This window comes from Streptomyces sp. NPDC087440 (assembly GCF_044744005.1).
Classification (GTDB): Bacteria; Actinomycetota; Actinomycetes; order Streptomycetales; family Streptomycetaceae; genus Streptomyces.
This window is the reverse complement of record NZ_JBIUXN010000012.1, coordinates 1-113,991: the sequence shown is the minus strand read 5'-3', so window position 1 is coordinate 113,991 and position 113,991 is coordinate 1. Positions and strand designations below refer to the sequence as shown.

The following is a 113,991-nucleotide window of genomic DNA, read 5'->3' as shown; positions in this document are numbered from 1 at the left end:
TGGTGCGCAGGGCAAGGAAAGTGATGGGGCATCAGAGATGTGACCTTTGCGTGATCTCCGCTGCATCGACTTGTGACGGGTGTTCGACTGCGGCTACGTTCACGGGCGACCCGGCTGCCCAGCCAGAAGCCGAGTCACCGTCAGCGAAAGGCAACCGCATGCGTTCCGGGAACGGTAAACACCGCCGCCCGCGTCAGGCCCCCGCAATCGTCGTCGCGGCCGGGGTCACCGGCTCCGCGCTCGCGATTCCGCTCCTCGGCGCCACCAGCGCCGGTGCGGTCGAGGCAGGCACCTGGGACCGCGTCGCCGAGTGCGAGAGCGGTGGTGCGTGGAGCGCCGACCTGGGCAACGGGTATTACGGCGGGCTCCAGTTCTCCCAGGAGAAGTGGAACCAGTACGGCGGCGGTTCCTACGCCCCGCGCGCCGACCTCGCCAGCCGCTCGCAGCAGATCGAGGTCGCCGAGAAGGTGTTCAAGGCCGAGGGTCCGCAGGCCTGGCCGAGCTGCGCCGTCATATCCGGGCTGGCACCCGGCGGCGGCGGTCACTCCGGTTCCGGTTCGGGCCAGGGAGGGGTGGACGCCGCCGATCCCGGCGTGGACGCGGGCATCGATTCCCGTACGCCCCCCACGCCCCCGGCGGACGCCGCCGAGCCCGACGCGAAGAAGGACACGAAGCGCGACGCCTCGGACGGCACCGAGCCCGCCCAGGGGACCCCGGGCGCCACCCCGGACCCGGGCGCGACCCCCGACGCCGGTACGCCCGCCACCGGCGCCACCGCCTCGGCCGACCCCACCGAGTCCACCCCCGGCTCCAGCGTCTCGCCCAGCACCGGCCCCGACGCCTCCACGAGCCCCACCGCCCCCGACGCCACCGGCACCCCGGACCCGGGCCTCCCCGGCTCCGGCAAGCACCGGGGCGAGCCCGCGCCGGAGAACTCCCTCCCCGTACCGGACAATTCCCCCGATAGGGATGCGATCGAGCGGGACGGCGGGCGGCACGCCTCGCGGGACGGCAGCGCGAAGACGGAGGGCGACGCCCCCGAGCCCGGCACGTACACCGTGCGGCCCGGCGACAACCTCTGGCACATCGCCGACGAGGCGAAGGTCCCCGGCGGCTGGAGCGCCCTCTACGAGGCCAACAAGAAGTCCCTCGGCGCCGACCCGGACCTCATCAAGCCCGGCCAGCACCTGGATCTGAGCGAAGGTCAGGAAGCCGGGCAGAAGCAGCAGGAGAAGCAGGGGAAGGACCCGTCGGAGGGGTCGGAGGACGGCGAAAAGTAGGGGCGGTTGAGGGGCTTGTGTCCGCTTTTGCGCAAGTGAGACATGAGTCTCTTCGCCCCAACTGGCGTGTCCCTCCGGGTGACTCCCGGTAGGCCCCCTCTGACCTGCGTAAACGCAAGTGAGCAGGGGGCAAGTAGGGGGTGGATGTCCCGGATGTGCCTCTTTGAACATCCGGGGCACCTGTGATTACGGTCGTCCTCGCTCGCCACCGGTGAGCACCGGAGCCCGCACGCCGAATCCTGCCGGCGGGCCACCGGAAGCAGTCGTCGCGAAAGCGCCGTAGGCAGGAGCGGGGGACCCAAGGTAAGTGCCGGGCCCGGACGTTGAGAGACGTCGTGGGAACGGCTTGGGGTGAAGCCGCCGAAACGGAAAGCCGCAGCAAGCGTCACGCGGGAATCCGGACCGGAGGCCGGGCGAACTCACAGCCCGAACCCGACAGCTCACCTCGAAGGCGTCGGTGAGGGGTATATCCATGTCGCTTTTCAGCAGCAAGGGCAAGCACCGCCGTCCGTCCAAGGCCACGCGTGCCGCCGCGATCGCGGGCGTCACGGGTGTCGCGGTCGCCGCCCCGCTGATGGGGGCCTCCTCGGCCTCCGCCGCCTCCGTCGACACCTGGGACGCCGTCGCCCAGTGCGAGTCCGGCGGCAACTGGTCCATCAACACGGGCAACGGCTACTACGGCGGCCTGCAGTTCACGAACTCCTCGTGGGCCGCCGCCGGTGGCACCCAGTACGCCTCGCGTGCCGACCTGGCCACCAAGGGCCAGCAGATAGCCACCGCCGAGAAGCTGCTCAAGATCCAGGGCCCCGGCGCCTGGGCCTGCGCGGGCGCCGGCAACCTGAGCAACGACGGTGTCGACCCGGGCGTCAGCACCGGCTCCTCCGCGAAGAAGTCCGCCCCGAAGGCGGAGAAGAAGCGCGAAGAGGCCCCGGCCGCCTCCCGCAGCGAGACCCGCTCGGTGCCGAAGGTAGAGTCGAAGGCCGGTGGCCCGATCAAGAAGGGTGACGGCGAGTACAAGGTGCAGGCGGGCGACACCCTGTCGAAGATCGCCGAGCGCGAGCACGTCAAGGGCGGCTGGCAGCACATCGCAGACCTCAATGAGGACGTCGTCTCCGACGCCGACCTCATTTTCCCGGGTCAGCAGCTCCACCTGAGCTGATCCAGCGGGGACCGACGGCCCACCCCCGTCCGTCCCCGCCCCGCGGGAACCCCGGCGCCCCACCCGCGCCCGGTTCCCGCACCGCGGACTCCCGGCGGCCCACCCCCGCCCGAGTCCGCACCGCGGAGGGGGCGGCTCACCCCCGCCCCCTCCGCACCCCCGACCCCGGCCGGGCGCGACTTCCCCCCGAACGCGTCCCGCCGGGGTCGACCCCTATCCGCAGGCCCCACCCGCAGGCCCTGTGCACAAGGGCTCACCCGTGCGCGTACGCACTCAGGCGTGCATACGGGCCGTACTCGTCGGTGAACAGATCCGTAACGCACGGTGACGTCACCAGGGTCCTTCGTCCTGTATTACAGGCATTCGGGCATCTTTTCGTCCCAGCGTGCGGTCGATCGGCTGGCCGATGCCCCGGAGCCGGTTAGGCTCTTGTCGCAAGGCCGAAAGCGACCCTGCGCCGTGTGCCCCTTCACGGGGCCCGCCACCTTCGCGTCACATCCCATAAGGAGATGCTCGTGCCGTCCATCGACGTCGTCGTAGCCCGGGAAATCCTGGACTCCCGAGGCAACCCCACGGTCGAGGTCGAGGTCGGCCTCGACGACGGCAGCACGGGTCGTGCTGCTGTTCCGTCCGGCGCCTCCACCGGTGCCTTCGAAGCCATCGAGCTTCGCGACGGTGACCCGAACCGCTACCTCGGCAAGGGTGTCGAGAAGGCCGTCCTCGCCGTCATCGAGCAGATCGGCCCGGAGCTCGTCGGCTACGACGCCACCGAGCAGCGCCTGATCGACCAGGCGATGTTCGACCTCGACGCCACCGAGAACAAGGGCTCGCTGGGCGCCAACGCCATCCTGGGTGTCTCCCTGGCCGTCGCGCACGCCGCCTCCGAGGCCTCGGACCTGCCGCTGTTCCGCTACCTCGGTGGCCCGAACGCGCACCTGCTGCCCGTCCCGATGATGAACATCCTCAACGGTGGGTCGCACGCCGACTCCAACGTCGACATCCAGGAGTTCATGATCGCGCCGATCGGCGCCGAGTCCTTCTCCGAGGCCCTGCGCTGGGGCGCCGAGGTCTACCACACCCTCAAGAAGGTGCTGAAGACCAAGGGCCTGTCCACCGGTCTCGGCGACGAGGGCGGCTTCGCCCCGAACCTGGAGTCCAACCGCGCCGCGCTCGACCTCATCGTCGAGGCCATCAAGCAGGCCGGTTACATCCCCGGCGAGCAGATCGCGCTCGCGCTCGACGTCGCCGCCTCCGAGTTCTACAAGGACGGCGTCTACGAGTTCGAGGGCAAGTCCCGCTCGGCCGCCGAGATGACCGAGTACTACGAGGAGCTCGTCTCCGCGTACCCGATGGTCTCCATCGAGGACCCGCTGTACGAGGACGACTGGGCGGGCTGGAAGGTCCTCACCGACAAGCTGGGCTCCAAGGTCCAGATCGTCGGCGACGACCTCTTCGTCACCAACCCGGAGCGCCTGGCCCGCGGCATCGACGAGGGCTCGGCCAACGCCCTGCTCGTCAAGGTCAACCAGATCGGCTCGCTCACCGAGACGCTGGACGCCGTCGAGCTCGCGCAGCGCAACGGCTTCAAGTGCATGATGAGCCACCGCTCCGGCGAGACCGAGGACGTCACCATCGCCGACCTCGCCGTCGCCGTGAACTGCGGCCAGATCAAGACCGGCGCCCCGGCCCGCTCGGACCGCGTCGCCAAGTACAACCAGCTGCTGCGCATCGAGGAGATCCTCGACGACGCCGCGGTGTACGCGGGCCGCTCCGCGTTCCCCCGCTTCAAGGGCTGAGACCCTCCTGAGGGTTTAAGCCTCCGTACGTCCCCGTACCCGGTCCCGTACCGTGTGCGGGGACGTCGGCGCGTAACGGGGAGGACTCAGGGATGGCCGCACGGAACAAGGGCGACCGGTTCTCCACCACGACCCGGCTGCGCCTGCTCGGCGAGCAGACCGCCGCCCGCGTCTACCGTTCCCAGACCCGCCGCCAGGCCCGCCGCTCCCGGCTCACGGGACGGGCGGCGCTGCTGGTGCTCGTGGTGTGCACGCTGGTGGTGGCCCTCGCGTACCCGATACGGAGCTACTTCTCGCAGGCGACCGAGATCGCCGACCAGGAACAGGCCAGGAACGAGGCCGAGCGGCGTGTGGAGCAGCTCCGCGACGCCAAGGCCCGCCTCCAGGACGACGCGTACATCGTCCGCCTCTCCCGCGAGCACCTGCACTATGTGTTGCCCGGCGAGACCGGTCTCACGATGTACGACCCGAAGGCGCCCGGCACCGCGCAGCGCCCCGAAGGGGACGAGGCCACCGGCAGCCCCTGGTACTCCAACGTCTGGGGCGGCGTCGACGCGGCCGACCGCAGCGAACCGTAGACCCCACCGAAGATCGTCACCAGAACAGACCGACAGAAGGCACGCATGGACACCCCGCCCCCGACCACGCCGCGCACCGAGCCCACCGAGAGGGACATCGAGGCGTTCAAGCTCCAGCTGGGCCGCCCGCCGCGCGGGCTGCGCGCGATCGCGCACCACTGCCCCTGCGGCAATCCGGACGTGGTCGAGACGGCCCCGCGCCTGGAGGACGGCACGCCGTTCCCCACGCTCTACTACATGACCTGCCCCCGGGCCACGGGCGCCATCGGCACCCTTGAGGGCTCCGGCCTCATGAAGGAGATGCAGGCGCGGCTGAGCACCGACCCGGAGCTGGCCGACCAGTACCGGGCCGCCCACGAGGACTACCTCGAGCGGCGCGACGCGATCGAGGAGCTGGTGGGCTTCCCCAGCGCCGGCGGGATGCCCGACCGGGTGAAGTGCCTGCACGTGCTGGTCGGCCACTCGCTGGTCGCGGGCCCCGGTGTGAACCCCTTCGGCGACGAGGCGCTGGCCCTGCTGCCCGAGTGGTGGGCCAAGGGCCCCTGCGTCACTCCGTGCGCCGACACGGAGGCCGCGAAGTGACCCGGGTCGCCGCCGTCGACTGCGGTACGAACTCCATCCGCCTGCTGGTCGCCGACGCGAACCCGGAGACCGGCGAGCTGGTCGACCTGGACCGCCGGATGACGATCGTCCGCCTCGGCCAGGGCGTGGACCGCACCGGCCGCCTCGCCCCCGAGGCGCTGGAGCGCACCTTCGCGGCCTGCCGCGAGTACGCGGAGGTCATCAAGGCGCACGGCGCGGAGAAGGTCCGCTTCGTGGCCACCTCCGCCTCCCGCGACGCCGAGAACCGGGACGATTTCGTCTCCGGGGTCCTGGAGATCCTGGGCGTCGAGCCCAAGGTGATCTCCGGGGACCAGGAGGCCGCGTTCTCCTTCACCGGCGCCACCAAGGAGCTCACCGGCTCCGGCGAGGACTACCTCGTGGTGGACATCGGCGGCGGCTCCACGGAGCTCGTGGTGGGCCGCGAGAGCGTGGCGGCGGCCCGCTCCGTCGACATCGGCTGCGTACGCCTGACCGAGCGCCACCAGCCGTCCGCCCCGGCCACCCCCGAGCAGGTCGCCGCGATCCGCGCGGACATCGCCGCCGCCCTCGACCTGGCCGCCGAGACCGTCCCGCTCACGGACCGGCCCCGCACGCTGGTCGGCCTCGCGGGCTCGGTGACGACGATCGCCGCGATCGCGCTGGGGCTGGCGGAGTACGACTGGCAGGCCATCCACCACGCCCGCATCCCGTACGAGAAGGTCCGGGAGATCACCGCGTCGCTGGTCGGTGCGACCCACGACGAGAAGGCCGCGATCCCCGCGATGCACCCCGGCCGGGTCGACGTCATCGTCTCCGGGGCGCTGATCCTGCTGGCCCTCATGGAGCGCGTCGGGGCCTCGGAAGTGGTCGTCTCGGAGCACGACATTTTGGACGGGATCGGCTGGTCGATCGCCTGATCCGTTCGTCCGGACGGGGTGGCACGACGCACCGCGAGACGAACTTCGTGAAGTTCTTCACAAGGAAAAGGGGCCCGATGGGCCCCTTTTTTGTGCCGAAGGGCCGGAGGGGTGGGTCCTCGGACCCGAGTGTGCGCATAACGGACTGTTCCGGGCGCGTTACGGGCGTAGGAAACAGATAAGTGGTTCAGCTGCCGAAAGGTGCCATCGGGCCAGTTGGGAAGGGGTTTCCAACGCCTCGGACGGGGGAGTGGTTCCCCGTACGGAGCATGACCTCGGTCACGCGGGCCGCGCAGTGTAGCAGAGGGTGTCGCAGACCTTGTGAAGGGGCTCACGAGGGGACCCCCCGCCCGGGGTGGATACTCGATTCCATGAGCACCACGGAGCGTCCCAGGATCCTCGTAGTAGGCGGTGGGTACGTAGGCCTGTACGCGGCACAGCGCATTCTCAAGAAGATGCGTTATGCGGAAGCGACCGTCACGGTCGTCGACCCGCGCTCGTACATGACCTACCAGCCCTTCCTGCCCGAAGCCGCCGCCGGCAACATCTCGCCGAGGCACGTCGTCGTACCGCTGCGACGCGTCCTGCCCCAGGCCGAGGTGCTTACTGGTCGGGTCACCACCATCGATCAGGACCGCAAGGTCGCCACGATCTCCCCGCTGGTCGGCGAGACGTACGAGCTGCCCTTCGACTACCTGGTCGTCGCGCTCGGCGCCGTCTCCCGCACCTTCCCGATCCCCGGCCTCGCCGAGCAGGGCATCGGCATGAAGGGCGTCGAGGAGGCCATCGGCCTGCGCAACCACGTCATCGAGCAGCTCGACAAGGCCGACTCGACCCACGACGAAGAGGTCCGCCGCCGCGCGCTCACCTTCGTCTTCGTCGGCGGTGGCTTCGCGGGAGCGGAGACCATCGGCGAGGTCGAGGACATGGCCCGCGACGCCGCCAAGCAGTACTCCAACGTCTCGCGCGACGACATGCGGTTCGTCCTCGTCGACGCCGCCGACAAGATCCTTCCCGAGGTGGGCCCGGAGCTGGGCCGCTGGGGCAAGGAGCACCTGGAGTCCCGCGGCATCGAGATCCACCTCTCGACCTCCATGGACTCCTGCGTCGACGGCCACGTCGTGCTGAAGAACGGCCTCGAGGTCGACTCCAACACCATCGTGTGGACCGCCGGTGTGAAGCCGAACCCGGTACTGGCCCGCTACGGCCTGCCGCTGGGCCCGCGCGGCCACGTCGACACCCAGGCCACCCTCCAGGTGCAGGGCAGCGACTACATCTGGGCCGCGGGCGACAACGCCCAGGTCCCGGACCTGGTCGGCCGCAAGAACGGCAACCCGAACGCCTGGTGCCCGCCGAACGCCCAGCACGCGCTGCGCCAGGCCAAGGTCCTCGCCGACAACGTCGTCTCCGGCATGCGGGGCTTCCCGCAGAAGGAGTACAGCCACGCCAACAAGGGCGCGGTCGCGGGTCTGGGCCTGCACAAGGGCGTCGCGATGATCGTCATGGGCAAGATGAAGATCAAGCTCAAGGGCCGTCTCGCCTGGTACGCCCACCGCGGCTACCACGGCATGGCGATGCCGACGTTCAACCGCAAGATCCGCGTGCTGGCCGACTGGACGCTGGGGATGTTCCTCAAGCGCGAGGTCGTCTCGCTCGGCGCCATGGAGACTCCCCGCGAGGAGTTCTACGAGGCCGCCAAGCCCGCACCGGCTCCGGTCGACGCGGTGAAGGTGCCGGCCGCCGCCGAGCCCAAGAAGGCCGAGGCCAAGGCTTCCTGACGCTGCGTCAGTAGCCGGGCTCCGTAGCTCTGGTCCGAAGGGGCCGTCCGCCATCCGTGGTGCGGGCGGCCCCTTCGGCTTTTCCGTGCGATGGTAGATGTAGGGGCCATGTATTTTGCCGGGTCATGACCCGAATCCGGGATGCGGCGGCCTCCCTCCGGTGTTATTCGAGTAGTACGTCGATGCCCGTACGTCACTTCGCATCACCGGAGGTGTGCACCATGGCCGATGCCGCGCTGCGGCTGACCAGACTTGCCGAGGAACTCCTCTCCGTCCCGCTCCCGGTCCGCATCCGGGCCTGGGACGGCAGCGAGGCGGGCCCGCCGGGCGCCCCCGTCCTCGCGATACGCGACCGCAAGGCCCTGCGCCGTCTGCTGTGGAAGCCCGGCGAGCTGGGCCTGGCCCGCGCCTGGGTGGCCGGGGAGATCGACGTGGACGGCGACCTGTACGAGGCGCTGGACCTGCTCGCCGAGCTGATCTGGGAGCGCGACGGCGACGTCAAGGACGCCGTCCACCCGGTACGGGACCCCAAGCTGCGTGCCGCCGCCCGCGAGCTGCTGAAGCTCGGCGGCCCGCTCCCGCCGCCGCCCGCGCCGCCCGAGGAGCTGCGCCGCCACACCGGACGGCTGCACACCAAGCGCCGCGACAAGGAATCCATCAGCCACCACTACGACGTCGGCAACGACTTCTACTCCCTGGTCCTCGGACCGTCCATGGTCTATTCCTGCGCCTATTTCCCCGACCCCGACGCCACCCTCGAAGACGCCCAGCGCGACAAGCTCGACCTCATCGCCCGCAAGCTCGACCTGAAGGAGGGACAGCGCCTCCTCGACGTCGGCTGCGGCTGGGGCTCCATGGCGATCCACGCCGCCCGCCACTACGGCGTCCACGTCACCGGCGTCACCATCTCCTCCGAACAGGCCGCCTACGCCCGCAAGCGGGTCGCCGAGGAGGGGCTTGCCGACCGGATCGAGATCCGGGTGCAGGACTACCGTGACGTCCACGACGGCCCGTACGACGCCATCTCCTCCATCGGCATGGCCGAGCACGTCGGAGCGGTGCAGTACGGGGAGTACGCGGCCGACCTGTACGCCCTGCTGAAGCCCGGCGGCAGGCTGCTCAACCACCAGATCGCGCGGCGCCCGCTGGCCCGCGAGGAGGCGTACCACGTGGACGCCTTCATCGACTCCTACGTCTTCCCCGACGGCGAGCTGGCGCCCGTCGGCCGCACGGTCGGCCTGCTGGAGGAGGCCGGGTTCGAGGTCCGCGACCTGGAGTCCCTCCGCGAGCACTACGCGCTGACCCTGCGGCACTGGGTGGCCCGCCTGGAGAAGAACTGGGAGGCCGCCCTCAAGATGGTCACCCCCGGCCGGGCGAGGGTCTGGCGGCTGTACATGGCCGCCTCCGCGCTCTCCTTCGAGCACAACAAGATCGGCGTGAACCAGGTCCTCGCCGTGAAGCCCGCCGTCGCGGGCGCGTCGGGGATGCCGCTGCGCGCGCGGGTGTGGGGTGCCTGACCTCCCGGCGAAGCGGGGCTGAACCGTCTGTCCCGTACGACAGGGGGCGGCCCCCATCACGTACGTACGTGATGGGGGCCGCCCCCTGTCCCTGTCCCTGCCGTCCCGCCGGGCTACTCGGCCTTGATCGCGGAGAGCATGTTCAGCCGTGCCGCGCTGCGGGCCGGCCACATGGCGGCCAGGACGCCGACCACACCGGCCAGCAGCAGGAAGATTCCGATGCGGTCCCAGGGCAGCTCCAGCGCGTAACCCGGGATCTTGTCCTTGACGGTCTCGCCGATCGCCCAGGCGATGAAGACGCCGAGCACCACGCCGACGACCGCGCCGAACAGCGAGATCACCACGGACTCCAGGCGGATCATGGTCTTGACCCGGCCCCGGTCCAGGCCGATCGCGCGCAGCATCCCGATCTCCTGCTGACGCTCGAAGACCGACATCGCGAGGGTGTTGACCACGCCGAGCACGGAGATCACCAGGGCCATCGCGAGCAAGCCGTACATGATGTTCAGGAGCGTGGTGATCATGCCGCCGACCTGGTTGCGCAGGTCGTTCTGATCCATCATCACGATGGCCGGGTTCTTGCCGGTGGCGTCCGCCAGGACCTGCTTGTTGGCCGCGGAGGCGCCGCCGTCCATCTTGACGTACACGTTGTAGAACATGGGCTGCTGGTAGTGCGGGGCCAGGGCCTTGGTGTCCATGACCGTCTCGGACAGGAACTCGTTGTCCTCGAAGACCGCGCCGACCTTCAGGGTGCCCTTCTTGCCGTCCTCGTACGTCACGGGGAGCTGCTTGCCGAGCGTGTAGCCGTACTTGTCGCGGTACGTCTTGTTGACGGCGATCTCGCCTTGGGCCAGGGAGTCCCGGGAGCCGTCCAGGACCTTGAAGGTGAGGACCGGGCCGAGGGCCTCGGGGTTCACGCCGTCGGTGACCAGGTTGCCGTCGGCGGTCTGCACGCTGCCGTACATGCGCGGCGTGGAGACGGTGACGCCGGGGGCCTTGGCGATGGCGTCGACCAGCGAACCGTCGAGCTGCGACTGGTTGGCCATCTGGACCGTGTAGTCGGCCTTGACCTGCTCGCTGGTGGAGCGGTCGATGGCCGAGCCCATGGTCACGCCGAGCACGGACAGGCCGGTGACCAGGGTCAGGCCGATCGCCAGGGCGGAGGCGGTGGCGCCGGTGCGGCGCGGGTTGCGGACCGAGTTCAGGCCGGCCAGCTTGCCGGAGACCTTGAAGACGCGGGTCAGCAGCGGCTGGACGAGACCGATGACCGGCCGCGACAGCAGCGGGATCAGCACGATCACGCCGAGCAGGGTGAGGAACGCGCCGCTCCCGATGATCAGCCGGGCGCCCTCGCCGGCCTGTGCCGCGCCGAGCACGATCAGCCCGGCGCCGATCGCCGTGACGATCGCGCCGATCGTGTTGCGTACGACGAGGGACTTGGTGTTCGGGGTGGCGTGCACGCTGTTCATCGCGGCGACCGGCGGGATCTTCGCGGCGCGGCGGCCCGGCAGCCAGGCGGCCAGCATCGTGATGAGCACGCCCACGGCGAGCGCGGCGATCAGCGGGGTCGGGCCGACGACCAGGTCACCGGCGGGCATCTGGGCGTCCATCGAGTCCAGCAGCGGCCCCATCGCGGCGGCCATGCCCAGGCCCAGCACAAAGCCGACGACCGAGGCGACCAGGCCGACGATCATGGCCTCGGCCAGCACGGACCGGGTGATCTGCTTGCGTGAGGCGCCGACCGCGCGCATCAGCGCGAGTTCCTTGGTGCGCTGGGCGACCAGCATCGTGAAGGTGTTGGAGATCAGGAAGACGCCGACGAACAGGGCGATGCCCGCGAAGCCGAGCAGCACCTGGGTGAGGCTGCTGGTGGCGTCCTGGACCATCCGGACCTGCTCGTCCTCCAGCGCGGCGGCCGACTGGGTGGAGGCGGTGTCGGGGACCAGCTTCTTGACGGCGGCGGCCAGGGCCGCGTTGTCGGTGCCGGGCTTCGCGCCGACGGTCAGGCTCTGGTAGTGGCCGGGCTCCAGGAACATCTTCTGGGCGGTCGCGTTGTCGAACAGCACCAGGCTGCCGCCCGCGTTGACCGCGCCGTCCTCGGTGGTGAAGACACCGGCGAGGGTGTACTCGGCGGCGGGCTTGTTGGTGGCGACGCGGACCGTGTCGCCGACCTTGTAGCCGCCCTTGTCGGCGGTCGCCCTGTCGAGGGCGATCTCGGTGGAGGCCGTCGGGCCGTGGCCGTCGGCGAAGGTGTAGCGGGGGTCCTTGCCGTCCTTGCCGGGGGCGAAGTTGCCGCCCACGTTGGACCAGCCCTGCGCGAGCAGCGTGCCGCTGCGGTCGGCCGCGCCGGCGAAGCCGCCGACCGAGGGGGTCACCGAGGTGACGCCGTCCAGTGCGGCGATCCGCTGGATCTGCTTCTCGGTGAGGCCCTTGGCGTCGGGGTCGTTGGCGTACGTACGGGCCTCGACGCCGACGGCGACGCCGCTGAGGCTCTTGGTGGCCTGGCTCTTGTAGGCGCTGGAGAGGGTGTCGCTGTAGATCAGGGTGCCGGAGACGAAGGCGACGCCGAGCATGACGGCGAGCACGGTCATCAGCAGCCTGGCCTTGTGCGCGAGCACATTGCGCAGGGCGGTGCGGAACATGGGGTACGTCCTGGTGGGGTGAGGTGGTGCGGACGGGACGGAGCGCGACCGGCGCTCAGTACGGCCCGGGGGCGGGCCGGAGCGCGGGGGTCAGCTCGTACGGCCCTTGGTGTCGAAGTCCTTCATGCGGTCCAGGACGCCGTCCGCGGTCGGGTGCAGCATCTCGTCCACGATCCGGCCGTCGGCCAGGAAGATCACACGGTCCGCGTAGGAGGCGGCCGCCGGGTCGTGGGTGACCATGACGACGGTCTGGCCCAGTTCCCGTACCGAATTGCGCAGGAAGCCCAGCACCTCCGCGCCGGAGCGCGAGTCCAGGTTTCCGGTCGGCTCGTCGCCGAACATGATCTCCGGGCGGCTGGCCAGGGCGCGGGCCACGGCCACGCGCTGCTGCTGGCCGCCGGACAGCTCGGAGGGGCGGTGCTTGAGGCGGCCGGAGAGGCCGACCATCTCGATGACCTTGTCCAGCCACGCCTGGTCGGGCTTGCGGCCCGCGATGTCCATGGGGAGCGTGATGTTCTCCAGGGCGTTCAGCGTCGGCAGCAGGTTGAACGCCTGGAAGATGAAGCCGATCTTGTCCCGGCGCAGCTGGGTGAGCTGCTTGTCCTTGAGCGTGCCGAGCTCCGTCTCGCCGATCCGCACCGAACCCGAGGAGAAGGAGTCGAGGCCCGCCACGCAGTGCATCAGCGTGGACTTGCCCGAACCCGACGGGCCCATGATCGCGGTGAACTCGCCCTGCCGGAAGTCGACGGAGACCCGGTCCAGCGCGACGACCTGCGTCTCGCCGTGCCCGTAGACCTTGGACAGCTCGGTGGCGCGGGCGGCGACCGCGGTGGTCTGGTGCGCGGTGGGGTACGGGTACGTGGTCACGGCGGGGCTCCTGTCGGGACGCTCGGGGGGACGCTTCCCATCCTCACGGCGCTTTTACGTTCCCGAGTCAGCCCGCACGGCGGTCCTGGGGGCAGCCTGCGGTCTGACCCGTGCCCGCGCCCGTCCTCCCCAGGTATGACGTCGACCCCGAGAGCCCGGGAGGCGGGCGCGAGCCGTAGTCAGCCGTGCACAAGACGTCGAGTTTCCGTCAATCCCGTGCACGCTCCGACACCGGACGACACGGCTCCGTACCCGCTCCGGCATGTGCCGATGGTCTGTCCCGAGGGTCTGACGCCCCATCAAGCGCCCATAAAATAAGACAGCATTGGGGCGATGTACCGCTGTTCGGGGGATGCCTGCGGATAGGCTCTGAGCCATTGTCGCGGCCCGCGCGCCTGCCCGGATGGTGGAATGCAGACACGGCGAGCTTAAACCTCGCTGCCCCTCGGGGGCGTACCGGTTCGAGTCCGGTTCCGGGCACATCACCACCCCGCTTCCGGGCACTTCACCACCCCGCTTCCGGGAACTTCACCACCCGGACCGGCCCGGACTTCCCCCGTCAGTCCGAGGGGACGAGGAAGGGGCCCGTGGTGCGGCAGGCCGGGTTGGCGCCCATGCCCACCACCGCCGAGTCCCCGTGCGGCAGCGCGCGGATGTGGGAGCCCGCGTAGCCCTCGGGGGTCAGGAACACGTCCCACGCGGCCGCCCAGTCCTCGCTGCGGCCCGATTGCGGATCGATGACCGGCTCGCGGCGCGGGACGACCCGCTCCTGGACGACGAAGCCCTGCCCGGCGCGCTCCTTCAGCACGTCCTGCCAGTCGCCGTCGGACAGCTCCCAGCCGACGTGGATGCCGTGGCCGGCGAAGTCCGCCCGGGGTTTGACGATCAGCCGCTCGCGGTGCTCGCGGCAGTGCTCGACCAGGTCCGCCTCCAGGGTGCGGGTCCACGGCAGCACCCGGTCGATCAACGCGTTCTCGTCGGCGGTGAAGGACCCCTGGTGGCGGGCCTCGGACAGCATGGCCAGGCAGCCCTTGTTGGCGTACAGCGAGCTCTGGAAGGTGGTGAAGAGCAGCACCCGGCCCTCCTCGTGCGCGCGCAGGATCGGCTCGATGGCCTCGGCCGCGCCGGGGGCGCGTGCCACCTGGGCGGCGGAGAAGTAGCGCAGCACCACGTCGACGGGGGTGCCGTCGAGCAGGATCCGCCCGTCCTTCTCGCCGATCTGCGCGATCTCCCCGACCAGCAGGTCGATGCCCAGGCCCCGTATCATCTCCTGGAAGGAGCGCACCAGATGCAGGTACGGGGCGAGGCCCCCGTCGCCCTCCACGAGCGCGACGACCGGGGGCGCCCCGCCGGTGACGTGGGCGGCGGCCGTGCGCAGGGCGGTCGCGATGCGCTCGCCGGTGTGCACGTAACTCAGCCGGTGCTCCTCGGCGAAGTCGCGGAAGGCCGGGACGTCGAGCAGGGCGCGCTGGATCTCGGCCCGGTCGGCCCCGCCGAGTTCGCTGCCGACGTTGAACTCCAGCAGCTTGAAGGAGGTGCCGTCGTGGTACAGGTCGGCGCGGCCGTAGGCGGTGGGCGTCTCGGCGGCGAACCGGCGCATGAGGTCGGCCTGCGGTTGGGGGATGCCCAGGCTGTCGCAGTACGCCTGCACGTCGCCGCCGAAGAGCCGGTCCGGGACGGAGGTGAGCAGGTCGAACAGCGACCGGACGTCGGCCGCGAAGTCACGCATGTGCGACTCGTCGACGAAGAACGGCCGGGGCATCAGCCGGTGGCCGCAGGACGCGTGGAACAACGGCGGCAGCTCGATGCGGGACATCGCGTGCAGCAGGGCGTCGTTCCCGCCCAGGCACTGCTGGTTGTACGCCTCGGTGGCGTGTTCGCTCGACATGGAGCTCCTCCTGTACGGGGATGCCTCTGCGGGGTGGGTTCTGCGAGGTGGGCTCTGTGGGCCGGGTTCTGCGGGCCTGGTTCTACGCGGTGGGCCGGGTGGTGGCGGGGGGTTCGCTCGGTTCGGAGGGCAGTTCGCGCATCGTGCGCAGGGCGGAGAAGAAGACCGGCAGCCAGGCGACGGAGAGCACCACGGCGCCCGTCCACAGGGCCGCGCGCACCGAGACGTACTCGCCGATGAGCGCGGCGATGCCCGCCCCGACGGCCAGCGCGCCGGTGAACAGGAAGCGGATGGTGGCGTTCATCCGGCCCATCAGGGCCACCGGGGTGACCCGCTGCCGGAAACTGACCATCAGGACGTTGTCGACGCCCACCCGGACCGTGACCAGCAGCCAGCAACCGGCCGCCGCCCACAGCCACGGGCCCCGCTGCATCAGCCAGGGCACCGCCAGCGCGAAGGGCAGCGTGGACAGGCCCAGCACCCAGGGCGCCCGGCCCGCGCCGATGCGCTCACCCACCCGGCGGGCGGTGAACGCGCCCAGGAAGACGCCGACCCCGCCCACGGACAGGAAGAGGCCGATCGTCCACACCGGGAGCCCCAGCTCCTCCCGGAAGAGCACCGGGATCATGGTGGTGATGGTGAAGACGGCCAGGTTCGTGCAGGACCCGGCCAGCGCGACCGGACGCAGCACCGGGTGGCGGAACACGAAGCGCACACCCTCCCCGATCTCGGCGGCCAGGGTCCGGCGGGCCGCCCGCGCGGGCTTGTCCTGCCGGGTGCGGATGCGCAGCAGGAAGAACGCGGACCACAGGTAGCCGAACGCGTTGGCCAGCACCGACAGCGGTGCGGTCAGCGCGCTCACCAGGAAGCCGCCGCCGCCCCGGCCGCCCACCTGGAGCGCCGCGTCCCAGCCGCCCAGGCGGGCGTTGGCCTGCACCAGGAGGTCCCGGCCGACGAGCAGCGGCAGACAGCTCTGCGCCGCCACGTCGAAGAAGACGGTGGCGCACCCGGACAGCAGCACCACCGCGTACAGCTGCGCGATGGTGAGGACGTCCAGCCAGGCGGCCAGCGGCACCGACGCCAGCAGCAGGGCCCGCACCACGTCGGTGACGACCATGACGTGCCGGTAGCGCATCCGGTCGACCCACGCCCCGGCCGGAAGCCCGATCAGCAGGAAGGCGACGGTGGACAGCACGCCCAGCAGGCCGACCTGCCCCGGTGACGCGTCGAGGGCCTCGATGGCCACCAGGGGCAGGGCGATGTACCCGACGTGGGTGCCGGCCTTGCTGACCACGGCCGCCGTGAACAGCCGCCGGAAGTCGCGGTTGCCCGCAAGAGTGCCGCCCGCGGGGCGGCCGGTCTCCGCCGCCGCCCCCGGGGCGGCCTCGCTCTTGGGGGATTCCCGCCCCGTCATGCGGTGACCGGCGGTGTGTCGCCCTGCGGGGAGGTGCGGAAGCGGAGTGCGGCGTCGACGTCGGCGCACCGGCGGGCGGCGTCCGCGCTGTTGGCGCCGGTGGTGATGACGTACCCCATCGCGCGGTCCCAGCCCGCCCGGATGGCGGGCACCGTGTCGCCCACGTTCATCTGGAGCATGACGCCGGTCTCGGCGCCGGAGAGTTCCACCAGCCCCGGCACGCCGGGCAGGGCGGCGCCGACCGGGGCGCGCCGTATCTCGACGCCGGAGGCGGTCAGTTCCTCGATGCCGTCGAAGCCGGTGATCACGCCCGGCTGCGGGGCGAAGAACCGGATGTGCCCGGCCCGCGTCGCCTCCGGGGCCTCCTTCGGCAGCTCCTCGATGCCCAGCGGCACCGAGAGGAACATCCGGGAGAAGTCCATGCCGTGGGCGCGGCGCAGCAGCGAGGGGGTGCCGCCGCCGCCCATCCGGCTGTGCGACTCCAGCATGCGCGGGCCCTCGGCGGTGAGGATGAACTCGGTGTGGGTGGGGCCCTCCAGCAGACCGACCTCGTCGAGCAGCGCCACGGTCTGCGCGTGCAGTTCCTGCCGCCACTCGGCGCCGTACGCACCGGGTATGGAGTGCTCCATCTCCACCAGGTGCTCGTCCAGTACGGACGTCATCAGGGCGACCGGCAGATGGCGGCCCTCGCTGGAGAACGACTCCACGCTGATGACCGGACCGTCGAGGAACTCCTCGGCGATCGCCCGGCGGTACCCGGCGGCGTCGAGTGCCCGCCAGGCCGCCGCGGCCTGCTCCTCGGTGTCGATGATGTGCACGTCGGCGCTGGCCGTGCCGTCCACCGGCTTGACGACGATCCGCCCGCCGACGTCGGCGCGGAACGCCTGGAGGGAGTCCGCACCGTCCACGACCCGGTGGCGGACCGGGCCGACCCCGGCCCGCCGGAGCGCCTCGCGGGTGAGGGCCTTGTCGTACAGGGCGCGCACGGCGGCCACGCTGTTGCCGGGCAGGCCGAGTTCCTCGACCACGACGGCGGTGGGGACGGCCCCGGCCTCGCTGGTGGTGAGGACCCGCTCGAAGGGGCGCTCCTCGTGCAGCGGGCGCAGGACGTCCAGCAGCGACTGCGCGTCGGACAGGTCGGCGTGGACGATCTTCTCGCAGTAGTCGTGCAGCATCTCCTCGTACATGCCGGGGACGTGCACCAGCACCACGTCCAGACCCAGGTCCAGGGCGGACATCACCGAGTGGGAGTGCCCGCCGACGACGGCGACCCTGCGGCGGGCGCCGTCGGCCGGGCGGGAGGGCTGGCCGGTGGTGGTCATTCGGTCTCCAGACGCAGGGTGGCGGTCATCTCGCGGAAGGCGGGGTCCAGGTCGTCCATGCCGTCGACGGTGAAGATCAGGTGGCCGTGGCCCTGGAAGGTCTGCGGCGGCACCAGCAGTTCGTCGCCCGGCTCCTTGTAGATCTGCACCTCGTCGACGCGGGGATCGGCGCTCACCGCGTCGAGGCCGGTGGCGCGGGTGAACTTGCCCGCCCGCTCGGGGAAGATGTTCCAGAAGCCGACCGGGGTGGCCCGCCCGGCGGGCTCGATGCGCGGGGCGCGCCCGCGGGCCAGGTCCAGGACCGCTTCGACCATGTCGACGCCGGTGGACAGCAGGACGGAGCGGTAGATGGGGCCGCCGCCCATCCGGGCCGCCGCCTCCAGCACCACCGGTTCGCTCTCGCCGCGCAGCCGGAACTCCACATGGGTGGCGCCGGTGGTGATGCCCAGCGCCCGGTGCACGGCGACGGTGGCCTCCTCGACGGCCCGCACCGTCGCGGCGGGCAGCCGGGTCGGCGTGCAGGCGTACACCTCCTCGAAGGTGGGGCCGGTGGGCAGCGGCTTGTCGTGGATGGCGAGGCTGCGGGTGGTGCCGTCGTGGACGAGGGACTCCACGCATATCTCGGCGCCGCCGACGAACTCCTCCAGCAGCAGCCCGCCCGCGTACTCCTGGTGGGCGGCGGTGTGCAGCGGGTCGTAGGTGAACCTGTCCCAGGCGCCGGTGCGGAAGAACTCGAAGTGCTCGGTGAGCTCCGCCTCGTTCTCGACGCTGCGCACGAACATGCTGCCGGTGCCCAGCACCGGCTTCATGACCAGCGGGAACCCGGTGTCGCGGGCCACCGCCAGGGCCTCGTCGAGGGTGTGGGCGATGCCGTAGCGCGGCTGCGGGACGTCGTGGGCGGCGAACGCCTCGCGCATCACCCACTTGTCGCGGGCCAGCCGCGCGGTCTGCTCGCTGATGGAGACCAGCCCGAACTCGGCGGCCACCCGGGCCGCCGAGGGGACTGGTGCTTCGGCGAAGGTGACCACCGCCGAGAACGGCTCGTCCTCCTGCGCCGCGAGGTCCCGCACCGCGGCGAGTGTCTCCTCGATGCTGCTGGTGTCGGCGAGGACGACCCGGTCGACGTAGTCCGCCTCCCACTCGGGGTCCTTCATCACCAGCAGCAGCCGCTCACCGTGCTCGCGGGCGTAGGCGCGGGCGCGTTCCAGATGGCGGCGTCGGCTGAGGTTCTTCTTGTGGAGTACGAGGATGCTCATGGCGGTGGTCTTGCCTTCCGGTCAGGCCAGCTGGGACAGGCGGGCGAACTGGTCGTCGGTGAGGGACAGGTCGGCGGCGCGCAGGTTCTCCTCCAGGTGCGCGACCGAGGAGGTGCCCGGGATCGGGATCACCACCGGGGAGCGGTGCAGCAGCCAGGCGAGGGCCACCTGCGCGGGCGTGGCGTCCAGCTCACGGGCCACCCCCGCCACCGGGCTGCCGGGGCGGGCGTGCTCGCCGCGGGCGATGGGCAGCCACGGGATGAAGGCGATGTTCTGCTGCGTGCAGTGGTCCAGCACCGCCTCGTGGGAGCGGTCGGTCAGGTTGAACAGGTTCTGCACGCTGACCACCGGGAAGAAGCGCTGGGCCTGCTCGATCTGCTCGACGGTGACCTCCGAGAGACCCAGGTGGCGGACCTTGCCCTCCTGCTGGAGCCGGGCCAGCGCCTCGAACTGCTCCTCGGCCGGAACCTGCGGGTCGATCCGGTGCAGCTGGAAGAGGTCGATGCGCTCCACCTTGAGCCTGCGCAGGCTCAACTCGCACTGCTGGCGCAGGTATTCGGGGCGCCCGAGCGGCTTCCACTCGCTGGGCGAGGGGCGGCTCTGGCCCGCCTTGGTGGCGATCACCAGGCCCTCCTGGTACGGGTGGAGGGCCTCGGCGAGCTGCTCCTCGTTGGTGCCGGGACCGTAGGCGTCGGCGGTGTCGATGAAGTCGACGCCGAGCTCGACCGCCCGCTGGGCGACCTTGAGGGCGCCCGCCGGGTCCTCGGGCAGACCCCAGTTGCCCTCGCCGGTCAGGCGCATCGCGCCGAAGCCGAGGCGGTGGACGGTGAGGTCGCCGCCGAGGGCGAAGGTGGCGGGTACGTCAGTCATGGTGGTTCTCCATTCGTGCGGCTGTGCCGGTGGTGAGCAGCAGTTTGCCGACGGACGCCCGGGACTCCAGGGCGCGATGGGCCTCTTCGGCCTCCTCCAGCGGAAAGCTGCCGCCCGTGTGGACGTCGATCCGGCCGTCGACGACAAGAGCGAAGACGTCGGCGGCCCGGAGGGCCAGTTCAGCAGGCGTCGCGATGTGATGGTCAAGATTCGGCCGGGTGACGAACACCGATCCCGCCGTGTTGAGCCGTTGCAGGTCCACCGGCGGCACCGCGCCACCGGCCTGCCCGAAGACGGCGAGGGTGCCCCGGGGCCGCAGGGAGGCCACGCTCCCCTCGAAGGTGGGCCCGCCCACCCCGTCGTACACCGCGTCCACGCCCCGGCCGTCCGTCAACTCCCGTACCCGGGCGGCGATGTCGTCGATGCCGTGGCGCAGGACGTGCTCGGCGCCCGCCGCCCGGGCGGCCTTCTCCTTCTCGGCGCAGGACACGGTGCCGATCACCCGGCCGCCGCGCAGCCGGGCCAGCCGGGTGAGGAACTGCCCCGTCCCGCCGGCCGCCGCGTGCACGAGCACGGTGGAGCCCGGGCCCACCGGGTACGTGTCGTGCACCAGGTAGTGCGCGGTCATCCCCTGGAGCAGCGCCGAGGCGGCCTGCGCGAGGGGCAGCGCGTCGGGTACGGACACGGCGCGCGCGGCGGGGATCACCGCCAACTCCGCATACCCGCCGGGCTGGTTGGCCCAGGCGACCCGGTCGCCGATCCGGTGCCGCGGCTGCGCGCCGTCCGGCGCGGGCCCCACGGCGGTGACCACCCCGGCGGCCTCGATGCCGGGGACGAACGGCAGCGGGCCCGGGTAGATCCCCGAACGCCGGTACACGTCAAGGAAGTTGACGCCCGCCGCAGCCACTGCCACCAGGATCTCCCCGGGGCCCGGAAGCGGATCGGCAAGCTCCTCGACGCGCAGCACCTCGGGGCCGCCGTACTCCGTCACCCGTACCGCCCTCACGGCAGCTTCACCTCCGTCAGCCAGTGCGCGTACCGCTCGTCCAGGCCGCGCACCACCCGGCCGTACGCCTGCGAGAGCCGTCGGGTCAGCGGGCCGGGGGTCCCGTCGCCGACGGTGAGACCGTCGATGGTGGTGACCGGGAGGATCTCCCAGGCCGTCCCCATGAAGAAGATCTCGTCGGCGAGGTGCAGTTCGCTGCGGTCGACCTCCCGCTCCTCGACCGGCAGGTCCAGGTCGCGCAGGAGCGTCAGCGCGGTGTCGCGGGTGACGCCCGGCAGGACGCCGCTGCTCAGCGAGGGGGTGGTGACCACGCCGTCGCGCACCAGGGCGATGCAGGCTCCGGCGCCCTCGCTGACCTTGTGCCGCTCGTTGAGCATGACCGGCCAGTCGTGGCCGTTCTCCCGCGCCTCCATCATGGCCAGCCGGCCGTTGTGGTAGTTCGAGAACGCCTTGGCGCGCGGCGGCATGGACGCCTCGCCGACCCGCAGCCAGGAGCTGACGGCCGCCCGGCAGCCGCGCCCCGTCTCCAGGGCACTGCTGAACGGCCAGGAGTCCACCAGGACTTCGCAGACCGTCCCGGCCGGGACCATCTGCTCCCGGATGACACCGCCGGGGAACGCCCAGGGGCGCAGATAGGCGTCCTGTCGGTAGTCGTTCGCGGTGAGCAACTCCACGACGGCCGCCCGCAGTTGGTCCGTGGTGTAGGGCAGGGTGAGGCGGCACAGCCGGGCCGAGTCCAGCAGGCGGCGCAGGTGCTCCTCCAGCCGGAAGACCAGGAGCCGTTCGCCGTCGGCGGCGAGATAGGCCTTGACGCCTTCGAAGACGGCGGCCACCGAGGCGTGGCCGACCGCGTTGACGTGCACCGTCGCCCGGTCCCAGGGGACGAGTTCGCCGGACCGCCAGATCCACGCGGGATCGGCGGCGTCCGGGCTGGCGAGGGCTTCCAGAGCGGCTGCGGTGGTCATGCGGCGCGGGTCCCCAGTTCGTAGTGGGTCAAGGAGGGCAGTACGGCGTCGGCGTGCGCGAGGTCGGCCGCGCTGCCCACGCCGTTGGGCACCGCGACGCAGTACACGCCCGCGGCCCGGGCGGCCCGGACCCCGGTCGCCGAGTCCTCGAAGGCCACCACCGCCCCCGACGGCGGTCCTTCGAGGCCGCGCAGGGCGCTCTCGTACAGGTCGGGGTGCGGCTTGTGACGTTCGGTCAGGTCGCCGGTGACCAGGAACGCGAAGAGATGGCGCACCTCCAGGCGGTCCAGGTGGGGGGCCACCCAGGCGTACGGGGAGCTGGAGACCACGGCGGCCGGCACGCCGTCCGCGCGGGCCGACTCCAGCAGGGCGCGCACACCGGGCCGCAGCGGCTCGGCGTCGCACAGCTCCCGTTTGCGCCGCCTGCGCCGGGCCACCAGGGCGGTGGTGTCCGCACCGTCCAGGAGCTGCGCGAGACGGTTCGCGGCGAGCGCCTCCCCGTCGGCGCGGCCCACCATCGCGGACCACAGCGTGTCGGGGAAGGACAGCCCGTGCTCGGCGTACAGCTCCTGCCAGGAGCGGTGTGCGGCGCTCTCCGTGTCGCAGATCAGCCCGTCGAAGTCGAAGAACAGGGCCTGCGGCGGCCGGGGGCCGCTCACCGGGCCGCCGCCCCCGCGTGCGCGCCCGCCCGCGCGGTCACCGGGCCGAGCAGCCGGTCGGTGTAGGCGTTGGAGAAGACGCCCTCGGGGTCCAGCAGCGCCCGTATCCGCTGGAAGTCCTTCCAGCCCGGATAACGCGGTGCCAGCACGTCGGCGGTCGCCGTGTGCGCCTTGCCCCAGTGCGGGCGCGCCTCGAAGTCCCGCAGCACGTGCTCGGCGGCGCGCAGGATCTCGATCTGCCCGGCGGTGCGCGGCACGGTGAGGTTCAGGTAGCCGGTGTCGCGCCCGTGGGCGGGGCTGAGCGGCAGGTCGTCGCCCGCCCCGACCCGTACCAGCACGGAGTACGGGGAGTACCGGCCCATGCCGCGCAGCACCGGCCGCAGGGCCCGCAGCGCGTCCGCCGTCCGCGCCAGCGGCAGCGCGTGCTCCATGGCCAGGAAGCGCACCGGCTGCGGGAAGGTGAAGGCCCGGTGGCCGGAGTCGACGTACGGGGAGTCGGGCCACAGCCCGCCGAGCCGGGCGGTCAGCCACGGCACGGCCGCCGCCCCCGCCAGGCGGGCCGCCTGACCGGTCACCCCGCACCGCACCTCGTCCAGGGTGGCGGCGTACCGGCGCAGCGGGGCGCGGGGGGTCACCGGCTCCTCGGTGCGGTCCACGGCGCGCAGCGACGCCCGGTCCGTCCAGGGCAGCCAGTTGAGGCTGGGGTGCTCGCTCTCGCCCGCCCACTGGGTGAAGCGTTCCAGTACGGAGTCCAGCGGCTCGGCGCCCAGCTCCACCCGGAGCCGGAAGCGGGGCACGCAGCGCAGGGTGACCTCCGTCAGCACGCCCAGCACGCCCAGCGACGTACGGACGCTGCCCCACAGGTCGGCCGCGTCGCCGGGGCCGACCTCCCGGACCTCGCCGTCGGCGGTGACCAGCCGGACCCGGGCGACCTGCCCGGACAGCGGCGCGTGGCCGAGCCCGGTGCCGTGGTTGCCGGTGGCCAGGGCGCCCGCCACGGTCTGGTCGGCGAGGGTGCCGATGTTCTCCAGCGCCAGCCCCTTGCGGTCCAGCGCCGCGCAGAGCGGGCCGATCCGGGTGCCCGCGCGGACGGTGACCTCACCGGCCGCGCGGTCCAGGGCGACGATTCCGGTGTACGCGGTGAGGTCGAGCAGGACGCCGGGCGTGGTCGCCAGACGGTTGAACGAATGGCCGGTACCGGCCGCCCGGACGGTCAGCCCGTCGCGGGCGGCGGCCCCGACGGCGCGGACGATCTCGTCCTCACCGGTGGGGCGGACCAGCTGCGCGGGGGCGCAGCCGACCGTGCCGGACCAGGTGCGCCAAGTGGATTGCGGCACCGTTGTTCCTCTCTTCTCACCGAGTCGTCTCACCGAGTCGTCCCACCGTGGTGTCCCACCGCGATGTCTCACCGGGTCGTGTCACCGTGCTGTGCGCACCACTTCGTGTCGTGCGGCGCCCGGATCAGAGCCGGGCGCAGAACCTCTCCAGCGCGTCCCGCCAGTGCGGCAGGGTCAGCCCCAGCGCGGTCAGCCGCCCGGTGGACAGCGTCGAGTCGCGCGGGCGGCCGCCGACGAAGCCGCACTCCGTCATCGCCAGCGGCTTCGGCTCCGGCAGGTGCGGGCGCAGTTCGCGCAGCGCCAGCCCCACGTCGTGCCAGCTGGCCGTGCCCGCGTTGGCGATGTGCAGGGTGCCGGACACGGGCTCGGGCCGGGTCAGCAGGAACACCAGGGCCCGGGCCAGGTCCTCGGTGTACGTCGGGCGGCTGTACTGGTCGTGGACCAGGGCGGCCGGTGCGCCGTCGGCGCCGGAGCGCAGCGCGGCCAGCACCACGTCCACCCGGGCGTCCTCGCCGCCGAACAGCCAGGAGGTGCGCACCGACAGGGCCCGGTCGCCGAGCAGCGCGCAGACGCGTTCCCCGGCGGCCTTGGTCACTCCGTACACACTCAGCGGGCTCGGCAGGTCGTCCTCCCGGTACCCGCCGTCGGGCGGGGCGGCCCCGTCGAAGACGTAGTCGCTGGAGAGGGACACCAGACGGCTGCCGGTGCGCCGGCAGGCGTGGGCGACGTTGCGCACCCCGGCCACGTTGACGCGCAGCGCCAGCGCGGGGTCCCGCTCGCAGTCGTCGACCACCGCGTGGGCGGCGGTGTGCACGACGACGTCGGGGCGAAAGGCCTCGACCGAGTCGGCGACCGCGCGCGCGTCGGAGATGTCGAAGTCCTGGAGCGAGACGCCCCGCACCGTCCAGTGCGCCGTCGCCGGGTCCTCGGCCAGCGCCCGGCGCAGGGCGGTGCCCAGCATGCCGTCCGCGCCGGTCACGTAGACCCGTGCCATTACAGGTGACCGAATTCTTCGAGGAGTTCGACCACGGTCGCACCGGAGGAGATCTTCTCCCGGATGGTGTGCTCCTTGCCGATGTTGAGGCGGGTGCCCTCCAGCACGTCCTCGGCGAGCGCGGGCGGCACGACGGCGATGCCGTTCTCGTCGGCCACGAGGATGTCGCCCGGGTTGATGACCTGGCCGCCCACCACGACCGGCACGTTGACCTGCACCGGCTCGGTGCGGTCGTGCACGGCCGTCGGCGAGGGGCGCGGCACGGTGGAGCGGTACCACAGCGGGAAGTCGAGGTCCCGGATCTCGTCGACGTCGCGCACCGCGCCGTCGACGATGCCCGCGGCGATCCCGGCCTTCAGCGAGAGGGTGGACATCAGACCGCCCCACATCGCGGTGAGCGCGGTGCCGTGGCAGGCGACGACGATGATGTCGCCCGGTTCGGCGCGGGCCAGCACCGGCATGCAGTCGACGAGGTCGTCGATGGAGAGGTTCACGGTCAGGGCGGGGCCGACGACCTTGTGCGCGGGGCGCACCGTCTGGAACCCGCCGATCGCCCCGACGCGACGGCGGGCGTCGGTGACCAGGCAGCTGGGGCTGTACTCCGTCAGGACCTCGCGGAAGGCGTCCACGAGGTGCTTCGGCGGGCGGACGAGGTCGTTGTACTGCGTTTCCATGGGCGTGACTCCTGTGTTCGGGTACGGGCGGGCCGGGGCGCTCCCCGAGCCGTCGGGGCGATACGGCCGAGGCGGTCGGGGCGATGCGGTCAGGGCCGCAGGGCGGCGGCGAGCGAGGCGGCGTCCAGGCCGTGCGCGGCGAGCGCCTCGGCCTCGGTGCCGCAGCGGGGGACCTCGGTGAGGCCGATCCCCCGGAACCGGGGGGTGCGGGGTGCGTCGAGCTCCAGCAGGGCACGGGCGACGGTGTCGGCCTGGCCGCCCTGGGTGTACTGGTTCTCCACCACGGTCAGGGTGTCGGCGCGGGCGGCCAGCGCGGCGAGCCACTGCGGGTCGACCCGGTTGAGCCAGGGCAGTTCCACCACGGTGAGGTCGACGCCCTCGGCGGCCAGCGTCCGTGCGGCGGCCAGCAGTTGGGCCAGCACCACGGGACCGGAACCGATCACGACGGTGCGCGCACCCTCCCGCACCACCCGGCCCCGGCCGACCTTCAGCGGCGCCTCGGGCAGCGCGTCCGCCTCCAGCGGGACGGGGGCGCTCACCAGCCGGAGGTAGACGCTCTGCGTCGCGGTGGCGCAGAACTGGACGGCGGCCCGCACCCCCGCCGCGTTCGCGGGCTCCAGCACGAGCAGGTCCGGCACCGCGCCGACCGCGCTGACGTCCCGTACCGCCTGGTGGGAGTGGCCGGGAGCGGCGGGCAGGAGACCGGCGAGCGAACCGGTGTAGACGACCCGGCGGCCCTCGGTCGCGTTGTTGTAGATCTGCTCGTTGGGCCGTGCGTGCAGGAAGCAGGAGAAGGAGTGCACGAACGGCAGCAGTCCGCCCGCCGCCAGGCCGCCGGCGGCCGACACCATGTCCTGCTCCGCGATCCCGAACTCGAAGAAGCGGTCCGGGAACTGCTCGGAGAAGGGGATGAGCCCGGTGTCCAGGACCAGGTCGGCGTCGAGGGCCACGACCCGCTCGTCCCGGCGGGCCAGGTCCACCAGCGCCTCGCCGTACACCTGCGGCAGCCGCTGCGCGGCCACCTGGGCGGCCGGCGGGGCCGTGATCTGCACGGTCTCGACCCGCAGCGGGTCCAGGCCGTTGCGGGACAGCAGGCCGTCGACCACCAGGAGGAGTTCGGCGTAGGCGCTCTCCCGGTCCTCGGCGGAGGGGGCCCCGCTGTGGAAGCGGTACATCCACTCCCCGTCCCGCAGCGAGGTGGTGGCGGCGAACGTGTCGCAGCCGGCCCCCTTCACGGTGTCGGCGATGATCGCCACCGGCCCGTCGGGGAAGCCCTCGGCGCGCTTGCGGAACACCGCGTCCAGCTCCGCCGGGTCGTTGCCGTCGCACCGCAGGGTGCCCCAGCCGAAGGAGCGGAACTTCGCCTCCAGGTCGCCGAGGTCGCTGACGTCGGCCACCCAGGTGTCGGACTGGATCTTGTTGTGGTCGACCACGACGGTCAGCTCGCGCATCGAGTGCCGGACGGCGCCCGCGAGCGCCTCCCAGTTCTGGCCCTCCTGGAGTTCGCCGTCGCCGGTGAGCACGAAGACGCGGCGGCTGCGGCCGTGCAGCCGGTCGGCCAGGATCAGGCCCTTCGCCTTGGAGATGCCCATGCCCAGCGAGCCGGTGTTGAACGGCATGTGGGGCGTGTGCACGTCCGGGTGCCCGGGCAGCCCGTCGATCCGGCGCAGCCCGTGCACCAGGGACTCCTCCAGCGCACCGAGGCCGATGAGCGTCGCGTACAGGCCCGGGGCGTCGTGCCCCTTGGAGGAGAAGTAGACGTCGCCGTCCTCCTCGAACGGGCGCCGCATCTCGTGCAGATGGAGATGGCTGACGATGTCGGCGGCGCTGAAGCTCGATCCCAGGTGACCGGAACCGGCCCGCGCGATCATGTAGAGGGTGTTGATCCGGCTGAGCGCGCTCACGGCACGCGTTCGCTCGTACGGATCGGAGATCTGCTCCTGTACGCGGGCGAACTCGGCCGCCGGCACCCGGCGCAGGGTGGTGGTCACAGCTGACTCCGTTGGTCGTGGATGGTCACCGGCACGCGGTCGTGTCGTGGGGTGTCACCGGCCTGCGGCCGTGGGGCGTCTCCAGCCGTCACCGGCAGGTGCGTCCCGTGGGGCGTCACCAGCAGGTGAATCCGCCGTCGACGGCGAGTTCGGTGCCGGTGACGTAGCGGCTCATGTCGGAGGCGAGGAAGAGCAGGGGGCCGGTCAGGTCCCCCGCCTCGGCCATCCGCCGCAGCGGGACCCGGGCGGTGAACTTCTCCCGGAAGAGCGGGTCCTGCTCGCCCAGCACCCCGCCCGGCGAGAGCGTGTTCACCCGCACCCCCGACGGGCCCCAGAGGGCCGCCAGATAGCGGGTGAGGGCGGCGACCCCGGCCTTGGACATGCCGTAGGCGGGCGGCTTCAGGAACGGCGGGTCCAGCTCGATGTGGTCGTAGAACCGGGGGTCGGGGGCCACGCTCCCGTACAGCGAACCGATGTTGATCACCGAGCCCCGGCCGCGGCGGGCCATCTCCGAGCCGAACACCTGGCAGGTGCGCAGCACTCCGGCGGCGTTGACGTCCAGGACGGAGCTGGACAGCTCCTCCGGGATGTCCTCGAAGAGCCAGCTGCCCGTCGCCGCGGACGGCGGCTGGTCGATGCCCGCGTTGTTGATCAGGACGGTGGGCGGACCCAGTTCGGCCAGGCAGGCGTCCAGGGCGGTCTGGAGACTGCTGCGGTCGGTGACGTCGCCGTACTGGAAGAGGAAGCGTCCGCTCCCTTCCTGGCGGGTGACGTCGAGCAGCTCCTTGCGGACGTCGTCGCCGGGCTCGACGCGGTCGAGCCCGAGGACGTCGGCGCCCTCCAGGAGGAGGGCCTTCGCCCACACCGGGCCGAGCCTGCCGCCCACCCCGGTCACCACGGCGGTTCTGCCGGTCAGACCTGACAGCACGGCGTCAGCCCGCGGTCGCCAGGCCGGCGGCCGCGACCGCTTCGTCCAGCAGCTCCGGTGCGAACGCGCCGTCGGCGGGCAGGGGTTCGCGCAGGGTGCGGCCCAGCACCTCGTCCAGCCGGTAGGGCTTCATGCCGTCGCCGGGCGAGCGGGCGATGACGTCGTCGGCCGTGACCAGGTGCCCGGCGGGCAGGTCGCGGACCGCCACCAGTTTCTTGCCCATCTTGCGTACGGCCGGGGCCTCCCGGTCGCTGCACCGCTTGTCCGGCGAACCCAGCGTGCTGCGGGTGCGGCGCAGCGACTCGGTGAGCTCGGCCAGCAGCGGCGGGTCGAGCGAGAAGTGGTGGTCGCTGCCGGGGCGGGTCTGGTCGAGGGTGAAGTGCTTCTCGATCACCCGGGCGCCCAGCGCGTACGCCAGGCAGCTGGCCTCGTTGCCCAGGTCGTGGCCGGAGAAGCCCACCACGACGTCCGGGAACTCCCGCCGGTAGGTCTCGATGACCGACAGGTGCAGGTCCTCGGGGCCGGCCGGGTACACGGCGGTGCACTGGAGCAGCGCCAGCCGGTCGTTGATCGGCAGGATGGTGTCCACCGCCCGCCGGACCTCGTCCATGGTGCCGCCGCCGGTGGAGACGATCAGCGCCTTGCCGGTCTTCGCGGCGTAGGCGAGCAGCGGGGTGTTGGTGAGGTCCGCGGAAGCGATCTTTATCGCCGGAAGATCGAGATCCATCAGGAAATCGACCGAGGGCATGTCGAATGCCGTCGAGAAGAAGTCGATGTTCAGTTCCTTCGCGAGCCCGGCGAGATGCGCGTACTCGTCGCGGCCGAATTCCAGGAATTCCCGGTGCTCGCCGTAGGTGGCGCCGTAACTGTTCCGGCCGGTGTACGGCTGGTTGTACATGGCGCGGGTGAAAAGGACCTTGTTGTCGCGCTTCTGGAGCTTGGCGGCCGACGCTCCCGCGGCTGCCGCCTGTCGGAAGAGCTCCTCGGCCTTTTCCAGGCTGCCCTCGTGGTTGTGTCCGATCTCCGCGATGACATATGCCTCGGTGTCATCGGCTATTCGGCGGTCTGAAATCTCAAGTTCATTCATGACTGTGCCGTCTTCCTTCCCATTCCGGATTTCATGACGACATTCATCGGTGCCGGGCCCGACTCTGCCATTGGGGAGGAGTGGAGAAAAGGCGGCTTCGCGGAAATGCGCTGTCCTAAGATGGCCAGACCACTAGTGGCCTTGGGCGAAGGGTTATCAATGACTCTTAATGGGCAGTACGTCCCCAAAATGGACGACTCCTGTGTAGCGGCTTACGACAACGCCCTGAGGCTGGGGGCCTATGAGGACTCCCGCATTGCGGCCCTGCTGTCCTGCGACGAGGCCGAGGCGGCGCGCATACGCACCGTGCTGACCCGGATGAAACTGCTCGTCCCGGGCGGTCCCGGCGGCAACGCGGTGCCGGTCAGCCCGGACGTGGCCGAGGCGGAGCTGTCGGCGGGCCTGGAGGCCGGCATCAACGCCTACCGCGAGCAACTGGCCGAGGTGCGCCGGCAGATGGGCGCGATCACCCCGGTGTACGTCAAGTACCGGCAGGCGCAACGGGCCTCGTCCGGCATCCGCGTCCTCGACGGCCCCGAGGACGTCCAGCGCGAGCTGACCGCCGCGACCCGGGAGTGCACCACCGAGGCGTTCACCGTGCAGCCCGGCGGCGGCCGCGACCCCCGCACGCTCCACGAGATCTCCGCCCGCGACACGGCGATGCTGGAGCGGGGCGTGCGGATGCGCATCCTCTACCAGCACACCGCGCGCGCCAATCTGGCCACCCGTACCCACGCGCGGAAGATGACGGCGCTGGGCGCCGAGGTGCGCACCACGAACGAGATCTACGAGCGGCTCATCATCTTCGACCGGTCGACGGCCTTCGTGCCCAAGGAGCGCGTGGGCAACCGGCCGCCGGGAGCCGCCATCGTCACGGACGCCACCGTCGTCGGCCACCTGTGGCGCATCCACGACAAGATGTGGTCCTCCGCCAGCCCCTACGACCCCAGCGACACCGAGTACGCGGCCGTGTCGGAGGAGATCAGGACCTCCATCCTGAAGCTGATGGCCACCGGCCTGAAGGACGACGTCATCGCCCGCAAGCTGGGCATGGCGACCCGGACCTGCCGCCGCTACATGGCCGGGATCATGGACGACCTCGGCGTCACCAGCCGCTTCCAGGCGGGCGCCCGCGCCTCGGCCCTCGGCCTGGTCGACGCGGGAACCGGCCCGTACACGGCCGGTGAGAGCGGCCCGGGGGAGCCTCGGTGAGCGCGCCGGGCACAGCCCCCTGAGCCGCCCGCCGCACGCACGGGAGCGGCCGTCGGCACCCCCGACGACCGCTCCCGTTCCGCTCGCTCCGCACCCGCCTCAGGGCCGCAGCAGCACCTTCCCCACCGTGGCCCGCTCCTCCAGCAACCGGTGGGCCAGGGCGGCCTGTTCCAGCGGCAGGGTCCGCGAGACCAGCGCGCTGATCCGGCCCTCGGCCAGCAGGGCGAAGACCTGCGCGGCGCGCTCCCGCAGCGTCCCGGGGTCCGGTACGTGGTCGCCGAGCGTCGGCCGCGTCACGTACAGCGAGCCCCCGGCGCGCAGCAGCCCCGTGTCGAGCGGCGGTACGGGCCCGCTCGACGCCCCGCACAGCACCAGCGTGCCGCGCCGCCCGAGCGCGGCCAGGCTGTCCGCCCAGGTCGCCGCGCCCACGGAGTCGTACACCACGTGCGCACCCCGGCCGCCGGTGAGTTCGCGCACCCGCTGCCCGAACTCCTCGTACCGCACGGCGTGTCGGGCCCCGGCCTCCCGTGCCACCTTCTCCTTCTCGGCGCCGGAGACCACCGCGATCACCGACGCCCCGAGGTGCGTCGCCAGCTGGACGAGCAGGCGGCCCAGGCCACCGGCGGCGGCCAGCACCACCACCGTGTCGCCCGGGCGGACGGGACGGGTGTCGTGGGTCAGGTAGTGCGCGGCCAGCCCCTGGAGCAGCACAGCCGCCGCGTCGGCCGGGGTCACCCCGGCGGGCACCGGGACCAGCTTGCCGACGGGCACGGCCGTGCGTGCGCCGTAGGCGCCCCGGTGGGTCGCGTACGCGACGACGTCGCCCGGCGCGAAGCCGGTCGCCCCCTCGCCGACGGCCACCACCGTGCCCGCAGCCTCCTGGCCGGGGACGAAGGGCAGTTCACCGGGGTAGGTCCCGTCGCGGTAGTACACGTCGATGAAGTTGACGCCCACCGCCTCGTTGGCCACCAGCACCTCTCCGGGGCCGGGCTCCGGGGCCGCCGACTCCTCGGCCACCAGCTGATCGGCGCCGCCCGGCCGGTGCACTCGTACGGTCTTCACTGCGTCCTCCTGAGGTTGCGGCGTGGCGCGTCCGCCTGTTCTCCCGGCGCCGCGCCGGGAGCCCCTCCCGGCGTCGTGCTCTCGCCGAACAGCAGCGGGAAGTAGTTGATGTCGCGGGTGAGTTCGGACAGCAGCGAGCCCATCGAGGGCGTCTCGCCCTGTCCGGCGTCGAGCTGCTCGCGGTGGCGGCGCAGCGTGCCCGCCGAGAGCGGCAGCCGCCCCGCGGAGAGGTAGCGGATCGCGCCCGTGGGGTCCCGGCGGGGAATGACCTCCGAGCGTGCCTGCGTGCTGGCGCTGAACGGGATGTCCAGCCGCCCGTCCGCGAAGGCCTCGATCACCGCGGCCCGGGTGTCCGCCCGGTCGAGCAGCGGCTCGACGATCTCCGCGACCTCGGCCAGGATCCACTCCAGCTCCCGGCCGGCCGCCTCCTCGTCCGCCGCCAGGAAGCCGAGCAGCGGCGAACGGGCGCGCTGCGCCAGGCGGATTCCGGCGACGTTCGCGGCGGCGTCCGGGATGCCGTACGCCTCCTGGTACGTCTTGGTGAGGAGCTTGGACGCGCCCCCGAGCCGGGTGACCAGCGCGCCGTACAGGATCAGGTCCTCGGCGTGCGCGCGCTCCCGGGGGAAGACGCCCATGAACTCGTGCAGCACCGGGTGCACGTCGACGCCCGGCGGCAGGTAGCGCTCGGCCAGCAGCGGGATCGCCCGCAGGGCCGCGACGTCCTGGGCGAGCTGCCCGCCCTGGGGGTACGCCACCGAGATGCACCGCACCCCGGCCCGGGCCGCGAACAGCGCCTCCAGCACGCTGATGGCGAGGCTGACGGACGGCGGCACCAGCACCGCGGTGAGCGTGCCGAACAGCTCCCGGTCGACGACCACCCCGAGGTCGGCGAGCTCCCCGCAGCGCCGGTCCACGGCCTCCCAGGCGGCGAGCGAGTCGGCGAGCGGCACGTTCTTGGAGTACGGCAGGTTGTACGAGATGCCGCCGCCCTCGAAGGACGTGATGCCGGAGGCGACCGCCGTCTCGAACATCAGCCGGGCGTCGGGGGAGCCGTGCCGGATCTGGAGCGGCGCGGTCACCGACTCGTTGAGGTCGCGCCCGCGCCGCCAGCCGTGCGCCACCAGCGGATAGCCGTTGAGTTCGCGCGGGCTGAGGTGGGCCAGCCTGCGGGCCTGCTCGAAGCGGCCCAGCCGGGTGTGCGAGTCGATGGTGAGGGTGAGCAGATCGGGCGCGCCGCCCTCGGCCAGCTCCACGAGCAGCCCGCGCATCGCGTCGTGGTCGCCCACCCCGCAGCGCGGCTGCACCGCGAACCGGCCGCTCGCCCTCGCCCGGGCGAGCACGTCGGCCGCCGACTCCTTGCCCAGCGAGCGGATGTACCGCACCGACGCGGTCAGCGGCGGCAGCCTGGCCCCGGTGACGGACGTCGTCATGAGGCGGCGCGCGACCGGGCCACGGCGCTCCGTTCGTCGCGCAGCCGGTCCAGGACCGCCGGGAGGTCGGCGGGGTCGTGCAGGATGTGGTCCACGCCCAGTTCGCGCAGCCGGTCCAGCACCGAGGACTCCTTGTGGCTGCCCACGGAGAGGTTGCCGCCCAGGACGACCGGGCAGTGGATGCCGTCGGCGTGCTTGACCGAGGGCAGCTGGCGCAGGTCCTCCAGGGCGTGCCCGTTGATGCTGCCGATGATCACCGCCTCCGCCTGCGGATGTGCGACGCAGGCCTCGGCGAACTCGCTGACGGGGGTGCAGGTGCCCAGGTTGACCACGTGGAAGCCCGCTTCCCGCAGTGCGTGGGCGATGAGGTGGTTGGCCACGGCGTGCGCGTCGCTGGCGGCGACGCCGAGGACGACGGTCCGCGACTGCGGCGGACTGCCGTGCGGGTGCGGGTGCATCCGCTGCTGGGTCATGACGGTCCTTTCTGCTGCCGGGCGCCGCCTGACCGGCCGTCGGACGCGATCAGGCGGGAACGCCGGTCAGTCGTCGAACGCGGCGAAGAGTTCCCGCTTGCTGACCGAGGCGATGCGGGAGACGTCGTACTCCTCGGGGTCCGCGGCCGACAGCGAGTCGAAGACCCGGTCGATGGCCGGGACCAGTCCCCACACGTGCTCGTAGGGCGGCCAGCCGTGGTGCCCGGCGTCCAGGTCGCGCTGCCGGGCGAAGAGGTAGTCGTGCCACTCCCGGCTCGCCGGGTAGCGGTGGTGGTAGTCGTGGACGACGGTGTCGCCGGTGAGCACCAGGTAGCGGGCGGGGGCGTGCACGAAGAGCATCCGCGCCGTCCACCGCCCCCAGGCGAGAGCGCCGCGGCCCGCCGGGACGCTCTCGCCGATGAAGATGGCGTTGGTCAGGCTCGCGAAGTACGCACGGCCCCGGCGCACCTCGGTCCCGGCCGGCGGGAAGGTGTGCTTCACACAGAGCCGCAGGGTGTTGCTCACCTGGAACAACGGCACCAGCGGCACCCACCAGACCACCAGGAAGGCGGCCCAGGTGCCGGTCGCCACGGTGATCGCGGCGGCCCCCGCGTACAGCAGCCCCGCCGTGGCCCGCTCGGCCGGTGCGGCGGCGCTCCAGAAGGACCGCGCCCGGGCGACGGCGAACTGGAGGTGGAAGAGCGGCGAGACGGTCTTGCCCAGCACCCGGCGCCACATCGCCCGCCGGGTCATGCCGGGCCCCAGCCCCAGACTGATCAGGAAGGCCTGCACGGTCGGGTCGCGGAGGGTCATGTGGTGGGCGGCGTGATGGTCGGAGACGTGCTCCCGGCTGTACCGCTCGAAGTTCTGGATCACGAGTACGGAGGACAGCGCCCGGCCGATCGCCAGGTCGGCCCCACGGCGGCGGTACATGTTCCGGTGCGCGCACTGGTGGTAGACCATCATCCGCAGATTGCGCATCCCGTGCAGGGTGACGGCCCACCCCGGCGGCAGCAGGAGCAGCCACCACGCGCCCAGCGTCCACACCAGGGCGGAGAACGCGGTACCGGCCGCCATCGCGGCCACCCCCGCCACCAGGTGATAGCTGGGCGTCCACCGAGGCGCCCGCTGGCCCGGAAGTGGCTTTCCGGTGAATAGGGTCAGTCGGTGCTGCATGAATTCGGGCAGGACCCGCATCGATTCCCGGGGGTCCTTTTCGCCGCGGCTCTCGTCGAGATGCCGTGGTGACTCGGTCGCCATTTCATCCCTTCCGGAGTTTTCCGTCGTACGGTCCGGGCACCCCGGCGTGGGCCCGGACCCGCTGGATCACTCACGCACCGGCGTGCGGTTCAGCTCCGGCCCGGGGTCCCGCCACCGGCCGGCGGGCCGTCCCAGCCCGTGTCCGGCGGGCCGTCCCAACCGGTGTCCTGAACGAAGTCCCACCCCGTGTCGTCGCCGCGCACCTTTTCGGCCATGACCGAAAGGGACCCGGTCGAGGGCGCCGCGAGAGTGTAAGCGCTGCCCATAACAAGTGCTCCGCTGAATGCCGCCGCAATGGTCAGGCGAAGGTGAACGGACAAAAGAGAGGCCCCCCTCAATCAAATCGGCGATCCGCATTGTTTTGGATGCGCCGCACATGCTGCCATCGGGGGTGGTCCGCGAACGGGAAATCCGGTGACAGCTAAGGGACTGGCCAGAAGTGGACTCGGACATAACGGGCGGCCCGTGTCGCGCCGTACGGACCCCGGTCCGGGCCTTCGGGAGTTCCCCGGGCCGGGGACCGGCGGGAACATCACGGCCCGGTGATCGGTTGCACACGATCAGGGAAAGATCCTCCTCTGGTACAGGGGTGCTTTCTTTGCGACCCCATTACTCTTGACAGCAAGGTCGCACTCGGTGGCCATGGAGGAGTGAGATGAGGAGCAGCAACCCGGTCTTCTCGCGACGGGGGTTCGGCCGCGACAACGGCAACGCGGGCTTCAATGCCCAGCAGCCGCAGGCCGGGGGCCCCGCCGTCGGGACGCAGGGCAACCCGTACGCCCAGGGCAACCCTTACGCCCAGGACGCGACGAACCCGTACGCGACCAACCCGTACGCCCAGCAGGACCAGTACGGCGCCCCCGTGGCACCGCCGCGCGGCAGCGTCATGACGATGGACGACGTCGTCACCCGCACGGCCATCACGCTCGGCCTCGTGGTCGGCGGCGCGGCCGTCGCCTGGATCACGAACATGGGCCTGGGCCTGGCCATCGGCGCCGCGCTCGTCGCGATGGTGCTCGGCCTGGTCCAGTCGTTCAAGCAGAAGCCGGTCCCGGCGCTGATCCTGGCGTACGCGGGATTCGAGGGCCTCTTCCTGGGCGCGCTGAGCAACTACATCAACACGTTCGTGGCGCCCGGCGCCGCGATGCAGGCGGTGCTCGGCACGATGGCGGTCTTCGCCACCATGCTGGTGCTCTACAAGACCCGCATCGTGCGCGTCACCGCCCGCTTCACCCGCTACCTGATGATCGCCGCGATCAGCTTCATGGTGCTCACCGCCGTGAACCTGCTGTTCATGGTCTTCGGCGGCGGTGACGGCCTCGGCTTCCGCAGCGGCGGCCTCGGCATCGTCTTCGGTGTCGTCGGCGTGCTGCTCGGCGCCTTCTTCCTGGCGCTGGACTTCAAGCAGGTCGAGGACGGCGTCGCCTACGGCGCCCCCCGCGAGGAGTCCTGGATGGCGGCCTTCGGCCTCACCATGACCCTGGTGTGGATCTACCTGGAGATGCTGCGTCTCGTCTCGATCCTGAGCGGCGACGACTAGCAGAACCGTTTTTCACGGGAAGGGCCCGCAGACCGTCTTCACGGTCTGCGGGCCCTTCCCGTTGCGTATGGGGCGGGGGAGTAGGGGTCAGCGGAGATTGCGGGCGGCGCGCCTGAGGTCGTACTCGTGGATGATCGCCTTGGCGTGCCCGTGGGCCAGGTTGTGCTCGCTGCGGAGCCAGCTCACCTTTTCCTCGAAGCGGAAGAGGGAGGGACCGTCCTCGACGGTGCGCAGCCAGTCGGACACTTCACGACCGGTGCACTGGGGGATGCGGGAGAGCAGGTTGCGATGGGTCTCTTCGGAGAAGACTTGGGACATCGGCGCCTCCGGAAGGCTTTGCGCGGTGCTGGTCCTTCACTGCACCGTGCCTGAGGGAACGTCCGTTGGCAACAGTCCGGGACGGGCGCGTAGGGTCGCGATGTGCTGGATACGACCCCTCTGCTGACCGCCGTCGAACGGCTCGCCGACCGCCTGCGGTCCACCCCCGAGAGCCGCCTGCGGCGCGGCGCGGCCGCCGAGGGCCTGGCCCTCGCCCGCGAACTCGCCCTGCGCGCCCAGCGTCTGGAGTTCCCCGACCGCACGCCGTACGAGCTCCCCGACGCGGGCCTCTTCTCCGTCGCCGACCAACTGGCCGTCGCAGGCCGGGACTTGGCCCTGGCCATGGGAACGGCCCCGTCCGGGGAACTGGACGAGGCCGTGAAACTGGTGGAGTCGGTGGAGCGGAACCTCTAGCCGGGCAACCGCTGCGGAACCTCTCCCCGGGCAGCCTCTAGTCGGGCACGGACGCGATGACGCGGTCGGCCAGGATGTAGACGTTCTCCGCACCGCAGGAGAAGGTCAGCGCGTACGCCCCCGAGATCCCGGATCCGCCCAGCAGCACCGGGGTGTTGCCCGCCCGCAGGGCCTCGGCGAGCTGCTCCGCCGTCTCGCGGTGCCCGGGGGTCATGCACAGCGTCGTACCGTCCGCGAAGACGTACACGTCGAGGGTGCCCAGCGGCCCCGGACGCACGTCCGCGAGCGGGGCGCGGGCCGCGGCCAGGCCCTCCAGGCGGGACATGGTGAACGCGTGGTCGCCGCCCGCGGGGGACGACTGCACGGGGACGAAGTCGGGGTGCGAGGGGTGACGGCGGCGGGCGGCGGCCAGCGCGGCCGCGTCCTCCTCCGGCTCGTCGTCCTCGGCCTCGGCGACCTCCTCCTCGGGGGCGCTGCCGTACGGCGTCAGGTCGAACTCCTCGGCGAAGGAGAGGTCGCCCCGGGACGTGGCCAGGAAGGCCTCCAGGTCGCTCTCCTTGAGCCCCGTGAAGTCCGAGGGCTGCGGCATGTAGTACGCGAGGGACTCCTGCTCGGCCGTGGTCAGACCGCCCAGCAGCGAGGGCGCGTCGGCCGCGTCACGGGCCTCCTGGGCCGCCCAGAAGGCGCGCGCCTCGGCCAGCTCGCGCTCGCGCTCCTCGGCCAGTGCCTCGGAGACCGCGGCCCGTATCTCGGCGGCCGGGGACTCGCCGCCGCGGGTCTGCTGGGGGAGGGCGGTCAGCGCCGCCTGCGCCCGCAGCTCCGCAGCCTCCGTGCGGTCGGCCGCCCGGTCGGCGCGCAGGGCGGCGACCTCCTGGCGGAGACCGCGCACGGTGTGCAGGGCGGCGCCGCCGACGGCCGCCGTGGCAGCGGTGGCGAGCAGCAGGGCGAAGGACATGGCGCTCACGTGCGTACTCCTGAATTCATTGCGATCCCCTGGGCGGACTCCGGGGCGTACCCCAGCGTGCATCGGTCCCCCGACCGATCCCCCGGACTTCCTACATCAGCTTCCCGTGCACGGTTGCTCGCTCACAGTGCATAACGTCACGAATCGGACAGGCCTTTGGGCCTGGCGAACCGCCCACCTCCGCTGTGACCTGCACGTTTCCCCGCCTCCTCGGACCCAGGTCACATCCTGGGGGAGATTGGGTCACGACTGGGACGCGAAGCGAGTGGAGGGGCGCGCGGGCAAGGCGCGCTCCGGAAGCGCTCACACGATTGTGCGCTCGGCAGCGCTCGCGCGCTCGCTGATCCCGGTGATTCGTGAGCTGTTCCACACCGGGCGCCCCGCCCCGGGGTACGGGGATGCCCCGGCCGCACACCTGCGGGCCGGGGCATCCCCGTACGGACAACCGGGAGATCAGCCGAACTGCCGGGAGATCAGCTGAGGCGCTCGATGACCATGGCCATGCCCTGGCCGCCGCCGACGCACATGGTCTCCAGGCCGAACTGCTTGTCGTGGAACTGGAGGCTGTTGATCAGCGTGCCGGTGATGCGGGCGCCGGTCATGCCGAAGGGGTGGCCGACGGCGATGGCGCCACCGTTGACGTTCACCTTGTCCAGGTCGAGGCCGAGGTCCTGGTACGAGGGGATCACCTGGGCGGCGAAGGCCTCGTTGATCTCGGCGAGGTCGATGTCGCCGACGCTCAGCCCGGCGCGCTTCAGCGCCTGCCTGCTGGCCTCGACCGGGCCGTACCCCATGATCTCGGGAGAGAGGCCGGAGACGCCGGTGGACACGATCCGGGCGAGCGGGGTGAGTCCGAGCTCCCGCGCCTTCGTGTCGGACATGATCACCAGGGCGGCGGCGCCGTCGTTGAGCGGGCAGCAGTTGCCCGCGGTGACCAGGCCGTCGGGGCGGAAGACGGGCTTGAGCCCCTGGACGCCTTCGACCGTCACCCCGGCACGCGGCCCGTCGTCCTTGCTGACCACGGTCCCGTCGGGGGTGGTGACCGGGGTGATCTCCCGCTCCCAGAAGCCGTTCTTGATGGCCTGCTCGGCGAGGTTCTGCGAGCGGACGCCGAACGCGTCCATCTCCTGGCGGCTGATGCCCTTGAGGCGGGCCAGGTTCTCGGCGGTCTGCCCCATGGCGATGTACGCGTCCGGGACCAGCCCGTCCTCACGCGGGTCGTGCCAGCCCTCGCCGCCCTGCTCGGCGCGGGCGGCGGTGCGGGCCTCGGCGTCGGCGAAGAGGGGGTTGTGGGTGTCGGGCCAGGAGTCGGAGTTCCCCTTCGCGAACCGCGACACCATCTCGACACCGGCCGAGATGAAGACGTCGCCCTCCCCGGCCTTGATGGCGTGCAGTGCCATCCGCGAGGTCTGGAGCGACGACGAACAGTAACGGGTGATCGTGCACCCCGGAAGGTGGTCCATCCCCATCTGTACGGCCACGATGCGGCCCAGGTTGTTGCCCTGCTCGCCGCCCGGGAGGCCGCAGCCGAGCATGAGGTCGTCGATGTCACGGGGGTCGAGCTCGGGGACCTTGGCCAGGGCGGCCTGAATGATGGTCGCGGTGAGGTCGTCGGCGCGGAGGTCCTTCAGGGAGCCCTTGAAGGCGCGGCCGATGGGGGAGCGGGCGGTCGAGACGATGACGGCTTCGGGCATCGGGGCTCCTGGGGGTGCGGCGCGGGTGGTCGAAGTGGGCTGACCTCGGCCGAAGTTACCGGTACGTACCGGTCCGGGTCACCCGGTGGGGGGTGTGACACGGACCGCACTTCTAAGCGACCGCTCATGTGGCGCCCCTGTGCGGGGCGGTGCTCGCTCTGCGGCTCCGCCACGCGGGCGCGACCGTCCCGTGCCGGGCTGCTCATCCGCGCCCCTTCAGGGGCGCGGGGCTGTGCCGATCTGCGGCTCCGCCGCGCGGGCGCGACCGCTTGGTACCGGGCGGCTCGTCCGTGCCCCGTCAGGGGCGCGGGGAACTGCGCGCCCAGCCACGACGGATCTGCACGGAACCGTGCAACGGCCGCGCGGCGAGCGCTTTAGGGAAAGGGGCGGGTCCGGGGCCTCTCTGCCTGAGCCGGGCGGGGCTGACGTGCCCGGTACGGGGGTGGGCCGGGGCCCCTTTGGACGCGCGTCCGGCGCAGGTGCTGGGCCAGGGGCGGTACCCGGGTGGGCCGGGAGCGGGAGGGGCCGCCCCCTTGCCCGCCCGTCCCGCCCCCGGGGGGCGGCCCCGCCGCCCAAGGGGGCTAGGGGGAAGAGGGGGGAGGGCGGCCCGCCGCCCAAGGGGGCGAGGGGGAGGAGAGGGAAGGGCGGCCCCCCCCCGGGGAGCCGGCCCCCTACCGGGTCGCGCTCGGGGCGTGGGTCGGGTCCGGGGCTGCCGGGATGCGGCGGCGGCGCCGGTGCTTCAGCAGGGCCCAGGGCCCGCGGGCGCCCGTGACCTCCGTGCCCGCCTCCGCCGCCGCCCGGGTCGCCGCCCGTGCCACCGGCAGCATGGACTCGTCCCGCGCCCCGTCCAGGCGGTCGGATTCCGGCCAGAGTCCGAGGGCCGCGCACAGGGTGGGCAGGACGGCCATGGCGGCCGTCGAGTAGCCCTCCGCCGAGGGGTGGTAGTTGTCCGGCCCGAACAGCTCCCGCGGATTCGCCTCGAACTCGGGGCCCAGGAGGTCCCCGAGCGAGACCGTCCGCCCGCCCTGCTCCACCACCCCGATCGTCTGCGCCGCCGCCAACTGCCGCGAGACGCGCCGGGCCAGCCACCGCAGCGGCTGGTACACGGGCTCGATGGTCCCGAGGTCCGGACAGGTCCCGACCACCACCTCCGCCCCGGCCGTGCGCAGCCTGCGCACCGCCGAGGCCAGATGCCGTACGGACTGCGTCGGCGGCATCCGGTGGGTCACGTCGTTCGCGCCGATCATGATCACGCAGACGTCCGGCGGCCGCACCGGATCACGTACCAGCAAGGACACTTGACGGTCCAGATCGTCCGACATGGCCCCCGGCAGCGCCACGTTCCGCAGCTCCACCGGCCGCTCCGCCACCGCCGCGAGCCCGGACGCCAACAGCGCCCCGGGCGTGTGCCCGGCCCGCCGCACCCCCTGACCGGCCGCGGTGGAGTCGCCCAGAACGCCCAGCCGCAGCGCCGGAAGCCCGGAGCGGCCCGCGAAGGCCGTGCCGTACAACCCGTCCGCCGGCGGGGCGATCGGGGCCACCCCACCGCCCACCGAACGCTTCGCCAACTGCACCTCCGCCAGCACGAGTCCCACCGTCGCGACGCCGATCAACCCGATCCCGCCGCCGCCGTACGCCGCGCCTGCGGCGATTCGCCGTGCCACCCTCGCCCTCGACACCGTCGCAGCCACCTCCTCGAAGAACCATGCGCAGGGATGTCCGTGGAACATCCGTACGGAAAGCAGTCCGTACATCTCCTAACTGCCCGGTAACGGGTGCTGCGTAATCTCCGCCAATGGTGAATACGGGGAGTGGAGCAGTGGTCGCACGCGGCCCTACTCTGGGCAGCACCATCACGGAAACCCCGGAGAAGACGTGCAATTTCACGACTCGATGATCAGCCTCGTCGGCAACACCCCGCTGGTGAAGCTGAACAGAGTGACCGCAGGCATTCAGGCGACCGTCCTTGCGAAGGTCGAATACTTCAACCCGGGCGGCTCCGTGAAGGACCGGATCGCCGTCCGCATGATCGAGGCCGCCGAGCAGAGCGGCGCGCTGAAGCCCGGCGGCACCATCGTCGAGCCGACCTCCGGCAACACCGGTGTCGGCCTGGCGATCGTGGCCCAGCAGAAGGGCTACAAGTGCATCTTCGTCTGCCCGGACAAGGTGTCGATGGACAAGATCAACGTCCTGCGGGCGTACGGCGCGGAGGTCGTCGTCTGCCCCACGGCCGTCGACCCCGAGCACCCGGACTCGTACTACAACGTCTCGGACCGGCTCGTCCGCGAGACGCCGGGCGCCTGGAAGCCGGACCAGTACAGCAACCCCAACAACCCCCGTTCGCACTACGAGACCACCGGTCCCGAGCTGTGGGAGCAGACGGAGGGGAAGATCACCCACTTCGTCGCGGGCGTCGGCACCGGCGGCACGATCTCCGGCACCGGCCGGTACCTGAAGGAGATCAGCGACGGCAAGGTCACCGTCGTCGGCGCGGACCCCGAGGGCTCGGTGTACTCCGGCGGCTCGGGGCGGCCGTACCTGGTCGAGGGCGTCGGTGAGGACTTCTGGCCGACCGCGTACGACAAGAGCGTCACGGACGAGATCGTCGCGGTCTCCGACAAGGACTCCTTCCAGATGACCCGCCGCCTCGCCAAGGAGGAGGGCCTGCTGGTCGGCGGCTCCTGCGGCATGGCGGTCGTGGGCGCGCTGCGCGTGGCCGAGCGGCTGGGCCCGGACGACGTCGTGGTCGTCCTGCTGCCGGACAGCGGGCGCGGCTACATGAGCAAGATCTTCAACGACGAGTGGATGGCCGACTACGGCTTCCTGGAGGACTCCGGTCCGTCCGCACGCGTCGGCGACGTGCTCCAGTACAAGGAGGGCGGGGCCATCCCGCACCTGGTGCACATGCACCCGGAGGAGACCGTCGGCGAGGCCATCGAGGTGCTGCGCGAGTACGGCGTCTCGCAGATGCCGATCGTGAAGCCGGGCGCGGGCCACCCCGACGTGATGGCCGCCGAGGTCATCGGTTCCGTCGTGGAGCGGGAGCTGCTGGACGCGCTCTTCGCCCAGCGTGCCTCGCTCAGCGACCCGCTGGAGAAGCACATGTCCCAGCCGCTGCCGCAGGTCGGCTCCGGCGAGCCGGTCGAGGACCTGATGAGCGTCCTCGGCGGTCAGGGTGCGGCGGACGCGGCGATCGTCCTGGTCGAGGGCAAGCCGACCGGCGTGGTGAGCAGGCAGGACCTGCTGGCCTTCCTCGCGAAGAGCTGACGCCCCGCTTCCGGCTCTACCGACGTCGCGCACGGGCCCGGATCGAACCGGTGCGGCCCAGGTTCTGGCCTGAGGCTCACGGTACGATGCGGGCCTGTTGCGTGAGGGATACGCGTGCGGGGAAGTCGGGGAAGGGGTCGGTCGCGTCGTGGAGAGCCTGGGGGAGGGCGACCCGCTCGCCATCGGCGGTTACCGACTGCTCGGGCGGCTCGGCGAGGGCGGCATGGGGCGGGTGTATCTGGGCCGGTCCACCACCGGGCGCACCGTCGCCGTGAAGCTGATCCGGGCGGAGCTGGCCGGGCGGCCCGACTTCCGGGGCCGGTTCCGGCAGGAGGTGGAGTCCGCACGCCGGGTCGGCGGGGCGTGGACCGCGCCGGTGCTGGACGCGGACTGCGACGCGGACGTGCCGTGGGTGGTCACGGGGTACGTTCCCGGGCCCTCGCTCACCGAGGTCGTCGGCGCGTACGGTCCGCTGCCCGAGCATGCGGTACGGACCCTGGCCGCCGGTCTCGCGCACGCCCTGGCCGACATCCACGCCGCCGGGCTCGTCCACCGCGACCTCAAGCCCGGCAACGTACTGATCACCATCGGCGGCCCCCAGGTCATCGACTTCGGCATCGCCAAGGGGGTGGCCGGGACGACCGTCGCGGCCCCCGGTCTGACCAGTACCGGAGTCGTGGTCGGCTCGCCCGGCTGCATGTCGCCCGAGCAGTTGCGCGACGAGGAACTCGGGCCCGCCAGCGACGTGTTCGCGCTGGGGACGGTGCTGGCGTACGCGGCGACGGGGCGGCTCCCGTTCGGGGACGGCAGTGGTTCGGGCGGGCTGCACGCGGTGATGTTCCGCATCACCGCCGAGGGGCCGGACCTGGCGGGGGCGCCGGATTCGGTGGCCGCGCTGGTGCGGGCGTGCTGCGCGAAGGAGCCCGGGGAGCGGCCGGTACCGGCCGAGATCGTCGCGCGGGCGAGTGCCGGGCCCGCCGTCTCACCGTGGCTGCCGCCCGCGCTCATCGCCGACCTGGGACAGCGTGCGGCGCACCTCCTGGACGCGGAGCCGACGGGTGGGCAGACGCCGGGGACGATGCGGCTGGGGGGTCCGCCGCCCGTGCCTCAACAGGGGTACGGAGGAGGCCGGTTCGGGCCGGTTCCGGCCCCGGCGCCGGTCACCGCGCCCGCCTCCCCTCCGCCCGCCCGGCGCAACCGGCGGGGGCTCGTCGCCGGGGCGGCGGTGGCCGGTGTGCTGGCCGTCGGGGTCGCCGTCGCCGTACCCCTGCTGAAGGGGGAGGAGCCCGTCGGGGCGCCGGGGGCGCAGGCGGCGCCCACCGGGGCAGCGCCCCTGCCGGGGACGGACACCGACCGGCCCGCCCCCTCCGCGAGCAGCAGCAGGAAGAGCCCGAAGAACACAAAGAGCACGAAGACGCCGGACGCCGCCGAGGCCCGGGTGCCCCGGGCGTTCCTCGGCACCTGGATCGGGAGCGTGATCAAGGACGGCAAACCGCTCGGCCAGGAGCGGCGGTTCACGATCTCCGCGGGCGGCACCGGCGACGCCGTGATGCGCAGCACCAGTGTCGACTCGGCGTACGAGTGCACCAGCAGCGGTGCGCTGACCTCCGTGCACGAGGGGACCGTCGCGCTCATGGGCAGCTTCGTGTCCGGCGCCCCGCGCTCCCTGTGCAACGTCATCAAGGCGCAGAGCCTGCGCCAGGGCCCGGGCGGCACGCTGGTGTGGAAGGGCCTCGACCGCACGGCCACGCTCCGCCGCGTCGCGCCCGGGAGCGAACGGGTCCCGGCGGACCTCCTCGGCACCTGGGTGCGGAAGCTGGAGAAGGGCGGCACCCAGAAGGTGACGATCCGTCAAGCGACGCCGGGGGCGCGGACGGTGACTCTCCTCTCCGATTCCGGCGGGAAGAAGTGCGTGTCGTACGCCAACCTCTTCACCGCCTCGGGCGGCTGGGCCCGCGTCGGCCCCGCCGTGGTGGACAAGGGGGCGTCCAGCAAGGGGTGCGAGATGGGTTCCGCCTCCACCCTGAAGGCCTCCGGCAAGGCGCTGACCAGGTCGTACACCAACGGAAGCGCTCCTCGTACGTACACGAAGAGCGGGTAGGCGCGGCGACTTCGCGCAAACGGTACGAGCGCGACACGTTGCCGCAGCACCCGCTTAACACGGGCCCGGCACAGTGGTGTTCGTCGGCGTCACGGACAACCGGAGCGGCTCCCGGACCTCCGCGGACGTCTTGGACACGGAGCACCGGCCCTGACCCGGACCGTGTCCCGCGCGGGGACCGTCGTCGTCCCGCCCCCCGGGCAGCCGGGGGTGCGGCGGTCCCCGCGTCGTCACGTTCCGGGACCCGTACGTTGCAGGACCCGTACGTCGAGCCGTACGTTGCAGGACCCGTCCGTGCGGGTCACTCCCAGTCGGAGGACTTCCCCCGGCCGCGGTCCCGGGCCCCGCTCCAGGGGACGTGCCACCCCGAGTGCACCGCGTTCACGCCGAAGATCCCCAGCCAGCACACGGCCAGGCCGAGCAGCCCGGCGTTCACCACGGCGATCGCGGACAGCGGGACGGCCAGCACCAGCGTGACGATGGCCAGGCCGAAACGCTCGCCGAAGCCGCCGTCGCCGGACGACGGCTTCGCGGGGTGCGAGGCGCCCCGCGCGACGACCATCTGCTGTTCGGCCAGCTGCCGGCGCACCCGCCGGTCGACCGTGGAGTCGAGACGCTGCTCGACCTTCTCCAGGAACGATTCGACCAGGGCCGCCTCGTAGTCCGCCCCGAGTTCCCTCCGGGCGTCCACGGTGGCGTCGAGGTCCTTCTTCAGCTCGGGATCGCGAGCGCGGCCTGTTGCGTCCATGCTTCGACGTTACGGATTCGGGGCCGCCGGAGCAGTGGGGGTAACCCCCGATTCTGCTTGGGGGGACGCCCCCGGAAGGTGGTCCGTGGAGCGGCGGGCGAGCAGGAAGTAGAGCAGGGCGGGCACGGCCAGGCCGATGATCCAGGAGACGTCGGCGCCGCCCAGCGGGGCGACCAGCGGGCCGGTGTAGAAGTGCGTGACCAGGAAGGGCAGCTGGGCGAGCACGCCGACGACGTACACGACGAGGGCGTCCCAGCGCCAGGCGCCGTAACGGCCGTTCGGGTCGGACAGGGCGGGGATGTCGTAGCGCTCGCGGGAGATCAGGTAGTAGTCGACCAGGTTGATCGCCGACCACGGGGTGAAGAAGGTCAGCAGGAAGAGCAGGAAGTCCTTGAACGAGGTGAGGAAGCTGTCCTTGCCGAGCAGGGCGACCGCCGTGCCCGCGACCATGATCCCGGCGATGTAGGCGGAGCGGGCGCGCGGGGAGAGCTCCTGCTGGCCGCGGAAGCCGCTGATGCTGGTCACCATCGACATGAAACCGCCGTAGGTGTTGAGCACGTTGATGGTCAGCTTGCCGAGGGCGATCACGAAGTACAGGAACGAGGCGATCAGGCCCGCGCCGCCGAGCCCGACGACGTAACCCACCTGGCTCTTCATGAACGCGCCGCCCGACGTGGCCGCGACCAGCACGCCGAAGGTCATCGACCACTGGGAGCCGATGCCGGACCCGGCGAGCGTCCACCAGAAGGTGGCGCGGCCGGAGGTGTCGCGGGGGAGGTAGCGGGAGTAGTCGGCGACGTACGGACCGAAGGCGAGCTGCCAGGACGCGGAGAGGGAGACGGCCAGGAGGAACATCGGCAGGTCGAAGCCGGTGTCCGTGGCCAGGACCGCGCCCAGGTCGATGGAGTCCAGCAGGCGGATGCCCAGGTAGACGAAGGCCAGCGCGCAGATCACGCTGGCGACGCGGCCGAGCGCGTGGATCACCTTGTAGCCGACGGCGGCCATCACGGCGGTGACCGCCGCGAACAGCACGATGCCGGTGGTGTCGCCGAGGTGGGTCAGCTCGCCGACCGCCTGGCCCGCGAGGACGCTGCCGCTGGCGAAGAAGCCGACGTACATGAGGATGACCAGCAGGAGCGGGACCACCGCCCCCTTGACGCCGAACTGCGCCCGGGACTGGATCATTTGGGGCAGCCCCAGCTTGGGGCCCTGCGCCGAGTGCAGGGCCATGACCGCGCCGCCCAGCACGTTGCCGAGGAGGAGGCCGATGATCGACCAGAGCGGGCCGCCGCCGAAGACGACGGCGAGCGCGCCGGTGACGACGGCGGTGATCTGGAGGTTGGCGCCCAGCCACAGGGTGAACTGGGAGAAGGGCGTGCCGTGGCGTTCGGAGTCGGGGACGACGTCGATCGAGCGCCGCTCGACCAGTGAGGCGGGTGAATCCGGCATGTGCGTGCCCCTCCCATGCAGTCTGTATATGGTCATGCAGGGTTCTGGGTGACTGAATAGATGTCAATGGTTCGGCTGGAAAACACGGAGACGGGGTCGGATATGGGTGAGATGGGCGGCGGAACGACCGCTGCGGAGGGCGCCGGGTCGGCCGCCGCGCGGCTTCAGCAGCTGTTCGAGGGGCGGCGGCTCACCCCGACCCAGCGACGCATCGCGCACAGCATGGTGCGGCGGGCCGGGGAGGTGCCGTTCCTGTCGAGCGTGGAGCTGGCGGAGCTGGCCGGGGTCAGTCAGCCCTCAGTGACCCGGTTCGCGGTCGCGCTCGGCTTCGACGGGTACCCGGCGCTGCGCAGGCACCTGCGGGAGGTGGCTCCGGCGGACGGCGCGGCGGCCGAGGAGGTCTCGTACAACGAGTACCAGCAGGCCGTGCTCGGGGAGATCGAGAACCTGCGGCACCTGGCCGAGATCCTCGCCGACCCCGCGCCCGTCGAGCGGGCCGGTCAACTGCTGGCGTCCTCACGGGTGTTGCCGGTGCTGGGGCTGCGTGCCGCGTCCTCGCAGGCGCGCGGCTTCGCGTACTTCGCGGCGAAGGTGCACCCCGACGTGCGGCTGCTCGACGAGGGCGGGTCGATGCTCGCCGACCGGATCGACGCGGCCCGGCGGGCGGGCGCGGACGTGCTGCTGTGCTTCGCGCTGCCCCGGCATCCCAAGGAGGTCGTGGAGGCGCTGGCGTACGCGCGGGAGCAGGGGCTCACCGTCGTGACGGTCGCCGACTCCGCCTTCGCGCCGGTCGCGCGCCACAGCGACCTGCTGATTCCGGCGGCGGTGGGCACGGGGCTGGCCTTCGACACGGCGTGTGCGCCGATGCTGCTGGGGCGGGTGCTGCTGGAGGCGATGTGCGACGGGATTCCGGAGGCGCAGGCCCGGTTGGAGGAGTTCGACGTACGGGCGACGGCGCGCGGTCTCTTCGTGGAGTGAGGGGCACGCGGTCTTTCGTGGAGTGGGGGCGGGCGGGGGCGCTGTGCCGGGGGTGCGCCCCCGCCCTGGGCGGCCCTCAGACTTCCAGCTCGTTCTCGATCTTCTTGAGCTGGTGGCGCGCCATCGCGAGGTTCGCGCGCTTCTTGTCGAGTGCCAGGTACAGGAAGAGGCCGTTGGAGCCGCGGCCCTTCAGCAGCCGGATCAGGTGGTACTGGCTGTCGAGGGTGATGAGTATGTCCTCGATGTCCTCGTTGAGGCCGAGCAGTTCCATGGTGCGGACCTTGGCGCGCACCACGTCGGTGTTGCCCGCGGCGGCGACCGTGAGGTCGAGGTCCTTGGTGCCGCCCGCGGTGCCCAGGGCCATGCCGCTGGTGTAGTCGACGAGGGCGACGCCGACGGTGCCCTCGATGGTGGTCATTGCTTCCTTGAGGGCGGCTTCGGTGTTGGCCATGGCGGTCGCACTTCCTTCGGTGTGGGTCAGACGGTGGGTGTGGTGTCGTGCGTGTCCTGTGGTGCGTTCGTACGGTCCATGAGTTCGCCGATACGGGCTCCCGCCCGGCGGGCTTCGAGGTGCAGCCGGCCCACGTTGATCCGGGGCTCGGCCAGCAGGGTCAGCACGGCGGTGGCCCCGGCCGCGTACGTGGCGACGTAACCGTCCTCGCCGCGCACCAGTAATTCCCGGAAGCCGCCCTGGCCCGTGGCGTCGGTGAGGCGCAGGGACACCCCGAGCGCGGCCGCGGTGAGGGCGGCGACGCCCTCCGGTTCGACGCCGGGGGCGTCCTCGGCGAGCACCAGGCCGTCCACGGTGGCGGCGACGACACCGGTCAGCTGAGGCAGTCGGGTCCTCAACCTCTCTATTTCGGCCAGGACTTCGGGGTCCGGGGGTTTCGGCTGCGTCAGGGGAGGAGACCTCCGCTCCGCGCGCTTGTCGGCCCGTATCGCGCGGGTGCGCAGGGCGCGTTTCACAGTGCCTCCAGGGCGTTGCGGAGTCTGCGCAGCAGGGCGACGTCGGGATCCTCGGTCACCTGCGGCAGCCACTGCGGCAGCGCCGCGGCGGAGGGGACGGACGCCTCGTGCGGCGTGGTCACCGCGCCGAGTGCCGCGAGGCGCCGCACGTCGACCAGGGTGTGGAAGGCGGCCCGGCCCAGCAGGCGGGCGATGTCGGCGGGGGTGCGCACCCCGTCGGCGAGGTCGAGGACGTCCTGCTGGCGGCGGGTGACGGGGCAGGGCGGGCCGCAGTCGGCGCGGACCACGGGGGAGTCGTCGGTCCCGGGGTACGGCCACAGGGCGTCCAGCAGTTCCCTGCGGCGCAGGCACTCGCGGGCCAGCGCCCGGGCCGGTACGGGGCGCACCGGGCCCATCCAGTGCGCGACCCCGTGCCGAAAGCGGGTCGGGCCGCTGCCGGGGCCGAGCACGAAGTACGCGGCGTCGAACAGGGCGCCCAGGTGGGCGAGTTCGAGTTCCCCGTCGGCCAGGCGTCCGCTGTCCACCAGGTACCGGCCGACCCTGCCGTCGGGCCCGGCCAGGTCGAATGCCTCCTGCCAGCCCTCCTGCGGCAGCCGCCCGTCCAGCAGCACTTCCAGTCCGGGGGCGGCCGGGCTCTCGGCGTGCACCACCTGGCCGTCGTCGAGGTAGAGGGTGCCGTGGTCGCGCAGCAGGGCGCCGGTGGCGCGCTCGTCGGCGAGGCGGGCCAGCATCGGGGAGAGCGGGGGAGGAGGCGGAACCGCAGTGGCGGTGGTCATCCCAGCACCAGCCGTTCGGCGAGGTCGGCGAGGCGCAGCCGGGCGAGGGCGAGGTTGCCCTGGTCGCGGTCGAGCCACAGGTGGAGGAAGACGCTGCTGTCGAAGGAGGTCTCGACGTAGCGCAGCAGGTGGTAGTCGGTGCGGGTGGTGATGATGACGTCCTCGACGGGCAGGCCCTTGTCGTCCTGGCCACCCTGCCCCGGGGCGTCGCGCCGGTGCCGGCCGGGGCCGGGGGCGAAGGTGCCGTGCTCGGCGGCCATCCGGGCGAGCTCGGCGGATTCGGCGGCGGCGGTCTCGCTGTCGCCGCCGGCGGCCTCCCCGGCGGTGCCGAGGGCGAGTCCGCTGGTCCAGTCGACGACGGCGGCGCCGCGGGCGCCGGGCAACTCCATCGCCTCGACCAGGCATGCGTCGATTCCGGACACGCAGAACTCCCCTCCACCGGGTCCCTGCCGGGCTTGCGTGGTGTGGCTGAGATTAGCCAACTGGGGCCCGTTGGAAGGGAGTTCTGGCATATTCCATCGGAAGGCCCGCTTCCGCACTAGCCTGTGCGCGGAAGGGCCTGGCGTGAAGCCGCAGGGACGCGCGGTTCCTACATCCTGCGGTAGACCTCGCGGCGGTTGCCTACCCCGATCACCAAGAGGACGAGTAGGCCGTCCTCGATGGTGTACACGGCCCGATAGTCACCGACGCGCAGTCGCCAACGTGATGCGCTGCCTTGAAAGGCTTTGATGTCGAGGTGGGCGGTGTCCCCCTGGTCCATCGCTTTCTGTAGTTCCGCCAGTCGGTAGAGGATGCGCAGTGCGTCCGCGCGCGGAACCTTGTTCAGTTCGCGACGGGCTGCCGGAGAGAAACGCGTGACGTAACCCATGGGGTCAGACGGGCCGATTGCGGATCTCTGCGGCCATCTCCTCAAGGGTGATGGACCCTTCCATGCCCTCCGCCTCGGCCGCATCGGCCAATTCGTTCAGCCAGGCCTCCTCTGCCTGCTCTTCGATCTCGCGCAGCCGCCGGTACTCGGCGATGTCGATCAACACCGCCTCTTCCTTGCCCCGGCGGGTGATGACGGTAGGGGTTTCGTCGCGTCGTGCGCGGTCTATGGCGTCGGCGAGGTGGCTACGAACCTCGGCCATGGACTCCACTACGGGCTCACTCATGCACCAAGTGTACGTGCTGTACATCTGGTGTGTCGAATGTCCACCGCGTCTGGCTGAACGGCGAGCCCTTGCCGAAGCCCAGCACCTTCACCGGCGCCACCTCGAAGACCACCGCCCTCCCCGGCCCGTGCCCGAAGTGCCCGTCCTCCACCTCGAACGTCCACTCGCTGCCGTACTTCTCCCGCCACGCCCCCGCCAGCACCCGCAGCCGCGCGTCGTCCGTGATCCGGCGGGCCTCGCCCTCCACCACCAGGTCGAAGCCCTCCTTCCAGCGGTTGGTGCCGGTGGTGAGGACCAGGCGGGGGTTCCCCCGGAGGTTCACCGCCTTCTGCTCGCCGGGGCCCGTGCAGAAGTGCAGCCGGTCGTCCCGCCACACCGCCGGCAGCGGTGTCACGTGCGGGCGGCCGTCGCTCCGTACCGTCGAGATCCAGTACAGCTCCGCCGACGCGAGGATCTCCACCGCCCGCGACCAGGGCGCCGCCACCGCCTCCTCCTCGCTGTAGTCGGCGCACAGCTCGGTGCGTACGGGTTCCCGGCCGGGGGTGTCCTTCTGTTCCGTCTTCTCCGTCTTCTCCGTCATGCAAGGGAAGACCCCGCGCGGCCCCGCAAGTCATCGGAACGAGGGTGTTGACTAGTTCTATTCAGAAGCACAGGATGTGAATAACAACATCATGGCAACGTCATGCGCCACGACCAGGAGGCATCCATGTCAGGACCCCGACCCGTACGAGCCCCCCGCGGTACGGAGCTCAGCGCCCTGGGATGGCAGCAGGAAGCCGCCCTGCGCATGCTCCAGAACAACCTCGACCCCGAGGTCGCCGAGCACCCCGACAAGCTCGTCGTCTACGGCGGCACCGGCAAGGCCGCCCGCGACTGGCGCTCGTTCGACGCCATGGTGCGCACGCTCAAGACGCTGAAGCAGGACGAGACGATGCTCGTCCAGTCCGGCCGCCCCGTCGGTGTGATGCAGACGCACGAGTGGGCGCCGCGCGTCCTCATCGCCAACTCCAACCTCGTCGGCGACTGGGCGAACTGGGAGGAGTTCCGGCGCCTGGAGCAGCTCGGACTCACCATGTACGGGCAGATGACCGCCGGGTCGTGGATCTACATCGGTACGCAGGGGATCCTCCAGGGCACGTACGAGACCTTCGCCGCCGTCGCCGCCAAGCGGTTCAACGGCACGCTCGCCGGGACCATCACCCTCACCGCCGGTCTCGGCGGCATGGGCGGCGCCCAGCCGCTCGCCGTGACCATGAACGACGGCGTCGCCATCTGTATCGACGTCGACCCGCGCGCCATCGAGCGCCGCATCGAGCACAAGTACCTGGACGTGAAGGCCGACTCGCTGGAGCACGCGCTCCAGCTCGCCGTCGAGGCCCGGGACGCCCGCCGCCCCCTGTCGATCGGCCTGCTGGGCAACGCCGCCGAGCTGCTGCCCCGCATGCTCGCCGAGGGCGCGCCCATCGACATCGTCACCGACCAGACCTCCGCGCACGACCCCCTCGCCTACCTCCCGATCGGCGTCGACTTCGACGACATGGCCGACGCCGCCGCCAAGGACCCGGCGGGCTTCACCACCCGCGCCCGCGAGTCCATGGCCCAGCACGTCGAGGCGATGGTCGGCTTCATGGACGCCGGTGCGGAGGTCTTCGACTACGGCAACTCCATCCGTGGCGAGGCCCAACTCGCCGGTTATGCGCGGGCGTTCGACTTCCCCGGCTTCGTGCCCGCGTACATCCGTCCGCTCTTCTGCGAGGGCAGGGGCCCGTTCCGCTGGGCCGCGCTGTCGGGCGAGGCGTCCGACATCCACAAGACCGACCGCGAACTGCTCAAGCTCTTCCCCGAGAACGAGTCCCTGCACCGCTGGATCAAGATGGCCGGCGAGCGCGTCCACTTCCAGGGCCTGCCCGCCCGCATCTGCTGGCTCGGCCAGGGCGAGCGCGACAAGGCCGGTGAGCTCTTCAACAACATGGTCGCCGACGGCACGCTGGCCGCCCCGCTCGCCATCGGCCGCGACCACCTCGACTGCGGGTCGGTGGCCTCCCCGTACCGCGAGACCGAGGCCATGCTCGACGGCTCCGACGCCATCGCCGACTGGCCGCTGCTCAACGCCATGGTGAACGTCGCCTCGGGTGCCTCCTGGGTGTCCATCCACCACGGCGGCGGCGTCGGCATGGGCCGCTCCCTCCACGCCGGTCAGGTCTCGGTGGCCGACGGCACCAAGCTCGCGGGCGAGAAGATCCGCCGCGTGCTCACCAACGACCCCGGCATGGGCGTCATCCGGCACGTCGACGCCGGGTACGACATCGCCGAGCGGACCGCCGACGCCCAGGGCGTCCGCGTCCCCATGCGCGAGGGCGGGGACGCGTGACCTCCTCGTTCCACGAGATGTGGGCGGAGCTGCTGCCGATCGGCCGCAGCTCCGCCTCCGGCGGCTACCGGCGCTACGCCTGGAGCGCCGCCGACGCCGACTGCCGGGCCTGGTTCCGCGCACAGGCCGAGGCGCGCGGACTGACGTACGAGCTGGACCGCAACGGCAACCAGTGGGCCTGGCAGGGCGACCCCCTCGCCGGGGACGCCGTCGTCATCGGCTCCCACCTGGACTCCGTGCCCGACGGCGGCGCCTTCGACGGGCCGCTGGGAGTCGTCTCCTCCTTCGCCGCGCTCGACGAACTCCGCCACAGGGGAGTGGAGTTCGCCAAGCCCGTCGCCATCACCAACTTCGGCGACGAGGAGGGCGCGCGCTTCGGCCTCGCCTGCGTCGGCTCCCGGCTCGCGGCCGGACAGCTCACGCCCGAGAAGGCGTACGAACTGCGCGACGGCGACGGCATCTCGCTGCCGCAGGCCATGGAGGCGGCCGGACACGACCCGACCACCATCGGCCCCGACCCCGAACGCCTCGCCCGCATCGGCGCGTTCGTGGAGCTGCACGTCGAGCAGGGGCGCGCCCTGGACCTGTCCGGGGACGCCGTCGGCATCGCCTCCGCGATCTGGCCGCACGGCCGCTGGCGGTACGACTTCCACGGCGAGGCCAACCACGCCGGTACGACGCGCCTCGTCGACCGGCGCGACCCGATGCTGACGTACGCGGAAACCGTCCTCGCCGCCCGCGAGCAGGCGGAGCTCACCGGCGCGCTCGCCACCTTCGGCAAGATCTCCGTCGAGCCGAACGGGGTCAACGCCATCCCGTCGCTGGTGCGCGGCTGGCTCGACTCGCGGGCCGCCGACCAGGACACCCTGGACAAGGTCATCGCAGGCATCGAGGCCGCCGCCCACGAGGCCGCGAACCGTGCGGGCATCGACCTGAAGGTCGTACGGGAGTCCTTCACGCCCGTCGTGGAGTTCGAGCACGCCCTGCGCGACGAGCTCGGGCGGCTCCTCGGGGGCTCGCTCCCCGTCCTCGGTACGGGCGCCGGACACGACGCCGGAATCCTCTCCGCGTCCGTGCCGACCGCCATGCTGTTCGTACGCAACCCCACCGGCGTCTCGCACTCCCCGGCGGAGTACGCGGCCGAGGACGACTGCGTCACCGGAGTCCGCGCGCTCGCCGACGTCACGGAAGGTCTCGCCCGCGCATGACGAGCACCACGACTTACTGGATGGAACACGCCTGGCTCGACACCTACGTCGAGCCGGGCGTGGCCGTGGACGTGTCCGACGGGCGGATCACCGCCGTGCGCAAGGGCGTCGACGCCCCGCCACCGGGCGCCGTCGCCCTGCGCGGACTCACCCTCCCCGGCCTGGCCAACGCCCACTCGCACGCCTTCCACCGGGCCCTGCGCGGGGCGGTGCAGGTCGGGTCGGGGACGTTCTGGACCTGGCGCGAGGTCATGTACGGCGTCGCGTCGCGGCTCACCCCGGACTCGTACCACGCGCTGGCGCGGGCGGTGTACGCGGAGATGGCCCTCGCCGGGATCACCTCGGTCGGCGAGTTCCACTACGTGCACCACGCGCCGGGCGGCACCCCGTACGCCAACCCCAACGCGATGGGCGAGGCCCTGATCGCCGCCGCCTCCGACGCGGGCATCCGGCTGACGCTGCTGGACACCGCCTATCTGTCGTCGGGCTTCGGGGCGGCCCCCAACTCCCACCAACTGCGCTTCAGCGACGGTACGGCCGAGGCCTGGGCGGAGCGGGTGTCGGTACTGGCCGACTCGGCGTACGTCCGGCACGGGGCGGCCATCCATTCCGTACGGGCCGTACCCGCCGCCGAGCTGGCGACCGTCGCCAAGTGGGCGCAGGACCGGCAGGCCCCGCTGCACGTCCATCTCTCCGAGCAGACCGCGGAGAACGACGCCTGCCAGGCGGCGCACGGCTGCACCCCGACCCAACTCCTCGCCGACCGCGGGGTGTTGGGGCCGTCGACCACGGGTGTTCACAACACCCACCTCACCGACGCCGACATCGCTCTCCTCGGCACCTCGGGCACCGGCACCTGCATGTGCCCGACGACGGAGCGCGACCTCGCGGACGGCATCGGCCCGGCGGTCCAGCTCCAGCGGGCGGGCTCCCCGCTCTCGCTCGGCAGCGACAGCCACGCCGTGATCGACCTCTTCGAGGAGGCGCGGGCCATGGAACTGAACGAGCGCCTGCGCTCGCGCACCCGGGGGCACTGGACGGCGGCGGCCCTCCTGCGGGCCGCTTCCGCCGACGGGCATGCGGCGTTGGGATGGGGGGACGCGGGGGTCATCGAGGCCGGTGCGCTCGCCGACTTCACGACGGTCGCGCTGGACACCGTGCGGACGGCGGGGCCCGTTCCGATACTGGGGGCCGAGACGGCGGTCTTCGCGGCGACCGGTGCGGATGTGCGGCACACGGTGGTGGGTGGGCGGCAGGTGGTCCGGGACGGGACCCACGTGGTCGTGCCGGATGCGGCGCGGGCCCTTGCCGATTCGATCGCGGCTCTGCACGGGTAGGGGCCTCGTGGCGACCCGTGCCGGGAGGCTTGGCCCTGTCCGGCTTGGGCAGGGGAGTCCCCAGCCCCGCCCCTTCACCTCAACCCGCGGGGGCATGCACGGTTCCGTGCGGGTGTGTTGTGGTTGCTCGCGCCCACGCGGCGGAGCCGCACATCGATACAGCCCCGCGCCCCTGGAGGGGCGTGCTTCGCAGCCCCAAGCACCTCCCCCCCCACCTTCGACCACGGACAAGGAACATGGCCTCCACCCTCATTCACAGCATCGGCTCGCTCGTCACCAACGACCCTGCCCTCGGGCAGGGGCCCCTCGGGCTTGTCGAGGACGCCGCCGTCCTCGTCGAGGGCGAGCACATCGCCTGGGTCGGGCCGAGCGGCCGGGCCCCGCAGGCGGACAGTGCGTACGACGCCCGGGGGCGGGCCGTGATCCCGGGTTTCGTGGACTCCCACTCGCACCTGGTCTTCGCCGGTGACCGCACCCAGGAGTTCGCCGCCCGCATGTCCGGCCAGCCGTACAAGGCGGGCGGGATCCGGACGACGGTCGCCGCCACCCGCGCCGCGAGCGACGAGGAGCTCGCCGCCAACCTGGCCAGGCACCTGCGCGAGGCGCTCCGCCAGGGCACGACCACGTTCGAAACCAAGTCCGGGTACGGGCTCACGGTCGAGGACGAGGCCCGCGCCCTGCGCATCGCCGCCGCGCAGACATCGGAGGTGACGTACCTCGGCGCGCACATCGTCAGCCCCGACCACGCCGACGACCCGGCCGCCTACGTCGACCTCGTCACCGGCGACATGCTCGACGCCTGCGCCCCGCACGCCCGCTGGATCGACGTCTTCTGCGAGAAGGGGGCGTTCGACGGCGACCAGGCGCGGGCGATCCTGACCGCCGGGAAGGCGAAGGGGCTCATCCCGCGCATCCACGCCAATCAGCTCTCGTACGGTCCCGGCGTGCAGCTGGGAGTCGAGCTGGACGCCGCCAGCGCCGACCACTGCACCCACCTCACCGACGCCGACGTGGACGCGCTGGCCAGCGGGAACACGGTGGCCACCCTGCTGCCCGGGGCGGAGTTCTCGACCCGCGCCCAGTGGCCCGACGCCCGGCGGCTGCTCGACGCGGGCGTCACCGTCGCGCTGTCGACGGACTGCAACCCGGGCTCGTCGTTCACCTCGTCCATGCCGTTCTGCATCGCGCTGGCGGTACGGGACATGGGGATGACCCCCGACGAGGCGATCTGGTCGGCCACGGCGGGCGGCGCCCAAGCCCTGCGGCGCACCGACATCGGGCGCCTCGCCCCGGGAGCACGCGCCGATCTCGCGCTGCTGGACGCCCCCAGCCACGTACACCTGGCGTACCGGCCCGGTGTGCCGCTGGTCGACGCGGTCTGGCGAAACGGTGTGCTTGTGGGGTGAGCGGCTGGGTAGGCGCTCCGTGCAACACCCTGCACAACTGAATGTTGGACTGCCCCGGATACGGCCTGGGGCAGCCCAACGTTCAGTGAAAGGGAGAGGTGTTACCGGACTTGCTCGACCTACTCGACGACGGTCAGGCCCTTGCGGAGCTTGACCAGCGTGCGGGAGAGCAGGCGCGAGACGTGCATCTGGGAGATGCCCAGCTCGTCGCCGATCTCCGACTGCGTCATGTTGGCGACGAAGCGCAGCGAGAGGATCTGGCGGTCGCGGGTCGGCAGCGAGGCGATCAGGGGCTTCAGGGACTCGACGTACTCGATGCCCTCCAGACCGTGGTCCTCGTAACCGATCCGGTCGGCCAGCGCGCCCTCGGAGTCGTCCTCCTCGGGCTGGGCGTCCAGCGAGCTCGCCGTGTAGGCGTTGCTCGCGGCCATGCCCTCGACGACCTCTTCCTTGGTGATGTCCAGCTTCTCGGCCAGCTCCGCCACGGTGGGGGAGCGGTCCAGCTGCTGGGCCAGTTCGTCGCCCGCCTTGGCGAGGTCCAGGCGCAGTTCCTGGAGGCGGCGCGGGACGCGCACGGACCAGGAGGTGTCGCGGAAGAAGCGCTTGATCTCGCCGATGATCGTCGGCATCGCGAAGGTCGGGAACTCGACGCCGCGGCTGAGCTCGAAGCGGTCGATGGCCTTGATCAGGCCGATCGTGCCGACCTGGATGATGTCCTCCATCGGCTCGCTGCGGGTGCGGAACCGGGAGGCGGCGAACTTGACCAGGGCCAGGTTCAGCTCGACCAGGGTGTTGCGGACGTAGGCGTGCTCGTGGGTTCCCTCTTCGAGGGATTCGAGACGCTGGAAGAGCGTCTTCGACAGGGCCCTGGCATCCAGCGGCCCCACCTCGTCGTACGGCGGGATCTCGGGAAGGTCGGAAAGGCTGTCGGGCCGCTCCGTGGGGGCCGCTGCGGCCACCCTGCTTCCGGTTCCTGTCTCGATCTGCTCGGGCGGGGGTGTCGACGCGGCGTCGTCCTGCGTGAGGTGGGTACGCGTCTCGTCGAGCCGGGGTGACATGGTCTCCTCCATCGTTCTCGGCATATGGCTGCCGATGCCGATACGTGTTCCTGCGGTGAAGCGGCGCCTCCAAAGCCGGTGGTGGGCGGACGGTGGTCGGATGTGTCGCTACTAGGCCTACCCGCTCGCGTTGGGCGGTTGCAAGTGCCTTATGTCCGAATAGGCCCAGTTCAGGACGTTGTTCGACTACCCGTGCGTGTGAAGAAGGCGTAGTGTTCTGCTGCTGTCGTGGGCATACCGCGCGGCCTTGACGCGGCCTTAAGGTGCGCTTGAGTGAGAAACAGAACACACCGGTGCGATGCGTAAACACTGTGCCGGTGAGCAGGACACGTAGAAGCAGAACCACGACGGCGAAAAGGGACGGGCATGGACCGCGGGACGGTCGGCAGCGCGAACCGGGGCCGGCTTCAGGTCGAAGTGCGGACCGAAGGCCGGAACGAGATCGTGACTCCGGCAGGTGAACTGGATCACCACACGGCCGAACTGCTTCGGGAACCTCTGGAGCAGGCGCTCGACGACGGGCGGACACGTCTGGTGATCGACTGCTCGCTCCTCGAGTTCTGCGACTCGACGGGGCTGAACGTCCTGCTCGGTGCCCGGCTGAAGGCCGAGGCCGCGGGCGGCGAGGTGCACCTGGCGGGCATGCAGCCCGTGGTGGCCCGCGTCTTCGAGATCACCGGGGCGGAGGCCGTCTTCACCGTGCACGACACGCTTGCCGACGCCCTCGCCACGACCCCGGGCAGCTGACCCGACCCGGCCTCCTCGTGCGCCCGGCACACATGCGTGCGGCGCGGCCCGTCGCGAATCGTGGGTGTTCTCACGGTTCGCTCGGGCAGGAGGAATCACAGACCCTGCAAACGACGACTTGGTGAATCGGTGAGGTGAAGCGCTGATGAGCACCACCCGGCAGCATCCGCCGGGCGACCTCGGCCCCGAGCCGGACGGCATCGCCCCCGATGCCTCCGGCGACGCCTCCGCGACCGCGGAGGGCGTGACCGAGGTTCCTGCCGGGGCGAGGGCCGCATCGGCGACGGGCGCGCCCGCGCCCTCCGCGCCGCCCGCACCCCTGTCGTCCGCGCCAGCCCCGGGCGACCCCGTGGCGGCCCCGACCGATGCCGCGGGCGTCGTCGACGCGGTCGCGAGCGGTGACCTGCTCGCGGGCGGTGACGCCGTCGCGAGCAGCGCCGGAGCCGCGTTCGCCCCTGTGGCCGACGCCGGTACGCATCTCGCCGACGCCCCCGTGGCCGACGCCGGTACGCACCTCGCCGACGCCCCCGTGCGCGGCGCCCACCCCACGGCCTCCGGCGGGGCCGGTGGGTCGCAGGGCTCGTTCGGCGTGCCCTCGGCCGGTGCCGCGGGCGGTCCCGCCGCCGCGCCCCGGGTCTCCGGCATGCCCGGTGTCCCCGACGCCTCCGACGTGTCCGAGGCCTCCAGCGGTACGAGTACGGATACGGGGACGAACACGAGCACCGACAAGGCCGCCGACACCCTCGCCGCCGCCGAGGCCGCGGGCCAGCTCCGCTCCCTCGAACTGAACGGCGCCAGCGGCATCGTCCCGCTCGCCCGCGACTTCACCCGGCAGGCGCTCTACGACTGGGGCTGGCTCCCCGCCTCCACCGCCGACCGGCGGGCCGCCGCCGAGGACGTCCTCCTCGTCGTCTCCGAGCTCGTCACCAACGCCTGCCTGCACGCCGAGGGCCCCGAGTCCCTGCGCGTCGCCAGCGACGGCAAGGTGCTGCGCCTGGAGGTCACCGACCGCAGCGGCGGCGAGCCCACCCCGCGCACCCCGCACCGTGCGGGCCGCCCCGGCGGCCACGGCATGTTCATCGTCCAGCGCCTCTGCCTGGACTGGGGCGTCTCCCGCGCGCCCGAGGGTGTCCCGGGCAAGACCGTCTGGGCCGAACTGGCGGCCCCCGCCTAGGAGTTGCCGCCCACGGCCGCCGGAGCGGCCGCATCCCCCGTTGTTGGAGAGCACGTCGATACCGGCGTGCTCTTTGTCTTCCCCTCGTCAGGTCACCGGCGTACCTTGAGCCACCAATCTGATGCGCCGTCAGTAACGTGGCCGACCGTGCCCGGCCCGGTACCCGGCGACGCTCCCGCGTACGAGGGGATCACGAGGTGTCGTACCAGAAGCAGATGCGGACGCCGGCCCGCAGGCCGGGCGCTCTCGCGCTCGCGGCCGCGGTCGCGAGCTCGGTGGTGCTGATCGCCGCCCCCACCGCGCAGGCCGACGTCGTGGACGTCAACTACCAGTGCAAGACGCCGATCGGGAACAAGGGGGCGGTCTCCCCGATCGACATCAAGGCGGTCAAGAGCGGCAGCGGCTACACCCTCACCATGTCCTTCCAGAAGGGCGTCTCCTCCAGCCCGGTGGAGCTGGGCAAGGGGGCGATGAAGCCGAGCGCGGTCATCAAGCTGGGCGGCGCGGACAGCGGCCGGGTGTCGGTGGCAGGACCCGCCAACTCCGCCGCCATACCGGCCAACACCCCCATCAAGATCAGCGACCTGTCCGGCACCTACACGCCGAAGAAGAGCGGCAAGGTCACCTTCACCGCGGGCGTCCTCACCATCAAGGCCCTCGGTACGACGACCACCTGCACCCCCTCCAACAACCCCAAACCCTCCCTGGAGTTGGACGCCAAGGGCTCCGGCGGAGGATCGGGCGGCTCCTCCGACTCCGGCTCCTCCGGCGACAGCGCCTCCCAGAGCGGACCCTCCGACAGCGGCGAACTCCCCAAGACCGGCCCGCTCGACTCCGCCGTCGCCCTCGGCACCCTCGGCGGCACCGTCCTCCTCGCCGGAGCCGCGGGCACCCTCTGGCTCACCCGCCGCAACCAGCAGCGCTCCCCGCACTGACCGTGCGCCGCCACGTCCTCGGCGTACCGCTCCTGTTGGGGCTCCTGTACGTCACCGGGCCCGCCCCCGCCGTCCACGCCGCCGACGCGTGGACGGCGGGACCTGCCGCCGGTGGCGGCACCCGGCCCGACAGCAACGGCCGCCCGTACTTCTACCTCCAGGGCGCACCCGGCACCGTCTTCGAGGACACGCTGTCGATCGTCAACCCGGAGCGCACCCCCCGCACGGTCACCCTGCGCACCGTCGGCGCCCGGGGAGCGTGGATCGCGCTCGCCTCCCGGCAGGTGCGGGTGCCCGCGCGCACCCGGGCCGACGTGCCCTTCACGGTGACCGTCCCGGCCACCGCCCAGCCCGGCGACCACCCCGGCACGCTCGTCGCCGCCGCCGACGGCCGCGAGCAGCGCACCGAGGTCCGGCTGCGGGTCAGCGGGCCCACCCTGGCGGCACTCTCCGTCGAGGACGTCCGCATCGAGGACGGCCTCATCCGGTACGCCCTGGTCAACCGGGGCAACACCACCCTCACCCCGCGCGTCGCCGTCCGCGCCGACGGGACGCTGGGCGGCGAACTGCTGCGCCGGGAGCCCCGCGAGATGCAGGACCTGGCCCCCGGCCGCCGCGCCGAACTCGCCGAGATCTGGACCGACACCCCCGCCCTCGACCGGGCCCGCGCCCGCCTCACCGTCACCGCCGACCCCGGCGTCCGCGAGGAGGCCACCGCGACGGCGACCTTCGTGGAGTGGGGTCCGGGGCTGGGACTCGGCGGGGGAGTGGCGGCACTCCTCGCGGCGGGCGGGCTGGGGATCGTACGACACAGGAAACGTGCGGCACAGGAGACGTGCGCGGCACAGGAGGAGGAGCGCGGATGAGGACTGGCCGGAGCGTGGCGGTGGCCGTCATGGCAACTGTGCTGATCCTGCTGGGAGTCGGGGGTGCGGTTGCTGCCGACACACCCGGTGTGACGCTCTCCCGGAGCGAGGCCGGGAAGGGCGGCGAGATCACCGTCAAGGGCAGCGGATGGCGGCCCAAGGCCCTGCTCATGCTGCTGATCTGCGGCGAGGCGTCCCCGGCGACCGGCGTGCCCGGCGGCACCAACTCCTGTGCCAACGCCGAGGGCCGGGCCGTCACCACCGACGCCGAGGGCCGCTTCAGCCGCGAACTGGAGGTCGCCGAGCCGCCCAAACCCTGCCCGTGCGTGGTGCACGTCGCCACCGTGCAGGGCCAACAGGCCGCCGTCGACGCCGAGTTCACGGTCGCCGGGCATCCCGTCGCGCCGCTGCCGAAACCCGCGCCGGACGCCGGGCTGCTCGCGGTGATCCGCTCCGACGTACGGCTGGACGGGTCGGGGTCGCTGCTGACCTGGTTCGGCGCGCCGCAGACCCGCCGGGTCGTGCTGCGGCTGGGCAACCCCGGCTCCGCGCCCGTCGTCGACCCCGTCTTCCAGGTCGGCACCTCGCACGGCGTCTTCTCGCCGCTGTGGGAGGAACGCCGGTGGCGGGGCACCATCGCCCCCGGCAAGGAGGCGGAGGTCGCGCTCGACGTGCAGCTCCCGGCGGGCGCGTACGGGGACTACCTGGTCTCGGTGAAGTACGGCAAGACCGTGATGGCCGCCCAGCCCTGGGGGGTGGACCGGCCGTGGGGCGTGGTCCTGTTCTGGGTGCTGCTGGCGGTGGTGGTCCCGGCGGGGCTGTTCCGGATCGGGATGGCGGTGGTGGACCGGGTGCGGCCCCGGGCGGGGGCGGCCCTCGCGGGGCGCTCCCGGGCCCGGCACCGGACCGTACGGCAGTGGGCCCAGGCCGATGCGGGATTCTCCGTACGGCCCGGGGCGGGGGCCGCCGAGGAGGAGGGCGGCGAGCCGACGGCCGTGCTGCCGCTGCCCTGGTTCACCCCGGACAGCGCGCCGACGCCGCCGCCCGCACCGCCGCCGCCGACCTTCCCGCACAAGGAGCCGTACGACCCGGCGCACGCACAGGTTTCCGCACCGCATTCCGCACCGCACGAGAGCACCGCCAACTCCCCTACCCCGAAAGGCAATTCGTGAAGACGCAATGGAGGATGGGCGCGACCGGTATCGCGCTGATGCTCACCGGTGCGGGACTGGTGCTGGCTGCGCCCCCCGCGCTGGCCGCCGAAGTGTCGTACAAGACCGAGTGCATTCCGCCGTCCATCTCGGGCCTGCCACCGGTGCAGGGCACCACCAAGGTGAACGTGACCGCGCCCGCGACGGCGAAGGTCGGCGACGAGGTCGAGGTGGTCTGGAAGACGGTCGAGGCCGCGTCCAAGAACCCCGACGTCCTCAACCTCGACAAGGACACCGTCAAGCCGACCGGCACCCTGAAGGTCGGGGGAGCGCAGACCGCGGACCTCACGGCGGAGGGGCCGAGGCAGAACCCGCCGATCCCCAAGAACAGCCCCATGGTGCTGCCCGAGATGAAGGCCAAGCTGAAGCTGACCAAGGCGGGCGACGTCACGCTCACCCCGGGCGCGTACACCATCAACGTCAGCAAGCCGATGTCGACGGACACCAAGTGCACCCCGAAGGAGGCGGTCAAGGCCTCGGCGACGATCAAGGTGACGGACGGCGGGGGCGGCACGACCGGCGGCACGTCGTCTTCGGGCGGCACCACGTCCTCCGGCGGTACGACCACGACCGGCGGCAGCACCTCCAGCGGCGGCACCACCACGACCGGCGGCTCCTCCGACACCGGTGGCTCCTCCGACTCCGGCGGTTCCTCCGACTCCGGCGGTACGAGCACCACCGGCGGCGGTGACGGCGGCAAGACCGACTTCCCCGGCAAGGAGGTCTCGGTCGAGTACGCCTGCACGTCCCCCGGCCCGGCGAGCATCAAGACGAAGATCACCGTCAACGCCAAGAAGAACGGCGGCAGCTACGACCTCACCGTCACCACCGCCAAGGGCGTCATGAACAGCCCCGCCGCCCTCCCCGCCGGTGCCCTCAAGCCCTCCCTCCAGCTCACCCTGGGCGGCTCCGACAAGGGCAGCACGAAGGTCACAGGACCCGGCAACAAGGACCCCCTGGAGCAGGGCAAGCCGGTCGACCTCCCCGACATGACCGGCACCTACAAGCCCGGCGCGAGCGGCAAGACCACCCTGGCCCCCGGCACCCTCACCATCGACGTCTCCCTGGGCGGCCAGAAGATTGCCATCCCCTGCACGGTCAAGGGCACGGCCCCCGTCTCCCTCGAACTCGACACGGCCGCCCAGCCGGGCGGCGCGAGCGGCAGCAGCGGCAGCGGCTCCGGCAGCGGCTCGGGCTCCGGCTCCGGTACGTCATCGGGCGGCACCGCCTCCTCGGGCGCCGCCGGGGGCGACCTCGCCGACACCGGGGCCGAGGACAGCGGCGCCCTGCGCGCCCTGGCCCTGGTCGCCGGAACCGTCATCCTCCTCGGAGGCGCGGTCTTCACCTTCACCCCGTGGCGGCGGCTGAGGGGCACCCGGTAGAACCCGGGACGCGACCGGGGAAACGGCGGAGGGCCGCCGCACCGATTCCGGTGCGGCGGCCCTCCGTACGAGCGGGTGGAGCAGGATCAGTGGATCTCGCCCATCATCTCCTGGACCTTCTTGCGGTACATCCAGACCGCGAGGCCCGCGATCACGGCCAGCGAGGCCTCGGCGGCGATGACGCCGAGCCCGTTCAGGCTCACACCGCCCAGCGAGAGCAGACCGGTGATGCAGTCGCCCGCGGTGACCGCGAGGAACCAGACACCCATCATCTGCGAGGCGTACTTCTGCGGGGCCATCTTCGTCGTGACGGAGAGGCCGACCGGGGAGAGGCACAGCTCACCGATGGTCTGGATCATGTAGATCGAGACCAGCCACATCGGGGAGACCTTGTCGCCGCCGCCCGACATGTTCATCGGGACGATGAAGACGAAGAACGAGGCGCCGACCAGGACGATGCCCATCGCGAACTTCACGATGGTGTTCGGCTCCTGGTTCTTGCGCGCCAGCCACAGCCACAGCCAGGCGAAGACCGGGGCCAGCGCCATCACGTAGAGCGGGTTCAGCGACTGGTACCAGGTGGCCGGGAAGCCCAGGCCGAAGACCGTGGAAGCGGTGTTCTTGGAGGCGAACAGGGCCAGCGTGGAGCCACCCTGGTCGTAGATCATCCAGAAGACGGCGGCCGCGACGAAGAACCAGATGTAGGCGCTCATCTTGGTCTGCTCGGGGGCCGAGAGCTGCTTGTCGCGCTTGATGCGCGTCAGCACGGCGACCGGGATCAGCAGACCGGCGAGAGTGATCGGGACCAGTGCCCAGTTCAGCGTGAAGACGCCGATGGAGACGACCACCGCGTAGAAGACCACGACGACGGCGGCGATGCCGACGGCCTTGACCAGCAGGCTCTTGCGCTCGGCGGCGTCCAGCGGGTTCGGGACGACGCTGGACTTGGCGCTCATGTTCTTGCTGCCCAGCAGGAACTGGAGCAGACCCAGGCCCATGCCGACCGCGGCGAGGATGAAGCCGAAGTGCCAGTTGACCTTCTCGCCGACCGTACCGACCACGAACGGGGCGACGAACGCACCGAGGTTGATGCCGATGTAGAAGAGCGTGAAGCCGCCGTCACGACGCGGGTCGTTGGGACCGTCGTAGAGGTGGCCGACCATCGTGGAGATGTTGGCCTTGAGGAGACCCGAGCCGACGGCGACCAGGATCAGACCCGCGAAGAACGCGATCTGGCCCGGCAGCGCCAGCGACAGGTGACCGGCCATGATCACGCAGGCCGCGATGGTGACGGTCTTGCGGGCGCCCCAGACACGGTCGCCGAACCAGCCGCCGGGCATGGCCATGAGGTAGACCATCGCCACGTAGACGGAGTAGATGGCGGTGGCCGTGGCCAGCGTCATCCCCAGACCGCCGCCCTGGCTGCCCGTCGCGGCGTCAGCGCCGCCGGACACCAGGTAGAGCACCAGAAGTGCACGCATGCCGTAGTAGGAGAACCGCTCCCACATCTCGGTCATGAAGAGAGTGGCCAGGCCGCGGGGGTGGCCGAAGAAGGCCTTGTCCCCGGCAACCGAGCCGGGGGTTTCCTTCGTCAGGCTGGACGCCATGGTCGATCCTTGCTTGCTCGGGACGCGTTCACGATGGAGTTCTCGGAATCCGCGCCCGGGTGGGGGGCAGCCGGCACCGGAGCGGAAGGGTTGCCGCTCCGAGATCCACGCCCCGCGGCGCATCGTCGCGCGCGGAGCCCGGCCCTAGGTCATTGAGTCATTCACCCGCCGTCGGGCACGCGCCCTCGGGCGCGCGTCGTCAGGATCGGTGAATCCGATCAAGCACACAAAAGGGCCCGTGGCAGTCATTGCTGCCAAAGGCCCCCGATTAGTGCAACAAACGTGTTCGCCACCTTACGACACGACAGTGCGGCATATGGAAGGACTTGAGAGATGGATCACAGGCTTCCACGGAACTAACTTCCCCCATTCCAAGGTCCTACAACGGAATGGGCCGCAGAGCCGCAGGCACCCTCCGTTCCTGGACGATCACTCCCGGGGCACTGGCCACGCCGACTAACATTCCCCCCATGACCCGTGTACTGCTCGCCGAGGACGACGCATCCATTTCGGAGCCACTGGCCCGCGCACTGCGTCGGGAGGGTTACGAGGTCGAGGTCCGCGAGGACGGACCGACCGCCCTGGACGCCGGACTCCAGGGGGGCATCGACCTCGTCGTGCTCGACCTGGGACTTCCCGGAATGGACGGCCTGGAGGTCGCCCGCCGGCTGCGCGCCGACGGCCACACCGTGCCGATCCTGGTGCTGACCGCCCGTGCCGACGAGGTGGACACCGTCGTCGGACTCGACGCCGGCGCCGACGACTACGTCACCAAGCCCTTCCGTCTCGCCGAACTGCTCGCCCGGGTCCGGGCCCTGCTGCGGCGCGGCTCCTCCGAGCCCGCCCCGGCCCCCGCCACCCACGGCGTGCGGATCGACGTCGAGTCGCACCGCGCCTGGATGGGCGACGAGGAGCTCCAGCTCACCGCCAAGGAGTTCGACCTGCTGCGCGTCCTGGTGCGCGACGCGGGCCGGGTCGTCACTCGCGACCAGCTGATGCGCGAGGTCTGGGACACCACCTGGTGGTCCTCCACCAAAACCCTCGACATGCACATCTCCTGGCTCCGCAAGAAGCTCGGCGACGACGCGGCCAACCCCCGCTACATCGCGACGGTACGAGGCGTCGGCTTCCGCTTCGAGAAGAGCTGACCACCACGGTCCCGGCGGCGACCGTGCATTCTTGACGCATGCGTCGCCGCCTGATCAACTCCACCCTCGCCGTGGTGCTCGTCGTCATCGCCGTCTTCGGGGTCTCCCTCGTCATCGTCGAGACCCGCACCATCAGCAACAGCGCCCAGGAGTCCGTCGACTCCGAGGCGCTGCGGCTGGTCAGCGTCGTCGAGGGCCGCCTGGTCGGCGAAGGCACGGTCAGCCGCGAGGTCCTCGTCAAGCAGATCGGCGGCCACCGGTACGCCCGTATCGACATTCCCGGACAGGCACCCATAGAGATCGGCGCCCGCCCCACCGACGGCGTCATCGAGGGCCACGCCGCCGGGGAACGCGGCGAGACCGTCACCGTCATGGAGTCCCGGTCCACCGTCACCCGCGAGGTCGGCCGCACCCTGCTGATCATCGGCGCGGTCGCCCTGCTGGCCGTCGTCGCCGCCGTCCTCCTCGCGGTACGTCAGGCCAACCGTCTGGCCTCCCCGCTCACCGACCTCGCCGAGACCGCCGAACGCCTGGGCTCCGGCGACCCCCGCCCCCGCCACAAGCGCTACGGGGTGCCCGAGCTGGACCGGGTCGCCGACGTCCTGGACTCCTCCGCCGAACGCATCGCCCGCATGCTCACCGCCGAACGCCGCCTCGCCGCCGACGCCTCCCACCAGCTGCGCACCCCCCTCACCGCCCTCTCGATGCGGCTGGAGGAGATCACCCTCACCGACGAGCTCGACACGGTGAAGGAGGAGGCGACCATCGCCCTCACCCAGGTCGAACGCCTCACCGACGTCGTCGAGCGCCTGCTCACCAACTCCCGCGACCCGCGCACCGGCTCCGCCGTCGCCTTCGACCTGGACGAGGTCGTCAAGCAGCAGATCGAGGAGTGGCGGCCCGCCTACCGCAGCGCCGGACGGGCGATCGTCCGGTCGGGGAAGAAGGACCTGCGCGCCGTCGGCACCCCCGGCGCGGTGGCCCAGGTGCTCGCCGCACTCATCGAGAACTCCCTGATGCACGGCGGCGGCACCGTCGCCCTGCGCTCCCGCGTCACCGGCAACCAGGCCGTCATCGAGGTCACCGACGAGGGTCCCGGCGTACCCGTCGACCTCGGCGCCCGGATCTTCGAGCGCACGATCAGCGGCCGCAACTCCACCGGCATCGGCCTCGCCGTCGCCCGCGACCTCGCGGAGGCCGACGGCGGCCGCCTGGAACTCCTCCAGCAGAAGCCCGCCGTCTTCGCGCTGTTCCTCAGCACGGTGGTGCCCGACAGCAGGAAGGACGACGAGAAGACGATCAGGTGAGCCGGGAGACCGCGGGCTCGGGCTGCGGCGCCACGGCGGGGGCGGGCGCGGGGGCAGCGGCGGAAGCGGGCGCGGAGGCGGGAGCAGCGGCGGAAGCGGGCGCGGGGGCAGGAGCAGCGGCGGAAGCGGGCCCGGAGGCAGGCGCAGCGGCGGAAGCGGGCGCGGGGGAGCCCTCGTCCTCCTCCCGGACCTTCTCGGCCTGCTCGACGGCCTCCTGCGCGGGCAGCGCCCTGAACACCCACGTCCGGTACGACCAGAAGCGGAACAGGGTCCCCACCCCGATCCCGAACACCTTGAAGAAGTTGCTCTGCCACGGGGCGTTCCAGCCGAAGCCGTACGTCGCCGCGTACAGCACCCCGGTCTCGATGACCACGCCGGCCACGCTGAACATCAGGAAGAGCGTGAGCTCCTTGGCCCGGCCGCTCTTGTCGCGGTCGCGGTAGGTGAAGTACCGGAAGCCGACGTAGTTGAAGAGGACCGCGACCACGGTCGCCACGAGGCTGGCCCGCACCAGCGGGAGGTCGGTGGTGCGCCACAGCAGGTTGGACAGCCCGATGTTGATGAGCATCCCGAGTCCACCGACCGCGCCGAACTTGACGACCTCGCGCGCAAGCTGTTCGAGACGTGTGCGCAGCGCGGTACCGCCAGGCTCGCTCATGATCTGTGTCGACCCCGTTCGGTTGATGTCGTCAACCCAGCCATGCTAACCATCACTCCCCGGGCACGGCCCGGGGACGTGCGCCGTCCGGTCACGGTTCGGCCATCCCTCCGTCCCGCACCCTTGTGTCTTCGTACGAAGGAGGGGGCGTCCGGGGTGGTACGTGCCTACGGATACCCTGGTCGGGTGACGTTCCCGGTAGTCGGTATGGTCGGCGGCGGTCAGCTCGCCCGTATGACCCACGAGGCGGGCATCCCCCTCGGCATCAAGTTCAAGCTCCTCAGCGACACCCCCCAGGACTCGGCGGCCCAGGTGGTGAGCGATGTCGTCGTCGGCGACTATCGCGACCTGGACACCCTCCTCGCCTTCGCGCGCGGCTGCGACGTGATCACCTTCGATCACGAACACGTGCCGACCGAACACCTGCGGGCCCTGGAGGCCGACGGCATCCCCGTCCGCCCCGGCCCCGACGCGCTGATCCATGCCCACGACAAGGGGGTGATGCGCGCGAAGCTGACCGAGATCGGCGCCCCCTGCCCCCGGCACCGCATCGTCGCCGACCCGGCCGACGTGACGGCGTTCGCGGAGGAGGGCGACGGCTACCCCGTCATCCTCAAGACGGTGCGCGGCGGTTACGACGGCAAGGGCGTGTGGTTCGTACGCTCCGAGGCCGACGCCCACGACCCCTTCCAGGCGGGCGTGCCCGTCCTCGCCGAGGAGAAGGTCGACTTCGTCCGCGAGCTGGCCGCCAACATCGTGCGCTCCCCGCACGGGCAGGCCGTCGCGTACCCGGTGGTCGAGTCCCAGCAGGTCGACGGCGTCTGCGACACGGTCATCGCCCCGGCCCCCGACCTCTCGGAGCAGCTCTCCGGCGAGGCCCAGCAGCTCGCCATCCGCATCGCCGTCGAACTGGACGTCGTCGGCCACCTCGCCGTCGAGCTCTTCGAGACCGCCGACGGCCGCATCCTGGTCAACGAACTCGCGATGCGCCCGCACAACTCCGGCCACTGGACCCAGGACGGCGCGATCACCTCGCAGTTCGCCAACCACGTCCGCGCCGTCCTCGACCTTCCGCTCGGTGACCCCCGCCCGCGCGCGACCTGGACGGTCATGTGCAACGTCCTCGGCGGCGACTACCCCGACATGTACAAGCCGTACCTGCACGTCATGGCCCGCGACCCGCAGGCGAAGATCCACATGTACGGCAAGGACGTGCGCCCCGGCCGCAAGGTCGGCCACGTCAACACCTACGGCGACGACCTGGCCGACGTGCTCGACCGAGCCCGCCACGCCGCCGGCTACCTCCGAGGAACGATCGTTGAGTAACGCACACGCTCCCCTGGTCGGCATCGTCATGGGCTCCGACTCGGACTGGCCCGTCATGGAGGCCGCCGCCACCGCGCTGGCCGAGTTCGAGATCCCCTACGAGGTCGACGTCGTCTCCGCGCACCGGATGCCGCACGAGATGATCTCGTACGGCGAGGAAGCGGCCGGCCGGGGCCTCAAGGCGATCATCGCGGGCGCGGGCGGCGCGGCCCACCTCCCGGGCATGCTGGCCTCGGTCACCCCGCTCCCGGTCATCGGCGTCCCCGTACCCCTGAAGTACCTCGACGGCATGGACTCCCTCCTGTCCATCGTGCAGATGCCCGCCGGTGTCCCGGTCGCCACGGTCTCCGTCGCGGGCGCCCGCAACGCGGGCCTCCTCGCGGCCCGGATGCTCGCCGCGTTCGACCCGGCCCTCCTGACCCGCATGCGGGAGTTCCAGCAGGACCTCAACGCCCAGGCCACCGAGAAGGGCAAGCGCCTGCGCACGAAGGCGATGGGCACCCCGGACTCCTTCGGCTTCGGCACGTAGTTCCCGGCTTCGGGGAAGCGGCGGGCAGGGAGTAGGAAGGAACCCATGAGCAATCTGGACAAGGCCCACACCCTCCTCGCCGACTTCCCCGTCGTCGACGGCCACAACGACCTCCCCTGGGCGCTGCGCGAACAGGTCCGCTACGACCTGGACCGCCGCGACATCGCCGCCGACCAGTCCGCCCACCTCCACACGGACCTGGCCCGGCTGCGGGCGGGCCGCGTCGGCGCGCAGTTCTGGTCCGTCTACGTCCGCACCGACCTCACCGGCGACTCGGCGGTCAGCGCCACCCTCGAACAGATCGACGTCGTCGCCCAACTCATCGCCCGCTACCCCGACCACCTGGTCCGGGCCCTCACGGCGGACGACATGGAGGCGGCCCGCCGCGACGGCCGCATCGCCTCCCTGATGGGCGCCGAGGGCGGCCACTCCATCAACAACTCCCTCGCCACCCTGCGCGCCCTGCACACCCTCGGCGTGCGCTACATGACCCTGACCCACAACGACAACATCGCGTGGGCGGACTCTGCGACGGACGTCCCCAACGTCGGGGGTCTCACGGCCTTCGGCCGCGAAGTCGTCCGCGAGATGAACCGCATCGGCATGCTGGTCGACCTCTCGCACGTCGCCGCCACCACCATGCGCGCCGCCCTCGAAACGACCGAGGCCCCCGTCGTCTTCTCCCACTCCTCGGCCCGCGCGGTCTGCGACCACCCGCGCAACATCCCGGACGACGTCCTGGCCGCCCTCCCCGCCAACGGCGGCGTCGCGATGGCCACCTTCGTCCCGAAGTTCATCCTCCCGGAAGCCGTCGCCTGGACCGCCCGCGCCGACGACAACATGCGCGCCCACGGCCTGCACCACCTCGACACCACCGCCGAGGGCATGAAGGTCCAGCACGCCTTCGAAGCCGCCAACCCCCGCCCGATGGCCACACCCGCCACCGTCGCCGACCACCTCGACCACATGCGCGAGGTCGCGGGCATCGACCACATCGGCATCGGCGGCGACTACGACGGCACGGCCTTCACCCCCGCCGGCCTGGAAGACGTCACCGGCTACCCCAACCTCATCGCCGAACTCCTCACCCGCGGCTGGTCCACCCCCGACCTCGCCAAACTCACCTGGCAGAACGCGGTACGGGTCCTGCGCGACGCCGAATCGGCGGCCCGCACCCTCCAGTCCCACCGAGGCCCCTCCAACGCCACCCTGGACCAACTCGACGGCTGACCCACCCTTCCGCCGGGCAGGGGGGCGGCCCGCCCGACTCCGGCCCGTCCCGGCCCTCTCGCCCCCGGCCACGAACAGCACCGGGCCGGGTCCCACCCCAGGCATCGCCCGAAGCAGAGACCCGGCCCCGTTCCGTACCGCCGACTACTTCGGCAGATTCCGCGCCATCACAATGCGCTGAACCTGGTTCGTTCCTTCGTAGATCTGGCAGATTTTCGCGTCCCGCATCATCCGCTCCACCGGGTAGTCCCGCGTGTACCCGTACCCGCCGAGCAGCTGGATCGCGTCCAGGGTGATCTCCATCGCCGCGTCGGACGCGTAGCACTTGGCCGCCGCGCCGAAGAAGGTCAGGTCCTCCTTCTCGCCTCCGGCGGTCACGCGCTCGGACTTCGCGGCGGCGGCGTAGGTGAGCTGGCGGGCCGCCTCCAGCTTCATGGCCATGTCCGCGAGCATGAACTGCACGCCCTGGAAGTCGCCGATCGGCTTGCCGAACTGCTTGCGCTCCTGGACGTAGCCCTTGGCGTAGTCGAGGGCGCCCTGGGCGATGCCGAGCGCCTGGGCGGCGATCGTGATGCGGGTGTGGTCGAGGGTCTTCATGGCGGTGGCGAAGCCGGTGCCCTCCTCGCCGATCATGCGGTCGGCCGGGATGCGCACGTTGTCGAGGTAGACCTCGCGGGTCGGGCTGCCCTTGATGCCGAGCTTCTTCTCGGGCGCGCCGAAGGAGACGCCCTCGTCGGACTTCTCCACGACGAAGGCGGAGATGCCCTTCGAGCGCTTCTCGGGGTCGGTGACGGCCATGACCGTGTAGTACTCGGACTCGCCGGCGTTGGTGATCCAGCGCTTCACGCCGTTGAGGACCCAGAAGTCGCCGTCGCGGACGGCCCGGGTCTTCATGCCCGCCGCGTCCGAACCGGCGTCCGGCTCGGAGAGGCAGTACGAGAACATCGCCTCGCCCTTGGCCAGGGGGGCCAGGTACTTCTTCTTCAGGTCCTCCGAGCCGGAGAGGATCACCGGCAGCGAGCCCAGCTTGTTGACGGCCGGGATCAGGGAGGAGGAGGCGCAGACACGGGCCACCTCCTCGATCACGATGACGGTGGCGAGGGCGTCCGCGCCCGCGCCGCCGAAGGCCTCGGGCACGTGCACCGCCTGGAGGTCGGCCGCGACCAGCGCGTCCAGGGCCTCGCGGGGGAAGCGGGCCTGCTCGTCCACCTCGGCCGCGTACGGGGCGATCTTCGCCTCGGCGAGCGCGCGCACCGACTCCCGCAGCATGTCGTGCTCTTCGGACGTCCGGTACAGGTCGAAATCGGGCGAACCTGCCAAGGCTTCTCACTCCCCAAGGATCACAAGGATGCTAACTACCGTTAAGTAACCAAGATTTTAGAGCGTGGGTCCGGGCTTGGATACGTGAGTTTGCGCACCAGGGCCGACAGCTCGGGCGGAACCTCCCCATACGGGCGCCCCGATATGCTCGGGCCCGTTGTCCCGCCCGCACCTCTAGGAGCACCACATGGCCCTCAGGCTCACCGTGATCGGCACCGGCTACCTCGGCGCCACCCACGCCGCGGCGATGGCGGAGCTCGGGTTCGAGGTGCTCGGGCTCGACGTCGTGCCCGAGAAGATCGAGATGCTGAGCGCCGGTCGCGTACCGATGTACGAGCCGGGCCTGGAGGAGCTGCTCCACCAGCACGTCGAGGGCCTGCCGGGGTCGACCGGGCGGCTGCGCTTCACGATGGACTTCGAGGAGGCCGGGGCCTTCGGCGACGTCCACTTCATCTGCACGAACACCCCGCAGAAGCACGGCGAGTACGCCTGCGACATGAGCTACGTCAACAGCGCGTTCGCCTCGCTGGCCCCGCACCTCAAGAGCGACGCGCTCGTGGTCGGCAAGTCGACCGTGCCGGTCGGCTCGGCGGCCCGGCTGAAGCAGCTGCTGGCGGAGCAGGCCCCCGAGGGCGTCGAGCTGGCGTGGAACCCGGAGTTCCTGCGCGAGGGCTTCGCGGTGCAGGACACCCTGCACCCGGACCGGCTCGTCGTCGGCGTGGAGAGCGAGCGCGCCGAGAAGATCCTGCGCGAGGTGTACGCGACGCCGCTCGCCGAGGGCTCGCCGTTCGTGGTGACGGACTTCCCGACGGCCGAGCTGGTGAAGACCGCCGCGAACTCCTTCCTCGCGACGAAGATCTCGTTCATCAACGCGATGGCGGAGGTCTGCGAGGCGGCCGACGGCGACGTCGTGAAGCTGGCGGAGGCGATCGGGTACGACGAGCGGATCGGCCCGAAGTTCCTGCGCGCCGGGATCGGCTTCGGCGGCGGCTGTCTGCCCAAGGACATCCGGGCGTTCATGGCCCGCGCCGGTGAGCTGGGCGCCGACCAGGCGCTGACCTTCCTCCGCGAGGTCGACTCCATCAACATGCGCCGCCGCGGTCACATGGTCGAGCTGGCCCGCGAGGCCCTGGGGGAGGGCGGCTTCCTCGGCAAGCGCGTCGCCGTCCTCGGCGCGACCTTCAAGCCCGACTCCGACGACGTACGCGACTCGCCCGCCCTGAACGTCGCCGGTCAGGTCCACCTCCAGGGCGGCCAGGTCACCGTCTACGACCCCAAGGGCATGGCCAACGCCCGCCGCGTCTTCCCCACCCTCGGCTACGCCGACTCCGCCCTGGACGCGGTGCGCGGCGCGGACATCGTGCTGCACCTCACCGAGTGGCGCGAGTTCCGCGACCTGGACCCGGCCGAACTGGGCGCGGTCGTCGCCCGGCGCCTCATCCTGGACGGCCGCAACGCCCTGGACGCCGCCCAGTGGCGCGAGGCGGGCTGGACCTTCCGCGCGATGGGCCGCCCGAAGGCCTGAGACTCCGAAGGCCTGCGGCCCCCCAGGCCTGAGCCCCCCCAGGCCTGAGGCCGCCGGGTCAGCCGTCCAGCTCCTCGATGCGCGCCGTCGAGGGGCCGCGCCGCTCCTGCGCCGCCTTCGCGGTGAACTCCGCGTCCCGCAGCACTCGCTGGAGGTTCTCCCAGGTGAGGCGGGCGAGGTCGGCCTCCGGCCAGCCCCGGTCCAGGAGTTCCGCGACGAGGTACGGGTAGGAACCCGCGTCCCGCAGCGCCCCGGGATGGGCGGCGCCCGTGTCGTACGTACCGGAGAGCCCGACGCATCCCGGGCCCGCGAGGGAACGGACGTGGTCGAGGTGGTCGGCGACGTCCCGCACGGCGGGACCCGTGCGGGCCGCGTCGAAGGGCACCATGCACAGGCCGCCGTTCGCGCGCAGCGCGGCCAGCACGTCGTCCGGCGCGTTGGCCGGGTGCGGGGTGCGGGCCTGCGCGCCCGAGCGGGTCAGGACGACGGGGGCGCGGGAGACCGTGAGGGCGGCGCGCATCGTCTCGGGGGCGGTGCCGCTGAGGTCGACGAGCATGCCGACGCGGTTCATCTCCCGGACGACCTCCTGGCCGAAGCGGGTCAGACCGGTGGGCGGCGCCCAGTCGACGCCGGTGAGGGTGAGCGCGCGGACGCCGAGTGCGTGCAGGGCGCGCAGGGTGCCCAGCGAGGAGCCGATCGCGGGGGCCTCGGCGGGACCGAGCAGCGAGGCGATGCGGCCGCAGCAGCGGGCGTCGCCGACCTCGCCGGAGCTGAGCGCGATGCGCAGCGCCTCCGGATAGCCGCCGACCATGGCCCGTACGTGATCGATCTGCTCCAGCACGCCGCTGACCGCGCACCCGGCGTCCGCCTCGGGGTGCAGGGACCAGAACTGCGCGCCGACGCCGCCCGCCCGCAGCCGGGGGATGTCGGTGTCGAGGGTGGACTCGCCGAGCTCTATGTCGGACCAGGGGGCGGACCGTATGGCCCGCGCCAGGCCGTTGTGCCCGTCGGCGACGGGGTGCGCGGCGAGCAGCTCCCGGGCGCGGGCCAGGGTCTCCTCGGCGGGCGCCGGCTCGCAGGGGGCGTCCGTCACGCGGTCGGGAGCGCCCACGGCGGAGGTGGTGTGCTGCGGGTCGTCCTGTAGCAGTGCCATGACGGGGCTCCGGTTCTGCGACGGCAGTGGCGACGGCGGGCGCGGCCGATCAGCGGGGACGGCGGATCGGCCGGTCGGGCAGGTACGGCCACCGTGGCACGGGAGCGCCGGGGGTTCGCGGCGGGCGTGGCGTTCGGGGGTACGCGGACGGGGCGGGGGCGTCCTGTGCGGGACGCCCCCGCCCCGTGGCGGAGCGGCGACAGGTCAGTTCGAGGTGACCGTGACCTTCTCGTCGTTCTGGATCTGCTGGACCAGCTGGCGCATCTTCTCCTTGTCCCAGACGACGTTGCCGTTGCGGAAGCCGCTGCTGGGCATGTTCATGGACTTGCCCTCGCCGCCGCTGACGCCCTTCATCGCGAAGAACATCCCGGCCAGGTCGAACAGGCCCATGTCCTTGTCCACGATCAGCGTGTCCAGGCCAGCGCCGAGCGTCGGGTAGAGGGAGAAGGGGTTGAGGAGCGTGCCGGGGGAGGCGGCCTGGCTCGCCAGGGCGGCCAGGAACTTCTGCTGGTTCTTGGTGCGTGCGAGGTCCGCCTCGGCGAAGGCGTACCGGGTGCGGACGAAGGCGAGGGCCTGCTCGCCGTTGAGGGTCTGCTTGCCCGCCTGGAAGTCGGCGCCGGACTTCTTGTCCTTGAAGGCCTTGGGGATGTCCAGGTCGACGCCGCCCATCGCGTCCACGATGTTCGCGAACCCGGCGAAGCCGATCTCCGCGTAGTGGTCGATGCGCAGGCCGGTGTTGTGCTCGACGGTACGGACCAGGAGCTCCGGGCCGTCGGTGGCGTAGGCGGCGTTGAGCTTGGTGCGCTTGTGCTGGTTCTCGAAGCGCTTGCCGGACTCCGAGCCGACGAAGGACGGGATCTCGACGTCCGAGTCGCGCGGCAGCGAGATCATGGTGTCGCCGCTGGAGCACGAGGCCAGGATGATCATCGAGTCGGTGCGCTTGCCCTCGTTGGAGCCCGTGTGCAGACGCTTCTTGTCCTCGGCGGTCATGCCCTCGCGGCTGTCGGAGCCCACGACGAGGTACGTCGTGCAGTCGCCCTCCTTCGGCCGGTCGATGACCTTGGAGAGGTCGACCTCGCGGCGGACCTTGGAGTCGGCCCAGAAGTAGGTGGCGACCGAGGTGATCGCGACGACCGAGACGACGGTGATCGCACCGATCTTGATCCGGCGGCCCCAGTTCGGGGCGGGCCGCGGGCCGCGGGTGGCGCCGGGGCCCGAGCCGTTGCCGCCGCCTCGGCCCCCGCCGGTGCCTCGGCCGCCGCCGTAGACCTGGCCGGTGTTGTAGCCGTCGCCACCGCCCTGGTCGCCGCCGTACCCGTAGTCGTCGTACCCCTGCGACTGCTGCGGCGGGACGCCGCGCGGCGGGGCGGACGGGGCCTGCGGGGCGGGTCGGCGGCCCGCGGGGGGCGGGACCTGGCCGCGCTGCACATGCCGCATCACCCGGGGGCCCTCGGGCTGCGGGCTCGCAGCTCCTCGGCCGTACCCGTTGTCGCGGTCGTCGTTTCGTGCACTGGGCCAGTCGCTCATGCCTTCAGTGTGCGGCCAGGGGGCGGCAGGCTCACAGGGCGGGTGGGAATTCGGGGCAGGGCTGTTGCAGAGCTGTGTCAATGGGCCCACGCATAAAGTAGAGGGCATGACAGATCAGGCCCAGGCCCCGGAAGACCCCATTCCGGGCAAGCCCACCTCCGCGTCCCGCACCACGCTCAGCCACATCATGACCGCTGCGGAAACGAATCTGCTGGGCACGGTGCACGGTGGCGTGATCATGAAGCTGGTGGACGACGCGGCGGGCGCGGTCGCCGGCCGCCACTCCGGCGGGCCCGCGGTCACCGCCTCCATGGACGAGATGGTCTTCCTGGAGCCGGTGCAGGTCGGCGACCTGGTGCACGTGAAGGCCCAGTGCAACTGGACCGGCCGCTCCTCCATGGAGATCGGCGTACGGGTCCTGGCCGAGCGGTGGAACGAATCCACCCCGGCCCAGCAGGTCGGCTCCGCCTACCTGGTCTTCGCCGCCGTCGACGCGGACGGCAAGACGCGCCCCGTGCCGCCGGTTCTCCCGGAGACGGAGCGCGACAGGCGGCGCTACCAGGAGGCCCAGATCCGGCGCACCCACCGCCTCGCCCGCCGCCGCGCCATCAAGGAGCTGCGGGACCGGCGGGCGGCGGAGGGGCTCAACGACTGAGCGCCGCGGGCTTCGGGTTCACGGGCACACCACCTGGTCGCCGGTCACCACCCCGAACTCGCCCTGGTACTCGTCCTGCGCCCGCACCGGCGTCACCCCCCGGTAGTCCGCCCCGGCCGTGACCCGCATCAGGCCGCCCTGCCCCTTGACCGGCTGGAGCGCGCAGCCCGGCAGCGCCGCCGCCAGGGACTGGGCGCTGCGGTCCCAGCGGGGGTCGTACGTCACCAGGGTGCGGGCCACGTCCCGGCGCACCCCGTTGCCGGGGGCGCCCGTCGTGCGGAAGCCGGTGGCCTTCAGCGCCGCGTCGACGCGCCTGCCGAGGCCCGCCGTGCGCGTCCCGTTGTCGACCTGCACCCGGATCTGCTCCGGCGAGACGTCCACCGGGGTGGCCCGGTCCTTCTTGGGGCGCGGAACGCCCAGCGGGCGGTCCTCCCGCAGCGTCTGGAAGAGCTTCCTGGACTTGGCGTCGTCCCACTTCAGGGTGGAGCCGATGCCCTTCACCGGGAAGCTCATCTCCCCGATCGGCACCGACGTGAACTCCGAGGACGCCGGGGTGAAGCCCCGCATCGCCTGCCCGAGCGCCAGCATCTCCGTCGTGCCGAAGCCCTTGTCGGCCCGCACCGAGCCCAGCAGCGTCGAGGCGACCTCGCGGAAGCGCACCGGGTTGAGCAGCGCCCCGCTGTCGGTGACCTTGGCGATGAAGGCGGCCAGGAACCGCTGCTGGCGCTGCATCCTGCCCAGGTCCGAGGCCCCGTCGATGTGCCGCGAGCGCACGTACTGGAGGGCCTCGCCGCCGCCGAGCCGGTGGGTGCCGGGGGCCAGGTCCAGGCCCGTATAGCTGTCCTTCAGCGCGGTCGTCGTGCAGATGTCGACGCCGCCGAGCACGTCCACCGTCTTCATGAAGCTGGTGAAGTCGACCTCCAGGTAGTGGTCGATCTTCACGCCGGTCATGTGCTCGACGGTCCGCGTGGTCAGGCTCGGCCCGCCCTCCGCGTACGCCGCGTTGATCTTGACCGGGTGGGAGCGGTGGTGGTCGCCGGTGGTCTCGTCCGTGTGCTCGGGCATCTGCGCGTAGCTGTCGCGCGGGATGCTGACCACGCTGGCCCGGCCCCGGTCCTCCGAGACGTGCACCAGCATGATCGTGTCGGTGCAGTGGCAGGGGGCGCCGCCGAGCTTGTACTTCTCCTTCTCCTCCTTGGTGATCTTGTCGCGGCCGTCGGTGCCGACCAGGAGGACGTTCATGCCGCGCCCCGGCTCGGCCTCGGGCCGGTTCTTCATGTCCTTGAACGGGTCGACCCGGTCGATCCCGGTGTTCATGCTGGTCACCATCGCGTGCCCGATGCCGCCCGCCGCCAGCACCAGCACGGACAGGGTGGTCGCCGCCCGCATCCCCCAGTGCGGCCGCTCGTCCTGCTTGCGGCGCTTGTCGCGGGGCGGGTGCGGGCGACGACGGGCAGGCTGACGGGGCGGCACGGGCACGGGGGACACCTCCGCTGAGGGCACAGGACGGGGATCGCCCCGCACCGTATGCCGATACGATCTCCAGCCCGGCGGACCTGACCGGCCGCCGCGCGAGGCTGTCCCCCGTTCGCGGTAACGTGACGGCTTGTGAACGCCAACGCCCCCGCCGCCCCCGCGGTCTCCGTGATCATGCCGGTCCTCAACGAGGAGCGGCACCTGCGCAACTCGGTCCGTCACATCCTGGAGCAGGAGTACGACGGCGAGATGGAGGTGGTGATCGCGCTCGGCCCGTCCACGGACCGCACCGACGAGATCGCCGCCGAGCTGGTCCGGGAAGACCCGCGCGTGCACACCGTTCCCAACCCCACCGGCCGCACCCCGGCCGCCCTGAACGCCGCGATCAAGGCCTCCCGGCACCCGATCGTCGTACGCGTCGACGGCCACGGCATGCTCTCCCCGAACTACATCGCCACCGCCGTGCGCCTCCTGGAGGAGACCGGCGCGCAGAACGTCGGCGGCATCATGCACGCCGAGGGCGAGAACGCCTGGGAGGACGCGGTCGCCGCCGCGATGACCTCGAAGATCGGCGTCGGCAACGCGGCCTTCCACACCGGCGGCGAGGCCCAGCAGGCGGAGACCGTCTACCTGGGCGTCTTCCGCCGTGAGGCGCTGGAGCGGCTCGGCGGCTACAACGAGGAGTTCATCCGCGCCCAGGACTGGGAGCTGAACTTCCGCATCCGCGAGTCCGGCGGCCTGATCTGGTTCTCGCCGGAACTGAAGGTCCAGTACCGCCCGCGCCCCTCCGTCAAGGAGCTCGCCAAGCAGTACAAGAACTACGGCCGCTGGCGGCACGTCGTCGCCCGCTACCACTCCGGCTCGATCAACCTGCGCTACCTCGCCCCGCCGACCGCCGTCTGCGCCATCGCCGCGGGCACCGTCGTCGGCGCGCTGGTCACCCCGTGGGGCTTCGTGATCCCGGCGGGCTACCTCGCGGCCATCACCGCGGGCTCCCTCCCGGCGGGCAAGGGCCTTCCCCTGAAGGCCCGCGCGCAGATCCCCCTCGCCCTGGCCACGATGCACATGTCCTGGGGCTACGGCTTCCTGACCTCCCCGAAGTCCCTCGCGAAGAAGGTCATCGCGAGCAGGCGGCCGTCGGTGCAGGGCGCGGGCGTGTAGGCGGTTTCCGCGTACGTACGCGCGTACGTACGCAAAGGGGGCCCGGGACGATCACCGTCCCGGGCCCCCTTGTCGTACCTCCGCGGAATCAGTCCTTGCCGTTCCACTTGTACGGGCCGTACACGTCCATGCAGCCCTTGTCGTCGCCCTTGACCGCCTCGGCGGACTTCGGGACGTCGCCCGCCTTCGGCACCTCCTCCTTGGGGTAGGAGGCACCGGTGCGCCAGTCGGAGCCGACGACCAGCGTCACGCCCGAGACGTCCGTGGACCTGCTGACCGCCGAGGACGGCAGGCCCAGCGCCTTGGCGACGGCCTGGGCGTCGCCCTCCAGCTCGGCGCTGGGGAAGCGGACCACGGTCCGCTCGGCGCTCTGCCGCTCCTTGCTGGCCGAGGCCCGGGCGTACCCCTTGCCGGTGAGGGTCTGCGCGACGGCGGACGCCCGGCCGGGGGTGGGGGCCTCGGTGTCGGAGCCCGTGCCGTTCTGCACGGTGACGGCCAGCTCGCCGGGGGCCGCGGAGGGCTTCTTGGCGGGCTTCTCGGCGGGCTTCTTCGCGCCCTTGCCGTCGGACGCGCCGCCGTTCTTGTCGAACGGGATGTCGTCCTGGAGCAGCTTGAGGACCTGGGGGGAGTCCTTGGGGTCGACGACGTAGTGGTTCAGGGGGTCCCGCGGATCCGCGATCGTCGGCAGCGAGGTCATGGTGATGCTGTCCGAGGGGACGTTCTTGAGCTCCATCGCCAGGTCGAACAGCTTCTTGGGCGAGCCGATCTCGTCGGAGACCTGGAGAGCCTTGGTCGCGGTCTCGGCGAGCGAGGTGATGCGGCCGACGTTGGTGAACGCGTCCTCGCTCTGGAGCTCGCGCATCATCGAGTTCATGTACATGTGCTGCGCCTTCGCGCGGCCCTTGTCACTGAAGAACGCGTGCCGGGTGCGCAGCCACTGGAGGGCCTGCTCGCCCTTGATCTTGTGCGGGCCCTTGGACAGCTTGAGGCCCGAGCCGCCCTTCTGGCTCGGCGTCGACCTGTCCCACACACCCTGGTTGAGGCAGACCTCGACACCGCCGACGGCGTCCGACATCTGCACCACACCGGAGAAGTCGATCATCAGCCAGTGGTCGATGTAGATGTTGGTGAGCTTCTGCCAGGTGTCCAGCACACAGCCCGGACCACCGCGCGCCAGCGCCGTGTTGATGATGGCGTTCCCCGCAGGGGTGACCTTCTGGGTCTTCTCGTCCTTGCAATCGGGGATGTCCACCCGGGTGTCGCGCGGGATGCTCACCACCGAGGCGTGCTTGCGGTCGGCGGAGACGTGCAGCAGCTTCTGCACGTCCGCGAGCGGCGGGTTCTTCGTGAGGTCCTTGCCGCCGCCCAGCTTCACGTTCTCGGGATCGGCGCGGCTGTCGGAGCCGATCAGCAGGATGTTCAGCGGGGTCTGCCCGGCGGCGTTCGCCTTGGGCTTGTCCGGGCCGTCGCCGCTGCTGCGGGCGCCGCTGCGCAGGTTGCTGTTGAGGTGCTGGTAGTAGAGGTATCCGGCGCCGGCCGTGCCGAGGATCAGCACGGCCAGCGCTATCGCGCCCCAGCGCAGGACCTGTTTGCCCTTGCTGCGCCCGCCCTCGGGTCTGCGTCGGCGCGACCCGCCGCGGCGACGGCCGCCCTGGCCGCCGCCGGCCGCCTCGGACGACTCGGGCCGGGCGTTCGCGTTCTCGTAGAGACTCTCGTCCCAGCCGAGGTTGCGGGCCCTGGTCCCCTCCCCATGCACACTGCTGTTGCCCACCGGGCCCCCACCCACTTCTCTTCAGTTTCCGTTTCGCACCCGGTGGCGCGAGGTTATTGGGCGCACACCGAGGTGGCGGCGTTGGCCTGCTGGATGCCTTCGGGAGCCTTCGCCGGGGCGCCGAGCGGGTTGCCCGGGCCGGAGAAGTCCTTGCCCAATGTCAGCTTCATCGGCTCGCGGTCCCCGGCCTGCTGACCGGTCGGCTTGAGCGCCGAGCCGGGCAGCTTCATCATCGCGGCGAGCGCGCGGGCCTGGTCGGCCTGGTTCTCCCCGTACGTGAGAGTGGTTTTTGCGATGTCGGGTTCCGGTGAGTTGCCGCCGTTGGTGGCCAGCCGGGCGCCCTTCTCCACCTGGAGCCAGCTCAGGGTCTCCTGGGCGGCGCCGCCCTTGCCGCTGCCGTTGTAGACGTTGACGCGGACGTCCTCGGCGGCGGCCTTGTCCCCCTTCAGCAGGGCCTGCTGCTGGTCCTGCTTCTCGGCCTTCTCCTTCTTCTTCACCTCGGTGAGGGAGGTGTCCGACTGCAGTATCGAGAAGAGGGCGTCGGCCTTCGGCTGGTTGATGACGACCGTGGCCTTCGCCTTCACCGGCTCGGCCGGGTTGTCGTCCACCGGCAGGGTCGTGAAGGTGATGTTCTTCGGGTCGACCTTGGCGACCTCCTCGGCCAGCGACCTCAGCTTGCCCAGGCCCGCGATGCCCGAGTCGACGGTCAGCGCCTTGGTCGCCGCGTCCGCCAGGTCGTACAGCTTGCCCACGTCGGTGAGGGTCTCGCTGGACTTCATCTTGCGCAGCATCGCGCCCAGGAACTGCTGCTGCGTCTGGATGCGGCTGAGGTCGGAGCCGGTGCCGAACGCGCCCCGGGTGCGCACGAAGGCCAGCGCCTGCTCGCCCTGGATCGTGTGGTTGCCCTTGCTCAGCTTGAGGTGCGACTTCTTGTCGTCCACGTCCTTGGCGACGCAGACGTCGACGCCGCCGACCGCGGTGGTCAGCGACTTCACCGCGTTGAAGTCGACCATCATGAAGTGGTCGACGGTCAGTCCGGTGATCTCCTTGACCGTGCGCATCGTGCAGCCGGGGTCGCGGCCGGACTGGCCGAGGCTGGTGTTGAAGCGTTCGAACGTGCTGCCGGGGATGACCTTCTCGGTCTTGTCCTCCTGCTTGGTGGGGCAGTCCGGGATGCGCGTCTTCAGGTCGCGCGGGATGGACAGCACCGTCGCGTTCGTCCGGTCCTTGGCGACGTGGAAGAGGAGCGTGGTGTCCGCGTGGCCGGGGCTGTCCTTGTCGCCGTAGCCCGAATTGCCGTCGCCGGTCCGCTTGTCCGTACCGATGACCAGGATGTTGATCGCCTGGTCCTTCTTGAAACCGCCCGAACCGCCGGAGACGTCCACGGACTGCAGGTTGCTGTCGAAGTGGTTGTAGAGCGCCCACGCGCCGACCGAACCCGCGACCAGGACGAAGCCGACCACACCGCCGGTGATCTTCAGGGCCTTCTTGTTGCCCTTCTTCGCCGACCTGCGGCGGCGGCCGGCCTGCGCGGCGGCGCTGTCGCCGCGCGAACTCCCGCCCCGGGGGGTGTTGTCGGCACCGCTGCGACGGCTTCGCTGGGACGGCACGTCGCGGCGGGGCGCAGCGTCATGGCCGCCGCCGTGCTGCTGGCCGTGTCCCTGCTGCTGTCCCTGGGGGTCACGGCCGCGGCCGCGCGGACTGCCCTGAGGCTGTCCCGCAGCTCGTGCGGACCCTGTGGAACTGTCCAGTCGCAGTTCGTAGTTGCCGGTGTGCGGGTTGAGAACCCACTGGTCGGCGGGGTCGATCTCGTCCGCCCCACGGCTGTGCGCGTCCACGGTTGCCTGAGTCCTCCGTCGGTCCCACGCGAGGCGCCTCCCCCCAGGCGGCTCATCATTTCGTCCAGTCGTGCGTGCGTGATCCGAGCAGCGGCTCGTCGCACTGGATCGCGTCACACTATCTGGACAGATCAGCGCCCAGCGACGGCAGTGACAAATTCCACGCCCCTTACAACCGGGCAATACGCCCAAAGGGCAACGGGTGATGTCCCGGACTTGGCAATCGCTTTACTCGCACATGCCCCTGGCGGCGTTGGTTCCGGCGAAGGTCGGGGTCGGAGTGGGGCTGGGCGTACCGGGGTCGTCGGGCCTGTTGTCGCCCTCGTCGTCGCTCCCGGGTTCGACCGTCCCCCCGCTCGGGGAGCCGGTCACGGAATCGTCGCCCGATCCGTCCTGCTTCTCCAGCGACTTGGCGGGCGCCACCGAGACGGGTGCGTCCTCGCGCAGCTGCTGGAAGAGCTTCTCGGCCTGGGACTCGATCAGTTCGTCCCGGTTCCGGTCGTAGCGGTACGGCTGTCTGGGTACGGTCAGGAACTGCACCCGCTCCGAGGGCACGTCCCGCATGCTGCTCGCCAGGTCGTACAGATCGCGCAGCGAGTCCAGCCCCGGGTCGGTGGTCAGCGCCTTCGTCGCGGCGTCCAGCACCGGATAGAGCTTCGTCGGGTTCAGCAGGACGCCGTTGCTCTGCATCTTGTTGACGAGCGAGCCGAGGAACTGCTGCTGGCGGTCCATCCGTTCGGTGTCGCTGCCGCCGCCGATGGACTTGCGGGCACGCACATAGCCGAGCGCCTGCTCCCCGTTGAGGGTCTGCGGGCCCGCGTCCAGCTTCAGGTGCGCGTCCTTGTCGTTGATGGGCTCCTTGAGGCAGACCTCCACACCGTCGACCGCGTCCACCATGTGCTTGAAGCCCTCGAAGTCCACCACCATGTGGTGGTCGATGCGGATGCCCGTCAGCTTCTCGACGGTACGGATCGTGCAGGCCGTACCGCCCATCTCGAACGCCCAGTTGAACTGCGCGAACATCTTCCGGGTGCGGGTGCCGTCCGCCTTGGTGCAGCTCGGGATGTCCACCATCAGGTCGCGCGGCAGCGAGACGCCGGTGGCGCTCTTCCGGTCGGCGGCCAGGTGCAGCAGGATCGTGGTGTCCGAGCGCTGGGTGCCCTCGTCGCGTCCGTACTTCTTGTTGCCGCCGGCGCGGGAGTCGGAGCCGATGAGCAGAATGTTCTGCGCGTCGAGCGCCACCGGGGCCTGGGTGGGGCGTTCCTTGTCCCAGGCGCGGAGTTCGGCGGCGGCACCGGTGTCGGTGGTGATGTTGCCGTCGAGCTTCTTGTAGAAGTACCAGCCGGTTCCGGCCGCCACGAGCACCACGACCGCCGCCCCGCCCGCGAGCCAGCGCACCCAGTGCCGCTTTCTGGTGGGGGGCGAGGGAGGGGTGACGCCGTCGTCCCCACCGTCCGCGTCGCCCCCGGCTCCGGCTCCGGCTCCGGCCCCGGCGGGCGCTGCGGCGAGGACTGCGTCCTCGCGGGCGGCGACGGTGTCGGTGTCGGGGGCGGGCAGGGCGTCGGTGCCGGGTGCGGGTGCGGGTGCGGGTGTGCTGGTGGCGTCGGGCGCGGGCGTCGCGTCCGGTGCTTCCGCTGCGTCCGGTGCCGCTGCGTCCGGTGCCGGTGTGCTCGCGACGTCCGGCGCCGGTGCGGTGGAAGTGGCGTCCGGGGCTGGTGCTTCCGCTGCGTCCGGTGCCGGTGCTTCCGCGGCATCCGGTGCCGGTGTCGTGGCTGCGGGCGCGTCCGGTGTCGCCGCGTCCGGTGTCCGGAGTGCGGGTGCGTCCGGTGCCGGTGCGTCCGGTGTCGCCGGTGACGGGGCTTCGGGGGAGGCGTCCGGTGCCGGGGGGTGCGTCGTGTCGTCCGCCGGGCGCGCTCCTGCTCCGGGCTCCGGGGCCTTCGCCGGCCGGTCCGGTTCGGGGGGCGTGCCAGCGGTCTCGGTCACGTCGTCGTCCATCCTCGTACGGGTCGGCGGCACGCTGGGCCGCCGATCGCAGGAGTAGACGGCTGAACCCGGCGCTTGGTTGTGCGTCCCATCGATCATGTCCTGTGCCCCGTCGCGCGCCCGCGAAGCGGGGCCCCGGTCCACCGAATGGGCCGCCCCCCGAAGCCGTACCGGAGGACGTACGCCCGCTACGCCCCCAGCGTGTGCGTGACGCGCTCGCTCTCGACGCGCTTGGCGAGCCCTTCCGCCGACAGTTCGCCGAGGTTGCGGCACAGCACCACCGAGGCGCCGGACGCCAGCGGCGCGTACAGACCGGAGGACAGTCCCTCCCACGTGTCGTACGAGAGCCCCGACAGCACCCGCGACCCCGGCCCCAGCCCGAGCGCCCGCGCGTCCGCGCGGGCCCGCTCCACGACCTCGGCCGCACTCGTCGACGTACCGCCGACGGACAGCGCGACCTCGTCGGCGTCCACGGGGACGAAGGGGGCGAACCGGTCGCCCTGGGAGGGGACTTCGACGGCGTAGTCCGCGAAGCCCTCCGGGGCGGAGGGGAAACGTCCGCCCAGCGGGCGCAGCGCCAGTGCCACCCGCTCGCCCCGGCACGCCCGCGCCGCCTCCAGCGCGTCCGGGCCGCTGACCACGACGTCCGCCCCCGCCGGGTCGCCCGCGACGTCCACCTCGACGCCCACCGAGGCGCACGCCAGCAGCCACACCGCGGTCTGCCAGTGCGCGGGCAGGAGCAGCGCGAGCCGGTCGCCGGGCCCGGCGGACAGATCGCCCTGGAGGAGGTTGGCGGTCTTGGCCACCCAATTGGCGAAGGTCGCCACGGACAGTTCGACGCGCTCGCCCGTCGCGTCGTCGTAGAAGGTGACAAGGGGACGGCCCGGGTCCGTCGCGAGCGCGGAACGCAGCAGGTCGGCAGGGGTGCGGTCGGTGGAGTTCATCGGACGAGCGTACGTCGCCGCCCGCGCCCCGGGCGGTGCGGGCCGGTCGCGTCCGGCCACCCGTCCGGCGGACGGACCGTCACCGCGCCGTCACTTCACCGATGGACAGATTTATACCGGTATGACCAATATCGGCTACATGCGTGCACTCCTTGCTTCCTCGATCGGCGTCACCTGCGCGGCCCTTCTCGCGCTCCCGCTCGTGCTGCCCGACGACGCCCCCGCAGACCGGCGGCAGTTGGCGGGCGCGCAGTCGGCGGACCTCCCCGGTCTCCCCGGCTCGACCAGGTCGCTGCCGCTGGCCCCGCTCGCCGGGCGCACCGACCGGGCCGTCCCGCGAGCGGCCGCGCTCGGGCTCAGTCCCCGGGACGTGGACCCGTTCTCGCTGGTCGGCGTGGTCTGGGACGACCCCCGTGCCGTACTGGAGGGGCGGGTCCAGGTACGTACGAGAGCGGTGTCGACCGGCACCTGGTCGCGCTGGCAGGACCTCGACGCGCACTCCGCCGACGGGGCCGACCCGGGCGCACGGGAGAACCGTACGCACGGCTCGACCGCACCCCTGTGGGTCGGCGCGTCCGACGCCGTCCAGGCCCGCGTCCGCCCCACCGACGGCCCCCTGCCCGAGGGCCTGCGGCTCGACCTCGTCGACCCCGGCGCCGAACCGCCCCGCGACGGCTCCCGCGCCCCCTCCGCCGCCCTGGAACTCCCGGAGCTGACCCGGGCCGAGACCGAGGCCGAAGCCTCCTCGGCCTCGCTGGTGCCGGCCGAAGCGGAAGCGGAGAGCGGAGTGCAGCGCCCGCGCATCGGGCCCCGCCCGCGCATCGTCCTGCGCAGGGGATGGGGCGCCGACGAGCGGATGAAGGAGAAGGGCAACGTCTACACCAAGACGATCAAGGCCGCCTTCGTCCATCACAGCGCGTCCGGAAATGGGTACAGCTGTTCGCAGTCGGGCTCCGTCCTGCGCAGTATCTACCGCTACCACGTCAAGAGCAGTGGCTGGCGGGACTTCGGCTACAACTTCGCCGTCGACAAGTGCGGCAATGTCTACGAAGGACGCGCCGGAGGTGTGGCCAAGCCGGTCCTCGGGGCGCACACTCTCGGTTTCAACACCGACAGCATGGGCATCGCCGTCCTCGGGACCTACAGCAGCACCGCTCCGCCCGCCGCCGCGGTGAACGCCGTCGCGAAGCTCACCGCCTGGAAACTCGGACTGCACGGCGCCAACCCCAAGGGCACCACCTACCTCACCTCAGCGGGAGGCAACCTCTACAAGAAGGGGAGCAAGGTCCGGCTGAACGTCATCTCGGGCCACCGGGACGGCTTCGCCACCGAATGCCCCGGCGGCCGCCTCTACCAGAAGCTGGGCACCGCGCGCGGGACCGCGGCCCGCTTCCAGGGACGCTAGTCGCCAGGTCCGTGCCCGACGTCCCCGGGGCCGGGCGCGGACCTCGACCGCGACACCGACACCTGCTGCACGCGGGGCGCCGACCGGGACGTATCGAACAGTCTGCATACACTGGCCAGCCACATCCGGCCCGGCCCCAGCAGGAAGCAGAGACGACAAGGTGACTGAAGCGATCCTCCTGGTCGGAGGCAAGGGAACCCGGCTGCGACCCCTCACGGTGAACACCCCCAAGCCCATGGTCCCGGCGGCCGGGGTGCCCTTCCTGACCCACCAGCTGGCCCGCGCCAGGGCCGCCGGAGTCGAACACATCGTGCTCGCCACCTCCTACCTCGCCGAGGTCTTCGAGCCCCACTTCGGCGACGGCTCCGCGCTCGGTCTGCACCTGGAGTACGTCACCGAGGACGAGCCGCTGGGCACCGGCGGCGCCATCCGCAACGTCGCCCCCCGCCTGCACTCGGGCCCCGACGAGCCGGTCCTCATCTTCAACGGCGACATCCTCACCGGCCTCGACATCGAGGCCCTCGTCTCCACCCACTCCACCTCCGGTGCGGACGTCTCCCTGCACCTCACCCGCGTCGAGGACCCCAGAGCCTTCGGCCTGGTCCCCACCGACGCCACCGGCCGTGTCACCGCCTTCCTGGAGAAGCCGCAGACGCCGGAGGAGATCGTCACCGACCAGATCAACGCGGGCGCGTACGTCTTCCGCCGCTCGGTCATCGACACCATCCCCACCGGCCGCCCGGTCTCCGTCGAGCGCGAGACCTTCCCCGACCTGCTGGCCGGCGGGGCGCACCTCCAGGGCATGGTCGACTCCACGTACTGGCTGGACCTGGGCACCCCCCAGGCCTTCGTCCGCGGCTCCGCCGACCTCGTGCAGGGCCGCGCGCCGTCCCCGGCCGTCCCGGGCCGCTGCGGCGACCGCCTGGTCATGCCGGGCGCGGTCGTCGCCGCCGACGCCAAGCTCACCGGGGGCACGGTGATCGGCGCGGACGCGGTGGTGGGGGAGGGGGCCCGGATCGAGGGCTCGACGGTGCTGGCCGGTGCGGTGATCGAGCCGGGCGCCGTCGTCCAGGACTCCCTGGTCGGCGCGGGCGCACGCATCGGCTCCCGTACGCACCTGGTGGGTGCGGTCATCGGCGACGGCGCGCAGGTCGGCGCGGACAACGAACTGCGCGACGGCATCCGTATCTGGTGCGACGCGGTCCTCCCGGCGGGCTCCGTCCGCTTCTCCTCGGACCAGTGACTACAGGTGTGAGATACGCCCCGGGGCGCGGCGGGGGCCGCGCCGGGGCGGGGTCAGCCCGGTGAGCAGGATGTACCGGGCGGCCCTGTGCCGCTGGCCCGCATAGGGCGCCAGCAGCTCCAGCATGTCGGCGTCGGTCGCCCCGCGCCTGCCGGTCAGCGCGTATCCGACGATTCCCGGCAGGTGCAGATCCCCCACGGTGAGCGCGTCGGGCGCCCCGTTGCTCCGCTGGAGGGTCTCGGCGGAGGTCCACGGGCCGATCCCCGCCACCAGCTCCAGCCTCCGCTTCGCGTTCTCGTACGTCATTTCCGCGGCCTCCTCCAGCCGCGGCGCCACGCGCACCGCGCGCACCACGGTGTCGGCGCGCTTGGCGTCGACGTTGGCCAGGTGCCACTCCCAGGAGGGGATGCGCGCCCAGCCGCGGGCGTCGGGCATGGCGTACAGGCCCTCCGGGACGGCGAATTCAGGGGTACGGGGCAGGGGTGCGGGCTCGCCGAACGTCCGCACCAGGTGCCGCCAGGAGCGGTACGCCTCCGTGGTGGTCACCTTCTGCTCCAGTACGGACGGAATCAGCGACTCCAGCACCAGCCCCGTCCGGCACAGCCGCAGCTCCGGGTGCCGGTGCTGGGCCTGCGCGACGACCCGGTGGTGTGCCACGAAGGCCTCCGGCTCGTCGCCCTCACCGAGCAGCAGGGGCAGCTGCCGCAGCATCCACGCGGCCCCCGGCCCCCATGCCTGGGCGTCCCCCTCGGTCACCCGGAGCGTCCCGGGGCCCTCGGGCGTCCGGCTCACCCGCCACACGGCGCCGTCCTGGGCCACCCGGTACGTGGGGTCCGCGCCGCCCCGCCGCAACGGTCCCAGCACGACCCTCCGCTGAAATCTCCCTGCCACGGGTCGACCCTACGGGGTGGGGCCCCTGTCCCGTGCGGGTGAGTGGGTGGCTGGTCGCGCAGTTCCCCGCGCCCCTGAAGGGGCTGCTTCGCAGCCGCCTTCCCCTTCCCGCTCCCCCCCGCCGCCTTGGGCGGCGGGGCCGCCCCCCGGGGGGCGGGACGGGCGGGCAAGGGGGCGGACCGCCCGACTCCGGCCCCGCCCGGTTCCGGCCCTCTCGCTCCCGGCCGACCCCACTACCGGCCCGAGGCCGAGCCCCACGCCGGACGCCCGTCCCATGGGGCCCCGGCCCGCCCCGTACCGCCCGCGATCCCGGCGCCACCAAGCCCCGCCCCCGTACCGGAAAAGTTCACCGCACGGTGATGAAGCCCTCCACCCCCCGCTCCCCCCGCGCCGCCGGCTCGCCCGCCGGACGCCCCACCGCGACCGCCCCCATCGGGTCCCACCCCTCCGGCAGCCCCAGCACCTCCCGCACCACGTCCCGGCAGAACATCGTCGACGACACCCACGCCGACCCCAGCCGCTCCCCGGCCAACGCCACCAGGAAGTTCTGCACCCCGGCCCCCATGGCCACCACGAACATCTCCCGCTCCGCGGCGTCCCGCCGGACGTCCCCATACGTGTGGGACCCGTCCGTCACCAGACACGGCACCACCAGATAGGGCGCCCTCCGCAGCACCTCCCCGCGCCGCACCCGCTTGGCGATCGACTCCTCGGACTTCCCGTCCGCCCGCAGATCCGCGATCCACGCGTCCTTCATCGCGTCCAGCAGCCCGGCCCGCGCCGACTCCGACTCCAGCAGCACGAACCGCCACGGCGTCGTGTGATGCGGCGCCGGTGCCGTCACCGCCGCCGCGACCGCCCGCCGCACCGCCCCGGGGTCCACCGGGTCGTCGGTGAACTCCCGCACCGTGCGCCGCTGCGTGACCGCCTCCCGGACCGCCTCCGACGTCCCGAGCCGGAACATGTCGTCCGCCGCACCCCGTACGAGCGCCCGCGCACCCTCCGCGTCCGCGGCGACCACGTGCGCCAGCCCGCGCACGACGGCCACCGGCAGCCCGTCCGCCTTGCCCTTCACCAGGTCGCCCGCCGCCGCCAGCTCGTCCGCCGTGGCCACGATCGTCGCGCTCAGCGGATTGCCGTACGCGTCCATCCCACCCCGCAGGTCGTCGAGCACCCGCACCCCGGCTGCCCCGATCGCCACGTCCGTCAACCCGCTGCGCCAGGGTCGCCCGAAGGTGTCGGTGACGACGACGCCGACCTCGACGCCCAGCGCGTCCCGTACGCCGTCGCGGATGGCCCGTGCCGAGGCGTCGGGGTCCGCCGGCAGCAGGAGCACCGTCCCGGCGGGGGTGTTGGAGGCGTCCACCCCGGCGGCGGCCATGATCAGCCCCTGCCGGTTCTCCACGATGCGCAGGGTGCCGCGGCGCGCCACGACCCGTACCGTCTCCGCGTCGATGGCTTCCTCGCGCGAGTCGGCGGCCAGCATCCGGCCCTCCGCCTTGCTGACGATCTTCGACGTGACGAGCAGGACGTCGCCGTCGGCGAGCCCGGGCTCCGCGCCCACGATCAGCTTCGCCAGGTCGTCGCCCTCGCGGACCTCCGGCAGGCCGGGCACCGCCCACACGCGGTACTCCGGCGCGCCCCGCACCGTACCCACGGAGTCGCTCATGCCCGTACCTCCGACGCCAGCTCCAGCGCGGCACTCGCCATCGCGGCGGTCGCGGCGAGGTCGGTCATCATCAGCGGCACGGCGCGGCAGCGGATGCCCGCGTCCTCGACGGCCTGCACGGTGTGCGCGTCGACGGTGTCCACCAGCCAGCCGTCGAGCAGCCCGGAGCCGTAGTGCTGGGCGACGGCGGCGGCCGTCGACTCGACGCCGACGGCGGCCAGGACCTTGTCGGCCATGCCGCGCACCGGGGCGTCGCCGACGATGGGGGACAGGCCGACCACCGGAACGCCCGCCTCCGCGATGGCCTCGCGGATGCCGGGGACGGCGAGGATCGTGCCGACGCTGACGACGGGGTTGGACGGCGGGAAGAGGATGACGTCGGCGGAGGCGATGGCCTCCAGCACGCCGGGCGCGGGCTTGGCCTGCTCGGCGCCGACCGGCACGATCGCCTGCGCGTCGACGGAGGCGCGCAGCTTCACCCAGTACTCCTGGAAGTGGACCGCCCTGCGCTCGCCGTCGGTCTCGATCGCCACGTGCGTCTCGACGCGGTCGTCGGACATCGGGATCAGCCGCACGCCCGGCTGCCACCGCTCGCACAGGGCTTCGGTGACCGCGCTGAGCGGATATCCGGCGCCGAGCATCTGGGTGCGCACGATGTGCGTCGCGAAGTCGCGGTCGCCGAGCCCGAACCATTCCGGTCCGACGCCGTACGCGGCGAGTTCGGCCTTCACGTGGAAGGTCTCCTCCGCGCGACCCCAGCCCTGTTCCTCGTTGATGCCGCCGCCGAGGGTGTACATCACCGTGTCGAGGTCGGGGCAGACCTTCAGCCCGAACAGATGAATGTCGTCACCGGTATTGCCGATGACGGTGATGTCCGCCTCCGGTGCGGCCGCTTTGAGGCCACGAAGAAAACGAGCACCGCCGATACCGCCTGCAAGAACCACAATGCGCATACGGAGCAGTGTGTCAGGCGAAGCCTGACTCCCTAAAGGGGCGGTGGCCGGGCGACGGGCGGGCGTGTCAGGCGGTGCTGACATCCTGTTGGGCGGTCGCGAAGGGCGCCGTGTACATCGGCATCTCGGTGAGCCCGGGGAAATAGACGTGCAGGCTCACGGCCGGTTCCAGGGAGTCGTTGACGACCTCGTGGACGTGACCGGGCACGGACACGTACTGCGCGCCCGTGCCGAGCGTCCGCGCACCCCTGTCGCCGCGCTCGGTGAGCTCGCCCTGAAGGACGGTGAGGACGCCCGAGGACGCCCCGTGGTCGTGTGCCCCGCTGCCCTGCCCGGGCACCCAGCTCAGGAGCCACACTTCGTAACCGGGGCCGGTGCGCAGCCGGTGGTACCAGCGGGTGGTGGCGTCGTAGCGCACCAGGTGCGCCCACTGGGAGCGGTCGGCGGCGATGGAGCGGGCCAGGCCGGCGAACTCGGCCACGGTGGCGGGGTGCTCGCGGGCGGGGGCCAGGAGGTGCGTGACCTCAAGGATGTCGCCGGCGATCTGGAGGTCGCTGTCGCTGTTCATGGTGCGGGGGTTCCTAGGCAGTCAGTGCTGGGGTGTCGCAGAACGGGTGCCGCACCGGTGCGTGGGGTGCGAGCGGGACGCGGCGCACACGGGGTGGGGTGTGCGGCGGGCCGGAGCCGGAGCGGCCCGGGACGGGCGGGGCTTCGGCGGCAGAGCCTCGGGGCTCTTCAGAGCTGGAGCGCGGGTGGCTTCAACAGCTGTGACAGCAACAGTGACAGCGGGCCGGGGCAGCACTGCGGACCACACGGGTGTGGGTCACGGGGAGTGCTGCGGTCGCTGGCATGGAAACAAAGGTGACCGGCAGCCTCGTCGGCTGTCAACTCGACAACCGGTTTGGCGGCAATGTTTCACCTCATGCGGTGAGCCTGGACGCAGAAAGGTTTGTGCGGTCGCTGACGTGGAGAGACCGCGCTGCAACCGTCAGTGTTCACCGGCGGGCCCCGCGCACTGCGACACGCGCCGCGTCTGTGCTTCTCCCGCTCCGCGTTCACCTGCGCACCGTTGCCGTCTCGTGATCCGACTGTGATCCGAGTCGCTTCACGGGGCGAACCGCAACAAGATCCATCTCTTCCGCGTCTTCCTCCCTGTCGGGGGTACCCGTTGTCGAGGCGAGGTCTTGTGTCACGGTTTTTGGCGATTTGAACACTTTCCGCATAGCCTTGGTTCCGCAGAGTGAATAACGGGCCCAATAGCAGATCCCGGCTTGACTGCCACGGAGCTACACACTTGTAATTTCACTCGTGTCGTTCGGCCGGATTCGGTAACGGCAACATCACGGGGAAGACAAAAGACAGACGAGGGGCGCACATGACCGAGCTGTTCCAGCAACTGCTGGTCGAGGACGCGGACGAGGAACTCGGCTGGCAGGAGCGCGCATTGTGCGCCCAGACCGACCCCGAGTCCTTCTTTCCCGAGAAGGGTGGTTCCACCCGTGAGGCAAAGAAGGTCTGCCTCGCCTGCGAAGTCCGCTCGGAATGCCTTGAATATGCCCTGTCGAATGACGAACGCTTCGGAATCTGGGGCGGATTGTCCGAGCGTGAACGCCGGAGACTGAAGAAGGCCGCGGTCTGAGCGGTATATGCGGGGCGGCCCCCGAACGAACAGCCGCACCGCCGCGGTGCCCCGGCCGCACCGCCCAGCAAAACAGCACAAGGCAGTACACAACGAACGGTCCGCCGCCTGCCCCTTCCCCGCAGGCGGCGGACCGTCTGCATGCGCAGCCGTTAGTGTGGGCCGCTGTCCGGCGATCGCACCGGGTGCCCCACGGGCCCTCGTGCGCACCGCAGCCAGCGTTAACCAGCCTTCCGGGGGGCGACCCCCGGACCCCGGCCGGAGGGCCCGTACGTCGATGTCCGTCAGTCAACCAACGGCCCCGTACGCGGCCGCCGCCACCCCGCCCGAGTTCCCCCGCCACGTCGTCACCGCCGTACTCGTCTCCCACGACGGTGCGCGCTGGCTCCCCGACGTGCTGCAGGGACTCCTCGGCCAGGAACGCCCGGTGCAGAACGCCGTCGCCGCCGACACCGGCAGCGCCGACGACTCCGCCCAGCTCGTCGCCGAGGCCTTCGGCGACGAACGCGTCCTGCACCTCGCCCGCCGCACCGGCTTCGGCACGGCCGTGGAGGAGGCGGTGCGCACCGCACCCGTCCTCACCCCCGAGGAACTGCCGTACCTGAAGAAGCCCAGCGGCTGGGACCCCGTCAGCAGGCAGTGGCGCGACGACGCCTACGACATGCCCGACCTGCCGCACGGCGAACCCGTGCAGTGGCTGTGGCTGCTGCACGACGACTGCGCCCCCGCCCCCGACGCCCTCGCCCACCTCCTGCGCGTCGCCGACTCCGACCACACCGCCGCCGTCGTCGGCCCCAAGCTGCGCGGCTGGTACGACAAGAAGCAGCTCCTGGAGGTCGGCGTCTCCATCGCCAACTCCGGCCGCCGCTGGACCGGCCTGGACCGCCGCGAACAGGACCAGGGCCAGCACGACCAGGTGCGCTCCGTCCTCTCCGTCTCCAGCGCCGGCATGCTGATCCGCCGCGACGTCTGGGAAGAGCTCGGCGGCTTTGACCGCTACCTGCCCCTGATGCGCGACGACGTCGACCTGTGCTGGCGCGCGCACGCCGCCGGACACAGCGTCCTGGTCGCCCCCGACGCCGTCGTGCGGCACGCCGAGGCCGCCGCCCGCGAACGCCGCACCGTCGACTGCGCGGGCCGCAACGTCGCCAACCCGCACCGCGTCGACAAGGCCGGCGCCGTCTACACGATGCTCGCCAACGCCCGCGGCGCCGTGCTCCCCTACGTCCTGCTGCGCCTCGTCGTCGGCACCCTCCTGCGCACCCTCGCCTACCTCGTCGGCAAGGTGCCCGGACAGGCCGTCGACGAAGTCACCGGCCTGATGGGCGTCCTGCTGCGCCCCGGACGCGTCCTCGCCGCCCGCAAGGCCCGCGGCAAGGGCGACGTCGAAGCATCCGAACTGCGCCCCCTGTTCCCGCCGCCCGGTGCCACCCTGCGCGCCACCGTCGAACAGGTCGCCGGCTCCTTCGGCAGCGGCAACGAGGCCGAGTCCGGCGGCTCCCGGCACGGCGCCGTCGAGTCCGGGCCCGGCGGCGACGACGCCGACTTCCTGGAGGTCGACCAGTTCGCCCGGGTCAAGAAGGTCGCCCGCAAACCGGGACCGGCCCTCTTCGCCCTCCTGCTGATCGTCGCCCTCGTCGCCTGCCGGGGCCTGTTCGGCCCCGGCTCCCTCGCGGGCGGCGCCCTGCTGCCCACCCCCGACGGCGCCGCCGAACTCTGGTCCCGCTACGCCCACTCCTGGCACCCCACCGGCACCGGCGGCACCCAGTCCGCCCCGCCCTACCTGGCGCTCCTGGCCGCCCTCGCGACCCTGCTGCTGGGCTCCACGCACGCCGCCCTGACACTGATCCTGGTGTGCTCGGTGCCGCTGGCCGGACTCACCGCGTACTTCGCCTCCCGGCCCCTGGTGGAGTCCCGGCTGCTGCGCGCCTGGGCATCCGTCGCGTACGCCTTCCTGCCCGCCGTCACCGGTGCGCTCGCCGGCGGCCGCATCGGCACCGCGATCCTCGCCGTGCTGCTGCCGCTGATCGCCCGGTGCGCCGTCTCCGCGAGCGGCGCGCGCACCAGTGCCGGTGCGCGTTCCAGCTGGCGCTCGGTGTGGTCGTACGCACTCCTGCTCACCATCGCCACCGCCTTCACCCCGATCGTGTGGCCGCTGGCGGTACTGCTCGGCATCGGCGTCCTGGTGCTGCGGCGCGACGACATCACCGCCTACGCCCTGCGCTTCGTGGCGGCCGTCGGCACACCGCTGCTGGTGCTCGCGCCCTGGTCGCTGTCGCTGCTCACCGACCCCGCCGCCCTGCTGCGCGAGGCCGGACTGCCCTTCGGGGCGGGCTCCGCGACCCCGCTGGACCTCCTGGGCATCAGCCCCGGCGGCCCCAAGACCGCGGGCGGACTGCTCCTCGTCGGCATCGTGCTGGCCGCCCTGGCCGCCCTGCTGCGCGGCGAGCGCCAGTTCGCCGTCCGCAGCGCCTGGGCGGTCGCCGTCCTCGCGCTCGTCTTCGCCGTCCTGGCCAACCGCGACGGCTGGGCGGGCCCCGCCACCCTCGTCTACGGCCTCGCGCTGATCGCCGCCTCGGTGCTCGGCGCCGACGGTGCCCGCGTGCGCGTCGCCTCCCAGAACTTCGGCTGGCGCCAGCCCGTCGCCGTCCTGATCGCCGCCGCGGCCGCGCTCGCGCCGGTCCTGGCCGCCGTCGGCTGGATGGCCGTCGGCGCCGACGGACCCCTCGACCGCCGCGACCCGGTGCAGGTGCCCGCGTTCGTCGCCGAGGAGTCCACCACCCGCGACCAGCCGCGCACCCTGGTGCTCGGCGGCGGCTCCGCCGACCAGGTGGCGTACTCCCTGGTGCGCGGCTCCGGCGGACGGCTCGGCGACGCCGAACTCACCCGCGCCGCGGGCGCCACCCCCGGCCTCGACAAGATCGTCTCCAACCTGGTCGCCGGCTCCGGCGCCGACCAGGCGGGTCAGCTCGGCGGCTACGCCGTGCGCTACGTCCTGGTGCGCGACGGCGCCGCCTCCCGGCAGATGAGCCGCGTCCTGGACTCCACGCCCGGCCTCAGCCGGCTCAGCCAGCTCGACGGCAGCGCCCTGTGGCGCGTCGAGCGCCAGGTCGCCCGCCTCGCGATCGTCTCCCCCAAGGAGGGCGTGGAACCCGTCCCCGTCGCCTCCCAGCGCATCGAGGCGCACACCACCGTCAAGGGCGGCGAAACGGGCCGCGTGCTGCGCCTCGCGGACACCGCCGCACCCGGCTGGAAGGCCACCCTCGACGGCCGTGAACTCACCAAGAAGACCGTCGACGGCTGGGCACAGGGCTTCGAACTGCCCGCCGAGGGCGGCAGGCTGGACCTGACGTACGCGTCCCCGCTCACCCACACCGCCTGGCTGTGGGCGCAGGGCGCGCTCGCCGTCGTCCTCGTGGTGCTCGCCCTGCCGGGCCGCCGCCGCGAGATCGACGACGACCTCCCCGACGCCGACCCGGCGGCCGCACCGGACGTCCCGGCCGCCCCCGTCGAGGGCGAGGGCCGCCGGGCCCGCAGGCTGCGCGCCGCCGCCGAGGCGGAGGCCGAGCAGGCACCGGCCCCGGCACCCGTCGCCGACCCCTACGCCTCCCCCTACCCGGAGCAGCAGGAGGACGGCGCCTACGCGTCGGTGCCCCAGCAGGGCACGTACGGCGACTGGGACGCCCAGGCCTACGCGGGCGCCAACACCGGCGCCGAGTACGGACAACAGGGCCAGTACACCGCCCAGGACCCCTACCAGCAGCCGCAGCAACAGGGCTACGGCACCCCGGGGTACGACTACGACCCGTACGGCTATCAGCAGCAGCCCCAGGGCACTCCCCAGCAGGAGCAGCCGTACGAGCCCTACCCGAGCACCGGTACCGGTGACGGCAGCACCAGCACCGGCGACCAGAACACCGGCACCGGTGACAGCGCCTACTTCGGCGGCCCGTCCTCGTTCCAGCAGCCGCCCGCGTACAGCCCCCAGCCGTACGACCCCTACGCGGACGAGCAGGGCGACGACCCGCACCACGACCGGCAGCGCCCCGACGGGAGCAACAACCGATGAACCGCAGCACCCTCTCCCTGATCGGCGCCGTCGTCGCCCTCGCCGCCGTCACCGGCTTCGCCTCGATCGCCGCCCCCTCCGGCGGGCAGTCCGGCGCGAAGAGCACCGGCACGGCGGCCGCCCGGCTGCCCGTGGAGCGCTCCAGCCTGCTGTGCCCCGCACCCAGCACCTCCGACCTGGCGGAGACCACCTACACCTCCTTCACCCCCAAGGGCGGCGCGACGGACGCGAAGTCCGGCACGGCGGAGCTGGTGCCGGTGACGGTCCCGGGCAAGCCCGCCAAGAAGCCCACCGTCACCCTCAAGGAGCCCGGAAAGCCCGTCACGGCGACCGCCAGCGGCGCGGACGCCCCCGCCCTCGTCGGCACCGCGGACGGCGCTCTCGCGCCCGGCTGGGCCGCCCAGCAGACCACCAGGCTGGGCGCGGGCCGCGGCCTGCTCGGCGTGAGCTGCTCCGCACCCGACACCGAGTTCTGGTTCCCGGGCGTGAGCACGGCCGAGGCCCGCCAGGACTACGTCCACCTCACCAACCCCGACGACTCCGCCGCCGTCGCCGACGTCGAGCTCTACGGCCCCCAGGGAGCCATCGAGTCCGACGCGGGGGAGGGCATCACCGTCCCGCCGCACGCCACCGTCCCCGTCCTGCTGTCCACCCTGTCCCCGGCCAAGGTCAACGACGCCACCGTGCACGTCACCACCCGCGCGGGCCGCGTCGGCGCGGCGGTGCAGGCGCTGGAGGACAAGGTCGGGGGCGACTGGCTGACCGCCTCCGCCGACCCGGCGGGCACCGTCGTGCTCCCCGCCGTCCCCGCCGACGCCACCTCGGTGCGCCTGGTGGTGTTCGCCACCGGCGAGGCGGACGCCGACCTCAAGGTGAAGCTGGCCGGCGCCAACGGCTCCCTCACCCCGGCCGGTGCGGAGTCCCTGCACGTCAAGTCCCGCATGACGGCCTCGCTCGACCTGGGCAACGTCGCCAGGGGAGAGGCGGGCGCCCTGGTGCTCAGCCCCACGGAAGGCACCAAGGGCGCCCCGGTGGTGGCCGCGATGCGCGTCGTACGGGGCCTGAAGGACAAGCAGGAGGTCGCCTACGTCCCCGCGACCGCCCCCGTCGGCGCCCGCTCCACCGTCGCCGACAACAGGGCGCAGGGCTCGGTGCTCTCGCTCACCGCGCCGGGCGCCGCGGGCGAGGTCCGGGTGACGGCCTCGGCCGGCAGCCAGGGCGGCACGCCCACGTCCAAGACGTACAAGCTCAAGGCGGGCGCGACCCTGTCGGTGGCGGCCCCCGTGCCGTCCGGCCTGAAGGGCTCCTACGCGCTCACCGTGGAGTCGGTGTCGGGCGGTCCGGTGCACGCGGCCCGCATCCTGACGCTCATGGAGGACCGCGTCCCGATGTTCACCGTCCAGTCCATGCCGGACGACAAGGGCACCGTCGTGGTGCCGCGCGCGAAGAACGACCTCTCGGTGCTGGACTCGGCGCTCGACGACTGACGCCCTTCCCGCCCCTCGCACGGACGGGGTCCCTGTCACCAGTACCGGTGACAGGGACCCCGTACGCGACAGTGCTCGCGTCAGTCCTGCCCGTAACGCGGGTCGACCGACTCCGGGGCCAGCCCCAGCAGCTCCGCGACCTGCTCCACGACCACCTCGTGCACCAGCAGCGCCCGCTCGTCGCGGCTCTTGGTACGGATCTCCACGGGACGCCGGTAGACCACCACGCACGCCGGACGCCCCTCCTCGGAGGGCACCACCCCGCCCAGCGGCACGGGCTCGTCCGACCACTCCTCGGGGCCGTCCGCGGCCGCCGCGCGCGGCACGTCGAGCACCAGGAAGTCGACCTCGGCCAGCTGCGGCCAGCGCCGCTCCAGCCGTTCCACGGAGTCCTGCACGAGGTCGCCGAAGGCCTCCGCCCTGCTGGCCGAGAGCGGCACCTGCGGCGGCGCGACGGGGCCGCGCATGCCGCGCCCGTGGCGGTCCCGCCTGCGTGGCCTGGGACCCGTGGGCCGCGGTTCGGCGGCCTGCGACTCGGGTGCGTGCGGGTCGGGGGAGCGGGGCGGTCCGGAACTGTCCATCACTGACGCAGCGTAGCCCTCCGCGGAGCGCGGCGATCGTGCTCCCGCCCGGCTCCCATCCGGCTCCCGCCCACCTCCGGCCACGCGCCTTCCGGGCTCTCGTCCGGGTGCCTCCGCTGTCGCAGAATGATCATTTCAGCCAAGTGCGGGCTCGTTTTCGTAGCCTCCTGCGACCGGTTGTCCCGTCGAAGTCGACGCATTTCGTCGCCCACGGCAACCGGGCAAGGACCCGACAACCCCCGCCCGCAGCGGTCTCCCCGCAGGTCAGAACGGTGCTCGCGCAGGCGGCCGGGACATCCGCCCGGGAACGACACGGTGGGGTGACGTCGGGGGAGAGTCGTCGCGGCCCGTTCAAGAGTGCGGTACCGTCCAACGTCGTGAGCCCTGTACGTCGCTGTTCGCGCACTGCGTGCGGTCGCCCTGCCGTCGCGACACTGACGTACGTCTACGCGGACTCGACCGCCGTCCTCGGTCCGCTCGCCACCTACGCCGAGCCGCACTGCTACGACCTGTGCGCCGAGCACTCCGACCGCCTGACCGCACCCCGCGGCTGGGACGTCGTGCGCCTTTCCGACGGCTCCGCACCGGCCCGCCCCAGCGGCGACGACCTGGAAGCCCTCGCCAACGCGGTCCGCGAGGCCGCCAGGCCCCACGAACGCCCCGCCGACCCGGACGCCAACAGCGCGCGCTCGGCGAACCCGGCCGCCCCCTCCGCCGCCCGCCGCGGCCACCTGCGGGTCCTCCGCTCGCCCGAGTAGGTCCCACCCCCGCCCGAGGAAACGTCACCCTACGGTCCAAAGAACCCCCGTACGGGTAGTTTGGTATGTCCGAACAAGACTTTCCGGAGGAGTGGCCCGTGGCTGCTGATCTGTCACAGATCGTGAAGGCGTACGACGTACGTGGGGTGGTGCCCGACCAGTGGGACGAGCACCTCGCGGAACTCTTCGGAGCCGCCTTCGTGCAGGTCACAGGCGCCGAGGCGATCGCCGTCGGCCACGACATGCGGCCCTCGTCGCCCGGCCTCGCGCGCGCCTTCGCCCTCGGGGCCGCGGCCCGCGGCGCGGACGTCACCGAAATCGGCCTCTGCTCGACGGACCAGCTCTACTACGCCTCGGGCACCCTGGACGTCCCCGGCGCGATGTTCACCGCCTCGCACAACCCGGCGCAGTACAACGGCATCAAGATGTGCCGCGCGGGCGCCGCCCCGGTCGGCCAGGACACCGGCCTCGCGGAGATCCGCGCCCTGGTCGAGGAGTGGTCGCACAGCGGGGCCCCGGCACCGGTGGACGCCCCGGGAACGCTCGTCTCCCGCGACACGTTGACGGACTACGCGGCGCACCTGCTGTCCCTCGTCGACCTCTCCGCGATGCGCCCGCTCAAGGTCGTCGTCGACGCGGGCAACGGCATGGGCGGGCACACGGTCCCCACCGTCTTCGCCTCCCTCCCCGTCACCCTCGTCCCGATGTACTTCGAACTCGACGGCACCTTCCCCCACCACGAGGCGAACCCGCTCGACCCGAAGAACATCGTCGACCTCCAGGCCCGCGTCGTCGCCGAGGGCGCCGACCTCGGCCTCGCCTTCGACGGCGACGCCGACCGCTGCTTCGTCGTGGACGAGAACGGCGCGGGCGTCTCCCCGTCCGCCGTCACCGCCCTGGTCGCGGCCCGCGAGCTGGCCCGCAACGGCGGCCGGGGCACGATCATCCACAACCTGATCACCTCGTGGTCCGTCCCCGAGGTCGTCCGCGAACACGGCGGCACCCCCGTGCGCACCCGGGTCGGCCACTCCTTCATCAAGCAGGAGATGGCGACCACCGGCGCCATCTTCGGCGGCGAGCACTCCGCGCACTACTACTTCAAGGACTTCTGGAACGCGGACACGGGCATGCTCGCCGCCCTCCACGTCCTCGCCGCCCTCGGCGGCCAGAAGGCTCCGCTCTCCGCGCTCCTCGCCTCCTACGACCGCTACGCGGGCTCCGGCGAGATCAACTCCACCGTCGCCGACCAGGCCGCCAGCACCGCCGCCGTGCAGGCCACCTACGCCGACCTCCCGGACACCACCCTCGACCACCTCGACGGGCTCACGGTGTCCACCCCCGACTGGTGGTTCAACCTCCGTGCCTCCAACACGGAACCCCTGCTCCGCCTCAACGTCGAGGCCCGCGACGAACCCACCATGCTCAAAATCCGCGACGAAGTCCTCACCCTCATCCGCTCCTAACCCCCGGCCGAGGCCCCGCCCCCTTGGGCGACGGGGCCGCCCCAAGGGGGCGGAACGGGCGGGCAAGGGGGCGGCCCGCCCGACACGGGCCCACCCCCGTACCGGCCCTCTCGCCCCCGGCCGCGCCCGAAGGCCCCCACCACGCCCGAAGCCCCCGCCCACCCCCGGCTCCGCCCAGCCCAAGCCGCCCCCCTCCCCCCACCCCCCAGCGATAAGCTGACCCCACATCCCCACCCACGCACCACCCCGAAGGGACCCACCCCATGCCACTCGAAGCCGGCCTCCTGGAGATCCTCGCCTGCCCGGCCTGCCACTCCCCCCTCGGCGACGAGTCGGCAGCCGACACCCCCGAACTGATCTGCACCAGCAAGGACTGCGGCCTCGCCTACCCCGTCCGCGACGGCATCCCGGTCCTCCTGGTCGACGAGGCCCGCCGCCCCGCCTGATCCGGTACGTTCCGAACCCGGCCGACGCCGAGGGCCCCGGCCGGGCCCCCCGGACCCGGAGCACACCCGGAGCAGGGACCCGCACTCCGAGCCCCCTCCGCACGAACCCCGAGCCCTCTCCCGTGCACGGCGATCGGAGGCCCCACCCCATGCTCGACGAGTCGCTCCTCGACAGCCCGGAAGCACTGGCCCGCGCCGACCACCGCGGCCTCCTGCGCGGAGCCGCCGAAGCGGGAGCCCGGGTCCGTACCGCCGCCCGGCACGCCACCGAAGCCGGCCTCGCCGACCTCAAGCCCGACGGCCGCCCCCGCGCCGTACTGATCGCGGGCCCCGGCGTCGCCGCCACCGGCGTGGCAGACCTGCTGACCGCCCTCGCCGGCGCCACCTGCCCGGTGACGCACCTGCGCCCCACCGGCGTCGCCCCCGCCGCGGGTGCCCTGCGCTGGGCGCTCCCCGGCTGGGCGGGCCCCGTCGACCTGCTCCTCGTCGTCACCACGGACGGCGCCGAACCCGGCCTCGCCCTCCTCGCCGAACAGGCCTACCGACGCGGCTGCACCGTCGTCGCCGTCGCCCCCCAGCGCTCCCCGCTCAGCGAGTCCGTCAACGGCGCGACCGGCCTCCTCGTCCCGATGGCCACTGCCCCGTACGAGGAGTACGACGAGGGAACCACCGCGGGCCCCGGCCCCCTCTGGGCCCTCCTCACCCCGCTCCTGGTCCTCCTGGACCGCGTCGGCCTGATCGCCGCCCCGCCGGACGCCCTGCAACGCGTCGCCGACCGCCTCGACCGCACCGCCGAACGCTGCGGGCCCGCGATCGTGACGTACAGCAACCCGGCCAAGACCCTCGCCTCCGAACTCGTCGACGCACTCCCGCTCGTGTGGACCGAAGGCACCCTCGCGGGCCCGGCAGGCCGCCGCTTCGCCGCCGTCCTCGCCGAACTGGCGGGCCGCCCCGCCCTCGCCGCCGAACTGCCCGAGGCCCTGACCGCCCACGGCACGCTCCTCACCGGCGGGTACGCCGCCGGAGCCGACCCGGACGACTTCTTCCGCGACCGGGTGGACGAGCCCCAGGCCCTGCGCGCCCGCGTGGTCCTCCTCCGCGACCGGCCCACCGGAGGCCTCTCCGCCGCCCCCGCCGCCCGCGAACTGGCCCTGGGCCACGACACACCCCTCAGCGAACTCGAACCCGAAGAGGGCAGCGAACTCGAAAGCCTCGCCGAACTCCTCGCCGTCACCGACTTCGCGACCGCCTACCTCACCCTCACTGCCTCCGCACCTCCCCCCGACTGACCACCCCCCCCCGCCACGACCACCGAAGACCGCCGTCGCGCCCCACATCCGTAACCCCAGAAACCCCTCTCTTCTCTTCTGCTCCACGGACTCGTCGCCGGGACTTCCCGACCGCCCCCGAGGATCGAGTCCGCACCACGGCCCCGGACCGGAAAAGAGCCACCATGGATCGCCTCGCCAACACCGTGCGCCCCTACGCCTGGGGTTCCGTGACCGCCATCCCGGAACTCCTCGCCGTCGAGCCCACCGGCGAACCGCAGGCCGAACTGTGGATGGGCGCCCACCCGGGCGCACCCTCCCGCATCACCCGCCCCGCCCCCGGCATCCCGGGCATGACGGACCGCGGCCACGCCGAGGCGCTCTCCGACGTCATCGCCGCCGACCCCGAGGGCGAGCTCGGCACCGCGGCGGTGAAGAAGTTCGGCCCGCGACTGCCGTTCCTCTTCAAGGTGCTCGCCGCCGGAGCACCGCTCTCGCTCCAGGTCCACCCGAACCTCGCCCAGGCGCAGGAGGGGTACGCCGACGAGGAGCGCCGCCATGTCCCGATCGGCGCCGTGGACCGCAACTACAAGGACGCCAACCACAAACCCGAACTCATCTGCGCCCTCACCGAGTTCAACGGACTGTGCGGATTCCGAGTTCCCACAGAATCGGCCGCATTCTTCGACGCCCTCGGCGTCGACTCCCTCAAGCCGTACGCCGACCTGCTGCGCGCCCGCCCCGAGGAAGCCGCCCTGCGCGAAGTCCTCACCGCCGTCCTGACCGCCGACCGCACCGAGCTCGCCGCCACCGTCACCGCGACCGCCCACGCCGCCGCCCGCCTGGCCGCCGACCCCGCCACCGAGCCCACCGCCGCGGCCGCGTACGCCGCCTACGCCGACCTCGCCCACCACTTCCCCGGCGACCCGGGCGTCCTCGCCGCGATCCTCCTCAACCACGTACGACTCCAGCCCGGCGAAGCCCTCTTCCTCGGCGCCGGCGTCCCGCACGCCTACCTCGACGGCCTCGGCGTGGAGATCATGGCCAACTCCGACAACGTCCTGCGCTGCGGCCTCACCCCCAAACACGTCGACGTCCCCGAACTCCTGCGCGTCGTCCGCTTCGAGGCCACCGACCCCGGCGTCCTGCGCCCCGAGGCCACCCCCGACGGCGAAGAGCTCTACGCGACACCGATCGACGAGTTCCGGCTCTCCCGCTACGTCCTCGCGGAAGGCGCCGCCCCGGCCCACCTCCCCGACGGCGCCCCACAGATCCTGCTGTGCACCGCGGGCTCCCCCCGCGCGGGCGACCTCCCCCTGGCCCCCGGCGAGTCCGTCTTCGTACCGGCGGGCGAAAAGACCGAACTGTCCGGACCGGGAACGGTATTCCGCGCCACCGTCGTCATCTGACGAACCAGCAGCCCCCGGCGCCCCGCCAAGCTGCAACAATGTGCCGCCACACCCACCGCGGCGCTCGGGCCGCAGCATCCAGGACATCCAGGAAGGAACCCTGCACCCATGAGCGCGTCAGGCGGCACCAAGGCAATCGTGGCGGCACTCGCCGCCAACCTCGCGATCGCCGCAGCAAAGTTCGTGGCGTTCCTCTTCAGCGGCTCGTCCTCGATGCTCGCCGAAAGCGTCCACTCGCTCGCCGACTCCGGGAACCAGGGCCTGCTCCTGCTCGGCGGCAAGAAGGCCAAGCGCGAAGCCACCCCGGAACACCCCTTCGGCTACGGCCGCGAGCGCTACATCTACGCCTTCCTCGTCTCCATCGTGCTCTTCACCGTCGGCGGCATGTTCGCCATCTACGAGGGCTACGAGAAGATCCACGAACCGCACGCCATCGAGGCCTGGTACTGGCCGGTCGGCGTCCTCGTCTTCGCGATCATCGCCGAGGGCTTCTCCTTCCGCACCGCCATCAAGGAGTCCAACCAGACCCGCGGCAACCAGTCCTGGAAGAACTTCATCCGCCGCGCCAAGGCCCCCGAGCTCCCCGTCGTCCTCCTGGAGGACTTCGGCGCACTCATCGGACTCGTCCTCGCCCTCGGCGGCGTCGGCATGGCCCTCCTCACCGGCAACGGCGTCTGGGACGGCATCGGCACCCTCTGCATCGGCATCCTGCTGATCGCCATCGCGATCATCCTCGCCGCCGAGACCAAGTCCCTCCTGCTCGGCGAGGCCGCCGGCACCGAAGAGGTCGACAAGATCAAGGCCGCGGTCGTCGACGGCGACACCGTCACCCGCGTCATCCACATGCGCACCCTCCACCTCGGCCCCGAGGAACTCCTCGTCGCCGCCAAGATCGCCGTCCAGCACGACGACACCGCCGCCGAGGTCGCCGCCGCGATCAACGCCGCCGAGGAGCGCATCCGTACCGCCGTCCCGATCGCCCGCGTCATCTACCTGGAGCCGGACATCTACAGCGAGGCCGCTGCCGCCGCCGGCGAGAACCCGGCCCACACCCCGGGCGGCCCCACCCCCGGCAAGACCCTCTGACCGCACCGCCGTTCCACCCCCTGAAGGCCCCGCCGCCCCGGCGCGGGCCTTCACTCGTTCTCCGACCGTACGATTTCGGCCCCGCCGCCCGCGTCACACCGGCCACCCAGCACCCCCGCCACCAGCACCGGACCGGCGACAGGCCCCGAACCTCCCGAAATGCCCAGCCCCGCAACGCGACTTCCTTCGACCGGGACTCCGGGGGCGGACTGGGGCCCGCTGGGCCGATCGGTGTAAGTTCGTGACCCTAGCCAGACGTCGCTGCTGATGGCGGTCGGGCGGTCCGCAGGACCGGCCGAGGGAGAGAGGGCCTCCGACGGACTGCGCTGCGAGTGCTCGGGCATTCGTGTGCCCGCCGCCGCAGATCAGCCGTAACCACCTCGAACCACCTCACGAGGAGCAGCACTTCATGACGACTGTCGCCACCGGCCAGGACTTCAAGGTCGCCGACCTCTCCCTCGCCGCCTTCGGCCGCAAGGAGATCACTCTCGCCGAGCACGAGATGCCCGGCCTGATGTCGATCCGCAAGGAGTACGCCGCCACCCAGCCCCTCGCGGGCGCCCGGATCACCGGCTCCCTCCACATGACCGTGCAGACCGCGGTCCTCATCGAGACCCTCGTCGCCCTGGGCGCCGAGGTCCGCTGGGCCTCCTGCAACATCTTCTCCACCCAGGACCACGCCGCCGCCGCCATCGCGGTCGGCCCCGAGGGCACCCCCGAGGACCCGCGGGGCGTCCCGGTCTTCGCCTGGAAGGGCGAGACCCTGGAGGAGTACTGGTGGTGCACGGAGCAGGCCCTGACCTGGCCGAACACCCCCACCGGCGGCCCGAACATGATCCTGGACGACGGTGGCGACGCCACCCTCCTCGTCCACAAGGGCGTCGAGTTCGAGAAGGCGGGCGCCGCCCCGGACCCGTCGACGGCGGACTCCGAGGAGTACGCCCACATCCTCACCCTCCTCAACCGCACCCTGGGTGAGGACGGCCAGAAGTGGACCCGCCTCGCCTCGGAGATCCGCGGCGTGACCGAGGAGACCACCACGGGTGTCCACCGCCTGTACGAGATGCAGCGCGACGGCAACCTCCTCTTCCCGGCGATCAACGTGAACGACGCCGTCACCAAGTCGAAGTTCGACAACAAGTACGGCTGCCGCCACTCCCTGATCGACGGCATCAACCGCGCCACCGACGTCCTCATCGGCGGCAAGGTCGCGGTCGTCTTCGGCTACGGCGACGTCGGCAAGGGCTGCGCCGAGTCCCTCCGCGGCCAGGGCGCCCGCGTCATCGTCACCGAGATCGACCCCATCTGCGCCCTCCAGGCCGCGATGGACGGCTACCAGGTCGCCACCCTCGACGACGTCGTCTCCATCGCCGACATCTTCGTCACCACGACCGGCAACAAGGACATCATCATGGCCGCCGACATGGCCAAGATGAAGCACCAGGCCATCGTCGGAAACATCGGCCACTTCGACAACGAGATCGACATGGCCGGCCTCGCCAAGACCCCCGGCATCGTCAAGGACGAGGTCAAGCCCCAGGTCCACACCTGGACCTTCCCCGACGGCAAGGTCCTGATCGTCCTCTCCGAGGGCCGCCTCCTCAACCTGGGCAACGCCACCGGTCACCCCTCCTTCGTGATGTCGAACTCCTTCGCGGACCAGACCCTGGCCCAGATCGAGCTCTTCACCAAGCAGTCCGAGTACCCGACCGACGTCTACGTGCTCCCCAAGCACCTCGACGAGAAGGTCGCCCGCCTCCACCTCGACGCCCTCGGCGTCAAGCTGACGACCCTCCGCCAGGAGCAGGCCGACTACATCGGCGTCCAGGTCGAGGGCCCGTACAAGCCGGACCACTACCGCTACTGATCCGACCGGCACCACGCCGCTCCCCAGCAGCAGTCGACAGCCCAGCTGTCCCGCAGGCCCCCGCCACCCAGTGCCGGGGGCCTGCCCCGTCCCCACCCCCACGCACCAAGCCCCCCGGGGGCCCCGGAGCCACCCGCGTGCCTGCGGAGCCAGGCCGCGTCGGCCCGGTGAGGCTGAGAGCGCAAGGCCCTGGCAGCCCTGGGACAGAGCCCCGACCCACCCCGCCACCGGGACACCCCGGCTGACCGCCCCGACACCCGGCTGAAGGCCCCCGGCCCCCACCACCACAGCCCGCACGGGCCTTCCCCGTACGATCCGATGTGCCGACAAGCCCCGTGCCGAGCTCCCTGCCCCGTGAACCGTGCCTCGCGTCCCGAGCCCCGCGTTCCGTCGGCGGAGTTCCGTACGACCGGCGGCCCGTACGACCCACTGCCCGACGACCCGCGCGTCCCCGACGCACTCGCCGCCCTCACGCCCGCCCCGCGGGGCCAGGCCCTCAACCGACCCGAAGGACCCGAAGCACCCCATGCCCCGCGGCCGTTATTCGCTCCACGATCCCCACGACCACACCCCTCTCGGCGAAGAACACTTCCACTGCGCGCCCGGCCCCTCCGGCTGGCGCTACGTCTCCCAGACCACCACCCCTTCCGGCGACCACTCCGGCTCCGTCGACCTCGCCCTCGACGACCTCGGCCGCCCCATCCGCCTCGAACTCCACGCTGCGAGCTGGCAGGTCCGGGGAGCCGCCCTGGAAGGCGTCACCTGGGTCCGTACCGACCCGACCGGAGTTCACGCCACCGAAGGCAATGTCCGCGCCCACGCCTTCACCGGCACTTCCCCGGCATTCCTCGTCGCTCTGACCCGTCTCCTGCGCCTCACCCCCGCTTCCCCCACCACTCGCGTCCGCCTGGTCGCCTTCACGGACCCGGTCCTGGCACCACGTACGCTCGACCAGTCCTGGTCCTTGGTGAAAAGCGAAGCACACGCCACTGACAACGGCCCCCTGATGGTGGACGAATACCAGGTCAACGCCCTGGACACCGGTGAGCAGCACCAGATCCACATCGCGGGCGACGTCGTCCTCTCGGCCCCGGGCATCGAGCTGGAACACCTCGAAACCCCACCCTCGGTCTTCCCCACCGAGCCCACGGACCAGGACCCCACCTCTTTCTAAGCCGGCGGCGCGAAACCCGTCCTCGCAGGCCGCCCACCCGAGGATTCTTCAGCAGGAGCAGGAGCAGGAGCAGGAGCAGGAGCAGGAGCAGGAGCAGGAGCAGGAGCAGGAGGCCCCGCACTGCCCATCGCCCCACCGGCAGCACCCGCCCCCGCAACCCCCGACCCCAGCGCCGCCGTCCCCGGCACCCCCGCCGAAGCTGCCGCCCGCATCGCCCGCTGTGCGTCCCGCATCTGCCGCTCGTGCACCACAGCCGCCAGATAGGCCGCCGCCGGCACCCCCTGAGGCACGGCCACACCGGTGCACCCGGCCAGGTCCCCGGCCAGCCGCCCCGCCATCGCCGTTCCGACCTGCGGGTCCAACATCCGCATCCGGGTCAGGTACTGACGTACCGCAAGCCACAACCCGTCCGGCACCCGCGACAGATCCAACTCGGCGAACCGCCCCACCAACCACGGCGGCGGAGGCGGTACCGCATCCGTCCGCCCCACCGACACCCGCTCCCGCACCACGAGCGTCCCCGCAAACACGTCCCCGATCCGTCGCCCCCGCTCGGAAACCAACGACGCGACACACGCCACCACCCCGAACGTCGCGAGGATCTCCACGACCCCCACGGCCCCCCGCACCAAGGCGTGGCGGAATCGAATCGGACCGCCGTCGTCCCTGACCACCCGCAGCCCGCAGGCCAGCTTCCCGAGCGACTTGCCACGCGTCAGCGTCTCCACCGCGATCGGCGCCCCGACGAGCACCAGCAGAAACGTTCCGACCATGATCGCTGCGGCGGCCGCCTCATCCAGCGAAGCCGTGGCCAACACCAGCCCCAGCGAAATGCCCAGGTAAGCCGCCCACACCACCACCATGTCGATCAGCAGCGCCAACGCCCGGCTCGGCAGACGCGCAGGCCGCACCCCCAGCACGACCGCGTCACCCGTCACGAACTCACTCACCGGTGCTCACCTCTCGCAGCCCTTCGCGCCCCTGAAATCCTCAGTCTGCCAAGCTGACACCCAGCGCGCGCAGTGCTGTGCCTTCTCGTCGGACCCGGACCCAGTGCCTGGAGCAGCAGCCGATCATGGACCTCGACGTCTTCGTGACCGCCCACCACGCCGAGTGGGACCGCCTCGACCGCCTCCTGGGCCGTCGTCGTCCCACCGGCGCCGAGATCGATGAACTCGTCACCCTCTACCAGCGCATCGCCACCCACCTCTCCCTCCTCCAGTCCACGACGCCGGACCCCGTCCTGATCGCCCGCCTCACCCAACTCGTGGCCCGCGCGCGCTCCACCGTCACCGGCACCCGCCACGCCTCCTGGCGCGACGCGGCCCGCTTCCTGACCCACGGCTTCCCGTCCGCCGTCTACCTCTCCCGCCGTTGGTGGATTCCCACGGCACTCCTCTCCATAGCCCTGGCCGCGGTCATCGGCTGGTGGATCGCCGCCCACCCCGAGGTCCAGGCCTCGATCGGGGCCCCGTCCGACCTGCGCGAGATGACCCGCCCGGGCGGCCAGTACGAGACCTACTACTCCAGCCACCCCGCCGCCTCCTTCGCCGCCCAGGTCTGGACGAACAACGCCCAGGCGGCAGCCATGTGCCTCGTCCTGGGCGCCTTCCTCTGCGTGCCTGTCCTCTGGATCCTCTTCCTCAACATGCTCAACCTCGGCGTGGGCATCGGCCTGATGTCCTCCGTCGGCCGCCTGGACACCTTTCTCGGCCTGGTCGTCCCGCACGGCCTCCTGGAACTGACCGCCGTCTTCGTCGCCGCCGGCACGGGCCTACGCCTGGGCTGGACCCTCATCGACCCGGGGCCCCGCACCCGCCGCGCGGCCCTCGCCCAAGAAGGCAGGGCCGCCCTGGGCATGGCGGTCGGCCTGGCCCTGGTCCTCTTCATCTCGGGCCTGATCGAAGGCTTCGTCACCCCTTCCAGCCTCCCCACCTGGGCGCGCATCACCATCGGCGCCGCCGCCGAGCTGGCCTTCCTCATCTACGTGTACGTATGCGGAGGTCGCGCGGCTCGATCCGGCGAACAGGGCGACATCGAACGCGCGGCCCGCAGCGCCGAGCTTCCGACCGCCGCGTGATGTGCAGGCACCCCTTCTGACCTGCTAGTCTTCTCAACGCCCCAAAAAACCGTTGACATGGTTCGAAGGGGGAGGTAGATTCGAACGGTTGCCTTGATTGGACAAAATCAAGGGCAGCCAGTTAGTCTCTCTCTCGCTCTACTGGAATCTGGAATATCGATTCCACGTAAGGGCCTCCTGATTCCCTTTCAGAATCACGAAGCCGATTAGCTCGGCCAAAATGCTTCTGATAGAGTCGGAATCGCCGGAAAGGGAAAACGCGAAAGCGAAGAACCTGGAAAGCACCGAGGAAATCGGCACTGGAAACAGTCTGATAGAGTCGGAAACGCAAGAACAA

At 71.9% G+C, this 113,991-nt stretch carries 97 protein-coding genes, 1 tRNA gene and 1 riboswitch (1 of these 99 only partly in view); of the genes, 48 read left to right on the top strand and 50 right to left on the bottom strand.

All coding sequences use genetic code 11. The annotated features are described in order from the left end of the window. The 9 genes from ACIO3O_RS23525 to ACIO3O_RS23485 all read left to right on the top strand — a co-directional run. Positions 1 to 43, top strand: partial view of a cytochrome P450 gene (locus ACIO3O_RS23525; RefSeq protein ID WP_401748881.1) — the final stretch only. The gene continues 1,241 nt to the left of window position 1, outside the view; only the last 43 of its 1,284 coding nucleotides appear in the window; its start codon lies beyond the left edge, outside the window; its stop codon occupies positions 41 to 43. A gap of 115 nt (positions 44 to 158) precedes the next feature. Continuing rightward, on the top strand, positions 159 to 1,280 hold the full coding sequence (locus tag ACIO3O_RS23520; RefSeq protein ID WP_401748879.1) for a transglycosylase family protein: 1,122 nt from the start codon (positions 159 to 161) through the stop codon (positions 1,278 to 1,280). A gap of 304 nt (positions 1,281 to 1,584) precedes the next feature. Then, positions 1,585 to 1,749, top strand: a riboswitch (cyclic di-AMP (ydaO/yuaA leader). Positions 1,750 to 1,752: 3 nt separating this feature from the next. Further along, complete coding sequence (locus ACIO3O_RS23515; RefSeq protein WP_401748877.1) at positions 1,753 to 2,439, top strand: transglycosylase family protein; 687 nt, start codon at positions 1,753 to 1,755, stop codon at positions 2,437 to 2,439. Between the two features lie 509 nt (positions 2,440 to 2,948). Beyond that, positions 2,949 to 4,235, top strand: coding sequence for a phosphopyruvate hydratase (gene eno, locus ACIO3O_RS23510; protein ID WP_401748875.1), 1,287 nt, complete (start codon positions 2,949 to 2,951; stop codon positions 4,233 to 4,235). 92 nt (positions 4,236 to 4,327) lie between these two features. Further along, entirely contained in the window at positions 4,328 to 4,813 is a 486-nt protein-coding gene (locus ACIO3O_RS23505) for a septum formation initiator family protein (RefSeq protein ID WP_401748874.1), read from the top strand. Between the two features lie 45 nt (positions 4,814 to 4,858). Continuing rightward, positions 4,859 to 5,395, top strand: coding sequence for a DUF501 domain-containing protein (locus ACIO3O_RS23500; protein WP_401748872.1), 537 nt, complete (start codon positions 4,859 to 4,861; stop codon positions 5,393 to 5,395). Next, positions 5,392 to 6,312, top strand: a complete 921-nt coding sequence (locus tag ACIO3O_RS23495) for an exopolyphosphatase (RefSeq protein WP_401748870.1) — start codon at positions 5,392 to 5,394, stop codon at positions 6,310 to 6,312. The genes ACIO3O_RS23500 and ACIO3O_RS23495 overlap by 4 nt, the downstream gene beginning before the upstream one ends. Before the next feature lie 371 nt (positions 6,313 to 6,683). Next, a complete protein-coding gene (locus tag ACIO3O_RS23490; RefSeq protein WP_401748869.1) occupies positions 6,684 to 8,090 on the top strand; it encodes an NAD(P)/FAD-dependent oxidoreductase in 1,407 nt (468 codons plus the stop codon). Positions 8,091 to 8,311: 221 nt separating this feature from the next. Beyond that, positions 8,312 to 9,607 (top strand): class I SAM-dependent methyltransferase, encoded by a 1,296-nt coding sequence (locus ACIO3O_RS23485; RefSeq protein WP_401748867.1) that lies wholly within the window; start codon positions 8,312 to 8,314, stop codon positions 9,605 to 9,607. 113 nt (positions 9,608 to 9,720) lie between these two features. Here the strand turns inward: ACIO3O_RS23485 and ACIO3O_RS23480 are convergent, their stop codons facing one another. Further along, a complete protein-coding gene (locus ACIO3O_RS23480) occupies positions 9,721 to 12,249 on the bottom strand; it encodes an ABC transporter permease (RefSeq protein WP_401748866.1) in 2,529 nt (842 codons plus the stop codon). Positions 12,250 to 12,339: 90 nt separating this feature from the next. Beyond that, complete coding sequence (locus ACIO3O_RS23475) at positions 12,340 to 13,116, bottom strand: ABC transporter ATP-binding protein (RefSeq protein ID WP_401748865.1); 777 nt, start codon at positions 13,114 to 13,116, stop codon at positions 12,340 to 12,342. Between the two features lie 397 nt (positions 13,117 to 13,513). Between ACIO3O_RS23475 and ACIO3O_RS23470 the strand changes: the two genes are divergently transcribed. Further along, positions 13,514 to 13,596, top strand: a tRNA-Leu gene (locus ACIO3O_RS23470). Positions 13,597 to 13,675: 79 nt separating this feature from the next. Here ACIO3O_RS23470 and ACIO3O_RS23465 read toward each other — a convergent pair. From ACIO3O_RS23465 to ACIO3O_RS23400, 14 genes are all read right to left on the bottom strand, one after another. Continuing rightward, on the bottom strand, positions 13,676 to 15,004 hold the full coding sequence (locus ACIO3O_RS23465; protein WP_401748863.1) for a hypothetical protein: 1,329 nt from the start codon (positions 15,002 to 15,004) through the stop codon (positions 13,676 to 13,678). Positions 15,005 to 15,086: 82 nt separating this feature from the next. Beyond that, a complete protein-coding gene (locus tag ACIO3O_RS23460) occupies positions 15,087 to 16,418 on the bottom strand; it encodes an MFS transporter (protein ID WP_401748861.1) in 1,332 nt (443 codons plus the stop codon). After that, the gene (locus ACIO3O_RS23455) at positions 16,415 to 17,740 is read right to left on the bottom strand and encodes an ATP-grasp domain-containing protein (RefSeq protein WP_401748860.1); all 1,326 of its coding nucleotides are present in this window, start codon (positions 17,738 to 17,740) and stop codon (positions 16,415 to 16,417) included. The genes ACIO3O_RS23460 and ACIO3O_RS23455 overlap by 4 nt, the downstream gene beginning before the upstream one ends. Further along, complete coding sequence (locus ACIO3O_RS23450) at positions 17,737 to 18,996, bottom strand: ATP-grasp domain-containing protein (protein WP_401748858.1); 1,260 nt, start codon at positions 18,994 to 18,996, stop codon at positions 17,737 to 17,739. Before ACIO3O_RS23450 ends, ACIO3O_RS23455 begins: the two co-directional genes overlap by 4 nt. Before the next feature lie 21 nt (positions 18,997 to 19,017). After that, positions 19,018 to 19,866, bottom strand: coding sequence for an aldo/keto reductase (locus ACIO3O_RS23445; protein ID WP_401748856.1), 849 nt, complete (start codon positions 19,864 to 19,866; stop codon positions 19,018 to 19,020). After that, positions 19,859 to 20,872 carry a quinone oxidoreductase family protein gene (locus tag ACIO3O_RS23440; RefSeq protein ID WP_401748855.1) on the bottom strand — a complete coding sequence of 338 codons (1,014 nt, stop codon included), beginning with the start codon at positions 20,870 to 20,872 and terminating at the stop codon, positions 19,859 to 19,861. Before ACIO3O_RS23440 ends, ACIO3O_RS23445 begins: the two co-directional genes overlap by 8 nt. Continuing rightward, positions 20,869 to 21,837 carry a branched-chain amino acid transaminase gene (locus tag ACIO3O_RS23435; protein WP_401748853.1) on the bottom strand — a complete coding sequence of 323 codons (969 nt, stop codon included), beginning with the start codon at positions 21,835 to 21,837 and terminating at the stop codon, positions 20,869 to 20,871. Before ACIO3O_RS23435 ends, ACIO3O_RS23440 begins: the two co-directional genes overlap by 4 nt. Then, the gene (locus ACIO3O_RS23430; RefSeq protein WP_401748851.1) at positions 21,834 to 22,496 is read right to left on the bottom strand and encodes an HAD family hydrolase; all 663 of its coding nucleotides are present in this window, start codon (positions 22,494 to 22,496) and stop codon (positions 21,834 to 21,836) included. Before ACIO3O_RS23430 ends, ACIO3O_RS23435 begins: the two co-directional genes overlap by 4 nt. Next, entirely contained in the window at positions 22,493 to 23,833 is a 1,341-nt protein-coding gene (locus ACIO3O_RS23425; protein ID WP_401748849.1) for a D-arabinono-1,4-lactone oxidase, read from the bottom strand. Before ACIO3O_RS23425 ends, ACIO3O_RS23430 begins: the two co-directional genes overlap by 4 nt. Positions 23,834 to 23,957: 124 nt before the next feature. Beyond that, entirely contained in the window at positions 23,958 to 24,827 is an 870-nt protein-coding gene (gene rfbD, locus ACIO3O_RS23420; RefSeq protein ID WP_401748847.1) for a dTDP-4-dehydrorhamnose reductase, read from the bottom strand. Then, entirely contained in the window at positions 24,827 to 25,501 is a 675-nt protein-coding gene (locus tag ACIO3O_RS23415) for an RraA family protein (RefSeq protein WP_401748845.1), read from the bottom strand. Before ACIO3O_RS23415 ends, rfbD begins: the two co-directional genes overlap by 1 nt. An 89-nt stretch (positions 25,502 to 25,590) precedes the next feature. After that, a complete protein-coding gene (locus ACIO3O_RS23410) occupies positions 25,591 to 27,492 on the bottom strand; it encodes a transketolase C-terminal domain-containing protein (RefSeq protein WP_401748843.1) in 1,902 nt (633 codons plus the stop codon). A gap of 115 nt (positions 27,493 to 27,607) precedes the next feature. Beyond that, the gene (locus ACIO3O_RS23405) at positions 27,608 to 28,420 is read right to left on the bottom strand and encodes an SDR family oxidoreductase (protein ID WP_401748841.1); all 813 of its coding nucleotides are present in this window, start codon (positions 28,418 to 28,420) and stop codon (positions 27,608 to 27,610) included. A 4-nt stretch (positions 28,421 to 28,424) separates the two neighbouring features. Next, positions 28,425 to 29,507 (bottom strand): N-acetylneuraminate synthase family protein, encoded by a 1,083-nt coding sequence (locus ACIO3O_RS23400; protein ID WP_401748839.1) that lies wholly within the window; start codon positions 29,505 to 29,507, stop codon positions 28,425 to 28,427. Positions 29,508 to 29,696: 189 nt separating this feature from the next. On the opposite strand from ACIO3O_RS23400, the gene ACIO3O_RS23395 reads away from it, so the two are divergent. Next, on the top strand, positions 29,697 to 30,719 hold the full coding sequence (locus ACIO3O_RS23395; protein WP_401748837.1) for a LuxR C-terminal-related transcriptional regulator: 1,023 nt from the start codon (positions 29,697 to 29,699) through the stop codon (positions 30,717 to 30,719). Positions 30,720 to 30,818: 99 nt separating this feature from the next. On the opposite strand, the gene ACIO3O_RS23390 is transcribed toward ACIO3O_RS23395, so the two are convergent. The 4 genes from ACIO3O_RS23390 to ACIO3O_RS23375 form a co-directional block, all read right to left on the bottom strand. Then, positions 30,819 to 31,781, bottom strand: a complete 963-nt coding sequence (locus ACIO3O_RS23390; RefSeq protein WP_401748835.1) for a quinone oxidoreductase family protein — start codon at positions 31,779 to 31,781, stop codon at positions 30,819 to 30,821. Further along, complete coding sequence (locus tag ACIO3O_RS23385; RefSeq protein WP_401748834.1) at positions 31,778 to 33,211, bottom strand: methylaspartate mutase; 1,434 nt, start codon at positions 33,209 to 33,211, stop codon at positions 31,778 to 31,780. The genes ACIO3O_RS23390 and ACIO3O_RS23385 overlap by 4 nt, the downstream gene beginning before the upstream one ends. Then, on the bottom strand, positions 33,208 to 33,684 hold the full coding sequence (locus tag ACIO3O_RS23380) for a cobalamin-dependent protein (protein WP_401748832.1): 477 nt from the start codon (positions 33,682 to 33,684) through the stop codon (positions 33,208 to 33,210). Before ACIO3O_RS23380 ends, ACIO3O_RS23385 begins: the two co-directional genes overlap by 4 nt. 66 nt (positions 33,685 to 33,750) lie before the next feature. After that, positions 33,751 to 34,944 (bottom strand): stearoyl-CoA 9-desaturase, encoded by a 1,194-nt coding sequence (locus ACIO3O_RS23375; RefSeq protein ID WP_401748830.1) that lies wholly within the window; start codon positions 34,942 to 34,944, stop codon positions 33,751 to 33,753. A 655-nt stretch (positions 34,945 to 35,599) separates the two neighbouring features. Here ACIO3O_RS23375 and ACIO3O_RS23370 point away from each other — a divergent pair. Beyond that, positions 35,600 to 36,484, top strand: a complete 885-nt coding sequence (locus ACIO3O_RS23370) for a Bax inhibitor-1/YccA family protein (protein WP_401748828.1) — start codon at positions 35,600 to 35,602, stop codon at positions 36,482 to 36,484. Between the two features lie 87 nt (positions 36,485 to 36,571). Here ACIO3O_RS23370 and ACIO3O_RS23365 read toward each other — a convergent pair whose 3' ends face one another. Beyond that, a complete protein-coding gene (locus ACIO3O_RS23365; protein WP_401748826.1) occupies positions 36,572 to 36,802 on the bottom strand; it encodes a DUF4287 domain-containing protein in 231 nt (76 codons plus the stop codon). Between the two features lie 102 nt (positions 36,803 to 36,904). On the opposite strand from ACIO3O_RS23365, the gene ACIO3O_RS23360 reads away from it, so the two are divergent. Then, positions 36,905 to 37,216 carry a hypothetical protein gene (locus ACIO3O_RS23360; protein ID WP_401748825.1) on the top strand — a complete coding sequence of 104 codons (312 nt, stop codon included), beginning with the start codon at positions 36,905 to 36,907 and terminating at the stop codon, positions 37,214 to 37,216. A 37-nt stretch (positions 37,217 to 37,253) separates the two neighbouring features. On the opposite strand, the gene ACIO3O_RS23355 is transcribed toward ACIO3O_RS23360, so the two are convergent. The 3 genes from ACIO3O_RS23355 to ACIO3O_RS23345 form a co-directional block, all read right to left on the bottom strand. Further along, the gene (locus tag ACIO3O_RS23355; protein WP_401749121.1) at positions 37,254 to 38,171 is read right to left on the bottom strand and encodes a hypothetical protein; all 918 of its coding nucleotides are present in this window, start codon (positions 38,169 to 38,171) and stop codon (positions 37,254 to 37,256) included. 482 nt (positions 38,172 to 38,653) lie between these two features. Next, a complete protein-coding gene (locus ACIO3O_RS23350) occupies positions 38,654 to 39,874 on the bottom strand; it encodes an acetyl-CoA C-acetyltransferase (RefSeq protein WP_401748823.1) in 1,221 nt (406 codons plus the stop codon). 671 nt (positions 39,875 to 40,545) lie between these two features. After that, positions 40,546 to 41,538 (bottom strand): SGNH/GDSL hydrolase family protein, encoded by a 993-nt coding sequence (locus ACIO3O_RS23345; protein ID WP_401748821.1) that lies wholly within the window; start codon positions 41,536 to 41,538, stop codon positions 40,546 to 40,548. 211 nt (positions 41,539 to 41,749) lie between these two features. Between ACIO3O_RS23345 and ACIO3O_RS23340 the strand changes: the two genes are divergently transcribed. After that, entirely contained in the window at positions 41,750 to 43,141 is a 1,392-nt protein-coding gene (locus tag ACIO3O_RS23340) for a cystathionine beta-synthase (RefSeq protein ID WP_401748819.1), read from the top strand. Between the two features lie 148 nt (positions 43,142 to 43,289). Next, positions 43,290 to 45,242, top strand: a complete 1,953-nt coding sequence (locus ACIO3O_RS23335; RefSeq protein WP_401748818.1) for a serine/threonine-protein kinase — start codon at positions 43,290 to 43,292, stop codon at positions 45,240 to 45,242. A gap of 301 nt (positions 45,243 to 45,543) precedes the next feature. On the opposite strand, the gene ACIO3O_RS23330 is transcribed toward ACIO3O_RS23335, so the two are convergent. Then, positions 45,544 to 45,990 (bottom strand): hypothetical protein, encoded by a 447-nt coding sequence (locus ACIO3O_RS23330; protein WP_401748816.1) that lies wholly within the window; start codon positions 45,988 to 45,990, stop codon positions 45,544 to 45,546. Between the two features lie 9 nt (positions 45,991 to 45,999). Then, a complete protein-coding gene (locus tag ACIO3O_RS23325; RefSeq protein WP_401748815.1) occupies positions 46,000 to 47,439 on the bottom strand; it encodes a purine-cytosine permease family protein in 1,440 nt (479 codons plus the stop codon). A gap of 102 nt (positions 47,440 to 47,541) precedes the next feature. On the opposite strand from ACIO3O_RS23325, the gene ACIO3O_RS23320 reads away from it, so the two are divergent. Then, entirely contained in the window at positions 47,542 to 48,417 is an 876-nt protein-coding gene (locus ACIO3O_RS23320) for a MurR/RpiR family transcriptional regulator (protein ID WP_401748813.1), read from the top strand. 76 nt (positions 48,418 to 48,493) lie between these two features. Here the strand turns inward: ACIO3O_RS23320 and ACIO3O_RS23315 are convergent, their stop codons facing one another. From ACIO3O_RS23315 to ACIO3O_RS23285, 7 genes are all read right to left on the bottom strand, one after another. Further along, the gene (locus ACIO3O_RS23315; RefSeq protein WP_401748811.1) at positions 48,494 to 48,868 is read right to left on the bottom strand and encodes a hypothetical protein; all 375 of its coding nucleotides are present in this window, start codon (positions 48,866 to 48,868) and stop codon (positions 48,494 to 48,496) included. A gap of 26 nt (positions 48,869 to 48,894) precedes the next feature. Beyond that, complete coding sequence (locus ACIO3O_RS23310) at positions 48,895 to 49,317, bottom strand: roadblock/LC7 domain-containing protein (RefSeq protein ID WP_401749119.1); 423 nt, start codon at positions 49,315 to 49,317, stop codon at positions 48,895 to 48,897. A gap of 62 nt (positions 49,318 to 49,379) precedes the next feature. Then, entirely contained in the window at positions 49,380 to 50,159 is a 780-nt protein-coding gene (locus ACIO3O_RS23305; protein ID WP_401748810.1) for a DUF4388 domain-containing protein, read from the bottom strand. Beyond that, on the bottom strand, positions 50,156 to 50,581 hold the full coding sequence (locus tag ACIO3O_RS23300) for a hypothetical protein (RefSeq protein ID WP_401748808.1): 426 nt from the start codon (positions 50,579 to 50,581) through the stop codon (positions 50,156 to 50,158). Before ACIO3O_RS23300 ends, ACIO3O_RS23305 begins: the two co-directional genes overlap by 4 nt. Before the next feature lie 167 nt (positions 50,582 to 50,748). Continuing rightward, positions 50,749 to 51,027: a type II toxin-antitoxin system RelE/ParE family toxin gene (locus ACIO3O_RS23295; RefSeq protein WP_401748806.1), complete on the bottom strand. Its 279-nt coding sequence runs from the start codon at positions 51,025 to 51,027 to the stop codon at positions 50,749 to 50,751. 4 nt (positions 51,028 to 51,031) lie between these two features. Then, positions 51,032 to 51,313, bottom strand: a complete 282-nt coding sequence (locus tag ACIO3O_RS23290; RefSeq protein WP_401748804.1) for a type II toxin-antitoxin system Phd/YefM family antitoxin — start codon at positions 51,311 to 51,313, stop codon at positions 51,032 to 51,034. Further along, a complete protein-coding gene (locus tag ACIO3O_RS23285; protein ID WP_401748802.1) occupies positions 51,306 to 51,893 on the bottom strand; it encodes a pyridoxamine 5'-phosphate oxidase family protein in 588 nt (195 codons plus the stop codon). Before ACIO3O_RS23285 ends, ACIO3O_RS23290 begins: the two co-directional genes overlap by 8 nt. A gap of 126 nt (positions 51,894 to 52,019) precedes the next feature. On the opposite strand from ACIO3O_RS23285, the gene hutU reads away from it, so the two are divergent. The 4 genes from hutU (at position 52,020) to hutI (ending at position 57,635) form a co-directional block, all read left to right on the top strand. Further along, positions 52,020 to 53,684 (top strand): urocanate hydratase, encoded by a 1,665-nt coding sequence (gene hutU / locus ACIO3O_RS23280; RefSeq protein WP_401748800.1) that lies wholly within the window; start codon positions 52,020 to 52,022, stop codon positions 53,682 to 53,684. Between the two features lie 17 nt (positions 53,685 to 53,701). Continuing rightward, on the top strand, positions 53,702 to 54,892 hold the full coding sequence (locus ACIO3O_RS23275) for an allantoate amidohydrolase (protein WP_401749117.1): 1,191 nt from the start codon (positions 53,702 to 53,704) through the stop codon (positions 54,890 to 54,892). Next, complete coding sequence (locus tag ACIO3O_RS23270; RefSeq protein ID WP_401748798.1) at positions 54,889 to 56,229, top strand: formimidoylglutamate deiminase; 1,341 nt, start codon at positions 54,889 to 54,891, stop codon at positions 56,227 to 56,229. Before ACIO3O_RS23275 ends, ACIO3O_RS23270 begins: the two co-directional genes overlap by 4 nt. A gap of 236 nt (positions 56,230 to 56,465) precedes the next feature. Beyond that, positions 56,466 to 57,635, top strand: coding sequence for an imidazolonepropionase (hutI, locus tag ACIO3O_RS23265; protein ID WP_401748796.1), 1,170 nt, complete (start codon positions 56,466 to 56,468; stop codon positions 57,633 to 57,635). A 119-nt stretch (positions 57,636 to 57,754) separates the two neighbouring features. Here the strand turns inward: hutI and ACIO3O_RS23260 are convergent, their stop codons facing one another. Beyond that, positions 57,755 to 58,693 (bottom strand): RNA polymerase sigma factor SigF, encoded by a 939-nt coding sequence (locus tag ACIO3O_RS23260; protein ID WP_401748795.1) that lies wholly within the window; start codon positions 58,691 to 58,693, stop codon positions 57,755 to 57,757. Between the two features lie 366 nt (positions 58,694 to 59,059). Between ACIO3O_RS23260 and ACIO3O_RS23255 the strand changes: the two genes are divergently transcribed. The 6 genes from ACIO3O_RS23255 (at position 59,060) to ACIO3O_RS23230 (ending at position 65,008) form a co-directional block, all read left to right on the top strand. Then, positions 59,060 to 59,440 carry an STAS domain-containing protein gene (locus tag ACIO3O_RS23255; RefSeq protein WP_401748793.1) on the top strand — a complete coding sequence of 127 codons (381 nt, stop codon included), beginning with the start codon at positions 59,060 to 59,062 and terminating at the stop codon, positions 59,438 to 59,440. Positions 59,441 to 60,083: 643 nt separating this feature from the next. Beyond that, positions 60,084 to 60,614: an ATP-binding protein gene (locus ACIO3O_RS23250; protein ID WP_401749115.1), complete on the top strand. Its 531-nt coding sequence runs from the start codon at positions 60,084 to 60,086 to the stop codon at positions 60,612 to 60,614. A 215-nt stretch (positions 60,615 to 60,829) separates the two neighbouring features. Beyond that, on the top strand, positions 60,830 to 61,549 hold the full coding sequence (locus ACIO3O_RS23245) for a peptidase (protein WP_401749113.1): 720 nt from the start codon (positions 60,830 to 60,832) through the stop codon (positions 61,547 to 61,549). 2 nt (positions 61,550 to 61,551) lie between these two features. Beyond that, complete coding sequence (locus ACIO3O_RS23240) at positions 61,552 to 62,415, top strand: hypothetical protein (protein WP_401748791.1); 864 nt, start codon at positions 61,552 to 61,554, stop codon at positions 62,413 to 62,415. After that, the gene (locus ACIO3O_RS23235) at positions 62,412 to 63,587 is read left to right on the top strand and encodes a hypothetical protein (protein WP_401748789.1); all 1,176 of its coding nucleotides are present in this window, start codon (positions 62,412 to 62,414) and stop codon (positions 63,585 to 63,587) included. The genes ACIO3O_RS23240 and ACIO3O_RS23235 overlap by 4 nt, the downstream gene beginning before the upstream one ends. Positions 63,588 to 63,601: 14 nt before the next feature. Beyond that, positions 63,602 to 65,008: a hypothetical protein gene (locus ACIO3O_RS23230; protein ID WP_401748788.1), complete on the top strand. Its 1,407-nt coding sequence runs from the start codon at positions 63,602 to 63,604 to the stop codon at positions 65,006 to 65,008. 86 nt (positions 65,009 to 65,094) lie between these two features. On the opposite strand, the gene ACIO3O_RS23225 is transcribed toward ACIO3O_RS23230, so the two are convergent. After that, positions 65,095 to 66,615: a peptide MFS transporter gene (locus ACIO3O_RS23225; RefSeq protein WP_401748786.1), complete on the bottom strand. Its 1,521-nt coding sequence runs from the start codon at positions 66,613 to 66,615 to the stop codon at positions 65,095 to 65,097. Positions 66,616 to 67,085: 470 nt separating this feature from the next. Here ACIO3O_RS23225 and ACIO3O_RS23220 point away from each other — a divergent pair, with 470 nt between their 5' ends. Both ACIO3O_RS23220 and ACIO3O_RS23215 read left to right on the top strand, forming a co-directional pair. Next, positions 67,086 to 67,763, top strand: a complete 678-nt coding sequence (locus ACIO3O_RS23220) for a response regulator transcription factor (protein WP_189827734.1) — start codon at positions 67,086 to 67,088, stop codon at positions 67,761 to 67,763. A 38-nt stretch (positions 67,764 to 67,801) separates the two neighbouring features. Next, positions 67,802 to 69,070, top strand: a complete 1,269-nt coding sequence (locus tag ACIO3O_RS23215; RefSeq protein WP_401748784.1) for an ATP-binding protein — start codon at positions 67,802 to 67,804, stop codon at positions 69,068 to 69,070. On the opposite strand, the gene ACIO3O_RS23210 is transcribed toward ACIO3O_RS23215, so the two are convergent. Then, entirely contained in the window at positions 69,063 to 69,728 is a 666-nt protein-coding gene (locus ACIO3O_RS23210) for a GtrA family protein (RefSeq protein WP_401748782.1), read from the bottom strand. The two genes, ACIO3O_RS23215 and ACIO3O_RS23210, sit on opposite strands and share 8 nt — an antisense overlap. 186 nt (positions 69,729 to 69,914) lie before the next feature. Between ACIO3O_RS23210 and ACIO3O_RS23205 the strand changes: the two genes are divergently transcribed. From ACIO3O_RS23205 to ACIO3O_RS23195, 3 genes are read left to right on the top strand one after another with little or no spacing between them, the layout of a single operon-like run. Then, positions 69,915 to 71,054 carry a 5-(carboxyamino)imidazole ribonucleotide synthase gene (locus tag ACIO3O_RS23205; protein ID WP_401748780.1) on the top strand — a complete coding sequence of 380 codons (1,140 nt, stop codon included), beginning with the start codon at positions 69,915 to 69,917 and terminating at the stop codon, positions 71,052 to 71,054. A 28-nt stretch (positions 71,055 to 71,082) separates the two neighbouring features. Then, complete coding sequence (purE, locus tag ACIO3O_RS23200) at positions 71,083 to 71,583, top strand: 5-(carboxyamino)imidazole ribonucleotide mutase (RefSeq protein ID WP_401749111.1); 501 nt, start codon at positions 71,083 to 71,085, stop codon at positions 71,581 to 71,583. 45 nt (positions 71,584 to 71,628) lie between these two features. Further along, positions 71,629 to 72,813: a dipeptidase gene (locus tag ACIO3O_RS23195; RefSeq protein WP_401748778.1), complete on the top strand. Its 1,185-nt coding sequence runs from the start codon at positions 71,629 to 71,631 to the stop codon at positions 72,811 to 72,813. Between the two features lie 144 nt (positions 72,814 to 72,957). On the opposite strand, the gene ACIO3O_RS23190 is transcribed toward ACIO3O_RS23195, so the two are convergent. Beyond that, on the bottom strand, positions 72,958 to 74,133 hold the full coding sequence (locus ACIO3O_RS23190; RefSeq protein ID WP_401748777.1) for an acyl-CoA dehydrogenase family protein: 1,176 nt from the start codon (positions 74,131 to 74,133) through the stop codon (positions 72,958 to 72,960). Positions 74,134 to 74,320: 187 nt separating this feature from the next. On the opposite strand from ACIO3O_RS23190, the gene ACIO3O_RS23185 reads away from it, so the two are divergent. Then, on the top strand, positions 74,321 to 75,658 hold the full coding sequence (locus ACIO3O_RS23185) for a UDP-glucose dehydrogenase family protein (RefSeq protein WP_401748775.1): 1,338 nt from the start codon (positions 74,321 to 74,323) through the stop codon (positions 75,656 to 75,658). A gap of 58 nt (positions 75,659 to 75,716) precedes the next feature. Here ACIO3O_RS23185 and ACIO3O_RS23180 read toward each other — a convergent pair whose 3' ends face one another. Together ACIO3O_RS23180 and ACIO3O_RS23175 are read right to left on the bottom strand one after the other, a co-directional pair. After that, complete coding sequence (locus ACIO3O_RS23180) at positions 75,717 to 76,811, bottom strand: dipeptidase (protein WP_401748774.1); 1,095 nt, start codon at positions 76,809 to 76,811, stop codon at positions 75,717 to 75,719. A 204-nt stretch (positions 76,812 to 77,015) separates the two neighbouring features. Continuing rightward, entirely contained in the window at positions 77,016 to 78,338 is a 1,323-nt protein-coding gene (locus tag ACIO3O_RS23175; protein ID WP_401748772.1) for an LCP family protein, read from the bottom strand. A gap of 106 nt (positions 78,339 to 78,444) precedes the next feature. Here ACIO3O_RS23175 and ACIO3O_RS23170 point away from each other — a divergent pair, with 106 nt between their 5' ends. Continuing rightward, complete coding sequence (locus ACIO3O_RS23170; protein ID WP_401748770.1) at positions 78,445 to 78,993, top strand: acyl-CoA thioesterase; 549 nt, start codon at positions 78,445 to 78,447, stop codon at positions 78,991 to 78,993. Between the two features lie 18 nt (positions 78,994 to 79,011). On the opposite strand, the gene ACIO3O_RS23165 is transcribed toward ACIO3O_RS23170, so the two are convergent. After that, a complete protein-coding gene (locus tag ACIO3O_RS23165; protein WP_401748768.1) occupies positions 79,012 to 80,472 on the bottom strand; it encodes an LCP family protein in 1,461 nt (486 codons plus the stop codon). A 129-nt stretch (positions 80,473 to 80,601) separates the two neighbouring features. Between ACIO3O_RS23165 and ACIO3O_RS23160 the strand changes: the two genes are divergently transcribed. Continuing rightward, positions 80,602 to 81,630 (top strand): glycosyltransferase family 2 protein, encoded by a 1,029-nt coding sequence (locus ACIO3O_RS23160; protein ID WP_401748766.1) that lies wholly within the window; start codon positions 80,602 to 80,604, stop codon positions 81,628 to 81,630. Positions 81,631 to 81,718: 88 nt separating this feature from the next. Here ACIO3O_RS23160 and ACIO3O_RS23155 read toward each other — a convergent pair whose 3' ends face one another. The 4 genes from ACIO3O_RS23155 to ACIO3O_RS23140 form a co-directional block, all read right to left on the bottom strand. Continuing rightward, complete coding sequence (locus tag ACIO3O_RS23155; protein WP_401748764.1) at positions 81,719 to 83,401, bottom strand: LCP family protein; 1,683 nt, start codon at positions 83,399 to 83,401, stop codon at positions 81,719 to 81,721. A gap of 53 nt (positions 83,402 to 83,454) precedes the next feature. Further along, positions 83,455 to 85,239: an LCP family protein gene (locus tag ACIO3O_RS23150; RefSeq protein ID WP_401748762.1), complete on the bottom strand. Its 1,785-nt coding sequence runs from the start codon at positions 85,237 to 85,239 to the stop codon at positions 83,455 to 83,457. A 228-nt stretch (positions 85,240 to 85,467) separates the two neighbouring features. Next, positions 85,468 to 87,234, bottom strand: a complete 1,767-nt coding sequence (locus ACIO3O_RS23145; protein ID WP_401748760.1) for an LCP family protein — start codon at positions 87,232 to 87,234, stop codon at positions 85,468 to 85,470. Positions 87,235 to 87,410: 176 nt separating this feature from the next. Continuing rightward, positions 87,411 to 88,166 (bottom strand): TIGR03089 family protein, encoded by a 756-nt coding sequence (locus tag ACIO3O_RS23140; protein WP_401748758.1) that lies wholly within the window; start codon positions 88,164 to 88,166, stop codon positions 87,411 to 87,413. A gap of 139 nt (positions 88,167 to 88,305) precedes the next feature. Between ACIO3O_RS23140 and ACIO3O_RS23135 the strand changes: the two genes are divergently transcribed. Then, the gene (locus ACIO3O_RS23135) at positions 88,306 to 89,571 is read left to right on the top strand and encodes an N-acetylmuramoyl-L-alanine amidase (protein WP_401748756.1); all 1,266 of its coding nucleotides are present in this window, start codon (positions 88,306 to 88,308) and stop codon (positions 89,569 to 89,571) included. 160 nt (positions 89,572 to 89,731) lie between these two features. Beyond that, entirely contained in the window at positions 89,732 to 90,814 is a 1,083-nt protein-coding gene (locus ACIO3O_RS23130; RefSeq protein WP_401748754.1) for a sugar phosphate nucleotidyltransferase, read from the top strand. Here the strand turns inward: ACIO3O_RS23130 and ACIO3O_RS23125 are convergent, their stop codons facing one another. The 4 genes from ACIO3O_RS23125 to ACIO3O_RS23110 all read right to left on the bottom strand — a co-directional run bounded on the left by ACIO3O_RS23125 (position 90,815) and on the right by ACIO3O_RS23110 (position 94,895). Further along, the gene (locus tag ACIO3O_RS23125) at positions 90,815 to 91,705 is read right to left on the bottom strand and encodes a DNA-3-methyladenine glycosylase family protein (RefSeq protein ID WP_401748753.1); all 891 of its coding nucleotides are present in this window, start codon (positions 91,703 to 91,705) and stop codon (positions 90,815 to 90,817) included. It abuts the gene before it with no gap. Between the two features lie 346 nt (positions 91,706 to 92,051). Beyond that, entirely contained in the window at positions 92,052 to 93,374 is a 1,323-nt protein-coding gene (locus ACIO3O_RS23120; RefSeq protein WP_401748752.1) for a coenzyme F420-0:L-glutamate ligase, read from the bottom strand. Then, positions 93,371 to 94,327, bottom strand: coding sequence for a 2-phospho-L-lactate transferase (cofD, locus tag ACIO3O_RS23115; protein WP_401748750.1), 957 nt, complete (start codon positions 94,325 to 94,327; stop codon positions 93,371 to 93,373). Before cofD ends, ACIO3O_RS23120 begins: the two co-directional genes overlap by 4 nt. 67 nt (positions 94,328 to 94,394) lie before the next feature. Then, positions 94,395 to 94,895, bottom strand: coding sequence for a cysteine dioxygenase (locus ACIO3O_RS23110; protein WP_401748748.1), 501 nt, complete (start codon positions 94,893 to 94,895; stop codon positions 94,395 to 94,397). Positions 94,896 to 95,702: 807 nt separating this feature from the next. Between ACIO3O_RS23110 and ACIO3O_RS23105 the strand changes: the two genes are divergently transcribed. From ACIO3O_RS23105 to ACIO3O_RS23095, 3 genes are all read left to right on the top strand, one after another. Next, complete coding sequence (locus ACIO3O_RS23105; protein WP_030927001.1) at positions 95,703 to 95,966, top strand: WhiB family transcriptional regulator; 264 nt, start codon at positions 95,703 to 95,705, stop codon at positions 95,964 to 95,966. Between the two features lie 277 nt (positions 95,967 to 96,243). Continuing rightward, positions 96,244 to 100,035, top strand: coding sequence for a glycosyltransferase (locus tag ACIO3O_RS23100; RefSeq protein ID WP_401748746.1), 3,792 nt, complete (start codon positions 96,244 to 96,246; stop codon positions 100,033 to 100,035). After that, on the top strand, positions 100,032 to 101,522 hold the full coding sequence (locus ACIO3O_RS23095) for a DUF5719 family protein (RefSeq protein WP_401748745.1): 1,491 nt from the start codon (positions 100,032 to 100,034) through the stop codon (positions 101,520 to 101,522). Before ACIO3O_RS23100 ends, ACIO3O_RS23095 begins: the two co-directional genes overlap by 4 nt. Positions 101,523 to 101,602: 80 nt before the next feature. Here ACIO3O_RS23095 and ACIO3O_RS23090 read toward each other — a convergent pair whose 3' ends face one another. Beyond that, on the bottom strand, positions 101,603 to 102,103 hold the full coding sequence (locus ACIO3O_RS23090; RefSeq protein WP_401748744.1) for a metallopeptidase family protein: 501 nt from the start codon (positions 102,101 to 102,103) through the stop codon (positions 101,603 to 101,605). A gap of 320 nt (positions 102,104 to 102,423) precedes the next feature. Between ACIO3O_RS23090 and ACIO3O_RS23085 the strand changes: the two genes are divergently transcribed. The 8 genes from ACIO3O_RS23085 to ACIO3O_RS23050 all read left to right on the top strand — a co-directional run bounded on the left by ACIO3O_RS23085 (position 102,424) and on the right by ACIO3O_RS23050 (position 111,574). Next, positions 102,424 to 102,861 (top strand): DUF3499 domain-containing protein, encoded by a 438-nt coding sequence (locus ACIO3O_RS23085; protein ID WP_401748742.1) that lies wholly within the window; start codon positions 102,424 to 102,426, stop codon positions 102,859 to 102,861. A 98-nt stretch (positions 102,862 to 102,959) separates the two neighbouring features. Then, on the top strand, positions 102,960 to 104,324 hold the full coding sequence (locus ACIO3O_RS23080; protein ID WP_401748740.1) for a phosphomannomutase/phosphoglucomutase: 1,365 nt from the start codon (positions 102,960 to 102,962) through the stop codon (positions 104,322 to 104,324). Between the two features lie 263 nt (positions 104,325 to 104,587). Beyond that, on the top strand, positions 104,588 to 104,770 hold the full coding sequence (locus ACIO3O_RS23075) for a Trm112 family protein (protein ID WP_401748738.1): 183 nt from the start codon (positions 104,588 to 104,590) through the stop codon (positions 104,768 to 104,770). Between the two features lie 149 nt (positions 104,771 to 104,919). Continuing rightward, the gene (locus ACIO3O_RS23070; protein ID WP_401748736.1) at positions 104,920 to 106,059 is read left to right on the top strand and encodes an SIS domain-containing protein; all 1,140 of its coding nucleotides are present in this window, start codon (positions 104,920 to 104,922) and stop codon (positions 106,057 to 106,059) included. A 164-nt stretch (positions 106,060 to 106,223) separates the two neighbouring features. Continuing rightward, on the top strand, positions 106,224 to 107,447 hold the full coding sequence (manA, locus tag ACIO3O_RS23065) for a mannose-6-phosphate isomerase, class I (protein WP_401748734.1): 1,224 nt from the start codon (positions 106,224 to 106,226) through the stop codon (positions 107,445 to 107,447). Between the two features lie 108 nt (positions 107,448 to 107,555). Continuing rightward, positions 107,556 to 108,533 (top strand): cation diffusion facilitator family transporter, encoded by a 978-nt coding sequence (locus ACIO3O_RS23060; RefSeq protein WP_401748732.1) that lies wholly within the window; start codon positions 107,556 to 107,558, stop codon positions 108,531 to 108,533. A 409-nt stretch (positions 108,534 to 108,942) separates the two neighbouring features. Then, complete coding sequence (gene ahcY / locus ACIO3O_RS23055; protein WP_401748730.1) at positions 108,943 to 110,400, top strand: adenosylhomocysteinase; 1,458 nt, start codon at positions 108,943 to 108,945, stop codon at positions 110,398 to 110,400. A gap of 526 nt (positions 110,401 to 110,926) precedes the next feature. Continuing rightward, positions 110,927 to 111,574, top strand: a complete 648-nt coding sequence (locus tag ACIO3O_RS23050; protein WP_401748728.1) for a hypothetical protein — start codon at positions 110,927 to 110,929, stop codon at positions 111,572 to 111,574. On the opposite strand, the gene ACIO3O_RS23045 is transcribed toward ACIO3O_RS23050, so the two are convergent. Further along, positions 111,571 to 112,524, bottom strand: a complete 954-nt coding sequence (locus ACIO3O_RS23045) for an RDD family protein (RefSeq protein ID WP_401748726.1) — start codon at positions 112,522 to 112,524, stop codon at positions 111,571 to 111,573. The genes ACIO3O_RS23050 and ACIO3O_RS23045 overlap by 4 nt on opposite strands. A 125-nt stretch (positions 112,525 to 112,649) precedes the next feature. Between ACIO3O_RS23045 and ACIO3O_RS23040 the strand changes: the two genes are divergently transcribed. After that, entirely contained in the window at positions 112,650 to 113,654 is a 1,005-nt protein-coding gene (locus tag ACIO3O_RS23040; RefSeq protein ID WP_401748724.1) for a stage II sporulation protein M, read from the top strand. The last annotated feature ends 337 nt before the right edge of the window (positions 113,655 to 113,991 follow it).

Excerpts from the sequence above, each read along its gene's own strand:
- ACIO3O_RS23170 (WP_401748770.1), top strand. The coding sequence starts at position 78,445 with ATGACAGATCAGGCCCAGGCCCCGGAAGACCCCATTCCGGGCAAGCCC.
- ACIO3O_RS23385 (WP_401748834.1), bottom strand. The coding sequence starts at position 33,211 with ATGACGACGTCCGTCACCGGGGCCAGGCTGCCGCCGCTGACCGCGTCG.
- ACIO3O_RS23295 (WP_401748806.1), bottom strand. The coding sequence starts at position 51,027 with ATGGGTTACGTCACGCGTTTCTCTCCGGCAGCCCGTCGCGAACTGAAC.
- ACIO3O_RS23305 (WP_401748810.1), bottom strand. The coding sequence starts at position 50,159 with ATGACCACCGCCACTGCGGTTCCGCCTCCTCCCCCGCTCTCCCCGATG.
- ACIO3O_RS23215 (WP_401748784.1), top strand. The coding sequence starts at position 67,802 with ATGCGTCGCCGCCTGATCAACTCCACCCTCGCCGTGGTGCTCGTCGTC.
- ACIO3O_RS23415 (WP_401748845.1), bottom strand. The coding sequence starts at position 25,501 with ATGGAAACGCAGTACAACGACCTCGTCCGCCCGCCGAAGCACCTCGTG.
- ACIO3O_RS23095 (WP_401748745.1), top strand. The coding sequence starts at position 100,032 with ATGAACCGCAGCACCCTCTCCCTGATCGGCGCCGTCGTCGCCCTCGCC.
- ACIO3O_RS23235 (WP_401748789.1), top strand. The coding sequence starts at position 62,412 with ATGAGGACTGGCCGGAGCGTGGCGGTGGCCGTCATGGCAACTGTGCTG.
- ACIO3O_RS23395 (WP_401748837.1), top strand. The coding sequence starts at position 29,697 with ATGGACGACTCCTGTGTAGCGGCTTACGACAACGCCCTGAGGCTGGGG.
- ACIO3O_RS23220 (WP_189827734.1), top strand. The coding sequence starts at position 67,086 with ATGACCCGTGTACTGCTCGCCGAGGACGACGCATCCATTTCGGAGCCA.
- ACIO3O_RS23315 (WP_401748811.1), bottom strand. The coding sequence starts at position 48,868 with ATGGCCAACACCGAAGCCGCCCTCAAGGAAGCAATGACCACCATCGAG.
- eno (WP_401748875.1), top strand. The coding sequence starts at position 2,949 with ATGCTCGTGCCGTCCATCGACGTCGTCGTAGCCCGGGAAATCCTGGAC.
- ACIO3O_RS23040 (WP_401748724.1), top strand. The coding sequence starts at position 112,650 with ATGGACCTCGACGTCTTCGTGACCGCCCACCACGCCGAGTGGGACCGC.
- ACIO3O_RS23450 (WP_401748858.1), bottom strand. The coding sequence starts at position 18,996 with ATGAGCATCCTCGTACTCCACAAGAAGAACCTCAGCCGACGCCGCCAT.
- ACIO3O_RS23070 (WP_401748736.1), top strand. The coding sequence starts at position 104,920 with ATGCTCGACGAGTCGCTCCTCGACAGCCCGGAAGCACTGGCCCGCGCC.
- ACIO3O_RS23465 (WP_401748863.1), bottom strand. The coding sequence starts at position 15,004 with ATGTCGAGCGAACACGCCACCGAGGCGTACAACCAGCAGTGCCTGGGC.
- ACIO3O_RS23050 (WP_401748728.1), top strand. The coding sequence starts at position 110,927 with ATGCCCCGCGGCCGTTATTCGCTCCACGATCCCCACGACCACACCCCT.
- ACIO3O_RS23210 (WP_401748782.1), bottom strand. The coding sequence starts at position 69,728 with ATGAGCGAGCCTGGCGGTACCGCGCTGCGCACACGTCTCGAACAGCTT.
- hutI (WP_401748796.1), top strand. The coding sequence starts at position 56,466 with ATGGCCTCCACCCTCATTCACAGCATCGGCTCGCTCGTCACCAACGAC.
- ACIO3O_RS23325 (WP_401748815.1), bottom strand. The coding sequence starts at position 47,439 with ATGCCGGATTCACCCGCCTCACTGGTCGAGCGGCGCTCGATCGACGTC.
- ACIO3O_RS23320 (WP_401748813.1), top strand. The coding sequence starts at position 47,542 with ATGGGTGAGATGGGCGGCGGAACGACCGCTGCGGAGGGCGCCGGGTCG.
- ACIO3O_RS23175 (WP_401748772.1), bottom strand. The coding sequence starts at position 78,338 with ATGAGCGACTGGCCCAGTGCACGAAACGACGACCGCGACAACGGGTAC.
- ACIO3O_RS23290 (WP_401748804.1), bottom strand. The coding sequence starts at position 51,313 with ATGAGTGAGCCCGTAGTGGAGTCCATGGCCGAGGTTCGTAGCCACCTC.
- ACIO3O_RS23455 (WP_401748860.1), bottom strand. The coding sequence starts at position 17,740 with ATGACCACCACCGGCCAGCCCTCCCGCCCGGCCGACGGCGCCCGCCGC.
- ACIO3O_RS23145 (WP_401748760.1), bottom strand. The coding sequence starts at position 87,234 with ATGGACGACGACGTGACCGAGACCGCTGGCACGCCCCCCGAACCGGAC.
- ACIO3O_RS23355 (WP_401749121.1), bottom strand. The coding sequence starts at position 38,171 with ATGTCCTTCGCCCTGCTGCTCGCCACCGCTGCCACGGCGGCCGTCGGC.
- ACIO3O_RS23350 (WP_401748823.1), bottom strand. The coding sequence starts at position 39,874 with ATGCCCGAAGCCGTCATCGTCTCGACCGCCCGCTCCCCCATCGGCCGC.
- ACIO3O_RS23225 (WP_401748786.1), bottom strand. The coding sequence starts at position 66,615 with ATGGCGTCCAGCCTGACGAAGGAAACCCCCGGCTCGGTTGCCGGGGAC.
- ACIO3O_RS23435 (WP_401748853.1), bottom strand. The coding sequence starts at position 21,837 with ATGACCACCGCAGCCGCTCTGGAAGCCCTCGCCAGCCCGGACGCCGCC.
- manA (WP_401748734.1), top strand. The coding sequence starts at position 106,224 with ATGGATCGCCTCGCCAACACCGTGCGCCCCTACGCCTGGGGTTCCGTG.
- ACIO3O_RS23490 (WP_401748869.1), top strand. The coding sequence starts at position 6,684 with ATGAGCACCACGGAGCGTCCCAGGATCCTCGTAGTAGGCGGTGGGTAC.
- ACIO3O_RS23195 (WP_401748778.1), top strand. The coding sequence starts at position 71,629 with ATGAGCAATCTGGACAAGGCCCACACCCTCCTCGCCGACTTCCCCGTC.
- ACIO3O_RS23135 (WP_401748756.1), top strand. The coding sequence starts at position 88,306 with ATGCGTGCACTCCTTGCTTCCTCGATCGGCGTCACCTGCGCGGCCCTT.
- purE (WP_401749111.1), top strand. The coding sequence starts at position 71,083 with ATGGGCTCCGACTCGGACTGGCCCGTCATGGAGGCCGCCGCCACCGCG.
- ACIO3O_RS23260 (WP_401748795.1), bottom strand. The coding sequence starts at position 58,693 with ATGTCACCCCGGCTCGACGAGACGCGTACCCACCTCACGCAGGACGAC.
- ACIO3O_RS23230 (WP_401748788.1), top strand. The coding sequence starts at position 63,602 with ATGGGCGCGACCGGTATCGCGCTGATGCTCACCGGTGCGGGACTGGTG.
- ACIO3O_RS23275 (WP_401749117.1), top strand. The coding sequence starts at position 53,702 with ATGTGGGCGGAGCTGCTGCCGATCGGCCGCAGCTCCGCCTCCGGCGGC.
- ACIO3O_RS23120 (WP_401748752.1), bottom strand. The coding sequence starts at position 93,374 with ATGAGCGACTCCGTGGGTACGGTGCGGGGCGCGCCGGAGTACCGCGTG.
- cofD (WP_401748750.1), bottom strand. The coding sequence starts at position 94,327 with ATGCGCATTGTGGTTCTTGCAGGCGGTATCGGCGGTGCTCGTTTTCTT.
- ACIO3O_RS23270 (WP_401748798.1), top strand. The coding sequence starts at position 54,889 with ATGACGAGCACCACGACTTACTGGATGGAACACGCCTGGCTCGACACC.
- ACIO3O_RS23185 (WP_401748775.1), top strand. The coding sequence starts at position 74,321 with ATGGCCCTCAGGCTCACCGTGATCGGCACCGGCTACCTCGGCGCCACC.
- rfbD (WP_401748847.1), bottom strand. The coding sequence starts at position 24,827 with ATGGCACGGGTCTACGTGACCGGCGCGGACGGCATGCTGGGCACCGCC.
- ACIO3O_RS23105 (WP_030927001.1), top strand. The coding sequence starts at position 95,703 with ATGACCGAGCTGTTCCAGCAACTGCTGGTCGAGGACGCGGACGAGGAA.
- ACIO3O_RS23380 (WP_401748832.1), bottom strand. The coding sequence starts at position 33,684 with ATGACCCAGCAGCGGATGCACCCGCACCCGCACGGCAGTCCGCCGCAG.
- ACIO3O_RS23285 (WP_401748802.1), bottom strand. The coding sequence starts at position 51,893 with ATGACGGAGAAGACGGAGAAGACGGAACAGAAGGACACCCCCGGCCGG.
- ACIO3O_RS23090 (WP_401748744.1), bottom strand. The coding sequence starts at position 102,103 with ATGGACAGTTCCGGACCGCCCCGCTCCCCCGACCCGCACGCACCCGAG.
- ACIO3O_RS23075 (WP_401748738.1), top strand. The coding sequence starts at position 104,588 with ATGCCACTCGAAGCCGGCCTCCTGGAGATCCTCGCCTGCCCGGCCTGC.
- hutU (WP_401748800.1), top strand. The coding sequence starts at position 52,020 with ATGTCAGGACCCCGACCCGTACGAGCCCCCCGCGGTACGGAGCTCAGC.
- ACIO3O_RS23255 (WP_401748793.1), top strand. The coding sequence starts at position 59,060 with ATGGACCGCGGGACGGTCGGCAGCGCGAACCGGGGCCGGCTTCAGGTC.
- ACIO3O_RS23250 (WP_401749115.1), top strand. The coding sequence starts at position 60,084 with ATGCCCGGTGTCCCCGACGCCTCCGACGTGTCCGAGGCCTCCAGCGGT.
- ahcY (WP_401748730.1), top strand. The coding sequence starts at position 108,943 with ATGACGACTGTCGCCACCGGCCAGGACTTCAAGGTCGCCGACCTCTCC.
- ACIO3O_RS23140 (WP_401748758.1), bottom strand. The coding sequence starts at position 88,166 with ATGAACTCCACCGACCGCACCCCTGCCGACCTGCTGCGTTCCGCGCTC.
- ACIO3O_RS23505 (WP_401748874.1), top strand. The coding sequence starts at position 4,328 with ATGGCCGCACGGAACAAGGGCGACCGGTTCTCCACCACGACCCGGCTG.
- ACIO3O_RS23180 (WP_401748774.1), bottom strand. The coding sequence starts at position 76,811 with ATGGCACTGCTACAGGACGACCCGCAGCACACCACCTCCGCCGTGGGC.
- ACIO3O_RS23370 (WP_401748828.1), top strand. The coding sequence starts at position 35,600 with ATGAGGAGCAGCAACCCGGTCTTCTCGCGACGGGGGTTCGGCCGCGAC.
- ACIO3O_RS23480 (WP_401748866.1), bottom strand. The coding sequence starts at position 12,249 with ATGTTCCGCACCGCCCTGCGCAATGTGCTCGCGCACAAGGCCAGGCTG.
- ACIO3O_RS23245 (WP_401749113.1), top strand. The coding sequence starts at position 60,830 with ATGCGGACGCCGGCCCGCAGGCCGGGCGCTCTCGCGCTCGCGGCCGCG.
- ACIO3O_RS23110 (WP_401748748.1), bottom strand. The coding sequence starts at position 94,895 with ATGAACAGCGACAGCGACCTCCAGATCGCCGGCGACATCCTTGAGGTC.
- ACIO3O_RS23485 (WP_401748867.1), top strand. The coding sequence starts at position 8,312 with ATGGCCGATGCCGCGCTGCGGCTGACCAGACTTGCCGAGGAACTCCTC.
- ACIO3O_RS23515 (WP_401748877.1), top strand. The coding sequence starts at position 1,753 with ATGTCGCTTTTCAGCAGCAAGGGCAAGCACCGCCGTCCGTCCAAGGCC.
- ACIO3O_RS23445 (WP_401748856.1), bottom strand. The coding sequence starts at position 19,866 with ATGACTGACGTACCCGCCACCTTCGCCCTCGGCGGCGACCTCACCGTC.
- ACIO3O_RS23460 (WP_401748861.1), bottom strand. The coding sequence starts at position 16,418 with ATGACGGGGCGGGAATCCCCCAAGAGCGAGGCCGCCCCGGGGGCGGCG.
- ACIO3O_RS23330 (WP_401748816.1), bottom strand. The coding sequence starts at position 45,990 with ATGGACGCAACAGGCCGCGCTCGCGATCCCGAGCTGAAGAAGGACCTC.
- ACIO3O_RS23520 (WP_401748879.1), top strand. The coding sequence starts at position 159 with ATGCGTTCCGGGAACGGTAAACACCGCCGCCCGCGTCAGGCCCCCGCA.
- ACIO3O_RS23400 (WP_401748839.1), bottom strand. The coding sequence starts at position 29,507 with ATGAATGAACTTGAGATTTCAGACCGCCGAATAGCCGATGACACCGAG.
- ACIO3O_RS23100 (WP_401748746.1), top strand. The coding sequence starts at position 96,244 with ATGTCCGTCAGTCAACCAACGGCCCCGTACGCGGCCGCCGCCACCCCG.
- ACIO3O_RS23375 (WP_401748830.1), bottom strand. The coding sequence starts at position 34,944 with ATGGCGACCGAGTCACCACGGCATCTCGACGAGAGCCGCGGCGAAAAG.
- ACIO3O_RS23365 (WP_401748826.1), bottom strand. The coding sequence starts at position 36,802 with ATGTCCCAAGTCTTCTCCGAAGAGACCCATCGCAACCTGCTCTCCCGC.
- ACIO3O_RS23060 (WP_401748732.1), top strand. The coding sequence starts at position 107,556 with ATGAGCGCGTCAGGCGGCACCAAGGCAATCGTGGCGGCACTCGCCGCC.
- ACIO3O_RS23500 (WP_401748872.1), top strand. The coding sequence starts at position 4,859 with ATGGACACCCCGCCCCCGACCACGCCGCGCACCGAGCCCACCGAGAGG.